We start from the raw sequence: 115,343 nt of genomic DNA, 5'->3' as shown, positions 1-115,343 counted from the left end.
GCAAGGCGGGGGCCCTGGTGGTGCAGGTCGGCGGTGACCTGGTCCTCTACGTCGAACGCGGCGGCCGGACGCTGCTCTCCTTCACCGACGACACCGACACGCTCGCCACGGCCGGCAAGGCGCTCGCCGACGCCGTCCATTCCGGGGCGTTGGGTGCGATGTCGGTGGAACGGGCCGACGGCGAGGCGGTGCACTCCTCGCCGCTGCGTGACGCCCTGACGGCCGCCGGCTTCCGGGCCACACCACGCGGTCTCCGCCTGCGCGGCTGACCCGCCAATTCCGGACCACGCCGGTGGGCCTGGCTTGCGCGGCTGCCCGTCGGCGCGGACGAGCGCACGCGCCGATTGATGCCCGATGCCCAACCAACCAGCCAGGGGCCCCACCGAGGGCAATCCCGCACAGAGCCTGATGTCTGTGAGTCATCACGATGACTCACAGACATCACAGTCAAGAGAGCGACATGCTTCGGCCACGCCAGGTCTCAGCGCAGGCCGTTGAGCACCTTCTCGTAGCGCGGGCGGTCGGCGGCCGGGGTCTTCGCCTCCAGGTAGTTGAGCACCACCGCACCGCGCCGGTACGACTGGCCGCCCCACGTCTCGGCGATGTCGCTGGCGCTGATCTCGTCGGGGAACACGTACACCGTGACAGCGTCGGTGGCGATCAGCTCGGAGCAGCCCAGGCCGAGACCGTCCGGCCCGCAGTCGACCGAGCGGTCCTTCGGGTGCGGCACCTTCAGGCCGGCGGCCTTGAACGCGTTGACGACCTGGGTGGCCCCGGGCGCACCCGTCGGGCGTTTGGGCAGCACCACCGGCGGTGGGCTGGTCGGCCGGCGCTGCGTGGGCCCTTCCGGGGCGACGGACGGCGGAGCCGCTGGCGGGGCCGCCGGTGACGCGGCACCGCTGGCGTTGGGCGGCGCTGCCGAGGGCATCGGCGCGCTCGGCAGACCGGTGGCCGCCGGGGCCGAGAATGACGAGGCGGTGGGGGCCGCACTCGACGGATCGGCGTCGCCACCGCCGCAGCCGGCGGTGACGGCCACGGCTACCAGCAGGATTCCGACGGCGGGCAGGCTCCGAATTGTCACCAGGGCAGTCTGCCCAACGTCATCCGGCGGCGGGAGGGGCCGGTCGGCCAGTGCGCTGTCCCGAATCCGTCAGCCCACCCGGTTCCACTAGCCTGCGGGCATGTCCGCAGTGCCCTGGATCTCGCTGACCACCGACTACGGCCTCACCGACGGCTTCGTGGCCGCCTGTCACGGGGTCGTCGCCCGGATCGCGCCGGCCGCCCGGGTGATCGACGTGACCCACCTGGTGCCGCCCGGGGATGTCCGGCGGGGTGCCGCGGTGCTGGCGCAGACAGTGCCGTACCTGCCGGAGGGAGTGCACGTGGCGGTGGTCGATCCGGGTGTCGGCACCGCGCGGCGGGGTGTCGCGCTGGCCGCCCCGGGTGGGCTGCTGGTCGGCCCGGACAACGGGTTGCTGCTGGACGCCGCCGCCGCGCTCGGTGGGGTGACCGACGCGGTCGAGCTGACCGAGCCGCGCTGGTTGGCCGCCCGGGTGTCCGGCACGTTCCACGGGCGGGACGTCTTCACGCCGGTGGCGGCCCGGCTGGCGCTCGGTGCGCCGCTCGCCGAGGCGGGTCCACCTGTCGACCCAGCCGGGCTGGTGCGGCTGCCGACGCCCACGGTGACGCGGGACGTCGAGGGATTCACCGCCGAGGTGCTGACCGTGGACCACTTCGGCAACGTCCAACTGGCCGCACCGGCCGAGCTGCTCGATCCGTTGCCGGCCACGCTGCGGGTGGGTCCTCCGGGACCCGCACCGGCCCGGGTGGCGGTGCACGGGCGCACCTTCGGCGACGCCCCGGCCGGTGGTCTGGTGACGTACGTCGACTCGGCCGGTCTGGTCGCGGTCGCGGTCAACGGCGGACGGGCCGTGGACCTCCTCGCGGTGTCCGCAGGGGACCTGCTGCGGGTATCGGGCTGATGTTCGACTGTGGAATGCTTCTCCGGTGGGTGAGCATGTGGTTCCTGCGGGCTGTCCCTGCTGTGCGTCTCGGACCGGCGGGGGGACCTGTCCGGTCTGTTTCTGGACCGACGACGGTCAGACCGACGCCGACGCCGACGCCGTCCGGGGTGGTCCCAACGGCGACCTGAGCCTCACCCACGCCCGTCTCAACTACGCCGTCTACGGTGCCAGCCACCCGCGCTACCAGGACATGGTGCGCACGGCTCGCCCCGACGAGCGCCCCTGACGTTGAGGCGGCGCCCGACGGGGTGAGCGCGGCTCAGCAGACCGGCACGCTGCCGCCGTACACACTCGAGATGTACGCGTGGCTGACGTACTGGCCGCTGGCCAGCCGGTTCCAGCGGGTGGTGGTGCGGTAGGGGCCGGCGACCGACTGACCGGTGACGTAGCACTGGATCGGCACGTGGGCCAGCCGGGCGGCGAGGCCACGGATCGCGTACGACGTGCTGGCCCCGGTACGGATGTTGAGCGGCCCGTCGCCGACCACGCCGCGCGGCCCGCCGCCGGTCCACAGGTAGGCGACGTCGACCCAGGCGTTGGTGGTCAGCCGCAGCCCGTCCCAGAACGTGCCGTCGGCCAGGTCGATGCCGGCCGGGTTGAGCACGGTCCGCCCGAACTGGTCCCGGCCGCCGTTGTAGCCCGACTGGTACGCGGCCTGCGCCTCGGGCCGACCCTGCGGCAGGTTCTTCCAGTTCTCCCGCACCGATGACGGGTTCCAGTAGTCGTCGCGGGTGTTCCACGGCCCGACGTCCCAGACCGGGGCGTACTCGCAGCGGGCGCCGTTGGTGGTGCAGACCCGCACGGTGTAGTCGCCGGTGTTGAGCGGGGAGAGTCCGCGCCGCGACGGCAGTGCCGCGAAGTGGTCCCGGGGTTGCACGGTACGGCCGTTGGCGGTCACCTCACCGACCAGCCCGATGCGGGTGGCGTACACCCGGTAGGTGCGACCGGGCGTGGCGGCGGACACGGCGGCGTTCGCGTCGGCGGTGAGCCGCACGCCCCGTACCGTCGCCGTCGCGCCCCCGTCGGGGGCGGTGAGCACCACCCGGGCCTGTACCCGGCTGACGGGCCGGTCGAAGACGGCACCGGCGGCCCGCCACTCCGTCCAGCCGGCGGTCCGCCAGCCGCGGACCTGCGCCTCCACCGTCGCCCCGGCGGGGACCGCGGCGTCGATCTCGGCGCGGACCCGGGTGGCCGGCCGGGCGAGGGTGCGGGGTGCGGTCAGCAGCATCCCCTCGGCGACGGCGCTGTGCGGGCTGCGGGCACCGCGCCCGGCGGGCCGGGCCTCCCGCAGGCGGAGGCCGGCGGCAGTGCGTCGGACGTTGACGTCGTCGCGGTCGACGATCGTGAGGTCGGCGCTCCACCGTTCGACGCCGGGTGCGGCGGCGACGAGAGCGATCGGTGCGCCCGCGGGTGCGGCCGGGACGTTACCGGTGGTGGGTAGGAGCGCTGCGGTGAGCAGGAGGGCGAGGGTGGCGGTGAGGGCGACGGACGGGATACGACGACGGGGTCGCGTCATGGGCATTCTCCTCAGAACTCCCTGACCTTCGCATGTCAGGAGATCATGAGGAACCTGTGTACAAATGGCGACACATGCGAATCTTGCTCGAAGAGGGAGAATGGCAGGGTGCCCGAAGGCGACACCGTCTGGAACACCGCGCGCGTGCTGCACCGCGCGCTGGCCGGCACGCGGATCACCGGCAGTGACTTCCGAGTGCCGCAACTGGCGACCACGGATCTGACCGGCTGGACCGTCCGCGAGTCGGCCAGCCGGGGCAAGCACCTGCTGCTGCGGCTCGACACCCCCACCGAGGAGCACTGGACCCTGCACTCCCACCTGCGGATGGACGGTGCCTGGCGGGCGTACGCCCCGGGGGAACGCTGGAGCGGTCGACCCGCGCACCTGATCCGGGTGGTGCTGCGCAGCCCCGGCGCGGTGGCCGTCGGTTACCACCTGCACGAGCTGACACTGGTGCCGACCGCCGACGAGGACCACCTGGTCGGCCACCTCGGCCCCGACCTGCTCGGGCCGGACTGGGACCCGGCCGAGGCGGTCCGTCGGCTCGTCGAACACCCGGAGCAGACCATCGGCGAGGCGCTGCTGGACCAGCGCAACCTGGCCGGCGTGGGCAACCTCTACAAGTGCGAGGTGCTGTTCCTGCGCGGAGTGTCACCGTGGACCCCGGTCGGCGCGGTGCCCGACCTGACCGGCATGGTGACCCTGGCCCAGCGACTGCTCGCCGCCAACCGGGGTCGGTGGACGCAGAGCAGCACCGGCTCGCTGCACCGGGGGCAGACCAGCTACGTGTACGGCCGCCGCGCCCAGCCCTGCCGCCGCTGCGGCACCGCGATCCGCAAGGAGGAGTTGGGCGAACGGGTCACCTACTGGTGCCCGGTCTGCCAGCCCGAACGCCCGGCCCCGCCACCAGCCGGCTGACCAGGCTCCCATCGATCGAGACCCAACGCAGAAACGGACGATTGGGTAATTCCTAACCGGCCGCCGACGTCGCATGCTGCGGTTGAGCGCTCACCGACCGTCAGCAGAGTGCCGAGGTTCCCCACGCCGGGGTGGCGAACCTCGCGCCCCGAACCGGGGAGAGTCATGGCGATGTTCCGCAGACTCCGCTCCACCTTCCTCACGCGGACCACCCGCGACACCGACGCCCCCGCCACCGGCCGGGGGGCGTCCGTGCCTGCCGCGCGTACCGCCGAGGAGGTCGTCGCGACACCGAGCCTGGACCCGGCCGTGGTGCCCCGCTACTTCGGCCCCGTGCCGAACTTCGCGCACAGCCCTCGCCCGACCCGCGACCCCGACGGGCAGATGACGGCCGGGACCGGGCTGCGCAAGTTCATCGACCCGCTACCCCTCCCCGGCCAGCCGGGCCGCGGCGACCTCGGCAGCCAACTGCCGGTGGCAGTGCCCGACACGATCAGCTATCCGGGCTGCGACTACTACGAGATCGGCCTACAGGAGTACGCGCAACGGCTGCACCGGGACCTGCCGGCCACCCGACTGCGCGGCTACCGGCAGCTCAACCTGGGCACCGACTCGGCCGGCCACAACACGGTGGTGCCACCGGAGCGACAGTGGCACCTCGGGCCGATGATCCTCGCCCGTCGGGGTCGACCGGTCCGGGTGAAGTTCATCAACCAACTCCCCACCGGCCGGGCCGGCGAGCTGTTCCTGCCGGTCGACGACACGATCGAGGGGGCCGGCCTCGGCCCGCTGGACGGACCGGCGCCGTACCCGCAGAACCGGGCCGTGCTGCACCTCGCCGGGGCGCAGACCGGCTGGACCAGCGCGGGCAACCCGGGGCAGTGGATCACCCCGGCCGGGGAGATCACCCCGTACCCGACCGGACCCGGGCTGGCCCACGTGCCGGACATGCCGGCGCCCGGCGCCGGGGCCACCACCCTCTACTTCCCGAACGAGCAGAGCGGCCGGCTGCTGTGGTTCCACGACAACACCCTCGGCCTGGCCCGGCTCACCGTCTACGGCGGACAGCTCGCGCTCTACCTGCTCACCGACCCGGCCGAGGACCAGCTCGTCACCGACGCGGTGCTGCCGGCCGACCAGGTGCCCCTGGTGATCGAGGACAAGACGTTCGTCCCGGACGACGCCCAACTCGCCGCCGAGGACCCGACCTGGGACCGGGAACGCTGGGGCGCCCGGGGCAGCCTCTGGCATCCGCACGTCTACCAACCCCGGCAGAACCCGTACTCCTCCGGCGGACGCAACCGCACCGGCCGGTGGGACTACGGCCCCTGGACCCGCAACGCCGCAGCCCACGACACCCACCCCGACGGCTGGGTGCCGAATCCGTACCACGACCCGGTCGACGCCCCGGACGAGCCGCCGCTGAGCCCCGGCGTCCCGCACCCGTCGGCCGTCCCCGAGGCGTACGGCGACACCCCGCTGGTCAACGGCGTCGCCTACCCGTACCTGGAGGTGCTGCCGCGCGCGTACCGGTTCCGGATCCTCAACGCCTGCCTGGACCGCAGCCTCAACCTCCAGCTCTACCGCGCCCGCTCCGACGCGGCGATGTGGACGGCCGACGGCGCACTCGCCGACCCCGACGCCGGTGAGGTGCCGATGGTGCCGGCCACCCGCGCGGCGGACCGGCCGGCGGGCTGGCCGACCGATGGACGCGACGGCGGTGTGCCGGACCCACGCGCCGCCGGCCCGGAGTTCATCCAGATCGGCAACGAGGCCGGTCTCCTGCCGACCCCGGTGGTGCTGCCGAACCGACCGATCGGCTACCGGTACGACCGGCTCGACCCGACAGTGCTGAACGTCGACGGGCACACTCTGCTGCTCGCACCGGGTGAGCGGGCCGACGTGCTCGTCGACTTCTCCGCCGTGCCACCGGGCAGCACGCTGATCCTGTACAACGACGCTCCGGCCCCGCTGCCCGGCTTCGACAGCCGCTACGACCAGTACACCGGCGCACCGGACCGCAGCGCCGAGGGTGGCCCACCCCCGACCGAACCGGGGTACGGCCCGAACACCCGCACTCTGCTCCAGTTCCGGGTGACCGGCACACCCGCGCCGCCGTACGACCTGGCTCGGCTGCGCGACCGGCTACCCGTGGCGTACGCGGCCAGCCAGCGCCCGCCGATCGTCCCGCAACCGGCGTACGACCAGGCGTTCGGCACCCGGACGGCGACGCGGACCACGGTGCCGGTGCACGCCACCACTGTGACGTTCACGCCGACGGCGGGCAACGGTCCGGTGACCCTGCCGATCGCGGTGAAGGCCGCACAGCCGATCTTCGAGCCGGACCACGGCCGGCTGGCGGGCCGGCTCGGCGTGGGGCACCCGCACGCCGGGCCGCTCCACCCGACGACGCTGCCGCTCGGCGCGACCGACCCGGTCACCGAGGTGCTGTTCGCCACCGACACCGCCGTACCGGTGGGTGCCCCCACCGACGGCACGCAGCTCTGGCGGATCAGCGGCAACGTCCGGCAGACCGAGCCGGTGCAGGTCGACGGCTGCGACCTGCAGGTGATCAATCGGGTCGGCTGGGACGGCACGCTGCGCCCCCCGCACGACACCGAGCTGGGCTGGAAGGGGATCGTCCGGGTCAACCCCCGGGAGGACGTGGTGGTGGCGCTGCGTCCGGTCGCGCCGGTGCTGCCGTTCAAGCTGGGCGACAGCCTCCGGCTGCTCGACCCCTGTCGCCCGGCCGGCGCGCGGGCCGGTTCGACGCCGGTCAGCCCGGCCGACGGGCGACCCGCCACCGTGGTCAACCAACTGGTCAACCTGGGCTGGGAGTACCGCTGGCACAGCCAGCTCGCCGGCCACCGCGACGGCGGGATGACCCGACCGCTGGTGCTGCGGGTGGCGCCGAAGGCACCGACCGGGCTGACCGCCACGCCGGTGCCCGGGTCAGCCACCGCGCTACCCGCGATCGCGCTGGCCTGGACCAGCAACGGCGGGCGACCGGCCGCCACCAGCCACCTGCTGCAACGGGCCACCGACGCGACCTTCGGCGGCGAGGTCACCACGATCACCGTTGCGGCCGCTGCCACCCGGTACACCGACGCGACGGTCACCCCGGGGGTGACCTACCACTACCGGATCCGGGCGGAGAACACGGTCAGCTATTCGTCCTGGTCCAACGGGGTGCCCGCCTCGGTGCACCTGGCCGCGCCGAACGGTCTGGTGGCGGCGCTCCCGCCGGCGGCACCGCTGCGGGTGGCGTTGCGCTGGACGAACCGGTCGTTCGCCACCGGCATCGACGTGCAACGGGCCACCAACCCGACGTTCACCAGTGGTCCGGGCACCACGGCGATCGGGGTCGGTGACAACCACCTGGACGCGACAGTGGCACCGGACACCACGTACTACTACCGGGTGCGGACCACCTACCTGGGCGCCGCCTCGGCGTGGTCGACGGTCGCCACGGTGACCTCGCCACCCCCGCCGGGCGTCCCGAGCGGGGTGAGCGCCACCGCCACCGCGCCGGGGCCGGACACCGCGACGGTGATCCTGGCGTGGGCGGCCAGCACCCCCGGCGGCCCGGGGTCCGGGTTCACCGTGCAGCGGGCCCTCGACCCGACCTTCGACCAGGAGGTGGCCACCTTCACGGTGACCGGCCGCGGCTTCACCAACACGGGGCTGGCCCGGGGGGTGACCTACCACTACCGGATCCGGTCGTTCAACGTCGTTGGCACCTCGGCGTACACCGGGCCGGTCCTGGTGACGACACCACCGTGACGGGCCCGCGCTCCGGGGAGTGTGCGGTCAGCGCGTCGGCGCGCGCAGCGGGGTGCCGACGGCCCGCAGCTCGGCCAGGGCCCCGGCGACCCCGTGCAGCAGGTCGGTCGCCTCGGTGAGCCGGTCGGCAGCCGGGTGGGCGCTCTCCGGTCGGGCGTCCTCGGCCAGATAGCCGGCGGCGGCGACCACCAGCCGTTCGTACGCCGCCACCCCGGCCTGAAGTTGCGCGGTCAGCGCGGCGTGCGCCTCGGCCAGCGGCGGCCGGGCGTCGGCCGGGGCCAACCGCAGCCCGCGTTCGACGCTGGCCACCCGGGCGGCCAGGTCGCGCAGCGAGCGGTCGGCGGCGGCTGCCTCCAGCACCGCCGGCTCGGCCAGCCCGGTGAGCCGGGGGGCCATCCCGGCCAGGGTGAGCGCCGCCCGGTCCAGGCGGACCCACTGCTCCCCGGCGCTGGTGCCGCGCAGTGCGATCCGGGAACGGACCCGGCGCACCTCGGCCAGCACGCCCGGGCCGACCGGCAGCCGTTCGACGGCGGCGATCAACCGGGCCCGCGAGCGGGCTGCCGCCTCGGCCGGGTCGAGCGCCGGAGGTGCCGGCTGGGCGGCCAGGGCACGCACGTCGATCCACCGCCAGGCGGCGAGCGCCATCGCACTGCCCGCGGCGCCGGCCCAGGCCGCGTCGGGCAGACCAAGACCGGCGTACGGGGTCAGCACCACCGCCGCGCCGCCGAGCCCACCGGCCAGCACGCTCCACCGTCGGGCCGACCGGCGAAGCCGACCCAGCCTCCGGAAGTACCGGGTCCGCTCGTCTGCCACAGTGACCTCCTCGGTCCGGTCGTTCAGCCGGCGGCGGTGGGGTCGCCGGTGCCCCGTTCGCGGGCCATGCTGGCGCGCAGTTCGTCCAGTCGGGCGGCGGCGGTCGGGTCGTTGGCCGGGCCGGTCTTCTCGGCCTGCGGTACGGCCGGTCGCTGGGTCGCGCCGCCGAGTTGCTCCCCCGCCATGCTGGACCGGATCTGCTCCAGCCGGGCGGAGCCGGCCGAGTCGATGGTGGCCTTCTGAATTTCCAACATACGGCCCTCGACGGAGTTGCCGGCCAGTTCGGCGCGGCCCATCGCGTTGGCGTACCGCCGCTCGATGCGGTCGCGCACCTCGTCCAGGGACGGGGTGGTGCCCGGCGCGGTCAGCGACGACATCGATTCCAGCGAGCGGGCCACCGTCTCCTGCATCTTGGCCTGCTCCAGCTGGCTGAGCAGCTTGGTGCGCTCGGCGAGCTTCTGCTGAAGGATCATCGAGTTGTTCTCGACCGCACGACGGGCTTGAGCGGCGGCGCCCAGCGCCTGGTCATGCAGGGTCTTCAGGTCCTCGGTGGCCTGCTCGGCGGAGACAAGCTGGCTGGCCAGCGTCTGCGCGGACTGCTCGAAGCGCACCGCCTCGGCCTCGTCGCCCTTGGCCCGGGCCTGGTCGGACAGCACCAGGGCCTGCCGGGCGTTGCCCTGCAACCGCTCGACCTCGGACATCTGCCGGGACAGCTTCATCTCCAGCTGCCGCTGGTTGCCGATCACCGCGGCGGCCTGCTGGACCAGCGCCTGGTGCTGCCGCTGGGCATCCTCGATGGCCTGCTGGATCTGCACCTTGGGATCGGCGTGCTCGTCGATCTTTGCACCGAAGAGCGCCATCAGGTAGTTCCAACCCTTGACGAACGGGTTAGCCATCGTGGTATCCCCTCAGTAGCGTCGCTCCACCACGGCCGGGCCGGCTGAACCGACCGACCGTCACCGGCCGGTCTCCATCGTCCCAGCCGAACGCCAACGAGGCATCCGTACCGGGCGGTCGACAGCACCGGCGGCTCCTGCGAGCAACCCTACGCGGCCGGGGCCACCCCGCCCACGGTCAGCAGGATCGGGGTCAGGCGGCGCAGACCACGTCCCGGTCGCGCTCGGTCGGGCGGACCCGGGTGCTGCGCAGGGTGGCCTTGAGCGGCGAGTCCTGGCGGACCGAGACGGCGACCTTGCCGTCGGAGGTGACCCGACGGACCCCCCGGTTGGTGCTCTTGGGTGTGGCGTCGGCCGGCTCGTCCGGCATCGAGACGAGCACCTCGGGCATCTGCTCGGCGAGCGCCACGGTGTCACTCACCTCACGCAGCAGCTCGGACAGGCGGGCACCGAGGGCGTCACAGATCGCGGCGAGCAGCTCGCTGGACGGCTCCTTGTGCCCCCGTTCGATCTCGGAGAGATAGCCGAGGCTGACGTTGGCGGCGGTGGAGACCTCACGCAGCGTGCGCTGCTGGCCCTGCCGGCGCGCTCGCAGTGCGTCACCGATCACCCGGCGTAGCAGGATCATCGCACCTCCCCCAGAGGGATTCCTCGCGCCCGGCGCTGGACAGCCGGTCGCGGCGAACCACGCCGACCCCGAACGTCGGAGCCTTCCCGCAACCGTACCCGTTGCGCGCCCGGGCGACATCCCGCCCCGCCCGTCGGTTCGCCGGGGCGGGCCTGTCCGGGCGGTCCGACCCCGCCCCGGGCGGCTTTCACCGTGTCGCGGCGACCAGCCGCTCGGTGAGCAGCCGCAGCGCCTCGACCACCGCCGCCGCCCGGACGTGGTCGCGCCCACCGTCCAGGTCGAGCTGGCGGACCTCACCGCCGTTCGGGCCGGCGACCGCTACGTAGACCAGGCCCACCGGTTTACCGTCCTGCGGTTCGGGACCGGCGACTCCGGTGGTGGCCAGTCCCCAGTCCGCACCGCACCGCTGCCGGCCGCCCTCGGCGAGCGCCGCCGCCACTTCCGGGTCCACCGGCCCCCGTTCGGAGAGCAGGTCGGCGGGGACGCCGGCCAGTGTCGCCTTCAGCTCGGTGGCGTAGACCACGAGGCCACCCTGGTAGACCCCGCTGACCCCGGCGATGTTCACGATCGAGGCGGCCAGCGACCCGCCGGTGAGGGATTCGACGGTGGCGAGCGTCTCGTGCCGCTCGGACAACCGGTGCACCACGGCGGCCGCCGCGCTGCCCACCTCGGCACCGCCGACCTCGGCACCGCCGACCTCGGCACCACTCACCCCAGCGCTGTTCACCGCCACCTCGCCCTCACCCCTCGCCGCATCCCCCAGTCCTTCCTTCCCCACCCCTGAATCCCCAACCCCAACCCCGACCCAATCGCGTCGATCATGAAGTTATTGCCACAACACGCCGCGCCGGATGGCAACAACTTCATGATCAACGGGGTGGAGTGGGGGTGGGGTGGGGGTTAGCGGGGGCGGCGTAGGCGGAGGGCTTGGGCTATGTAGTCGAAGCCGGTGGCCACCGTGACCAGGACGGCGGCTGCCATGATCCACGGCCCGACGGCGGCGAGCGCGGCCGGCATCGGCCACAGGTACCAGGCGATGGCCAGGATCTGGAGCGCCGTCTTGACCTTGCCGCCTCGGCTGGCGGCGATCACGCCGTGCCGGATCACCCAGAACCGCAACCCGGTGATGCCCAGCTCACGGACGAGGATCAGCGCGGTCACCCACCAGGGCAGCTGGTCGTACCAGGAGAGCAGCACCAGCGCCGCACCGGTGAGCGCCTTGTCGGCGATCGGGTCGGCCACCTTGCCCACCGAGGTGACCAGCCCGAAGCGGCGGGCGATCCAGCCGTCCACCAGGTCGGTCGCCGAGGCCACGGCGAAGATCAGGCAGGCCGCCATCCGCCACCCGGCGTGGGTCATCCCGGACATGATCACCGAGGCGGCGAAGACCGGCACCAGCACCAGCCGCAGGGCGGTCAGCGCGTTGGCGGCGTTGACGACGGGCACCACGGCCACCACCCGGCCGGGCGTCGACTCCGTCGCCCCGGTCACCGCCGCACTCCGCTCGGGCCGCCGTGGCGTTCCCGGCACCGCACCACCTGCGTCCCCCGCTCCGCTGCTCGGGCCCGCCGTCACCGTGCCGCGCCGGGCGCCGCCGAGATCATCTCATCCGGCACGGCGAGCAGGTCCACCCCTTCGGTGCCGGTCACTGTCGCGCGTACCAGATCGCCCGGGCGCAGCGCGGCCAGGTCGACCCCGCCCTCGGCCGGTGCTACCAGGGTGGTGGAGCCGTCGACCTCCGGTGCCTGATGGGCCGCCCGACCCTCCACCACGCCGTCCTCGATCGAGTCGACAAGCACCTCGACGGTCGAGCCGAGCCGGTCCTCGGCCCGCTGCGAGCAGAGCTCGTCGGCGAGGGCGCTGAGCCGGTCGTAGCGCCGCTTGATCGTCGCGGCGGAGACCTTGCCGGGCAGGCCGGCGGCTTCGGTGCCATCCTCGTCGCTGTAGTCGAACATGCCGATCGCGTCGAGCCGGGCCTCGGTCAGGAACCGGACCAGCTCGTCGACGTCGGCGCGGGTCTCGCCGGGGAAACCGACGATGAAGTTGCTCCGGGCGCCCGCGTCCGGGGCCAGGGCACGGGCACCGGCCAACAGCTCCAGGAACCGGTCGGTGGAGCCGAAACGTCGCATCCGGCGCAGCACCGGCTCGCTGGAGTGCTGGAACGACAGGTCGAAGTACGGTGCCACACCCGGGGTCGTGGCGATCGCCTCGACCAGCCCCGGCCGGGTCTCGGCCGGCTGAAGGTAGCTGGCCCGCACCCGGACGATGCCGGTCACCGCAGCGAGCTGCGGCAGCAGCTTCTCCAGGGCGCGCGGGTCACCCAGGTCCTTGCCGTACGAGGTGGAGTTCTCGCTGACCAGCACCAGCTCCCGTACCCCGGACTTGGCCAGCCACTCCGCCTCGGCGAGCAGCTCGTCCGGGGTACGCGAGACGAACGCCCCCCGGAAGGCCGGGATGGCGCAGAACGCGCAGCGGCGGTCGCAGCCGCTGGCCAACTTCAGCGAGGCCACCGGGCCGGTGTCGAGCCGTCGGCGCAGCACCTGGCGCAGGTGTGCCGGGGTGTGCTCGTCGGTGTCGACGACGGTGCGGGTGACGGTGCCGTGGCCGGGCAGCGACACCCCGCTGTCGCGGCGGCGCACCGGGGTCAGCGGCAGCAGCTCCCGCCGGTCGCGCGGGGTGTGCGCGCTGATCTGCTCGCCGGCGACGACGGCGTTGAGCCGGGCGGCGATGTCCGGGTAGTCGTCGAAGCTCAGCACCGCCTGCGCCTCGGGCAGGCTGTCGGCCAGCTCCCGGCCGTACCGCTCGGCCATGCAGCCCGCGGCGACCACCTTGGCGCCCGTCCCGGCGGCGGCGAGCAGGGTCTGGATGGAGTCCTGCTTGGCCTTCTCCACGAAACCGCAGGTGTTCACGACCACCACGTCGGCGCCCTCGCCGTCGGTGCTCACCTGCCAGCCGTCGGCGTGCAGGCGGGCGGCCAGCTCCTCCGAGTCGACCTCGTTGCGGGCACAGCCCAGGGTCAGCAGGGCGACGCGACGGCCCTCGGCGTGGTCAGCGGGCGAAGGAGAGGTGGCAGACACCATCCGAGGGTACCGGGCCGGACGGGTGAGCCCACGCACGCGGGCTGCGGAGACGGTCGACACAATGTCGGTCGACACCCGTCCGGGCCCGGTCAGCGGGCCGGGGCGGCCACCCGGGTCAGCGCGTCGAGCAGGAACACCTCGGTGCCGGCCAGGCCGGTGCAGCAGAAGACGGAGACCTGGTCCGCGCTGGTCCGGCCGGGGACCGCGCCAGCCAGGATGCCGCCCAGGTCACGCAACCGCCCGAGGTACGGGGGTGTGGCGGCGAGCATCGGCGGCTGGTAGTCGACCGCCTGGACCGGTGAGTCGGTGACCAGCAGATCGGCGGTGTCCAGCAGGTCGGTGCCGAACTCGCTGCGGTCGCGTTGCTTGAAGCCGACCGCGTTGACGTGGGTGCCGGGGCTGAGGTCGGCGGCGCGCAGCACCGGGGTCGGGCTGGTGGTCGCCAGCACCACCAGGTCCCGACCGGCGACGGCCGAGCCCGGGTCGGCCACCGCGCGGGCCGGCACGCCCAGTTCGGCACGGACCCGGGTGGCGAAGGTCTCCCGGCGAGCGGCGGACCGGCTGTGCACCACCACCTCGCGTAGCGGACGGACCGCGGCGGCGGCCCAGACCTGGGTCCACGCCTGCCGGCCGGAGCCGATCACACCGAGGGTGGCGGCGTCGGGCCGGGCCAGCGCGTCGACAGCGACACCACCCAACCCGCCGGTACGGCGGGAGCCCAGTTCCTCGCCGACAGCCACCGCCCGGACCGCCCCGGTCCGGGCGTCGTGCAGCACCACCAACTGCTCGCCCTGCGGGTGACCGAAGGTGTCGTACGAGCGGAAGCCGTACCACTCGCCGACCAGGTGCCCGGCGGTGAGCACCATCCGCCCGCCGTTCAGCGGTGCGGCGGCCCGGGGCGGTGCGATCAGGCGTCCCTCGTACGCGGCCAGGAGCGCGGCGCGCATGGCGTCGACCGTGGTGGCGGCGTCCAGCGTGGCGGCGACCTCGGGGTCGGCGTAGAGCATGGTCATGATGGCGATAGTGCATGTTGAAGTCAGGTAGAGGTCAACGGGCCCGTGGCGGTGGTCACCGCCACGGCGCCGGGGGCGGTGCTAGCGTCGGAACCGGTGGCCGGCTGCTCATGGTCACTCCGGACGAGTGGTGGGCGTACCCGGTCAGGCCAAGACGCCCCGCGTGACGTGCAGACTCGACTCGTCCCGGCGCGGCAGCCCCGGGCGCTTCCGGTGAGGTGAACGATGGCCTGGCTCGTGCTGGTGATCTCAGGACTGCTGGAGACGGCCTGGGCGATCGCCCTGGACCGCAGCGCCGGTTTCAGCCGGCTGATCCCGTCCGTGGTGTTCGTGGTGACCCTGCTGCTGAGCATGGCCGGGCTGTCGTACGCGCTGCGGGACATTCCCGTCGGCACCGGCTACGCGGTCTGGGTCGGCATCGGGGCGGTCGGCACCGCACTGGTCGGGATGCTGGCGCTCGGCGAGTCGGCGAGCCTGCCCCGGATCCTCTGCCTGCTGCTGGTGGTGGCGGGCGTGATCGGGTTGAAGATCTTCCACTGAGGTGTCCCTGCGGCAGGCGTGACCGGCCCCACCAGTGGGTAGTGATCGATCTGTCACGACAGGCTCTCACCCGGAGGAAGACATGGCCGACATGCCGAGCACCGCCCGTCCCCGCAGCAACGCCGCCCGCATCGTCACCATCGTGGGTTTCGTCTTCGCGGTCCTGGCCCTGCTGCTCAACCCGATCATCTTTGGCGTCCTCGGCGTCATCGCAGGCGTCGTCGGCGCCGTGCTGGGCGACAAGCCGCTGGGTTGGTACGCCGCCGTGGCGAGCGTCGTCGCCGCGATCATCAGTCTGGTGATCATCGGCGCGTTGATCAACAACTGACCTCTTCCCCGTCACGGGCCCGCCGGATACCGGCGGGCCCGTCGTGCGTCCGGGGTCGGCCGGCGGTCAGTCCACGTCGCCGCGCAGGCCGACCAGAACCTCGTCCAGCTCGTCCGGCTTGACCAGCACGTCGCGCGCCTTCGACCCCTCGGACGGCCCGACCACCCCCCGGGTCTCCATCAGGTCCATCAGGCGGCCCGCCTTGGCGAAACCGACCCGCAACTTGCGCTGGAGCATCGAGGTCGAGCCGAACTGCGAGGTGACCACCAGCTCCACCGCCTGCACCAACAGGTCGAGGTCGTCGCCGATGTCCTCGTCGATCTTCTTCTTGCTCTCCTGCGCCGGGGCCAACACGTCCGGCCGGAACTCCGGCTCCCGCTGGTCCTTGCAGAACTTCACCACGTCGGCGATCTCGCGCTCGGTGACCCAGGCGCCCTGGATGCGGACCGGCTTGGAGGCGCCCATCGGCAGGAAGAGCCCGTCACCACGACCGAGCAGCTTCTCCGCACCCGGCTGGTCCAGGATGACCCGGGAATCCGCCAGGGAGGAGGTGGCGAACGCCAGCCGGGACGGCACGTTCGCCTTGATCAGACCGGTCACCACGTCCACCGAGGGGCGCTGGGTGGCCAGCACCAGGTGGATGCCGGCGGCCCGGGCCAGCTGGGTGATCCGGACGACCGAGTCCTCCACGTCGCGCGGCGCGACCATCATCAGGTCGGCCAGCTCGTCCACGATCACCAACAGGTACGGGTACGGCCGCATCTCCCGCTCGCTGCCCGGCGGGGCCTTGATCTCGCCGTTGCGGACCTTGCGGTTGAAGTCGTCGATGTGCCGGACCCCGTTGGCGGCGAGGTCGTCGTAGCGCATGTCCATCTCGCGGACCACCCAGTCCAGCGAGTCGGCCGCCTTCTTGGCGTTGGTCACGATCGGGGTGACCAGGTGCGGGATGCCCTCGTAGCCGGTCATCTCGACCCGCTTCGGGTCGATCAGCAGCAGCCGGACCTCGTCCGGCGTGGCCCGGGTGAGGATGGAGACCAGCAGGGTGTTGAGGCAGCTCGACTTGCCCGCGCCGGTCGCGCCGGCGATCAGGATGTGCGGCATCTTGGCGAGGTTGGCCACCACGTAGCCGCCCTCGATGTCCTTACCGAGCGCCACCACCATCGGGTGGTGATCGCTGGTCGCCGCCCGCGAGCGCAGCACGTCACCGAGGGCGACGTTCTCCGGGTCGGTGTTCGGGATCTCCACACCGACGGCGCTCTTGCCCGGGATCGGGCTGAGGATCCGGACGTCCGGCGACTTCACCGCGTACGCGATGTTGCGGGACAGCTGGGTGATCCGCTCGACCTTGACGCCGTGGCCCAACTCCACCTCGTAACGGGTGACGGTCGGGCCACGGGTGAAGCCGGTGACCGCGGCGTCCACATCGAACTGGTCGAACACGCCGGTCAGCGCGGCGATCACCTCGTCGTTGGCCTTGCTGCGGGTCTTCGCCGCGGCCCCGGCGCTGAGCATGTTGGCCGGCGGCAGGGTGTAGTCCCCGGCCAGCCCGGTCAACGCGAGCTGCTCGGCCCGGGTCGGGGCCGGCGAGTGCTCCGGCGGCTCGACCGGCGGCTTGCGGCTCGCCGGCACCTTCGCCGGAGCCTTGCGCGGCAGCACCATGGTTTCCTGGAGGTCGGCGCCGTCCAGGTCCTCGAAGTCGTCCGGGTCCAGTGGCGGGGGCATCCGCTTCGCGGGTCGCTTGCGGGCCGGCTTGGCGACCGGCTCGTCCGCCTCCTCCTCGCCGGTCTCCGGTGCGCCCACCAGCCCGCCGGCGAGCAGGCCCAGCCGCTCGGGAATCTTGTTGATCGGCGTCGCGGTCACCACGAGCAGGCCGAAGAGCAGCAGCAGGACCAGCAGCGGCACCGCCACCCAGGCGGTCACCGCCCGCTCCAGCAGCCCACCGACGCCCGCGCCGATCAGGCCGCCGGCGAAGTCACGCTCCAGCGTGTCGGCCGGGTCCTGGCCGATCTGGAGCAACGCGGCCGTCGACACCAGCAGCGAACCCCAACCGATCAACCCACGGCCCCGATGCTCCGGGTCCGCCGGCTGACGCATCAGCCGCCACGCCCCGATCATCAACAGCACCGGTACGACCACCGAGATCGCGCCCAGGAACAGCCGGATCGTGTCGGCCAGTCGCGCGCCCACCGGCCCCGCTCCGGACAGCCAGAGCGCCACGGCGGAGAGCAGGGCGAGCCCGAACATGAGCAGCCCGGCACCGTCGCGGCGGTGCTCCGGGTCGAGGTCACGGGCCGAGGCGGCCTGCCGCCCGGCGGCGCGCACCGCCCAGCCCATCCCGTGCGCCAGCCCCATCCACAGTGCACCGATCGCGCGGCCGACGTAGACCGCCGGGCCGGGCCGGGGCGGCGCGGTGCGACGTCGGACCGGTGCCCGGGTCTTCTTCGCCGGTTGACGGGCACGACTGTTGGTGCCACCGCGCGGCGACGCGCCGCGTCGCCGGCTCGCCTGAGAGGTACGGCCCGCCATAGAGTCACGGTAACGGTGGGGCCGGGCAGATCCCCGCTTTTCCGGGTCGTGTCCGCGCGTCGTAACACGAACCCCACCGCCGGTCGTGATATCCGCCTCAGAAGGGATGCCCCATGGCGTCGCCGGAACTCGCGGGCGATCCGGACGATCCGCTGGCCGGCCACCCTGGCGCACTGCGTCCGCTGACCGGCGACCTGGTCGCCGCGGTGCTCGCTGCCCGCGGCCGGTCCGTCGGCCCGACCCCCGACGGCGACCTGGTGGGCCGATTCGACGACAACATGATCTGGTTCCTCCGCGTCGGTGGTGACGGGGAGCTGCTCCAGATCCGCACCATGGTCGATCCGACCTTCGGCATCGAACGGGTGCCCGACCTGTACGCGTTCTGCAACTCCTGGAACCACGACCGGCTCTGGCCGAAGGCGTTCGTGCACGTCGACGACGACGGCCGGGCCCGGGTGTACGGCGAGGTGATCACCGACCTGGAACGCGGAGTGACCCCCCACCAGCTCGACCAACTGCTCGACTGTGGCATCTCCACCGGCTGCCAGCTGGCCGTGGCGGTCCGTCGACTGCCCGGTGCGGTGCCGTCGTGAGCGGCCGGGACGGGTCCACCGGCAACCGCAACCGCACGCCACCCACCGGGCCCGGCGACCGCCTCGCCCGGGGGCGCGTACCGGCGTTGGAGGCCGCGCTCGCCGACGCACGGGACCTCCCCGACGGCCCGGCCCGGCTGGTGGCCCTGGAACGGCTCGCCGAACGCGCCGACGCGGCCGGCGACGTCCGGTCCGGGATGGACGCCCGGTTCGCGCTGATCGAGGCGTACCTGCTGCACGGGGAGCGGTGGCGGCTGGTCGAGCCGGTCCGGCGCTGTCGGGCCGCCGCCGACCACCGGCCCGACCTGCTCACCGACGCGGAGAACGGGCTGCTGCTGCGCTACCAGCGGTACGCGGTGGAGGCGCTGCTCGGGACCCCCAGGGTCGGGCTGGACCAGACCCGGTCGCTGCTGCACGACCTGGCCCACCGCGTCGGGGCGGACGGCCCGGACACACCGACCGTCGCGGAGCTGCACTGCCGGATCGCCGATCACCTGGGCGACGAGCCCACCGCCCGGCACTGGTACGAGCAATGGTCCGGGAAGCGGCCCGGCCCGGCCGGCGGCTGCCCGGGATGCGCCTCGGCCCGGCGTGCCGAGTTGCTGGCCGGTTGGGGCGAGTGGGGCGCCGCGCTCACCGAACTCGCCGCATCCGACGGCGATCCGCGGTCCTGCACCGACCAGCCCGAGCGGGACCTGGTCGCCGGTCTGCTGCCGGCGCTGCGGACCGGCGAGCCGGCGCGGGCGGCGGCGGCGCACGTGCGGGCCTACCGCCGGCACCGGCGCGAGCGGGCGGCGTTCGGGCACCTCGCCGCGCACCTGCGGTTCTGCGCGCTGGGCGGGCACCTGGAACGCGGCCTGGCCATTCTGGCCGAGCAGCTGCCCCGGTTGGACCGGCCGACCGACGATCTGGCCGCCATGGAGTTCGCCGCCGCCGGGGCACTGGTCTGTGCGCTGGCCGTGGAGGCAGGGCTCGGCGGGCGGACGATGCCCCGCCCGGCGTACGGCGAGCGGACCGCCACCGAGGTGGACGTGGCTTCGCTCGGAACGCTGCTGCTCGGGGTGGCCAGCGAGTTGGCCGGCAGCTTCGACGCGCGCAACGGGACCGGGCACCACTCCGGACGGATGGCCGCCTGGTTGGCCGAGCGCCCCCTCGCGGCGCTGGTTCCGCTGCCCACCGACGACGACGGTGACGGGCTCGACGATCCCGACACCGACCGCTGCGACGTCGAGGCCGAGCCGGGTGAACGCGAGTTGTCCACGCTCTCCCTCACCATGATCACCGCCGTCCTGGACGGACGCGGCGACCGGTACGTGCTCGACGAGGGCGGGACGGTGGTCGGCCACTGGGACGGTGCGGTGATCCAGTTCCGGCGGGCCGGTGAGCGCGGTGAGGTGCTGCACGCCCGGGCCATGGCCAACCGTCGGCTGCCGGCGGCCCGCCGCGCCGAGGCGTACGCCTTCTGCAACGCGTGGAACCATGACCGGCTGCTGCCCAAGGCGTACGCGCACGACCTCGGCGACGAGTTGGTGCTGGCCGGCGACGTGGCCACCGACCTGGCGCACGGGGTCGCCCCGGCGCAGCTGCGGGTCCTCATGGACGCCGCCATCGCCACCGGCGTCGCGTACGCCGAGGCGGTCGCCGCGCTGCCCTGACCGCTCCGAATACGGCGAACGCCGGCCCACCCCGTTCGGGTGGACCGGCGTCAGCGGACGTTGCTCAGACCTCGACGACGGTGGGCACGATCATCGGCCGACGACGGTACTTGTCGTTGACCCACCGCCCCACGGTCCGCCGGACGATCTGCTGCAGCTGGTGCGGGTCGGTGATCCCGTCGGCCGCGGCCCGGTTGAGCGCCTCGGTGACCAGCGGCACCACCGGGTTGAACGCCTCCGGGTCCTCGGAGAAACCCTTCGCGGAAAGCGTCGGGCCGGCGACCACCTTGCCGGTGACCGAGTCGACCACGACGGTGGTGGCGATGAAACCGCCGTCACCGAGGATCCGCCGTTCGGTGAGCAACGATTCGCTGACGTCACCGACGGCGAGGCCGTCCACGTAGACGTACCGGCTCTTCACGTGCCCGACCAGGCTGGCGCGGCCCTCGACCAGGTCGACCACGTCGCCGTCCTCGCAGAGCACCACCCGGTCGGCGGCGACCCCGGACTCGATGCCGAGCCGGGCGTGGGCGCGCAGGTGCCGCCACTCGCCGTGCACGGGCATCAGGTTGCTGGGCCGGACCACGTTGAGCAGGTAGAGCAACTCCCCGGCGGGGGCGTGCCCGGAGACGTGCACCTTGGCCACGTCCTTGTGCACCACCACCGCGCCGGCCCGGGCCAGCCGGTTGATCACCCGGTAGACCGAGGTCTCGTTGCCGGGCACCAGTGACGAGGCCAGCACGACCGTGTCACCGGGGGCGATGGTGATGTGCCGGTGGTCGCCGCTGGCCATCCGGCCCAGCGCGCTCATCGGCTCCCCCTGCGAACCGGTGGACATCAACACGATCTGCTCCGGCGGCAGCGTGGTCGCCTCCTCGATCCCGATGACCAGGCCGGCCGGGATGTTGAGCAGGCCGAGGTCCCGGGCGATGCCCATGTTGCGGACCATGGACCGGCCGATCAGCGCGACCTTGCGGCCGTGCTCGGCGGCGGAGTCGAAGACCTGCTGCACGCGGTGCACGTGCGAGGCGAACGAGGCCACGATGATGCGGCCCTTGGCCTTCGCGAAGATCGAGTCGAGCACCGGCCCGATCTCGCGCTCCGGGGTGACGAAGCCGGGGATCTCCGCGTTGGTGGAGTCGGACAGCAGCAGGTCGACGCCTTCGGCGCCGAGCCGGGCGAAGCCGGCCAGGTCGGTGATCCGACCGTCCAGGGGGAGCTGGTCCATCTTGAAGTCGCCGGTGTGCAGCACCAGGCCGGCGGGGGTGCGGATGGCCACCGCGAGGGCGTCCGGGATCGAGTGGTTGACAGCGAAGAACTCGCACTCGAACGGGCCGAGCCGCTCCCGGCCGCCCTCCCGCACGGTCAGCGTGTACGGCTGGATCCGCCGCTCGGCCAACTTCGCCTCGACCAGGGCGAGGGTGAACTGGGAGCCGACCAGCGGGATGTCGGGCTTGTGGGCGAGCAGGTACGGCACCGCGCCGATGTGGTCCTCGTGGCCGTGCGTCAGCACGATCGCCTGGACGTCGGCGAGCCGGTCCAGGATCGGGCCGAAGTCGGGCAGGATCAGATCGACACCCGGCTGCTCGACGTCGGGGAACAGCACCCCGCAGTCGACGATCAGCAACTTGCCGTCGTACTCGAAGACGGTCATGTTCCGACCGATGGCGCCGAGCCCGCCGAGCGGAATGATCCGCAGGCCGCCTTCCGGCAACGGCGGGGGAAGTTCCGCCCCGATGTGCGCCTCGGTCACGCGTCCACCTCGTTCTGCGACGCCGTCACTCGACGTCCATCGTTTCGTTCGTTCATTCGGGCAGCTCCAGGCCCGCTGCCGCGAAGTCCGCGCGCAGCTGGGCGATCTCGTCGTCGGTGGCGTCCACGAGCGGGGGTCGCACCGGGCCGGCCGGCAGGCCCAGCGACGCCAGGCCCGCCTTCACCAGGATCGTGCCCTGGGTACGGAAGATGCCGGTGAACAGCGGCAGCAGCCGCCGGTGCAGGGCCAGCGCGGTCGGCATGTCCCCCGCGTCGTACGCCTCGATCATCTGTGCGGTCAGCGCCCCGGTGAAGTGCGTCGAGGTGCCGACCACGCCTACGCTGCCGACGGCCAGCGCCGGCAGGGTGAGCGCGTCCTCGCCGCTGTAGAAGGCGAGGGTGGTGCGGCTGGTGACCCAGCTGGTGGCGGTCAGGTCGCCCTTGGCGTCCTTGACCGCGACGATCCGGCCGTGTTCGGCGAGCCGGACCAGCGTCTCGGTGTCGATCGGCACGCCGGAGCGGTGCGGAATGTCGTACAGCATCACCGGCAGGCCGGTGGCGTCGGCCACCGCGGTGAAGTGACGCAGCAACCCGCTCTGCGGCGGCTTGTTGTAGTACGGGGTGACCACCAGCAGGCCGTGCGCACCCGCCTTCTCGGCGGCGGCGGCCAGCTCGATGGTGTGCCGGGTGTCGTTGGTGCCGACGCCCGCGACCACCTTGGCGCGGTCACCGACGGCCTCCACCACGGCCCGGATCAGGTGTTCCTTCTCCGCCTCGGTGGTGGTCGGCGACTCACCGGTGGTGCCGTTGACCACCAGCGCGTCGTTGCCCTGCTCGTCGACCAGGTGGCTCGCCAGCCGGGCGGCGCCGTCGAGATCGAGGGAACCGTCGGGGGTGAACGGGGTCACCATGGCTGTCAGCAGCCGGCCGAAAGGGCGGGACGCCGGTCGGGCCGCGGCGTCGAGGTGGTCGTGCGTCATACCCTCCAACCTAGCGGACGACCAGCCGGGCCCCGCCGGGGAAGGGCTCAGGACGCCTCGTGCGGGCTGGCCGCCACCTCGGTGCCGTCCGGCAGCGTGGAGATCACGAAGTCGGCGAACACGTTCGGGGCGACACCCTGCAGCTGGCGCAGGCACTCGACGGCCAGCTCACGGATCTCCACATCGGCGTGCTCGGTGGCCCGCATCGCGATGAAGTGCCGCCAGGCCCGGTAGTTGCCGGAGACCACGATCCGGGTCTCGGTGGCGTTGGGCAGCACCGCCCGGGCCGCCTGCCGGGCCTGCTTGCGGCGCAGCGTCGGGTTCGGCTCGTCGGAGAAGCGCTGCTCCAGGCCCTCCAACAACTCGGTGTACGCCCGAACGCTCGCCTCGGCCGCCTCCACGAACTTCTTGTGCAGCTCGGGGTCATCGGCGATGACCGCCGGCTCGACCATGGCCGCGTCCCGCTCCGGGACGTACCGCTGGGACAGCTGGGAGTACGAGAAGTGCCGGTGCCGGATCAGCTCGTGGGTGAAGGAGCGGGACACCCCGGTGAAGTAGAAGGTGACCGACCCGTGCTCCAGCACGCTGAGGTGGCCCACCTCGAGGATGTGCGCCAGGTAGCCGGCGTTGGTGGCGGTCGCCGGGTTCGGCTTCTTCCAGGACTGGTAGCAGGCCCGACCGGCGAACTCGGCGAGTGCCTGGCCACCCTCCGCGTCGGTCGACCACGGCACGTCGTCCGGGGCCGCGAATTGGGTCCACGCGATCAACTTGACCTGGGGCTGCACCATGTCCGGCATTCCTGGGACTGTAGTGGTGCGGTGCCGGTCGGCCCAACTCAGGCGCGCCCCGTGCAATGTCGATCACGCGGCCAGTGGTGCGCCGGGCGCCACCCCGCGACCGGGCCCCCGGGTCTCGACGTCCCGCCGACGTCCCGCCGTCCCGGTCCCGGCGTCCTCCCGCCGTCCCGGCGCACTCCCGACGTCCAGACGTCCCAGCGTCCTCCCGCAACATCCTGGATGTAGTGGCATCCGCCGCGTTCGACACCACTACATCCAGGATCGAGCATGATCTTGGGCTGGGATGTGCTGCCCGTACGCCACCGGCGCGGGTGTCCGGCTGCCCGCTGGGGTGATCGACTCGCGTTTCTGTAAGTCGGGGTATCCGGGTCGGGTGGATGGCCCGGTTTCCTGAATGCCGAGTCGATCAAGTGGCGACCGCCGGAGGAGTCCCGTGATGTCAGACGTAGAGCGAGGTGAACGGCGCCCAGGGCAGGTTGCGTAACACCGAGAAGGCCAGCCATGCGGCCAGGAAGCCGCCGATGACCTTCGAGCTGATCCGCAACTCGGGCATTCGCCACCCGAACGCCTGGTTCCCTGCCCAGGCCACGAAGAGGTACGCCAGGAACGGCAGCGCGAAGACGAACAGGAAGTGGTGTCGGGCGGCGGCCGGAAGGTCGCCGTGCAGCACGTACCAGAGGGCGCGGGTGCCACCACAGCCCGGGCAGTCCAGCCCGGTGGTCAACTTGAGCAGACAGGTGGGCGCGGCGTCCGGGTCGGCGTAGGTCGGGTTGCTGAGCAGCGCGTAGCTCATACCGACGGCGACGCAGCCGACCGCAGCCAGCGGCACCGCCCAGCGCGGGGAGCGTTCGTAGAGCCGCAGCACGAACCGGGTGAGCCGGTCCGGCTCGGGCGCCGGGTAGCCACCCGGCGGGGTCGCCGGCCAACCCTCCGAACCCGCCCCGCCGGGACCCGAGCCTCCGGGACCGCCGTCGGCCAGGGCGGTCGGGTGAACCGCCCCGGGGGCGGGTTGCGGCTTGTCGACCGGTCCGGGAACGCTCGTCACGCGCTCACGGTACACCGGACACGCCGGCCAACGCGGCGGTGAGCGGACCGGCCAGGTCGCCGGCCGCGGGCGGTGCCACCGCGTCCAGGCCGAGCCAGCCGGCCAGCCGGTACAGCTCGGCGGCGAGCGCCACCGCGGTCTCCCCCGGGTCGGCGCCGGGCTCGAGCCAGGCGGCCGGGACCAGTAGCACCTTGGCCTTGCGGTCGGCCTTGAGGTCGACCCGGGCGGTGAACCGGTCGCCCTGTAGGAACGGCAACACGTAGTAGCCGTAGACCCGCTGTGGCGCCGGGACGTAGATCTCGATCCGGTAGCTGAAGTCGAACAGCCGCTCGGTGCGGGCACGTTCCCAGATCAACGGATCGAAGGGACTGACCAGTGTGTTGCCGCGCACCCAGCGCGGCAGCCGGGCGGACGTGTGCAGCCACGCCGGCTGTCGCCAGCCCGCCACGGTGACCGGCACCAGCTCACCGGCCTCGGCCAGCTCCGCGACGGCCTGCCGGGCGCCGGCCAACGGCAACCGGAAGTAGTCGCGCAACTCCGGCTCGGCGGCCACCCCGAGCGACCGCGCGGCGAGGGCCACCAGCGTGCGGTACGCCTCGGCGTCGCTCGGGGTGGGCGCGGCCAGCGCCGCCGCCGGCAGCACCCGCTCGGGCAGGTCGTAGCGGCGGGCGAACGAGGTGCTGCGCTCGGCGGCGGCCACCTCCCCGGCCCAGAACAGGAACTCCAGGGCCCGCTTGACGGCCGACCAGTTCCATCCCCAGTTGCCGGTCTCCCGGGGCGCGTCGTGCTCGATCTCGGCGGCGGTCAGCGGCCCCCGGGCCGCCACCTCGTCGCGGACCCAGGCGACCAGCTCCGGCTGCTCCTGGGCGATCCGCCGCATGCCACCCCAGGATTCGCTGTGCGCGCGGGCCATCCGCCAGCGCAGCAACGGGTGCAGCTCGACCGGGACCAGCGACGCCTCGTGGCCCCAGTACTCGAACAGCTCCCGCGGGCGCCGGTAGGCGGCCTGGTCGAGCAGTGTGGTCGGGTACGGCCCGAGTCGGCTGTAGAGCGGCAGGTAGTGCGCGCGTTGCAGCACGTTGACCGAGTCCATCTGGATCAGCCCGACCCGGCTCAGCACCCGACGCAGGTGCCGGCGGGTGGGCACACCCGTCGGCGCCGGGTCGGCGAATCCCTGTGCGGCGAGCGCCACGCGACGGGCCTGGGCGAGCGAGAGCGATTCCGGTGTGGTCATCGTCGGCGACCTTAATTCATCGGTACGACGCCGGTGCGGGAAGCTGGACGTGACGACCAAGGAGGCATAGAACGGTGCAATGCTGACCATCCGCCGGGAGGAGCCGGACGACGCCGAGGCGGTCGCCCGGGTGCACGTGCACGGCTGGCAGGCGGGCTATGCCGGCTTCATGCCGGACGAGGTGCTCGGGCGGCTCAACGTGGTGGCCTGGGCGCAGCGTCGCCGCGACGTCGGCACCGCCGATCCGGAGCACCCGTTCACCACGCTGCTCGGCGAGGTGGACGGGTTGGTGGTGGGCTTCACCACCTTCGGGCCGTACCGCCGCAACCAGGACCGGGACGACCTGGACCAGACGGTCGGCGAGGTGGTGGCCCTCTACGTGGAGCCGGCCCGCTGGGGTGACGGGACCGCCGCCGCGCTGCTGGACGCGGCCCGGAGCGGGCTCACCGAGCGCGGCTGGGTGGGGTACCGGGCATGGGTGCTGGCGGACAACCGGCGGGCCCGTCGGTTCTGCGAGCGTGCCGGCCTGTCACCGGACGGTGAGCGGTCGACCTATCAGGTGCCGCTGGCCGGCGGGGGCCCGCCGGTCGGGCTGATCGAGCTGCGGTACGCCGGACGCCTCGACCGTTGACCCGTGTGGGGTCAGCCACCGGCGGATCGGCAGGAAGGCCAGCAGCGCCAGACTGATCCACACGTAGGCGTTGCTGCCCAGGAAGCCGTCCACCCCGGTGAAGTCCTTCTCCCAGAACCAGACGGTGCGGCTGATCAGCAGCGCGTACCCGATGGTCGCGGCGACCAGGAGGACCCGCCGTCGACGGCCGGCCGGCGCGGCCATCGCGTTGTCGACCAGGAGGATCAACGCGGGCAGCAGCCAGACCAGGTGGTGCACCCAGGTGACCGGGCTGACCAGGCACATCACCGCACCGGTCAGCGCCAGGCCGGTCGCCTCGTCGCCAGCCGCGACGGCGGCGCGGGACCGCCAGGCCCAGAGCGCCAGGGTGCCGAGCACCAGCAGCAGCCACAGCAGCGTGCTCGGGTGTTCCGGGTCGAGCCGGGCGACCACCCCGCGCAGCGACTGGTTGGAGACGAAGGCCAGCTCACCCACCCGGCCGGTGTTCCACAGGGCCTCGGTCCAGAACTCCCGGGACGCGTCCGGGAAGAGCGCGGCGGCCAGCAGCGACACCCCGGCAGCCGTGCCGCTGGCGGTGAGCGCGGCCCGCCAACGCCCGGTCACCAGCAGGTAGACGATGAACACGCCCGGGGTCAGTTTGATCGCTGTGGCGAGGCCGATGCCCACTCCGGTCCACCGACTGCCCGCCGGCAGCAGCCGCAGCAGGTCCACCGCCACCAGGAAGAGCAGCAGCGTGTTGACCTGGCCGAAGTTGACCGTCTCCCGCATCGGCTCGAACGCGGCGGCCAGACAGAGCGCCACGGCGAGCGCGAACCAGCGGGTCCAGCCGGCGCGGCGGGCGATCGGGTCGACCAGCCACCAGATCAGCACCGTCGTGGTGGCCACGCTGGCGAGCACGCTCACCACGATCACCGCCGTCCACGGCAGGTACGCCATCGGCAGCATGGCCAGTGCGGCGAACGGCGGGTAGGTGAAGCCGTACTGGGTGCCCGGCTTGAGGTAGTCGTAGATCTCCCCGCCGTCGTGCACCCACCAGGACAACGCGCCGTAGTAGACCTTCAGGTCGAAGAACCCGTGCCGGACGGCGGCGACGGCGAGGAACCCGGTGACCGCCGCGGCGAGCACCACCACCCCGACGACCTGCGCGGTCGTCCTGTTGGCACCCTGCGCCACCGTCGTCTCCCCCGCCCTGCGTAGGCTTCCGTCCCATGGCTCTCGGGTACGTCCGCCCGGCGCGTCCCGAGGACGCCGGCGAGATCGCACGCATCCAACTCGCGACCTGGCGGGTCGCGTACCGCCGGATCCTGCCTCGGCATGTGCTCGACAACCTGGACGAGGCGTTCCTCGCCCGGCGGTGGAGCGCCGCGGTGCTGGAGCCGCCCTCGGGCAAGCACCGGGTGCTGGTCGCCGTCGAACAGGCCGAGCAATCGTATCTGGTGGGGTTCGCCGCCTCCGGCCCGGCCGACGGCGAGGCGTTGGCGCCGGGTGAGCCGGCCGACGCGCTCGGCCCGGACGTGGCGGCGGTGACCGACCTGCTGGTGGAGCCGCGGTGGGGCCGGCGGGGGCACGGCAGTCGGCTGCTCGCCGCCGCCGTCGACCTGTGGCGGGAGGACGGCCTGAGCCGGGCGGTGGCCTGGGCGTTCGAGGGCGACGAGGCGACCCGGAAGTTCCTCACCAGCACCGGGTGGGAGCCCGACGGGGCGGGCCGCGCGCTCGACGTGGACGACATGCTGGTGCCGCAGGTGCGCCTGCACGTTGCCGTTCCGGCCGAGAAGGTCGAGTGACCGGTGTGGCGGACCTAGATCGGGGCCGCCACACCGAACCAGGTCAGCCCTTGTCCGAGCCGTCGTTGGCGTCGCGGACGAAGTAGCGCTGGAACACCACGAAGATGATCGCCACCGGGATGGTGGCCAGCAGCGCGGCGCCCAGCTTGAGCGGGTAGCGGTTGCCGCTGCCGAGTGAGCCGCTGACCAGGTCGGCCAGCCCTCGCGGCAGGGTGAACAGGTCCGGGTCCTGCACCGACACCAGGCTGTGCGGGAACTCGTTCCACGAGCCCTGGAAGGACAGGATGGTCAGGGTGATCAGCGCCGGTTTCGCCATCGGCAGGACCACCGACCAGAAGGTGCGGAAGATGCTCGCCCCGTCGATCCGGGCGGCCTCCTCGACACTGACCGGGATCGACTCGAAGAACTGCTTCATGATGAACACGCCCGCCGCGTCGGCCAGCAGCGGCACCACCAGACCGGCGTAACTGTTGTAGAGGCCGAGCTGGTTGAGCACCAGGAACTTCGGAATCAGCAGCACCACCCCGGGCACCGCCATCACCGCGATGACGGCGGCGAACAGCCCGGCACGACCCCGGAACCGCAGTCGGGCCAACGCGTACCCGGCGAGCGAGTCGAAGAACACCCGGCCGACGGTGACCAGCACCGTCACCAGCAGCGAGTTGCCCAGCCACAGCGGGAAGTTGGTGCCGGCGAAGATCCGCTCGAAGCCGGCCAGCGTGAGCGGATCCGGAAACGGTGACAGCGGGTTCGACGCCGCGTCGGCTTCGGTCTTGAGCGAGTTGCCGAGCTGGATGACGAACGGGTAGAGGAACACCAGCCCGAAGAAGACCAGCGTGGCGTACCCCAGGAAGCGGGTGACCAGGGTGCGGGCCGCGCGCTCGTCGCGCCGCGCGCTCGTCGCCGCCGGGCGGTCGGTGAGCACGGCCATCTCAGGACCCTTCCGGTACGCGCCGGCGCCACCAGCCGCGGCGCGGCCGGTCGGTGTCCCGCTCGGCCAGGACCCGGCGCTGGACCAGCGTGAGCACGATGATGATCAGGAACAGCACAAAGGAGATAGCCGCGCCGGAGCCGTAGTCGAAGTCCCGGAAGGCGGTCCGGTACGACAGGTAGGCCGGGGTGAGCGTGGTCTTGGCCGGGTCGCCCTGGCTCATCACGTACACCTGGTCGAAGACCTGCCAGGAGCCGATCATGCCGAGGGTGAGCACCAGGAAGGTGGTGGGCCTGATCATCGGCAGGGTGACGTGCCGGAAGCGCTGCCACCGGGACGCACCGTCGAGGGTGCTCGCCTCGTCCAGGGTGACCGGCACGTTCTGCAGCCCGGCCAGGAACATCAGCATGAAGGTGCCCGACGTGGTCCAGACGACAAGCGTGATGATCGAGATCATCGCCACGCTCGGGCCGGCCAACCAGTCCCACCAGCTCAGCCCGAACGGCCCGCCGTCGGCCAGCGCCGCCGGTGGCGAGTCGACGCCGACCACGCCGAAGAGCAGGTGCAGCACGCCCCGGGAGTCGGCGAACCACTCCGGCCCGTCGATGCCGACGAAGCCGAGCAGCGCGTTCACCGCGCCGGAGTTGGCAAACAGGAACAGGAACACCACGCTGATGGCGACGGAGCTGGTGACCGAGGGAAAGTAGAAGGCGCTGCGGAAGAAGCTCTTGCCCTTGAGCATCCGGTTGTTGACGACCAGCGCGAGTCCGAGCGCGAGCACGGTCTGCGTCGGCACCACGATCGCCACGTAGTAGATGTTGTTGCGGATGCTGGTCATGAAGTCGCGGCGGGCCAACCCGTCCTCGGTGAACAACTGGGTGTAGTTGTGTGCCCCGACGAACGGGACGTCCGCGGTGAACGGGCTGCCCTGGCCGTTCCAGTCGGTCAGGCTGACCCAGAGCGCCATCAGGATGGGCAGCAGCAGGAACAGCCCCAGAATGACGATCACCGGCGCGACGAAGAGCCAGCCGGCGAGGTTCTCGTTGCGCCGGGTGCCGCCCCCGCGTCGGCGCGGGCTCGACCCGGTCGCGGTGGCCGCGGCGGTCAGTGTCTCGGTTGCCATCTTCCCTCCCTTCCTCTCTCCGGCCGACGTGCGGCGGGGGCCCCGGTGGTCGCCGGGGCCCCCGCCGTCACCTCAGCTGGCGCCGAGCGCCGCCTTGGCGTTCTTGTCGAAGTTCTGCAGGACGGTCTTGGCGTCACCGTTGGCCAGCCCCTGCAGACCGGTGTCGAGGTCCTTCAGGACGCTCTCCATCTTCGGGGCGTTCACCGGGCCCTGGGCGTACGCGACACCGTCGACGAACACCTTGTCCGCCGGGAAGGCGGCGGTGTACTGGTCCCGCACCGACTGGCGGGACGGCATGACACCGAACGCGGTGGCGAAGGCCATCTGCTGCTCGCCGCTCGTCATCGCCTCGACGAACTTGATCGCCTGATCCTTGTACTTGCTCTTCGCGGCGATACCCCAGCACTGGGTGAAGGAGAGCGTGCCCTGCCCCTTGGGGCCGGCCGGCAGCGCCACCACCTTGTACTTCACGTTGGGGAAGTCGTTCTGCAGGGCACCCTTGATCCAGTTGCCCTCGATGGTCATCACGACCTTGCCCTTGCCGAACGCCTCACCGGACCAGCCGGAGTCGAGCTGCTTCGGGTACTTGGCCAGGCCCGTGGTGAGCATGGTCTTGACGTACTGGAGGGCGGCGAGGTTCTCCGGGGTGTCGGCGGTGGGCTGCTTGCCGTCCTTGCTCACCAGCCAGCCACCGTTCTGCACCATGAAGGCGCCGATCCGGTCCCGGGTGTCGCCGAGGGCCAGCGGGACCTGCCCCTTGCCCTTGATCTTCTGGGCGACGGCGGTGAGCTGGTCCCAGGTCGTCGGGACGTCGGCGTCGGTCAGCCCGGCCTTGGCCCACAGGTCGGTGTTGATCTGCAACGCCAGGGTGGAGAAGTCCTTGGGCGCGCAGTAGAGCTTGCCGTCGTACGTGAACGTGGTGCGCAGGCTCTCGTAGAAGTCACCGGAGTTGCTGATCTTGTCGCCATACGGCTCCAGGGCGCCGACACTGGCGTAGTCGGCGAACCGGGCCGCGTCCACGTAGAACACGTCCGGCGGGGTGCCGCCGGCGAGGCCCTGGCCGAGCTGCTGGGTCAGGTCCTGCGCCGGAGTGACCGTCGCGCTGTTGCCGGAGCTGCCGGCCCACTTCGCGGCGGCGTCCTGCACCGCCTTGGTCTCGGCGTCGCCGGACGAGCCGATCAGGATCTGGAGGCTGGCCGGCCCGCTGGACTGGGCGGTGTCGCCGGAGGAGTCGTCGAAGCCGCTGCCGCAGGCCGCGGAGCCGAGGAGGGCGATGGCGGCGAGGCCCGCCACCGCTGCCCGGGTGATTGTTCGAGGTGCCATGGTTTCTCCTGGTGGGGGGTGTGGCTACGCGGTGTGCCGCAGTGCCAGTGAGGGTTGGAGCAGCACGGGGCTGGGGGTCTCGTGGTCGCCGTCGAGGACCCCGGTGAGCAGGTCCACGCAGCGGGCGGCGGCCTCGCCGAGCGGTTGGCTGACGCTGGTCAGCCCGACCGCGGCGGCCACCGGTGTGTCGTCGAAGCCGATCACCGACACGGACGGGTCGACGCCGCGGATCGCCTGGAGGGCACCGAGGGCGAGCGAGTCGCTGGCGCAGACCACCGCGCTCGGCGCCACGGCGACGAGCAGGTCACGCATCAGACGTTCGCCTTCGGCGATGCCGTCCTCGGTCTCCCGGTGCAGCCCGGTCGGGTCGACGCCGGCCGCGTGCAGCGTGTCGCGCCAGCCGGCCCGCCGGTCGTCGCCGACGCCGGAGCCGACCGGCCAGCCGATGAACGCGATCCGCCGGTGGCCGGCGTCCAGCAGCCGCCGGGTGGCCTGGGCGGTGCCGGCGGCGCCGTCCACGTCCACCCAGGGGTGCGCGTCGAGCGCGTCCCACGGCCGGCCGAAGGTCACGAACGGCACGTCCCGGTCGGCGAGCCATTGGGTACGCGGATCGCCGTACTTGGTGCCGACCAGCACGAACGCGTCCAACTCGTAGGTGCCGAGCAGGTCGCCGTAGGTGGCGATCTCCCGTTCGTCGTCGGTGGCGGTGTAGAGCAGCACCCGGTAGCCGGCCGCGTCGGCGGTCTCGGTGAGGCCGTGCAGGAAGCGGTCGAGCACGGAGCCGTTGATGCCGTCGCGGGTCGGTTCGATCCGGGCGGCGATCAGGCGGGACCGGCCGGTGCGCATCTGCCGGGCGGCCTGGTTGGCCCGGTAGCCGAGCGCGTTGATCGCGTCCTCGACCCGCTGACGGGTCTCCTGCCGCACGATGTGCGGGGCGTTGAGCACGTTGGACACCGTCTGCCGGCTGACTCGGGCGTGCCGGGCCACCGTCGCGATGGTCACCTTTTCGGCCACTTAATCCCTCTCGCCATCTTGAACGATCCAATTTGGATAAGGCAGGATTGGATCGTTCAAGTTTCTGGAATGTTTCGCACTTTGCACCGCCAGGGCCGCGTTGTCAAGACGTCCGCCCCGCACCCCGAGGATCTGGAGCCACACCGTGATCGAACGCCAGCTGCAACCCCTCCTGCACGAGTTGGTCGGGGTGGTCTTCGCCCCCACCAGCGCGCTGGGGGACGCGACCGGGCAGATCCGCCCGACCGGCGTCCAGGGCGTCTTCCACGCCGATGCCCGGGTGCTCTCCCGCGCCGAGCTGCTTGTCGACGACCAGGAGCTCGAAGGGCTGACCCGGGGCGACGACGGGCCGCACGGCGCGCACTTCGTGAGCCTGGCCCGCTGGCTCGGTGACCCCACACCCGACCCCACCGTCCGGGTCGACCGAACCCGCCGGGCCACCCGCAACGGTCTCGTCGAAGAGCTGCGCATCGGCTCCACCGCCACTGTCGGCGTACGGGCCACCGTCTCCGTCGACCTCGGCTGCGACCTGGCGCCCATCGAGGTCGTCAAGTCCGGTCGCGCCACCGACGCGCTGGTGGCCAGCACCGGCCAGCCCGGCACGCTCACCTGGTCGGGCACCGGGATCACCGTCACCGTCACCGCGCCGGGCGCCGACGTGCTCGCCGACGGCGAGCGGGCCACCACTCCCCGGCTGGTCTGGCCGGTCGACCTGCCCCCCGGCGGCGAGACGGTGCTGCGCTGGCAGTTGGCCGTCGACGACCCGCGCGCCGTCGTCGTCGGCCCGGCCGGCGAGCCCGAATGGTCCCGACCCGAGGTGAGCGCCGACGACCGGCGCCTCGTCCGGCTGCTCGACCGCAGCCTCGACGACCTGCGGGGCCTCCGGCTGGCCGAGACCGGCGCCCCGGGGGACGTGTTCCTCGGCGCCGGGGTGCCCTGGTTCCTCACCCTGTTCGGCCGGGACAGCCTCTGGGCCGCCCGGATGATGCTGCCGCTCGGCACCGACCTGGCCGCCGGCACCCTGCGCGTGCTCGCCCGCCGGCAGGGCACCCGGATCGACCCGACGACCGGCGAGGCCCCCGGCAAGATCCTGCACGAGCTGCGGCGCCACGAGTTCGCCCTGCCCGACAACGGCCTGCACCTTCCACCGGCGTACTACGGCACCGTCGACGCCACCATGCTCTGGGTCAACCTGCTGCACGACGCGTGGCGGTGGGGAATGCCCGCCGAGCAGATCGAGCCCCTGCTGCCGCACCTGGAGGCGGCGCTACGCTGGCTCGGCGAGCACGCCGACCCGGACGGTGACGGCCTGGTCGAGTACGTCGACACGACCGGCCGCGGTTTGTCCAACCAGGGGTGGAAGGACTCCGGAGACGCCGTCCGGTTCCACGACGGCACCCTGGCCACCGCGCCGATCGTGCTTGCCGAGGTGCAGGGGTACGCGCACGAGGCGGCCGTGAACGGGGCCGCCCTGCTGGACGCCTTCGGCCGACCGGGCGCCGACCGTTGGCGCGAGCACGCCGCCGCGCTTGTCGACCGGTTCCGCAAGAGCTTCTGGGTCGACGGCCGCCACGGCCCGCAACCAGCGCTGGCCCTCGACCGCGACAAGCGTCCCGTGGACTCGCTGACCAGCAACATCGGCCACCTGCTCGGCACCGGCCTGCTCGACCGCGACGAGGAGGCCCAGGTCGCGCACCTGCTCACCACCGACACGATGGCCGCCGGGTTCGGGCTGCGCACCATGTCCAGCGACGACGCCGGCTTCAGCCCGCTGTCGTACCACTGTGGCTCGATCTGGACCCACGACACCGCGATCGTGCTCGGTGGCTTGGCCCGCGCCGGGCACCGCGACGCCGCGCTCGGCCTGGCCGAAGGGCTGCTCAGCGCGGCCGAGGCGTTCGACTACCGGATGCCGGAGCTGTACGGCGGCGACGACCGGGCACTGGTGAGCCGTCCGGTGCCGTACCCGGCCGCGTGCCGGCCGCAGGCCTGGGCCGCGGCGGGCGCGGTGCTGCTGCTACAGGCGGCCACGGGGCTCTACCCGGACGTACCGGCCGGCACGGTCCGACTGGCGCCCCTGGCGGGAGCGGAGTTCGGTGCCGTAGCGGTCAACGGTCTCCGCGTCGCCAACACCCCGGTAACGGTGACGGTCGACCGCACCGGCGAAACCACCGTGACCAACCTCCCCCTCCCCCTAACCCCAACCCCAACCCCGACCCTCCCCACCCAACGGCCCCCCGCCCCCGGCGTCGATCATGAAGTTGTTGTCACCCGGCGCGGCGTGTCGGGGCGATAACTTCATGATCGACGGGGGTGACGAGTTCGGCGATCAGCTCGTCGTCGTCCATGGCGCCGGTGGGGTGGAAGCCTAGGGAGGCGTACAGGGCTGCCGCCTGGGTGTTGTCGGGGTGGTACGAGAGGCGGACCGGGGGGTTTCCGTCCTGGGCCGCCAGCCAGGGGGCCAGGGTCTGCACAGTGGCCCGGCCGACGCCCCGGCCCTGCTCCGCCGCGTCGATCAGCATCCCGCCGATCCAGTGCGAGCCGTCGTCGTCCACGCCCCACATGACGTGGCCGACGACGGTCTCGCCGGCGTACACGGCCAGCGAGTTCCACACCTCGGAGCGCATGCTGAGCAGCAGGTAACGGGCGCCCAGCGCCGCCACGAACCGGCGCTGGTCGTCGCGCGGGGCGACGTCGGCCACCGCCCGCCAGTTGTCGTCGTCGACCGGCCGCAGCGTGACGCGCCGCCTGGCCCGGTCCAAGTGTCCGGCATCGATCATCCGGCGGATGCTACCCGGCCCAGACAGAGAGATCTTGGACAGTTTCCGTTACGCGAGAACGGAAACTGTCCAAGATCTGCGGTCAGTCGAGCAGGGCGTCCAGGCCGACGGTGAGGCCGGGGCGGTTGCGCACCGCGCGGACGGCCAGCAGCACGCCCGGCATGAATGACACCCGGTCGTACGAGTCGTGTCGGATGGTCAGCGTCTCGCCGGTGCCACCGAACAGCACCTCCTGGTGGGCGACCAGACCGGTGGCGCGCACCGCGTGGACGCGTACCCCGTCGATCTCGGCGCCACGCGCACCCGGCACCTCGTCCTTGGTGGCGTCCGGCACCGGGCCGAGGCCGGCCTCGGCGCGGGCCCGGGCGATCTGCCGGGCGGTGTGGGTGGCGGTGCCGCTCGGGGCGTCCAGCTTGCGCGGGTGGTGCTGCTCGATGATCTCGACGGACTCGAAGTGTCGGGCGGCGCGGGCGGCGAACTGCATCATCAGCACCGCGCCGATGCCGAAGTTCGGGGCGATGACCACACCCACCTCGGGCCGGTCGGCCAGCCAGCCGCGCACCTGCTCCAACCGCTGCTCCGTGAAGCCGGTCGTGCCGACCACCGCGCTGATGCCCTGCTCGACGCACCACCGGAGGTTGTCCATCACGACGTCCGGCGTGGTGAAGTCGACGACCACCTCGGCGGCGGAGACGGCCGAACGACTGTCGCCCTGGTCGATCGACGCCGTCAGGGTGAGGTCGTCGGCGGCGTCGACGGCCTTGCAGACCTCGATGCCCATCCGGCCGCGCGCTCCGAACACGCCGACCCGAATCTTCTCCTGCTCGTCAGTCACGGGGCACAACCTATCCCAATCGGGACGTGCCCCAGTCGTCGGATCCGGGCGGCTCCACCGACCGGGACGAGCCATGGATCGTGCCGCGACAGCCCTCAGACCGCGAAGTCGCCAGCGCCGAACGGGCCCACCACTGCCAGCGACATCGGGCGGCTGAGCAACTCGGCGGCGAGGACGTTGACGTCCGCCACGCTGACCTCGTCGACCCGGCGGAGCAACTCGTCGACGGGCATCAGGTCGCCGTAGAGCAGCTCACCCTTCGCCAGCCGGCTCATCCGGGAACCGGTGTCCTCCAGGCCGAGCACGAACGAGCCCTTGCTCATACCCTTGCCCCGGGCCACCTCGGCCTCGGTCAACCCGTCGGCGGCAACCCGGGCCAGCTCGGCACGGGTCAGGGCCAGCACCTCGTCCACCTTGCCCGGCGCGCAGCCGGCATAGACGGCGAACAGGCCCGTGTCTGCGTACTGGCTGGCGTAGGAGTAGACCGAGTAGGCCAGGCCGCGCTGCTCGCGGATCTCCTGGAACAGGCGGCTGGACATGCCACCACCGAGCACGTTGTTGAGCACCCCGAGGGCGAACCGCCGATCGTCGAGCCGGTCGATGCCGGGGCAGCCGAGGATGACGTGCGCCTGCTCGGTCTCCTTCGGCTCCACCACCGTGGTCACCGGCCTGGTGCGTACCGCCGGGGTCGCCGCGCGGTGCGGTGCCGGGCTGGCCGGTTCGCTGTCCAGCGGGGTGCCGCGCACCGCCTGACGGACCAGCTTGACCACTGCGGCGTGGTCGAGGTTGCCGGCGGCGGCGATGACGATCTGCGGCGCGGTGTAGCGCCCCTGGTAGAAGTTCTGGATCTGCCGGCGGGTCATCGGGGTGACGGTCTCCGCGGTGCCGGAGATGAGCCGGCCCAGCGGGTGATCGCCGTAGACGGCCTGGACGAAGAGGTCGTGCACCTCGTCACCCGGCTCGTCGTCGTGCATGGCGATCTCTTCCAGGATCACGCCGCGCTCGGTCTCGACGTCGGCCGGCTCCAACAACGAGTCGGCGACCAGGTCGCACATCACGTCGATCGCCAGCGGCAGGTCCTCGTCCAGCACCCGCGCGTAGTAGCAGGTGTATTCCTTCGTGGTGAAGGCGTTGGTCTCACCACCCACCGCTTCGATCTGCGAGGAGATCTCCAGTGCGGTGCGCTTGTGGGTGCCCTTGAAGAGCAGGTGCTCCAGGAAGTGCGCGGCACCCGCCTGCGGGCCGGTCTCGTCGCGTGAGCCGACCGCCACCCAGATGCCGAACGAGACGCTGCGCATCGCCGGAATCGCCTCGGTGAGGACGCGCAGGCCGCTGGGCAGCACGGTACGTCGTACCGTGCCGCCCAGCGGGTCGTCGCTGAGCGTCCGGGTCACCGCGCGCGCGGTGCCGCCGGAACGGCCCGCCCCGGTGGCCCGAGACGCAGCCACCCCCCGTCGATCCGGTGGAAACGGCGCGCTGAAGGCCCGACTCACGTGGTGCTCCCGGTTCGACGAGGGGTGGGTGATGCGAGGTACGACGATCAGCTGTGCCGGGTCCGGCGGCGCGGACGCTCGCCGCCCTCGCCACCCTCGCCGCCGCTACCGCCCTCGCCGCCGCGCTCCGGGCCACGCCCGCCACGGTCGCCGCCGCGCTCACGGTCACCGCGGTCACGCGGAGCCCGGTCGCCCCGGTCTCGACCAGCCGGCCGGTCGCCAGCGGCGGCCTCACCGGCGGCCGGAGCCTCGGCGCCCTCCGGGCGGACCTTGTCCAGGTAGATCTTGCCGCGGGCGTCGATGTCCGCGATCTCGACCTCGACCCGGTCACCGACGTTGAGGAAGTCCTCAACCCGCTCGACCCGCTTGCCGTCGCCCACCTTGGAGATGTGCAACAGACCGTCCCGGCCCGGCAGGAGCGAGATGAACGCGCCGAACGCGGCGGTCTTGACCACCGTGCCGAGGAACCGCTCGCCCTGCTTCGGCAGCGTCGGGTTGGCGATGCCGTTGATCCGGTCGACGGCCGCCTGGGCCGACGGGCCGTTGGTGGCGCCGACGTAGATCGTGCCGTCATCCTCGATGGAGATCTCGGCGCCGGTCTCGTCCTGGATCGCGTTGATGGTCTGGCCCTTCGGGCCGATCACCATGCCGATCTTGTCGACCGGGATCTTGACGGTGGTGACCCGCGGCGCGTAGTCGGACATCTCGGCCGGAGCCTCGATCGCCGCCTTCATGACCCCGAGGATGACCTGCCGGGCCTCGTTCGCCTGCTGGAGCGCGGCGGCGAGCACGTCCGACGGGATGCCGTTGAGCTTGGTGTCGAGCTGCAGCGCGGTGACGAACTCCGGGGTGCCGGCGACCTTGAAGTCCATGTCACCGAACGCGTCCTCGGCACCGAGGATGTCGGTCAGCGTCACGTACTGGGTCTTGCCGTCCACCTCGTCGGAGATGAGGCCCATCGCGATGCCGGCGACCGGCGCCTTCAGCGGGACACCGGCGGAGAGCAGGCCCAGCGTCGACGCGCAGACCGAACCCATCGAGGTGGAGCCGTTGGAGCCGAGCGCCTCGGAGACCTGCCGGATGGCGTACGGGAACTCCTCGCGCGACGGCAGCACCGGGATCAGCGCCCGCTCGGCGAGGGCGCCGTGGCCGATCTCCCGACGCTTCGGCGAGCCGACCCGGCCGGTCTCACCGGTCGAGTACGGCGGGAAGTTGTAGTTGTGCATGTAGCGCTTGCGGTTCTCCGGGGAGAGCGTGTCCACCATCTGCTCCATCCGGAGCATGTTCAGCGTGGTGACACCCAGGATCTGGGTCTCGCCCCGCTCGAACAGCGCCGAACCGTGCACCCGGGGCAGCACCCCGACCTCGGCGGTCAGCGCCCGGATGTCGCGCGGGCCACGGCCGTCCATGCGGACCTGCTCGCGCAGCACGCGGTTGCGCACCTCGGACTTGGTCAGCGAGCGGAAGGCTGCGGACAGCTCCTTCTCCCGACCCTCGAACCGAGCGCCCAGCTCCTCGGCGACGCGGGCCTTGACCCGGTCCAGGGCCTCCTCACGGTCGGCCTTGCCGGCGATGGTGATCGCCTCGGCCACGTCGGCGCGGGCCAGCTCGGCCACGGCGTCGTACGCGTCGTCCTGGTAGTCCAGGAAGACCGGGAACTCGGTGACCGGCTTGGCGGCGACCTCGGCCAGCTCGCTCTGCGCGCGGCACAGCTCACGGATCGCCGGCTTGGCGGCCTCCAGACCGCTGGCGACGATCTCCTCGGTCGGGGCGGTGGCACCGGCCGAGATGAGAGCGACGGCGTTCGGGGTGGCCTCGGCCTCGACCATCATGATCGCGACGTCGCCGTCGTCGAGCGTGCGGCCGGCCACGACCATGTCGAAGGTGGCGCGGGCCAGCTCCTCCAGGGTCGGGAAGGCGACCCACTGGCCGTCGATGTGGGCGACGCGGGTCGCCCCGATCGGGCCGGAGAACGGCAGGCCGGAGAGCTTGGTCGACATCGAGGCGGCGTTGATCGCCACGACGTCGTACGGGTGCTGCGGGTCGAGTGCGAGGACGGTCTCGACGACCTGGACCTCGTTGCGCAGGCCCTTGACGAAGGACGGGCGCAGCGGCCGGTCGATCAGCCGGCAGGTGAGGATGGCGTCCTCGCTGGGCCGACCCTCACGGCGGAAGAACGAGCCGGGGATGCGGCCCGCGGCGTACATCCGCTCCTCGACGTCGACGGTCAGCGGGAAGAAGTCGAACTGCTCCTTCGGGTGCTTACCGGCGGTCGTGGCGGAGAGAACCACCGTCTCGCCCAGCTGGGCGATGACGGAACCGGCGGCCTGGCGAGCCAGCCGACCGGTGGAGAAGGTGATCTCACGGGTGCCGAAGGACCCGTTGTCGATCACGGCGGTGCGGGATTCGGTGCCGAGTTTGGTCTCGGTCATGTGCTGTCGTGCTCCTTCGCGTCGTGGGCCCACGACATCGGGGAGCTGCTCAGCCGGCCGGTCTTCGATCGAAGCGCCCGGGTGGTCGGCATGATGCCGGGTTCCCGGGGGCCACTACCGGAGACCGGTACGCTGACCGGCTCCCTCTCGGGTGGTCGCGCGGCCCGTGTTTCTCCAGGTGGGACGCGGCACGGGGGAGCGGCCGTCCGGCCACTCCCCCGTCACGTCACCGGCGCAGACCGAGCCGCTCGATGAGCGACCGGTAGCGGGCAATGTCCTTCTTCTGGACGTAGTTGAGCAACCGACGGCGCCGGCCGACCAGCAGCAGCAGCCCACGGCGGCTGTGGTGGTCGTGCTTGTGCACCTTCAGGTGCTCGGTCAGCTCCGCGATCCGCTTGGTGAGGACCGCGACCTGAACCTCCGGCGAACCGGTGTCGCCCTCGGCGGTCGCGTACTCCGCGCGGATGCTGGCCTTGGCTTCCTGATCGAGCGCCATGTTCTCCCTGTTTCGATGGGTTGATCAAGTGGGTGTCCGTCGTCCCGATGGACCGGGAACGGACCGGTACCTCGCACCCGCGGCGTCGAGCAGGCACGCGAGGCCCCACGCCGGTCACCCGACGTCCCGGCAAGACTACCAGCACTCGCCGGTAACACCCGGCGAAGGGCCTCGGTGGCGGCCCGTCACGCCACGACGATCAGGCCAGCGCCCGCCTGGTGCGCTCGACGTCCTGGTTCATCTGGGCGATCAACGGCTCGATCGAGTCGTACCGGACCTGACCACGCAGGTGCGCCACGAAGTCCAGGGCCAGCCGCTCGCCGTACAGGTCGCCGGAAAAGTCCAGCGCGTACGCCTCCACCCGCCGCTCCCGGCCGGAGAACGTCGGGTTGGTGCCCACCGAGACCGCCGCGAGCAGCGGTTCACCCTGGCCACGCCGGATCAGCCGGGCCGCGTACACCCCGTCGGCGGGCACCGCCGCGTACCGGTGGCAGAGCAGGTTGGCGGTGGGGAAGCCCAGCTCCCGGCCCCGCTGGTCGCCGCGGACCACGACCCCCTCCAGCCGGTGTGGGCGGCCCAGCGCGGCGGCCGCCGCGCCCACGTCGCCCGCGTCGACGCAGGACCGGATGTACGTGGAGGAGAAGACGGTGCCGTCCTCGGCGACCAGCGGGCCGCCCTCCACGCCGAAGCCGAACGTCCGACCCAACTGCTCCAGCAACGCGACGTCGCCGGCCGCCCGGTGCCCGAAGCGGAAGTTGCTGCCGACCACCACCAGCGCCGCGTGCAGGTGCTCGACCAGGACGTCGTGCACGAACTGTTCGGCCGGCACCCGGGAGAACTCCGGGGTGAACGGCACCACGCAGAGCACGTCCACGCCGAGCGCCTCGATCAGCTCGGCCTTGCGGGCCGGCTCGGTGAGCACCGCCGGGTGCGAACCGGGGCGGACCACCTCGGCCGGGTGCGGGTCGAAGGTGACCACCACCGATTGCACGCCCAGCTCGCGGGCCCGGGCCACGGTGTGCCCGATGGTCGCCTGGTGCCCCTTGTGCACGCCGTCGAAGACGCCGATGGTGACCACCGAGCGTCCCCACCCGCCGGGCGCCGCGTCGTAGCCCCGCCACCGCTGCATGCCGTTCCTCTCTGCTGTCCCGCCGGCCGGCGGGTCGACACCGCCGGCTGCCGGCCGGCGGACCCTGCGCCCGCGGTCAGGCCGGGGCGAGCACGATCTCCGCCCGAGCGCGGCCGTCCCGCTCGCTGACGATAGCGATCAGGCCGCCGGCCGGCCCGAACACCGCGTACGGCCCGGTGAGGCCGGCCGGGTCCAGTGGTCCGCCGTGGGCGAGCACCCGGGCCTCGTCGGGCGTGGCCTCCCGGCGCGCGAAGAACCGGTCGGCCGCCGCGTCCAGGGGCAGGTTCACCACGTCCGGGGCGCGCTGCTCCAACTCGTCGAGGGTGGCCGCCTCGGCGAGGGTGAAACCACCCACCGCGGTGCGCCGCAACGCCGTGAGGTGCCCACCGACGCCGAGCGCCAGGCCCGCGTCCCGGGCGATGGCCCGGATGTACGTGCCGGAGGAGCAGGTCACGTCCACGTCCACGTCCACCACGTCCGGCTCGGTACGGCGGATCGCCAGCACCGCCAGCCGGGAGATGGTGACCCGCCGCGCCGGCAGGTCGACGCTCTCCCCGTCGCGGACCCGCTTGTACGCCCGCTGCCCGTCGATCTTGATGGCGCTGACCGCGCTCGGCACCTGGTCCACCTCGCCGCTGAGCCCGGCCAGCGCCGAGCGGATCGCGTCGTCGGTGACCTGGCCGGCCGGCACGGTGGCGGTCACGTCGCCCTCGGCGTCGTCGGTGACGGTGGTCTGGCCGAGCCGGATGGTGCCGGTGTAGCTCTTGCCCGCACCGATCACGTACGTCAGCAACCGGGTGGCCCGGCCGACACCGATCACCAGCACCCCGGTGGCCATCGGGTCGAGGGTGCCGCCGTGCCCGACCCGTCGGGTCTTCGCCAGTCGGCGAATCCGCGCCACCACGTCGTGCGACGTCATGCCGCCGGGCTTGTCGACCACGATCAGACCATCGGTGCTCACGTCGGCCAAGCCTGCCAGATGACCGCTGTCGGAGAGTGCGTGGGCGGGCCCCCGCGTGACCCGGACGACCGGCGGGGGTGCTCAGCGGACCGCGCCGGTCACCGCCCAGGCGCCGTTGCGCAGTCGCAGCAGCAGGGCGACCAGCCGGATCACCACGAACACCGTGAGCCCGGCCCAGATGCCGCCCAGCCCGAGATCGAACGCGTACGCCAGCCAGATGGCCGGCAGGAAGCCGCCGAGCGCCGCCACGATGGTGAGGTTGCGCAGGTAACGCACGTCGCCCGCGCCGATCAGCACGCCGTCGAGGGCGAACACCACCCCGGCCAACGGCAGCATGACGACGAACCACGGCCAGGCGACGGCGGCCTGCTCGCGTACCCCCGGATCGGAGCTGAACCACGACGGCACGATGCCGGCGCCGGCGGCGATGAGCAGCGCGAAGCCCACGCCGCAGATACCGCCGAGCAGCCCGATCCGGCGGGCGAGCGCCCGTGCCCCCGCGTCGTCGCCGGCGCCGAGCGCGGCGCCGACCAGGGACTGCGCGGCGATGGCGAGGGCGTCGAGCACCAGCGCGGTGAAGAACCAGAGTTGCAGGGCGATCTGGTGGGCGCCGACGGCGGCGGCGCCGAACCGGGCGGCGACGGCGGTCGCGGACAAAAAGCTGGCCTGGAACGCCAGCCCACGGATCAGCAGGTCCCGGCTGAGCACCAACTGCTGGCGGATCACGCGGGGCCGGGGTCGCAGCGACACCCGCTCAGCGACCAGAGCGGCGGCGAAGAGCACCCCGCAGAGCGTCTGCGCGACGACGTTGGCCACCGCCGAGCCGACCAGGCCCAGCCCGCCGGGGTAGACCAGCAGCGGGCAGAGCAGCGCGGAGAGCAGGTTGGGGCCGAGCACGAAGACCAACGGGCGGCGGGTGTCCTGCACGCCGCGCAGCCAGCCGTTGCCGGCGGCGGCGAGCAGCAGGCCGGGGGCGCCGAGGGCCGCGATCCGCAGCCACTGCGCGGCGGCGTCGGCCACCTCGCCACCACCACCGACGAGGGTACGCGCGAGCGCGCCACCGCCGAACTGCATGCCGACCGCGATCAGCAGACCGACACCGAACGCCAGCCAGGACGACTGGACGCCTTCGGAGACGGCGGCGGCCCGGTCACCCGCGCCGAACCGGCGGGCCGCGCGCCCGGTGGTGCCGTACGCGACCACGGTGCCGACCCAGGCGGTCAGCGTCATGACCGTGCCACCGACGGCGAGCGCGGCGAGCGGCACCCGGCCGAGGTGGCCGACCACTGCCGTGTCGACCAGCACGTAGAGCGGCTCGGCGGCGAGCACCACGAGGGCCGGCAGGGCGAGAGCGGCGATCCGGCGCGGCGAGGCCGGTCGGTGGGCGGTGGCGGCGGTCTGGCTCATCGCCGCCGATCCTGGCACGAGCCTGGTAAGGATCGCAATCCTGCCGAGTACTTACCTCACCGGTGCACTCCGCCGGCGGGTGGCGATCAGGTTCGTCGCGGCCCCCGGCGCGGCACCTGCCGACAAGCAGTCGGGGGTGCACGATTCTCTGGTCAGAGGCTTTGGAGCTGATGTCGTAGGCGAATCACGCCGGCTGGGAAGACCCGAACGGGTCGCGGTCGTGATGTCGCAGACGATTCAGCTCCAAAGGTGAACCAGGAGACGTCCGGCTCCTCCGACCACGCCGGCCAGAGGGATCACCGTCGGACGGGTCGGCTCACTGACGGGTGTCCATCGACGTCTGCAGCGCGCGGCGGGCCTGCTCACGGGCGTCGTCGGTGGTGGTCTCGGGCTTGGGCTTGTTCGGCATGGTGGCGCTCCTCTTCCAGGGCGGGAGCCGCCGGCACGCGGCGGCCCTCACGGGCGATCGTGCTGAGCGCCCCACGGCGGTCCGGGGTTACCGGAGCAGCCGGCTGGGCAACGTGAGCCCGGGTCGGTCGACCCTGGAGGGAGGCGGCACAGGGTGTGGCACCACCGCCCGTGACCTGCACCGCCAGGCGGCGCCGGCCCTCTCCCAAGTTATCGTTCAGGTCCACATACTGCTTACGGTTCCCGCCATCTGGACACGCGACAACCCAGCTCAGCGGGCCAGAAAGTGCCAGCCCAGCCACCACCAGAACCCGAACAGACCGATCCGGCCCACCGGCACCGAGCCGACCTCGTACCGCATCACGTACGCGCAGACCTCGCCCAGCGTGGGGATGCGGGACCCCTCCCGGCGGGCCAGCCACTCCACCACCGCGAAGAGGACCAGCGCGGTGAGGAAGCCGCCGATCGCGATCGCCCGCATCATCGCCGCACCAGCCCCCAGAAGGCGGCCAACCAGGCGAACCAGGCTGCCGATCGGGTCAGATGATCTTCCAGAAGAGGGTCGGCCAGCCGGGAGAAGGTGGGAAAGTCATCGCCGGCAGCCAGCACGAAGGTCACGCCCTCGAAGACCCCGAAGACCACCACCGGCACCGCCCACCAGACCGCCCCGGCGCCCAGTTGGCGCGGCGCGGGCCGGCGCGGCACCCGGTTGCTCAGACCGAGCCAGATCAGCACCCCACCCGTGCCGAGGGTGAACAGGTTCGCCTCGGTGGAGAAGGACGCGAACCGGCCACCGACGAGCGACAGGCAGACGAGAACGGGAACGGAGACGGCGGGCCGGTCCCAGGCGCGGGGGGCCTCCACGGTGAGGTCGTGCGGCTGCTCCATCCCGCAATTCTTCCCGGTCACACGGAGGGCGGGAAGACCGACACTCCCCGGAGCTGACCCTGATCTTCCGGAATCGATCGATGATGATCGAAGTAGCGCCTCAGTCGATCAGCGCCGCGTCCAGCTGAGCACGGATCGACTCGACCACCTGCTCGACACTGCCCCGACCGGTGAACCCGGCCGCGAACGTGTGCCCACCACCGCCCAGGGCGACCGCGACCCGACTGACGTCCACCGCGCCCTTGCTGCGCATCGACACCGCCCATTCGGCGGGCCGGGTCTGCTTCACCACGCAGCTCACATCCGCCTCGGCGGTGCACCGCACCGAGTCGATCAACGCCTCCAGCACGTACGGCCGCTGGTCGTGCCGGGCCAGGTCGTCCAGCGTGGCGAAGGTCCAGACCAGCCCCCGGCCGGCAGCGGCGGCCGGCTCCAGCCGGGCCCGGCCGAGCACCTCGCCGAAGAGGCGGACCGCGCCGAAGGGCCGGGTGTCGAAGACCCGCCGGGAGATGTCACCGGGCGAGATGCCGGTCGCCAGCAACCGGGCAGCCATCTGATGCACCGCCGGCGTGGTCGCCTCGAACCGGAACGAGCCGGTGTCAGTGGTCAGCGCCGTGTAGAGGCACTCGGCGATGGCCGGGTCGACCACCACCCCCAGCCGGGCCAGCAACTGTTCGGCCACGACCGACGTGGCCGCCGCACTCGGATCGACCAGGTTGACCGTGCCGAAACCGGGGTTCGAGGCATGGTGGTCGAGCACCAGCGCCGCACCCGCCGTCGACAACCGCCCGGCCAGGTCACCGAGGCGCGACACGCTCGCTGCGTCGAAGCAGATCACCAGATCGGGGGCCGGGTCGGCGGCGTCCGCCGGGACCAGCAGATCCAGACCGGGCAGCCCACGGAACGGCTCCGGCACCTCCGGCGGCCCGGGGAAGGTCGCCTGCACGTCGCGTACGCCGAACTGCCGCAGGCCCAGACCGAAGCCGAGCATGCTGCCCAGCGCGTCGCCGTCCGGGTTGACGTGGCAGATCAGCAGCGTACGGCCGGTCGGCGGGAGAGCCCGCACCAACGCCTCGGCCGCGGCCCAGTCCGCCTCGGCGGGGCCGAGCCCGGCTGCCCCGGCGAGCGGGGCGTCGGCGGTGCTGGTCACCGCGTTTCCCCACCCCGCGGGGAATCCTTGACGTCGGTGGCCTCATCGGCCTCGTCCGTCTCGTCGGCCTCGTCCGTGTCGTCGTCCACCCGGTACGGCTGGGCTTCGCCCGCGTACTTCGCCTGGGCGGCGAGCCGCTGCACCTCGGCATCGGCGTTACGGGCGGCGGCGAGCAGGTCGTCGATGTGCTTGACCTGGTCCTGCACGTCGTCGAGGACGAACGTGAGGGTCGGCGAGTGGCGCAGCCCGAGCGCCTTGCCGACAGTGCTGCGCAGCATCCCCTTGGCGCTCTCCAGCGCCGCGGCGGTGTCCGCCTGGGCCACCGAGTCACCGAGCACGGTGTAGAAGACCGTCGCGTCGCGCAGGTCAGCGGTAATCCGGGCATCGGTGATGGTGATCATCCCGAGCCGCGGGTCCTTGATCTGGCTCCGCACCACCGACGCGACCAGCTCACGCACCCGTTCCGCGTGCCGGCGTACCTTGGCCGGATCAGACATCTCGCCACCTCCACGGCGTCCTGCTCCCGGTCGACCCGGCGGCCCGGAGGCCGCCGGCCGACCGGCCAACATCTCGAACACTACCTTCGCGGCCGCGCCGGTCGCCCGGCACAGCCGGCACCATGGTCAGTCGTCGTCCACGCCGTAGAGCCGGCGACGGACCGACAGCAACTCGACCTCGGGGCGCGCGGCCACCAGGCGCTCACAGGAGTCCAGCACCTCACGGACGTGCGCCGTCTCGGCGGCCACCACGGCCACCGCGAGCTGCGCTCGACCATGCAGGTCCAGCGCGCCCACCTCAGCGGCCGACACCTCGAAGCGGCGCAGCGCCGCCACGATCGGCCGTACATATGATCTCTTGGCTTTGAGCGACCTGGAGTCGCCCGGCAGCAGCAGGTCGAAGACCGCGGTTCCGGTGAACATCGCCCCGGACGATACCGCCAACCCGCCCCGCATGATCAAGGGGTTTACGCCGGTCGGCGTAAACCCCTTGATCAGCGTGTCACTGCCGGATCAGGCGCGAACCTTCTCCCGCATCTCGAAGGTCTCGATGACGTCGCCGACCTGGACGTTGTTGTAACCACCCAGGGTCAGACCGCACTCGAAGCCCTCGCGGACCTCGGTGGCGTCGTCCTTGAACCGCTTGAGCGAGGTGATCGTGAGGTTGTCCGCCACGACCGTCCCGTCCCGAAGCAGGCGAGCCTTCGCGTTGCGTCGGATGACGCCCGACCGGACGATGCAACCGGAGATGTTGCCGATCTTGGACGAGCGGAAGACATCGCGGATCTCCGCGGTGCCCAGCTCGGCCTCCTCGTACTCCGGCTTGAGCAGGCCCTTGAGCGCTGCCTCGATCTCCTCGATGGCCTGGTAGATGACGGTGTAGTACCGGATCTCCACGCCCTCGCGGTCGGCCATCTCACGGACCTTGTTCGAGGCCCGCACGTTGAAGCCGATGATCGTGACCGGCTCGGACGAGGCGCTCGCGAGCATGACGTTGCTCTCGGTGATCGCGCCGACGCCCCGGTCGAGGACCTTGAGCTGGACCTCCTCGGGGATGTCGAGGTTGAACAGCGCGTCCTCGAGGGCCTCCACCGAACCGGAGACATCGCCCTTGAGGATGAGGTTGAGCGAGGTCTTCTCGCCCTCCTTGAGCTGCTCCATGAGCGTCTCGAGGGTGGCCCGACCACGGGAGTTGGCGAATGCCGCCGCCCGTCGCCGTGCCTGTCGCTGCTCGGCGATCTGCCGCACCGTACGGTCGTCCGCCGCGGCGAGGAACGTGTCACCCGCACCGGGCGGCGCGGTCAGACCCAGCACCATGACCGGACGCGCCGGCCCAGCCTCGGAGAGCTGGTTGCCGTTCTCGTCGAGCATGGCCCGGACCCGGCCGTGCGCCCCACCGGCGACGATCGAGTCGCCCGCCCGCAGGGTGCCCTTCTGCACCAGCACCGTCGCCACCGCACCGCGGCCCTTGTCCAGGTGCGCCTCGATGGCCACACCCTGCGCCGGCCCGTCGATCGGAGCGGTCAGCTCCAGCGACGCGTCGGCGGTCAGCAGGACGGCCTCGAGCAGCTCCTCGATGCCGATGCCGGGCTTGGCGGCCACGTTGACGAACATGGTCTCGCCGCCGTACTCCTCGGCGACCAGGCCGTACTCGGTCAGCTGCTGGCGGACCTTGTCCGGGTTGGCCTCCGGCTTGTCGACCTTGTTGACCGCGACCACGATCGGCACGTCGGCCGCCTTGGCGTGGTTCAACGCCTCAATGGTCTGCGGCATCACGCCGTCGTCGGCCGCGACGACCAGGATCACGATGTCCGTCACCTGGGCACCACGGGCACGCATGGCGGTGAATGCCTCGTGACCCGGGGTGTCGATGAAGGTCACCGCGCGGTCCACACCGTCGTGCGGAACGTGCACCTGGTACGCACCGATGTGCTGGGTGATGCCACCCGCCTCACCGGCCACGACGTTCGCCTTGCGGATGGCGTCGAGCAGCTTGGTCTTACCGTGGTCGACGTGACCCATGACGGTCACCACCGGCGCACGGCTGACCAGACGCTCCTCGGCCACCTCCGCGTCGAGGTCGATGTTGAACTGCGCGAGCAGCTCGCGGTCCTCGTCCTCCGGGCTGACGATCTGGATGTCGAAGCCCAGGTGCTCACCCAGCAGCTGCAGGGTGTCGTCAGAACAGGACTGGGTCGCGGTGACCATCTCGCCCAGGTTGAACATCTCCTGGACCAGCGAACCCGGGTTGGCGTTGATCTTGTCGGCGAAGTCCGACAGCGAGGCGCCACGGGAGAGCCGGACGACCTGACCCTGACCCCGGGGAGCACCCGAGCTCATGGTCGGAGCCGACAGGTTGTCGAACTCCTGTCTGCGCTGCTTCTTGGACTTGCGACCGCGCGTCGGCCGGCCACCCGGACGCCCGAAGGCACCCGCGGCACCGCCGCCACGGCCACGACCACCGGCACCCGGACGACCGCCGCCGCCAGCCGGAGCACCCGGACGGAAACCGCCACCGGGAGCACCGCCGCCACCACCGGGACCGCCACGGTAACCACCGCCGCCGGCACCACCGCCGCCACCAGGACCGCCGCGGTAACCGCCACCGCCACCGGCGCCACCGCCGGGACCGCCACGGAAGCCACCGCCACCGCCACCGGGACGGCCTGCGCCGCCACCGGGACGACCAGCCCCACCGGGACCGGGACGACCGGCAGCCGGACGCTGGCTCGGCATGGACGCCGGGCTGGGCCGCGGCGGCATGGAGTTCGGGCTCGGCCGCGGCGGCATGCCCGCCGGGGTGTTCGGCCGAGGGCCACCCGCACCGGCGGCCGGGGGCCGCTGCTGCTGGCCACCCTGGATGCCGAACGGGTTGTTACCGGCACCGCGCGCCGGCGGACGACCGCCCGGCCGGGCACCCGGACCGGGAGCCGGCGCGCTCGGACGAGCTGCCGGCGAACCGGGACGGGGCGGCATCGCCGCGGGACCCGGCCGAGGGCCGGGACGGTTACCGCTACCGCCGTCTGCCGGGGGCTCCCGGCGAACCGGGTTCTCCCGCTGCTGCTGGCGGGCGGCCTGCGCGGCCTTGACCGCGGCCTCCTGCTCAGCCTTCAGCGCGGCGGCACGCGCCTCCGCGGCCGCCACCTCGATGTCGTGGGCACTCGCCGGCTTGGCGACCGGGGTCGCCGACTGCGGCGCACCGGGCACCGGACCCTTGGGCTTCGGACCGGGTGCCGGCGCGGCCGGCCGCCGAGGCGGCATCGGCTTGGCCGAGACCCGGGGCGCGCCCGGGGTCGGGGTTGGCGTCGGGGTCGGGGCTGAAGCCGGCGTCGACGCGGGCGCCGACGGGGCGGCCGGTGCCGGGGCACCGGCGGACGCGACGAATGCGTTACGCAGCCGCCGGGCGACGGGCGCCTCGACGGTGCTGGACGCGGACTTCACGAACTCGCCCATTTCCTTCAACTTGGCGAGAACGGTCTTACTCTCGACCCCGAGCTCTTTTGCAAGCTCGTGTACGCGGGCCTTGCCTGCCACTGCACTCCTCACTCCGAGGTCGTGCGGGCAGCACCCGCAGCGACCTCACTCGTGCACTTGAAGCCTGGTCATTTCAGGGACTTCATCGTGTGCTCATGTCGGTCGTCCTACCCTGCTAGCGACCCTCGCCCGGTCGGGCTGACCGGACGTAGTGGTTGGCGCATCGACGTGCTCTGCCAGCACACCGTGGTCAAGGACCTCGGTGCTGCGCAGCGCACGCCCGAAGGCGCGGCGCCGCACCGCCAGCGCGAAGCAGGCCGGATCCGGGTGCATGTTCGCTCCCCGACCCGGCAGCCTGCGGAGCGGATCAGGCCGGAGGCTGTGACCAGCCTCGTCCCTGACCGCGACGACCCGCAGCAATTCGCTGGCCGGCGCACGTTGCCGGCAACCCACACAGGTGCGCTCCGGCTGCGCGCGTCGTACCACTGGAGGAAGTCTACCCCTAGCTACCCGAGATCGCGCCGCCCGGCTCCCGCACGTGATCAGTTACCCCACGCGCGGCGGGCGGGGCCTGCTCCGCATCGGAGCGGATGTCGATCCGCCAACCGGTCAAACGGGCCGCGAGTCGGGCATTCTGCCCCTCCCGACCGATCGCGAGCGAGAGCTGGAAGTCGGGAACTGTCACCCGGGCGGCCCGACCGGCCAGGTCGACCACCTCGACCCGCAACGCCTTGGCCGGCGACAGCGCGTTGCCGACGAAGGTGGCCGGGTCGTCCGACCAGTCGATAATGTCGATCTTCTCGCCGTGCAGCTCACTCATCACGGCCCGCACCCGCTGACCCATCGGGCCGATACAGGCGCCCTTGGCGTTCACGCCGGGGGTGGTGGAGCGGACGGCGATCTTCGTGCGATGGCCCGCCTCACGGGCGATCGCACCGATCTCCACGGTGCCGTCGGCGATCTCCGGCACCTCCAGGGCGAACAGCTTCTTCACCAGCGCCGGGTGCGACCGGGACAGGGTGATCTGCGGCCCGCGCATGCCCTTGGCCACGTGCACCACGACGCAGCGGACCCGCTCGCCGTGCGCGTACCGCTCACCGGGCACCTGCTCGGACTGCGGCAGCACGCCCTCCAGCTTGCCCAGGTCGACGCTGACGATGCCCTTCTCGGTACGCGTCTCGTGCGCCTGCACCACACCGGTGACCAGGTCACCCTCGCGGCCCACGTACTCACCGAAGTGCACCTCGTCGGTAGCCTCCCGCAACCGCTGCAGGATCACCTGCTTGGCGGTCATGGCGGCGATCCGGCCGAAGTCGTGCGGGGTGTCGTCCCACTCGCGTACCAGGCTGCCGTCGGAGTCCATCTCCTGCGCGTACACCAGGGCGGCGCCCGACTTGCGGTCGATCTCCACCCGGGCGTGCGGTTCGGCCCCGTCGGTGTGCCGGTAGGCGGTCAGCAACGCGGTCTCGATCGCCGCGAGAATCGTGTCGAACGGGATCTCCCGCTCGCGCTCGAGTGCGCGCAGCGCCGCGAGGTCGATGTTCACCTCTCCTCGTCCTCCACATCATCTTCGTCGTCGATGTCGTCTGAATCGTCGATCTCGTCGGAATCGTCCGCGTCGTCGAACTCGTCGTCCGGCTCACCGAGCTCGGCGAGCCGGGTGAACTCGACCTGCACGCGGCCAGGGCCCAGCTGGGCGTACGCCCAGGCGGCACGGCCGTCGTCGGTCTCCAGGTGCACGCCCTCGTCGTCGGTGGCGACCACCCGGCCGGTCAGCTGACGGTCACCGGCGGGCTGCTCGCCACGCTGGCCGGGCAGCGTGGCCGCGCCCCGGACGGTGACCTTGACCAGTCGGCCCACGTTGCGCCGCCAGTGCCGGGGCAGGGTGAGGGGCCGGTCCACGCCGGGCGAGCTGACTTCCAGCTGGTACTCGCCGGAGACGATGTCGCCACCGGTCTCCTCGGCGGCGTCCAGCGCGGCCGAGACCGCGCGGGAGACGTCCGCGACGGCGTCCAGGTCGATCCCGCCGTCGGTGTCCACCAGCACCCGCACCACGTGTCGGCGGCCGGCCCGGGAGACCGTCAGGTCCTCCAGGTCGTAGCCGGCGTCGTTGACCACCGGTTCGATCACGGCCCGCAGTCGGGTCCGCCGCGCGGCGAGGTCACCGCCGCGGGGGCCCGCGGCGTCGCGGGGTCGACCCGTCGGCCTGGTGGCACGGCCACGCTGCGTCATCTCCGCACCTCTCCCTGGTCGACGGGGACCGGAAGTCCCGCCATGCCGGCACGCCACCGGAGTGGACACGCCGGTGGTTGCGCAGAGCGTAACGCGCCTGCCCGGCGGCGGACCGGGCGGCGCACCGACGCCGGTGGCCCCCGGACGGGCGTGGATGGTGTTGACTTGGCCGGTGGGGATCGGCAGAACGACACAGCGCGACCAAACATCCGGACATTCCCGGCGAAAGCTCCTGAGCGCCGGGGTGCTGCTGGTGCTCGGTGGCACCGTGACGCCGCTGACCGGCTGTGATCTTTTCGACCGTGACGATGAGCCGGCGCCACCGCCCGACCCGCTGCGGCCGATGGTGGACGAGTCACTCGCGCTGGCCGCGGCGTACCGGGCGAGCGCGACAGCGCATCCCGAGCTGGCCGACCGGCTCAACCCGATCGCCGAGACGCACACCACGCACGCCACCGAGCTGGCCCGGGTGATCGGCGTGACGCTGCCGTCTGCCGCCGCAGCCGCCCCGACCACCGCCCCGGCGGCCGACCCGAACGGCGCGCGGGCCGCCCTGCGGGCGCTGGAGAAGACCGCCCAGCAGTCCGCCACCGCGGCCTGCGCCGCGGCGCCCGCGGAACGGGCCGCACTGCTCGGGTCGATCGTCGCCGCCCGGGCCACCCACCAGGAGGCACTGAAGTGAGGCAGCCGTCCGCCGGGGAGGCGCTCGCCTCCGCGCTGTCCGCCGAGTACGCGGCCATCTACGCCTACGGACGGATCGGCGTCCGGCTCAGCGGAGCGGCACGGGACGCGGCACGCCAGGCGGAGGCGGCGCACCGCCGCCGACGCGACGCGCTGGTGGTGCAGCTCACCACGGCCGGTGGCGTCGTCCCGCCGGACCGCGCCGGGTACGCGCTGCCGTTCCCCGTCACCGACCGGGCCAGCGCCCTGCGGCTCGCCGCCGAGGTGGAGGAGCGCACCGCCGCGCACTGGCGGGCCGCCCTGGCGTCCACCACCGGCGCCGACCGGGACCAGGCGCTGGCCGCCCTGGTCGAGTACGCCGTACGGGCCACCCGGTGGCGGAAGACCGCCGGGCTGACCCCGCTGACTGTCCCGTTTCCCGGACGACCGACCTGAACCGGTCTGCTCCGGTTGCAGTACGCATACCAGGTATGCATACTCCGTTGCCATGTCCATCCGTCACGGGTTGCTCGCCCTGCTCGAACGCGGCCAGATGTACGGCTACCAGCTGCGCGCCGCGTTCGAGGAGTCGACCGGCTCGACCTGGCCGCTGAACATCGGGCAGGTCTACACCACGCTGTCCCGGCTGGAGCGGGACGGTCTGGTGCGCCCGCTGCCGGAGAGCGAGGCCGGGCAGCGCCCGTACGAGATCACCGACGCCGGCCGGGCGGACCTGGCGCTGTGGTTCGCCACCCCGATCAGCCGCACCGACCGGCCCCGCGACGAGCTGGCGATCAAGCTGGCGTTGGCGCTGACCACGCCCGGGGTCGACGTCCGCTCGGTGGTGCAGGCCCAGCGCAGCGCGACGATGCGGGCCCTGCAGGAGTTGACCCGGTTGAAGTACGGCAGCAACCGGCCGGAGGACCTCCCCTGGCGCCTCGTACTGGACTCGATGGTGTTCCAGGCCGAGGCCGAGGTGCGCTGGCTGGACCACTGCGAGACAAGTCTGGTCCGGCACCAGCCCAGCGGACCGGCACCTCCCGCTCCCCCGCCCGGTGACGCCGACGCGCGGGACGCTGCTCGATGGGCCGGCGAGGAGGCACGACGGTGAGCGGGGCGGACGACGCGGTGCTGGAGCTCCGCGCCGTCCACCGCACCCACGGCACCGGCCCGGCGGCGGTGCACGCGCTGCGCGGCGTCAGCCTGGTCGTCCGGCCCGGCGAACTGGTCGCCGTGATGGGGCCGTCCGGCTCCGGAAAATCGACCCTGCTGGCGCTCGCCGGCGGGTTGGACCGTCCGACCGGCGGCGAGGTCCGGGTCGAGGGGCAACCGCTGGGGGCGCTGGACCGCCGCGGGCTGGCCCAGCTGCGCCGCCGCCGGATCGGCTACATCTTCCAGCAGCTCAACCTGCTGGGCAGTCTGAGCGCGGTGGAGAACGTGGCGCTCCCGTTGGAACTCGACGGGACCAGCGGACGGCGGGCCCGCGCCCTGGCCATGGCAGCGCTCACCGAGGTGGGTCTGCCCGCGTTGGGGGACCGCTTCCCGGACCAGCTCTCCGGCGGGCAGCAGCAGCGGGTGGCGATCGCCCGCGCGCTGGTGGGCGAACGCCGGCTGGTTCTCGCCGACGAACCCACCGGGGCGTTGGATTCCGAGACCGGTGAGGCGGTGCTGCACCTGCTGCGCCGCCGGATCGACGCGGGTGCCGCCGGCGTGCTGGTCACCCACGAGGCGCGGCACGCCGGCTGGGCCGACCGGGTGGTGTTCCTCCGCGACGGCGTCCTGGTCGACACGACGGCACCGTTGGGCAGTGTCGAACAGCTGCTGTCCGGCAGCGAACGGTGACCGTCCGCCGTCCGACACGGGTCCCCGGACGGGCCGACACCGCTACAGCGCGGCCGGCCGCACCGCCCGCCCCGGTGGGCCGGCGGCGCTTCGCCGAACTGACCGGCTCCTGGCGGGCGGCGCTGCGGATCGCCCGGCGGGAGTCACGCCGGTCCCGGCGGCGGACCATCCTGGTGCTCGCGATGATCGCCATGCCGGTGGCGGCGCTGGCCTTCCTGGCGGCGAGCTACGACATGGCCGAGCTGACCCCACGGGAACGCGTCGACCGCCGGCTCGGGGTGGCCGACGCCCAACTGCAGTGGATCGCCGACGCCCCGGTGGAGCAGGACGAGTGGGGTGAGGGCTGGTACACCACCGACGGCAAGCCCTCCTCGAAGGTGACGGCGGCCCAGATGACCGCGCTGCTGGGACCGGGCAGCCGGGTGACCGAGGTGCGTCCGCGCGTCCCGCTGACCCTGCGCGGCCCGCACCGTGACGAGGTGGTGAACGGTCGGGTGCTGGACCTCACCGACCCGTTGGCCCGCGGTCTGGTGCGGTTCCGGGCCGGCCGGGCACCGCAACAGCCCGGTGAGGTAGCTGTCAGTCCGGTGGCGCTGCGCCGCTTCGACCTGCGTCTCGGCCATGCCGTGGCGACCGCCGACGGGAGCAGGGCGTACACGGTGGTGGGGGTGGTCGAGTTCCCCGACGACCTCGGGCCGGTGGTGGCGCTGCACCCGGGGGCCGTGCCGGCAACCGGCCCGGAGTCGGACAGCGTCTGGCTGGCCGACCTGCCGGGCACAGTGGACGACGAGCTGGTGTCCCGACTCAACGACCGGGGGGTGGTGGTGAGCGCCCGACACCTGGTCGGCTCACCGATCGCTACGGACCGGACGTGGCTCGGGTCGATCTGGCAGCGCGACGCCAACGATCTGAGCACCGGGGTCCTCATCGCCGGCCTCGGGCTGCTGGAGGTCATCCTGCTGGTCGGGCCGGCCTTCGCCGTCGGCGTCCGCCGTCGGCGGCGGGATCTGGCGCTGGTAGCGGTGGCCGGTGGGGACGCGGCCCAGCTCCGCCGGGTCGTCCTGGCCGACGGTGTGGTGCTGGGCGTGCTGGGGGCCGCCGTCGGCCTGGTGGTCGGCGTCGGCGCGGCATTCGCCGGTCGCCCGCTCATGGAGCAGTACGTCTTCAGCGCCCGCTTCGGCGGCTACCGCTGCTGGCCGACCGCGCTGGCGCTCCTCGCCGGGGTCGCGGTGCTGGCCGGGGTGCTCGCCGCGCTGGCACCCGCCTGGACCGCCGCCCGGCAGGACGTCAGCGCCGGGCTCGCCGGCCGGCGCACCCCGGCGAAGTCCCAGGGCCCGTGGTTGACGCTCGGGCTGACACTGGTGGCCGGTGGAGCAGGGCTGGCGGCGTTCGGCGCCACCCGCACCTCCCCGGCGGTGATCCTCACCGGGCTGATCCTCGGTGAGTTGGGCCTGGTCTGCTGCGTTCCCACGCTGCTCGGCGTACTGGCCCGCCTCGGCCGGGTGCTGCCGCTGGCACCACGGATCGCGCTGCGCGACGCCAGCCGCAACCGGGCCGCCGCGGCACCGGCCATCTGCGCCGTGATGGCCGCCGTCGCCAGCAGCGTCGCGCTCGGCGGTTACCTGGCCAGTGACGGCGCCCGCGACGCGCGCGCCTACCGGCCGGCGCTGCCGACCGGTCACATGCTGGTGTACGCGAACCGGCCGGACGGCCAGCCCACCCTGGCGCAGGTCGCCGACGCGGCCCGGGACCAGTTGGGGGTCGACGCGGTCGCCACCGTGTACGCGCCCAACTGCGACCCCATGGGCGCCCGATACTGCGACGTGGCGCCCGTCCTCCCGTCGAGCCGGGCCTGTCCGTGGCAGCCCGGTGACCGTCTGCCCGCCGCGCACCGCCAGCAGGCGCGGGCCGACCCACGCTGCCAGACCCGCGAGGCGGACTACTACGGCGGCTACGTCCAGCCCGGCGTGGACGACGGCTTCGCGCTGCCACTTCTCACCGGCGCGGATCCGGCGACGACCGCCGCCGCCACGGCGGTGCTGCGCGCCGGTGGGGTGGTGGTGACCGACCCGCGCTACCTGCACGACGGCCTGGTGACCGTCCGCGTCTTCAACGCGGAAGCCACACCGGACGCTCCGGCCATCGTCCGCGACCTGCCCGGGTACGCGCTGCCCGAGGCGGCGGGCTCCACCCGCCTGCTGCTGTCCACCGCCGCGGCGCGACAACTCGACATGGGCTGGTCCCCGACCGGCTGGGTGGTCGGCACCACGACCCCTCCGGACGAGGAACAGCAGGCACGGTTCTCCGCCGCGCTGCGTTCCTTCGGGACGTTCTCGCTGACCGTGGAGTACGGCGGCGCGCCGCGCGACATCTCACCGCTGCTGCTGCTGCTCGCGGCGGCGGCCGGGCTGATCACGGTGGGGGCCGCCGGGATCGCCACCGCGCTCGCCGCCGCCGAGGGGCGCGCCGAGCTGACCACCCTCGCGGCCGTCGGCGCGGCCCCGGCGGTACGTCGACTGCTGGCGATCTGCCAGGCCGGCGTCATCGCCGGACTCGGTTCGGTGCTCGGCATCGTCGCCGGCCTCGGCACCGCCGCGATCGTGCTGGTGTCGGTGAACCGGCAGTACGCCGGCGACTGGCCGGTGCCCGACCCGTACCCCTTTCTGGTGCCGTGGCCCACGCTCGGGGTCCTGGTGCTGGTGCCGGTGGTGGCGATGCTCGGGGCGGGCCTGTTCACCAGGGCCCGGCTGCCGATCGAACGGCGGCTGGACTGACTGATCCACCGGCGACCGAAAGGGGACCGCTCAGGGGTGCCGCCGGGGCCGGGCAGCCGGCAGACTGATCGGCGTGTCAGTGCTGGGAAGAGTCACCCGTCGGCTCGGTCATCATCGTTGGTTCGGCGCGGCCGCACGGCTGTTGGTCCCCGCCGATCGGGTGGTCGGTCGCCTCACCCGGGGCCGGGTGGTGGCGCTCGGCCTGATCCCGTCCCTGGTGATCACCACGACCGGCCGCCGCTCCGGCAAGCCACGCAGCAATCCGCTCGTCTACGTGCCCGACGGCGACGCGTACGTCGTGATCGGCTCCAACTGGGGGCAGACGCACCACCCCGGTTGGGCGATGAACCTGCTCGCCGATCCCGCCGCCCAGGTGGACGTGAAGGGCCGGCGGGTCGCGGTGCGGGCCGAGCGGGCGACCGGCACCGAACGGGACAGGTTGTGGGAACTGCTGGTCACCGAGTGGCCCGCGTACCGGACGTACGTGCAGCGGGCCGGCGGCCGGGAGATCCACATCTTCCGGCTGGCCCCGACCGGGCGCGGCGCGCCCGATGGTCCGCCGTCGGCTGACTAGGCTGACGTTCGGTAGCGAAAGGCGGACCCGTGAGTGAACAGGCCAGTGTCGACCGGGGCCTCGACGACCGGCGGTGGACGGTCGCGGAGCGGGTCGCCGAGGCCGTGCAGCGGCGGTTCCCGGCCGACGTGCTCGCGATCGCGGTACACGGGCCACTGGCGCACGGTGACGACGACGGCGGTGGGGACCGCGAGGCGGGCATGCTGGTGGTCACCTACCGACCCGGGACCGGTCCGCCGCCGGCGACCCGGCGGGTGGACGGGGTGCTCGTCGATCTGACCGTGGCCGCCGCCGACGACTACCTGGCCCAGGCCCGGGTGCTCACCCCGCTCTGGCCGCTGACCGCCGACCGGTACGTCACCACGCAGGCGTTGCACGATCCGACGGGTTGGTTGCGGACGCTGCGCGACGAACATCTGGGCCGGCTGGCCCGGGCCCGGCCGGCGGAGTTCAGCGCCGCGGCCCGGCAGGCGTGGTACAGGGGCAGCGCGGCGCACTCCCGGGCGGCCCGGCTCGCCGAGTGGTACGAGACCGACCAGGCTCTGCTGATGCTCGGTGAGGCCCGGTTGGCGGCGGCCACGGTGACCGGCCTGCTGACCCGCACCTACTTCCGTGACCCGGGGGACGCGGTGCGCCGCACCGATCTAGCCGGCGCGGACATGACCGAGGTGGGTGTGGTGCTGGCCCGGCAGGCCGAGGAGCTGGCCGCCCGTGGTCGCGCCGTCGACGGCACCATCGACGAACTGCTCAGCACCTGAGGGGCGTCACAGCCCGCCCGATACGCCGATCAGTGCGCCGATCAGGTAGGTGGCGCCGGCCGCCGCGGCGCCCAGCAGCAGCTGGCGCAGCCCACTGGTCCACCACGGACGGTTGGTGAAGCGGGCCACCACGGCACCGGCGGCGAACAACCCCAGCCCGCCGACCGCGAGGGTCAGCCAGAGTTCGGTGGCACCGAGCAGGTACGGCAACAGCGGAACCAGCGCGCCGATCGAGAAGAACAGGAACGACGAGATCGCCGCGGCCCACGGGCTGGGCTGGTCGTCGGGGTCGACGCCCAACTCCTCGCGGACGTGCACCCGCAGCGCCTCCTCCGGGTCGCGCCGCACCGCCTCGGCGACCTGGGTGGCGAGGTCCCGGGGCAGACCCCGGGCCACCCACGCGTCGGCCAGCTCCCGGGCCTCCGCCTCGGGGTGCCGTTCCAGTTCCCGTCGCTCCTTCGCCACCTCGGCGGCGACCTGCTCGTTGGCGGAGCGCACGCTGGTGTACTCGCCGAGCCCCATCGAGATCGCGCCGGCCACCAGGCCGGCGGTGCCGGTGAGCACGATGCTGCGGGGCGACACCCCGCCGCCGCCGACGCCGGCGATCAGGGCGATGTTGGTGACCAGGCCGTCCATCGCGCCGAAGACGGCCGGGCGCAGCCAGCCACCGGAGACGTCCGCGTGGTGCGCCTCACGCAGCGCCGCTGGGGTGTCAGTCACGGCGTCTGCCCTTCGATCGCGACTGCGGGACTCCGCTGCGCTGCGTTCCTCGCGCTCACGGCGCCCGCCCTTCGATCGCGACTGCGGGACTCCGCTGCGCTGCGTTCCTCGCGCTCACGGCAACGTCAGGATCTCGTGGCCGTCGTCGGTCACCACGATGGTGTGCTCGAACTGTGCCGTCCATTTCCGGTCCTTGGTGACAACGGTCCACCCGTCGTCCCACATGTCGTACTGGTAGGTGCCCAGGGTGATCATGGGCTCGATGGTGAACGTCATGCCCGGCTCCATGATGTCCGTGGGGCGCGGGCTGTCGTAATGCGGCACGTAGAGGCCGCTGTGGAACGCCTCGCCGATGCCGTGGCCGGTGAAGTCGCGGACCACGCCGTAGCCGAACCGCTTGGCGTACGACTCGATGACCCGGCCCACGACGTTGATCTGGCGGCCCGGGGCGACCGCGCGGATGCCGCGCATCATCGCCTCGTGGGTCCGCTCGACCAGCAGCCGGGCCTCTTCGCTGACCTCGCCGACGCAGAAGGTGGCGTCGGTGTCACCGTGCACCCCACCGATGTACGCGGTCACGTCGACGTTGATGATGTCGCCGTCCTGCAGGACCGTGGAGTCCGGGATGCCGTGGCAGATGACCTCGTTGAGGCTGGTGCAGCAGGACTTCGGGAAGCCCTTGTAGCCGAGCGTCGACGGGTACGCGCCGTGGTCGCAGAGGAACTCGTGCACCACCTTGTCGATCTCGTCGGTGGTCACGCCGGGCTTGCAGTGCTCGCCGGCGAGCTGAGTGGCCTGGGCGGCGAGCCGGCTGGCGACCCGCATCTTCTCGATGGTCTCCGGCGTCTGCACGTGCGAACCACGCCACTGTCGCGGGCTCGTCTTGCCCACGTACTCCGGTCGGGCGATCTGGGACGGCACCGGTCGCATCGGGGAGAGCGTGCCTGGTGTCAGCGGCGGACGGACGGTCATGCCGCAAGCCTATCGCCGGGACCGGCGGTGAGCCGCGCCACGGCCGCCCGGTGGAGGTTGTTGCCCTGTCTGGACGGCTGTGTCAAGGTGTCTGCGTGGATCAAGGGGAAGCACCGCCCGTCTTCTCCGCCAGCGCCGAACTCGACGGCGGCCATCTTTACGTCGTGGTGGCCGGTGAGGTCGACATGGCGACCGCGGACACGATGCTCCAGACAGCCCTGCGCGAGCCCGCCGGGAAGATCACTCTCGACCTGAGCGCCGTCACCTTCTTCGACTCGGCCGCCATCCACGCCCTGGTCCGGCTCGCCCAGCAGGTTCCGGGCGCGCTCACCGTTCGTCCGTCCCGGCAGGTCCGTCGCGTGCTGGAGATCTCCGGCCTCGGCGAGCAGAGCTGGCTCGACCCGGCCTAGGGCCGGCGTCACAGTCCCCCGCCGGCCCACTGTTGCCCGGCCGCCGCCGGGCGCACGGTCAGTCCTGCAACTGCCGGCGCAGCGTCACCTCGGTGCCCTCATCGGTACGCCGCACCGACAGGTCGCCGAGCGCCCGGATCAGGGCCAGGCCGCGGCCCCGGAAGCCGGAGCCGGTCGACTCCCGCCACTGCCCGCTGTCGCGCACGGTGGCCGTCACCGTCCGACCCTCGATGGCCACCTCCACACTGATCATGGCCTCGGCGGGGTGGATCGGGTGCTCGATGGCGTTGGCGGCGGCCTCGGACACGGCGACGGTCAGGTCGAACAGGTCGGTCTCGCCGACGGAGTGCGCGACCAGGAAGTCCTCCAGCCGCTTGCGCAGCACGCTGAGCCGGGTCGGGTCGGCCGGCAGCCGCAGCGCGAAGCGGTTCAGCTCCGCCGCCTCCAGGGCGAGGACGGCGACGTCGTCACGGCGCGGCCGCCCGGTGACCCGCTCGACCACCGCGTCGATCAGGTCCACCACGTGCTCACTCGGGGCGGCCGCGTCGACGCGGAGCTGGGCCAGTGAGGCGTCGATGCCGAGCTGACGGTCCTCGATCAGCCCGTCGGTGTAGAGCAGGAGTCGACTGCCGGCGGGCAACTCGGCCTCGGCCGACTCGTACGTGGCACCGGGGAGGGCGCCGACCGGTGGACCGAGCGCCCGGTCGTGCAGGAACGCCACGTCGCCTCCGGTGATCAGCAGTGGGGACGGGTGACCGGCGCTCGCGTACCGCAACCGACCGGTGCGGGGGTTGAACATCAGGCAGACCACCGTCGCGAAGGACCGGCCCTCGGTGGAGCCGACCAGCCGGTTGAGCCGGGTCAGCGACTCACCCGGATCGAAGCCCTCCAGCACGTACGCCCGCAGCGCGTTGCGCAGTTGGCCCATCGCCGCGGCGGCCGGGACGCCCTTACCGACCACGTCCCCGATGACCAGCACCAGTTCCTCGCCGTTCAACGCGACCGCGTCGTACCAGTCGCCGCCGACCTCGACGTCGGCGCTGCCGGGCAGGTAGCGGCTGGCCACCACCGCGCCCGGCAACTGGGGCAGCGACCGGGGCAGCAGGCTGTGCTGCAGGGTGGTGGCGATGCGGTGTTCGGCTTCGTAGAGCTGGGCGTTCTCCAGTCGCACCCCGACGAGCCGGGCCAACTGGGTCAGCGCAGCGTCGTCGGCCTGCGCCTCATCGCCGTCCGCCCGCCAGACCTGCAGCTCACCGAGCTTCCTACCGGCGGTGCCGGTCAGCTCGGCCACGAAGGACGGGTCGGCGGCGGTGGTGCCGCCGCCGTCCGCCTCGAAGCGGGCCTCGGCGGCGGTGACCACCACCCGGGCGGCCTCGGCGAGGCTCAACGCGTGCCGGGCGGCGACCTGGAGCACGTCGGCGGTGGATCGGGCGGTGTTCACCGCCACCGCCGCGTCGGCCAACGCCCGGAGCCGGCGGATGATCTGCCCGCGCAACTGGCCCAGTTCCACGTTGGCCCGCACCCGGGCGATCAGCTCCTGGGCGGAGAACGGCTTGGTGAGGTAGTCGTCGGCGCCGACGGCGAGGCCGGCGACGGCCTCCGCGGAGCCGGCGCGGGCGGAGAGCAGCACGATCGGCACATGCCGGGTACGCGGGTCCGCGCGCAACGCGCTCACCAGCCCGAACCCGTCCAGCCGGGGCATCATCACGTCGGTGAGCACCAGGTCGAACCCGCCCTCGCGGGCCATCGGCAGGGCGTCGAGCCCGTCGTTCGCGGTGACCACCTCCCAGGTCGGGGAGAGCAGCCGGCTGACGTGCTCCTGCAGGTCGGCGTTGTCGTCGACGACCAGGATCCGGCCGGCCGGCGGGGCCGTCGCCGGCCGGCGATCGACCTCGGGTGCCGGCGCGACACCGGCCCACAGCGCGGTCTCCGCCACGAAGAGTCGGGCCTGCTCGGGCTCGCCGACGGGCAGCGGGTCGAACGCCACCACCCGCTCCGCAGGCAGGTGCGCCGAGCCGAACGGAACAGTCACCGTGAAGGTGCTGCCCACGTCGACCTGACTGGTCAGTCCGACCTCACCGCCGTGCATCTCGACCAGTTCCCGAACCAGCGCGAGGCCGATGCCGGTGCCTTCGTGGGTGCGTGCCCGCACCCCTGGCACCCGGTGGAACCGTTCGAAGACGTACGGCAGCTCCTCCGGCACGATGCCGATGCCGGTGTCGGTCACCTCCAGCCGGGCCGCGCCCTGCACGGCTCGGATCCGCACCCGGATCTCGCCGTCGAAGGTGAACTTGACAGCGTTCGACACCAGGTTGAGAACGATCTTCTCCCACATGTCCCGGTCGACGAAGACCGCGGTGGGCAGCGGCGGACAGTCCACCACCAATCGCAAACCGGCCCGGTCGGTGGCCGAGCGGAAGGTGCTGGCCAGCCGGGCGGTGTAACCGGCGAGATCGGTGGGCTGGTAGCGGGCGGCGAGCCGACCCGACTCCAGCCGGGAGAAGTCCAGCACGGTGTTGACCAGCTTGAGCAGGCGCAGCGCGTTGCGGTGCATCATGGTGAGCCGGTCGGTCTCGGCAGCGGGCAGCTCCGGGTCGGCCAGCATGTCCTCCAGTGGGCCGAGCACCAGGGTCAGTGGGGTGCGGAACTCATGGCTGACGTTGGCGAAGAAGTTGGTCTTCGCCCGGTCCAGCGCGGCCAGCTCGGCGGCCCGGGCCCGCTCCTCCTCGTACGCCCGCTGGGTGCCGAGCGCCTTGGAGATCTGAGCGGCGACCAGGCCGAGGAAGTCGCGGTAGTCGTCGCTGAGCGGCAGCTGGCGGGCCACACCGACGATCAGCGCGCCGACCGTCTGGTTGGTCGCCGTGAGCGGCAGCACGAGGGCCTCATCGGCGGCGTCGACCGGCGACGCGTCGAGCAGACCGGCCACCTCGACGGTGGCGGGCAAACCATCGGCGATCAACCGGGTCAGCAGGTGGCTGACATCAGCGGCGGGCGGGATGGTACCGGTGCAACCGGCAGGGGTGAGCTGGCCGTTGTCGTCGGCCAGGTAGATCAGGGCGAACGGCAGGTCGGCCCGGTGCCGGCCGAGCACCCCGACAGCCGTCCGGCCCAGCTCCGCGGCGCTGCCGATGTCGCTCAGCTCGGCACCCAGTTCGGAGAGCGCCCGTAGCCGGCGCTCACCGAGCACCCGCCCCGTGGTCTCGCTGACGATGCAGTAGACGCCACTGACCGAACCGTCGTCCCCCCGGATCGGGTCGTACGAGACGTTGAAGTACGTCTGCTCGACGAAACCGTGCCGGTCCAGCAGAAAGGGATGGTCCTCGCCCCGGTAGGAGCGCCCGGTGCGCCGTACCCCGTCAAGCAGCGGACCGAGCACCGCCCACGTCTCCGACCAGTACGCGCGGGCCGGCTGGCCGATCACGTCCGGATGCTTGGCGCCGATGGTCGGCCGGTACGCGTCGTTGTAAAAGGCCAACTGCTCGTCGCCCCAGAACATCACGATCGGGGAACTGGAGGCGAGCATCATCCCGACCGCGGTGGTGAGCGCCGGGGGCCACTGACCGGGCTCACCCAGCGGGCCGGAGGACCAGTCGAAGCGGGCCAACCGGTCGCCCATCTCGCCACCGGCCGAGAAGGCGGCAGCCAGCATCGGGGAAATCTCGTGACCGGACACGTCGGGATGCCCGATGTCCGCGCCCCCCTGGGCCGAGCTCATGAAGCCTCCCGCTCCGGCCGTACCCCTCGACCGTTGATCTTCACCCGCCGTGCTCCGACTTGTACCCAAGCGGACCGGCAACGTAACGCATCACGAGCGCAGGACGCTGGTTAGCTACGCCTGAACCGTCGGGCACCGGACAGTACGCACGACCATGGCGTCGAACGGCGGTGATCCCGGTGCGCCGACGGGTCAGAAGACCGGTAGGCCGTCGATGCTCGCCGCGTTCCTGGTGGCCCGGTAGACCACCAGGTCGTCGGCGCTGCGGCGGGAGTGTGAGGTGAGCAACAGATCACGTTCGGCCCGGAAGTCCATCAGTGGCACCGCGTACCCACAGGAGTCACTGACCCGCTGCACCTCGACACTGATGACAGCCCGCACGGCGTGCACGTCCGGCGGTGCCGGAAACTCGGCGAGCCGGTCGGCGAACCCGTCCTCGGTCACCGTGACGCTGCTGCCCCGACCGTGCAACCGGACGATCTTCGGCGGGCCGTCGAAGGCACAGAACATCAGTGTGATCCGGCCGTTGTCCCGCAGGTGGGCGATGGTCTCCGCGCCGCTGCCGTGATAGTCGAGGTAGGCCACCCGGTGCGGGCCGAGGATCACGAACGTCCCCCGCATGCCCTTCGGCGACACGTTGACGTGCCCCTCGGCACCGGACGGCGCGGTGGCCACGAAGAAGAGCGGCTGGGCCGCGATGAACTCACGCAGACGACCGTCGATCTCCGGGTAGACCTTGCCCATCCGTCGATCCTCCCATCCGGGCCATCGACCAGCGGGGGCGATCTCCGTCACACCCGCTGGTCAGCCGCCCGCACCAACGCCGTGATCGGACGGGGATCCCGCTCGTTCTCCGGATGCCACTGCACCCCGAGCACGAACGGCCGGGCCGGATCCTCCACCGCCTCGACCACCCCGTCCCCCGCCCAACCGGTCACCGTGAGCCGGCCCGGATCGGCCACCGCCTGGTGGTGGTACGAGTTGACCTGGTCGACCCCCGCCAGCACCGACGCGGCCAGGCTCCCCGGCGCGAACCGCACCGGGTGCGCCCCGTACACGCCGGGCGCCGGGCGGTGCGCCTCATGACCCACCACGTCGGGCAGGTGCTGGTGCAGGGCGCCACCGTACGCGACCGCGAGCAACTGCATCCCCCGGCACACGCCCAGCACCGGCAGCCCGGCGGCGAGCGCGGCGGCCAACACCGTCAGTTCGCCGGCGTCCCGGTCCGGCCGGTCCTCGGTACGTGGATCGGTCGGCTGGCCGTACCGCCCCGGGCCGACGTCCGCGCCACCGGCCAGCAACAACCCGTCCAGGACACCCACCACGTCCGCGTCCACGTCGTCGGGCGGCAGCACCACCGCCCGGCCACCAGCGGCCGTGACCGCCCGGGTGTACGCCTCCGGCACCAGCACCGCCCGCACACCCCGCCAGACAGCCCAGTCGGCCGGCTCGACGTACGCGCTGACCCCGATCAGCGGCCGCCGCTGAACAAGCACCGTTCGCGACTGCGGGGCTCGCAAACCCGGCTCACTCCTCGCACTCACCGAGCCAGCACCGTTCGCGACTGCGGGGCTCGCAAACCCGGCTCACTCCTCGCACTCACCGAGCCAGCACCGTTCGCGACTGCGGGGCTCGCAAACCCGGCTCACTCCTCGCACTCCTCACAGGGGCGTCACGTAGGCGCCGGTGATGCCACCGTCGACCACGAACTGCGCGGCGGTCATGAACGAGGCGTCGTCACTGGCCAGGAACGCCACCGCGGCGGCGATCTCCTCCGGTTGCCCGAAGCGGCCCATCGGCACGTGCACCAGTCGGCGGGCGGCCCGTTCCGGGTCGGCGGCGAAGAGCTCCAGCAGCAACGGGGTGGCGACCGGGCCGGGGCAGAGCGCGTTCACCCGGATGCCCTCCCGGGCGAACTGCACACCCAGTTCCCGGGTCATCGCCAGCACCCCACCCTTGCTGGCGGTGTACGCGATCTGCGACGTCGCCGCGCCCATCAACGCCACGAACGACGCGGTGTTGATGATCGAACCCTTGCCCTGCCGCCGCATGTGCGGAATGGCGTACTTGCAGCACAGGTAGACGCTCGTGGTGTTGACCCGCAGCACCCGCTCCCAGGCGTCCAGGCCGGTGTCCAGGATGGAGTCGTCGTCCGGCGGTGAGATGCCGGCGTTGTTGAACGCGATGTCCACCCGGCCGTGCCGGTCGGCCACCCCGTCGAACAGGTCGCGTACCGCCGACTCGTCAGCCACGTCGGTGGCCACGAACTCGCCGCCGCACTCCTGCGCGGCCTTCGCGCCGGCGTCCGCGTCGATGTCCACGCAGACCACCCGGGCCCCCTCGGCGGCGAACCGCCGCACGGTGGCCAACCCGATGCCGCTGCCCGCTCCGGTGACCACTGCCACCCGGTCCTGCAACCGACCCTGCACTGGCCTCACTCCTCTGTCGCGATGAAGACGTTCTTGACGTCGGTGAAGGAGTGCAGCGCGTCCGGGCCCAGCTCACGGCCGAGCCCGGACCGCTTCATCCCGCCGAACGGGGTCCAGTAGCGCACCGAGGAATGCGAGTTGACGCTGAGGTTGCCCGAGTCGACGGCACGGGCCAGGCGCAGGGCCCGACCGACGTCCCGGGTCCAGATCGAGCCGGACAGGCCGTACTCGGTGTCGTTGGCGAGCCGGATCGCGTCCGCCTCGTCGTCGAACGGCAGCACCGAGACCACCGGTCCGAAGATCTCCTCCCGCCAGTGCCGGTCGGCTGGCGAGTCGGCCAGCAGCACCGTGGGCGCGTGCCAGAAACCGCTGCCGTCGGGGCAGGAGCCGGTGAAGGCGACGGTCGCGCCGGTGAGGTATCCGGCAACCCGGTCCCGCTGGGCGGCGGAGATCAGCGGGCCCATCTCGGCGGTGTCGCGGGACGGGTCCTCGACGCGCACCGCGCGTACCGCTGGTTCGAGCAGTTCCAGGAACCGGTCGTACACCGGACGTTGGACCAGGATCCGCGACCGTGCGCAGCAGTCCTGGCCGGCGTTGTCGAAGACCGCGCCCGGCGCGGTCGCGGCGGCGCGTTCCAGGTCGGCGTCGGCGAACACGATGTTCGCGCTCTTACCGCCCAGTTCCAGGGTGAGTCGCTTCACCTGGGCGGCGCAGCCCGCCATGATCCGGGTGCCGACGTCGGTGGAGCCGGTGAAGCAGATCTTGCGGACCGCCGGGTGGCTGACGAACCGCTCCCCTACCACCGCTCCCTCGCCCGGGATCACGGTGAACACGTCCTCGGGCAGGCCCGCCTCGCGGGCCAACTCGGCCAGCCGCAGGGCGGTGAGCGGGGTCAGTTCGGCCGGCTTGAGCACCACCGTGTTGCCGGCGGCGAGCGCCGGGACGAACCCCCAGGCGGCGATCGGCATGGGGAAATTCCAGGGCACGATCACGCCGACCACGCCGAGAGGCTCGTGGAAGGTGACGTCCAGCCCGCCGGGCACGGGGATCTGCCGTCCGGTCAGCCGCTCCGGGGCTCCGGCGTAGTAGTCGAGCACGTCCCGGACGTTGCCGGCCTCCCACCGCGCGTTGCCGATGGTGTGCCCGGAGTTGCGGACCTCCAGCGCGGCCAACTCCTCCAGGTGCGCGTCGACGACGGCGGCGAACCGCCGCAGCAACCGCGCCCGATCCCCCGGCGCGACGCCCCGCCAGGTCTCGAAGGCGGCAGCCGCCCGGGAGATCGCCGCGTCGACGTCCCCCACCGAGGCCCCTACCACCTCCCGAAACCCCACCCCGCTGGACGGGTCAACCACGAGCGTCACAAGCCCGACCCCCCTTTCCCCGCCGAAGGAGGCGGGCTACAGGCGTTCGAAGCCACGGGTCAGCTCCCAGTCCGTCACCGCGGCGTCGAAGGCCGCCAACTCGACCCTCGCCTGGTTGGCGTAGTGGGCCACCACCTCGTCGCCGAACGCTTCCCGGGCCACCTCGGACTCCTCCCACAGGGCCAGGGCGTCGCGCAACGTGGTGGGGACGCGCTCGGCCTCCGGGTCGTCGTACGCGTTGCCGGTGCACTCCTGCCCCAACTCCAACTCACCGTCGATGCCGTGCAGCGCGCCGGCGACCAGCCCGGCGATCGCCAGGTACGGGTTGACGTCGGCACCGGGCACCCGGTTCTCCACCCGCATGCCCTGCCCGTGCCCGACCACCCGCAACGCGCAGGTGCGGTTGTCGACACCCCAACGCAGCGCGGTCGGGGCGAACGAGCCCGGCTGGTAGCGCTTGTAGGAGTTGATGTTCGGGGCGAAGAGGAGGCTGAACTCCCGCATGGTGGCCAACAGCCCGGCGAGCACCCGCTGCCCGGTCCCGCTCAGGTGCGCCGGCCCGTCACCGAGCATCGCCGACGAGCCCGACGAGTCCCGCAGCGAGAAGTGGATGTGGCAGGAGTTGCCCTCCCGCTCGTTCGGCTTGGCCATGAAGGTGATCGCCATGCCCTCCTGGGCGGCGATCTCCTTAGCGCCGTTCTTGTAGATGACGTGGTGGTCGGCGCAGGCCACCGCCTCGTCGTACCGGAAGGCGATCTCGTGCTGGCCGAGGTTGCACTCACCCTTGGCGCTCTCCGGGGTGAGCCCGGCGCCGGCCATCTCCGTGCGGATGCGGCGCAGCAGCGGCTCCACCCGGGCGGTGCCGAGCAGCGAGTAGTCCACGTTGTACTGGTTGGCCGGGGTGAGGTCGCGGTAGCCGCGCCGCCAGGCGTCCTCGTACGAGTCGCGGAACAGCACGAACTCCAGCTCGGTGCCGGCGTACGCGGTCAGCCCACGCTCGGCCAGCCGGTCCAGTTGCCGGCGCAGGATCTGCCGGGGCGAGGCGACCACGTCACCCGAGCCGTCCAGCCAGGTGAGGTCGGCCAGCAGCAGGGCGGAGCCGGGCTGCCAGGGCATGCGGCGCAGGGTGGCGAAGTCGGGCACCATCGCGAAGTCGCCGTAGCCGCGTTCCCAGCTCGACATCGCGTACCCGTCGACGGTGTTCATGTCCACGTCGACGGCGAGCAGGTAGTTGCACCCCTCGCTGCCGTGCTCGGCGACCTGATCGAGGAAGAACGGCGCGTGGAACCGTTTGCCCTGGAGGCGACCCTGCATGTCGACGAGGGCCAGCACCACGGTGTCGATCTCACCCTCGGCGACGGCGACCCGCAGTTGTTCCAGCGTGAGCGGTGCTTTCCTCATTCGCGGGCCTCCATCACCAAGGTCTACTGGCAAACCGGATCACCGTCAATGCCCCCGGCGGCACGGGCGGCAAACCCGGCGGGACGGCCGCACCGCCCGTCCCGCCGGGCGCTGGTCAGGCCGGGCCGTCGGCCGGCGTCGGGTCGGCCGCCGGCGTGGGTTGCTCGACGGTACGAACCGGCCCGGTGAACCACTTGCGGGCCGAGGCGTACCACCAGACGGCGACGACCAGCAGCACCCCACCCACGGCCAACGGCGCGTAGTTCACCGCCGACCAGGTGAACGCGTCGTTGCCAGGTACGCCGGCGGGCACGATCGGCAGCACGAAGTAGACGGCGATGATCGCGATCTCGATGACCGCGATCCAGCCGAGCAGTTTGTACCTGCGGCCGAGCGTCCACGGCCCGGGGACGAATCGGTCGCCCATCCGCAGCCGCAGCGCGATCGGGATGAGGAACGACAGGTAGAGCCCGAGCACCGCGACGGAGACCACCGCGTAGAAGGCGATCGGGATGCCGGCGGAGCTCTCGTAGAGAGCCGGCAGGGTCAGCACCAGACCGGCCACGGTGGCGCCGATGATGGCGTTGACCGGGGTGCCGTTGCGGTCGACGGTCGACCAGAGCCGCCATCCGGGCACCGCCCGGTCCCGACTGAACGCGTACGCCATGCGGCTCATCGAGGTCACACAGCTCATGCCGCAGAAGAACTGGCCGATGGTGGAGATGATGATGACGATCTTGAAGAAGACCGGGGTCAGCGCGGACTCGAAGATGGCACCGGAGAACCCGCCCGCGGCGTTGACCGCCTCGACGTCGGTGGCCGCGAAGAGGAATGCCAGCAGCAGGATCCAGCCACCGACCGCCGAGTAGAAGATCGACTGCCAGAGGCCACGGGCGGCGGCCTGCGAGGCTCCCCGGGTCTCCTCGGAGACGTGCGCGCAGGCGTCGAAGCCGGTGATCGTGTACTGGGTGAGCAGAAAGCCCAGCGGCAGCACGTAGAACCAGAACGTCAGCCCGCCGATGTCGCCGTCGCCGAAGCCGGAGTTGTTGAACCGCTCGGTGAACACGAACTGGAAGCTCTGGTGGTTGTCGGGAACGAAGACCAGGATGGCCACCACGACGGCCGCGCCGGCCACGTGCCACCAGACCGAGACGTTCTGAAGTACGTCGATGATCCGGTGCCCGAAGATGTTGATCAGCCCGTGCAGCACCAGGATGATCACGAAGAGCATGAACGCCTGCCGCAGCGTCCCCGCCCAGCCGTCGAAGAGCGCCGACAGGGTGAGGTTGAGGAACGTCGCGCAGCCGTAGTCGACCGAGGCGGTCACCGCCACCAGACCGATCAGGTTCAACCAGCCGGTGAACCAGCCGTGCACAGGGCGACCCATGGTGGCCGCCCACCAGTAGATCCCGCCCGCTGTCGGGTACGCCGACACCAGCTCCGCCATGCAGAAGCCGATGATCAGGATGAACAGCGAGATCAGCGGCCAGCCCCAGGAGATGGCGACCGGCCCGCCGTTGTTCCACGCCTGACCGAAGGTGGTGAAGCAACCGGCCAGGATCGAGATGATCGAGAAGGAGATGGCGAAGTTGGAGAAGCCACTCCACTTGCGGCGTAGTTCCTGTTTGTAGCCGAGTTCAGCGAGCCGTCGGGCGTCGTCGTCCATCGGTTGCTCGGCGGTCGGCACGGGCGTCGTGGCCACTGCACACCTCCCTGAGGTGGTTCCGCGTGCGAGTGGGCAAAGTGTCGACCTGGCCGATCAAGATGGTCAATACGTCGTCGGTGGGAATCTCACTCCCGGCGGGCTAATTGCGTTGCCGTCCGGCCACCCCGGCCCGCATCCTGGACCGGTGACCAGGCCCGATCAGGGCCCCACCCCGGGCGCTCGGACCGCCCGACACCGGTGGCGCGGGGCACGCCTCTCTCTCACGTACGGCGTCCCGCCGTACCCGAAAAGTGCCCCGCGCCCCCTTCCCCCCTTTCCCCTCGCGATCAACGGAGCAGGGGTGTGGGTCAGGTCAGGAGGAGGCCGGTCACCCAGAGGGCCGCGATGATCATGCCGGCCAGGAACTCCACGAGGATCGACAGACCGGCGGCCTTGAGGGCCTGCACGGTGGACGGCCAGGCGAGCTGGTTGCTGCCCAGCCGCAACCGTTCCGCCGCCCACACCCCCGCCACGAAGCCGAGCACCAACCCCACGAACGGCACCACGAAGAACCCGACGATGCCGAGCACCCCGCCGGCGAGCAGCGTGGACGTCGGCACACCGGTGCGCTTCAGGTTGCGGCCAGGCCACGCGTACTTGATCACGGCGCCGGTCGCGGCGACCAGTGTGGCGGCGGCGAACACCGCCCAGCCAGCCAGGCCGGCGCCGCCGAACACGGCCCAGACCAGCACGCCACCCCAGCACAGCGGAAGCGCCGGCAGACCGGGCACCACCACCCCGGCCAGCCCGGCCAGGATGGCCAGCCCGGCCACCACGGTCACCACCGTCTGCGAGTCCGTCAGGTCCACGCCGCCACCCTCCGTCGCCACCGCCCGGACCGCAACAGTCCCCGACTCACGGCAGGGCTCCGTCGCCGCGCAGTCGGGCGGTGATCGCATCGGCCGGGGCCGGGGCACCGAAGAAACGGCCCTGCCCGGTGTCGCAGCGCAGCGCCCGCAGCCGTTCCGCCTGCACGCCGGTCTCCACCGCCTCGGCCGTGACCCACAGCTCCAGGGCGTGCGCCAACCGGACCAACGCGTCGACGATCCGTTCGTCGCGGTGGTCGGCGGCCTCGTCGGTCCCGTCCGCGCGGATGCCCTCGACGAACGGGCCGGCGAGCTTCAGGCAGTGGATCGGCAAGCGGCGCAGGTACGCCAGGTTGGAGTAACCGGTGCCGAAGTCGTCCACTGCCAGCCGGACGCCGAGCGCGGCGAGCCGGTGCAGGCTGCGCAGCGGCTCGCCGGCGTTGCCCATCACGGCGCTCTCGGTCAACTCCAGCTGGAGCAGCTCCGCGGGGAGCCCACTGGTCCGCAACGCGTCGGCCACAGTGTCCACGATGGCCGGTTCGTCGGCCTGCCGCGCGGCGAGGTTGACGCTGACCACCAGCCGGGCGTCCGGGAACTCCCGCCACCATCGCTCGGCGTCCGCGCAGGCCCGCCGCAGCACCCACTCGCCGAGCCGGACGATCAGGCCGGTTTCCTCGGCCAGCCCGATGAACCGGTCCGGCCCGATCAGGCCCAGCTCCGGATGCTCCCAACGGACCAGTGCCTCCACCGCGAGCATGGTGCCCTCCAGCAGCGACACGATCGGCTGGTAGTGCAACACGAACTCGCCCCGGTCGAGCGCGGCGGGCAACCCGGCGACCAGCGCCGACCGGGCGATGTCCCGGGCGCCGCGTTCGGGGTCGTAGACCGCCCACCGGCCCCGGCCCGCCGCCTTGGCCCAGTAGAGCGTGGTGTCGGCGGCCTTCATCAGCTCCGACGCGGTGGTTTCCGAGGCGGGGCACTGCACGATGCCCACACTGGCCGAGACGGCCAACTGGTGCTCACCGACGTGGACCGGGGCCGCGACGGCGGCCAGCGCGGACTCAGCGACGGCGACCGGGTCGTCGGCGTCGTCGCCCCCCGCGACGAGGATCACGAACTCGTCGCCCCCCATCCGGGCAACCAGGTGGCCGTGGTCGGCCACGCACTCGGCCAGCCTCCGGCCGATCATCACCAGCAGCCGGTCACCGAGGTCGTGGCCGAGACTGTCGTTGATCGCCTTGAAGCCGTCCAGGTCGAGGAAGCACACCCCGACCCGCTGCCCGACACCCGCGGTGTCCAGCACCCGTCCCAACGTCTCGAAGAACAACGTCCGGTTGGGCAGCCCGGTCAGCGGGTCGTGCAGCGCCTGGAAACGCAGGCGCTGCTGGAGTTGGTACCGCTCGGTGATGTCCTCCATCATCGCGACGGTGAATCGCGGCCGTCCCTCGTGTCGGATCAGCGAGACGGCCAGATCCGTCCAGACCACGCTGCCGTCCTTGCGGTAGTAGCGCTTCTCCACCCGGACCGCGTCGTGCTTGCCCTCGATCAGCTCCTGGTAGAGCTCCCACATCCCGGCGGCGTCGTCGGCGTGGAACAGCGCCGCCACGTTGATCTCGCGCAACTCCTCGATCGAGTAGCCGAGCATGTCGGCGAACGCCTGGTTGACGTCGATGATCCGGCCGTCCACGCCGGCGATGCCGATCCCGATCGCGGCTCCGGTGAACACCGCCCGGAACCGCGCCTCACTCGCGCGCAGCGCCTGCTCCACGTCGTCGCGCGCCTGCCAGGCCGACCGGGCGATGCGCTCCTGCTGGCTGAAGGTGCGGTCGCGCAGCGCGCGGGCGAACCCCGCGGCCAGGCCGCCCTGCATCGCGGCGATCCGGTCGGCGAGGTCGGCCGGCCGGTCACCGTCGCCGAGAACCCGCCGCCCGAAGGTCGCACCGAGCGCGTGCAGCGTCCACTCCAGCGCCTGCGGCTCGGTGAGGTGCGCCTCCACCAGGGCCCGCCCGACCTCCTCGGCGGGGCCGACGCTGAACGGCTCCGCCCGTATCGCCTGGGCCAACCGGACCGTGTGCGCCAGCAGCAGCCGCTCGGTCTCGGCCAGGCTCAGTGGCACGAAACCGAGACGGCGCACCGCGCGGGCCCAGTCGGCGGCGTACCCTGCGGCACCGGCCCGGCCGGCATCGACCCGAGCGGGGTCCCGGCCGGCATCGGCCCGAGCGGGGTCCCGGCCGGCAGCGACCCCGGCGGGGTCCGGGACGGCGGCCACGGGATCAGCCGGCGGGCTGGTCGTACCGGGCGACGCCTCCGAAGGCGCCGAACCGCTCCGGGTGCTCGTCCACGTCGGACGGTGAGTCGGGACGCCAGAGCGGCATGTGCACGACACCCGGTTCCAGGACGGTCCAGTCGCCGAAGAAACCGGTGACCTGTGCGCGGGAGCGCAGGGTGATCTCGGTGGCGGTACGGGCGGAGAGCCGCTGGGCGTCCAGCATCTCCTGCGGCTGGTCCTCGAAGGTGGAGTGCGAGATGACCAGGAAGCTGCCCGGTGCGGCGACCTCCCGCAGGGTGGCCAGGATCGCCTCGGGGCGGTCGGTGTCCGGGATGAAGTGCACCACCCCGGCCAGCAGGATGCCCACCGGTCGGCTGAAGTCGATCAGCCCGAGCTGTCGGGTCTCGGCGAGGATCCGCTCCGGCTCCCGCAGGTCGGCGTGGATCACCCCGGTCAGCTCGTTGCCGGCGAGCAGTTCCCGGCTGTGCGCGACGGCCACCGGGTCGATGTCGACGTACACCACGCGGGCCTTGGGGTTCACTCCCTGCGCCACCTCGTGCACGTTGCCCACCGTGGGGATCCCGGAGCCGATGTCGAGAAACTGGTCGATGCCGGCGTCGAGCAGCACCCGGACGGCCCGGCGGAGGAACTCCCGACCGGACCGCATGGTGGCGGCGAGATTCGGGGTCATGCTGGCGATCTGTTCGGCCAACTGCCGGTCGATCTCGAAGTTGTGCGCCCCACCCAGAAAGTAGTCATACACCCGGGCCGCGCTCGGCCTGGTCAGATCGATCTCGGTCGGCAGTCCGTCCGGCATCAGTGTGCTCCCCAGTTCATCGCCGCGGCGCGGGACGGCACCGGCGGACGGGCGTGCCACGGGCACGCGCGAGCGCCGGCCGACCCGCGGGTCGTGTGGTGTGGACCACTCTAGGCGGCTGACTCCAGCAACAGCGAGATGCCTTGACCAACGCCGATGCACATGGTGGCCAGCGCCCGTCGGCCGCCGCGACGGCGCAGCTCCAGGGCGGCGGTCAGCGCCAGCCGTGCCCCGCTGGCACCGAGCGGATGCCCCAGCGCGATGGCCCCACCGTTGGGGTTGACGTGCTCGGCGTCCACCGGCAGCCCCAGTTCACGCAGCACCGCCACGGACTGCGCGGCGAACGCCTCGTTCAGCTCCACCACGTCCACCGCGTCCAAGCCGACGCCGACGCGGTCGAGCAGCTTGTGGGTGGCCGGCACCGGCCCGATCCCCATGATCCGCGGCGGCACACCGGCCACCGCGGCGCCGACGATGCGGGCCAGCGGGGTCAGGCCGTACCGGGAGACCGCCGCCTCGCTGGCCACCAGCAGCGCGACCGCGCCGTCGTTGACGCCCGAGGAGTTGCCGGCGGTGACCGTGCCACCGTCGCGGAACGGGGTGGGCAACGCGGCGAGCTTCTCCAGCGAGGTCTCCCGGGGGTGCTCGTCGACATCGACCAGCCGGGTCTCCCGACGACCGGCCGGCACGGACACCCCCACGATCTCCTCGGCGAAGCGGCCGTCGGCCTGCGCCTTGGCCGCGCGCTGCTGCGAGCGGTACGCGAAGGCGTCCTGCTCGGCCCGGCTGACGCCGTACTCGGCGGCCACGTTCTCCGCCGTCTCCGGCATCGAGTCGACCCCCCAGCCGTCACGCATCAACGGGTTGACCAACCGCCAGCCCAGCGTGGTGTCGTACACCTCGGCCGACCGGGAGTACGCCGACGTCGCCTTCGGCATGACGAACGGCGCCCGGCTCATGCTCTCCACCCCGCCGGCGATCACCAACTCGGCGTCCCCGGCGACGATGGATCGGGCGGCGGTGGCGAGCGCGTCCAGCCCCGAGCCGCAGAGCCGGTTGACGGTGCCGCCCGGCACCTCCTCGGGCAGGCCGGCCAGCAGCGCCGCCATCCGGGCCACGTTGCGGTTGTCCTCGCCGGCCTGGTTGGCGCAGCCGAGCACGACGTCGTCGACCTGCGCCCAGTCCACCGACGGGTGACGGGCGACCAGTTCACGGATCACGTGCGCGGCCAGGTCGTCGGGGCGGACGCCGGCCAGCGCGCCCGCGTACCGGCCGATCGGGGTGCGGACACCGGCCACCAGGTATGCCACGGTCATCGCGAGTCCTTAGGGGGTGCAGACGGCGGGGGTGGGGCACGCCCACCGGGTCGCGGGGGCTGCCGGCCGCCAGGATATCCGCGCCGGCAGCAGATAGGTTGACGGCATGGCCCGGGCCCAGTTCAGCGCAGAGACCAGCGACGGTGGCGCGTTCGTCCGCCAGCCGAACCGGTTCACCGGTCGGGTCACCGCCGACTCGACATCCCCTCCCGGCGGCGGCCCGGACGAGCAGGACCGTTGGCCACTGGAGGCCGGCCGTTACCGGCTGATCTGGTGCCGTGCCTGCCCCTGGGCACACCGGGCGAGGATCGTGCGCGGCCTGCTCGGGCTGGACGACGCGATCTCGCTGGGCACCGTCGACCCGATCCGGGACGAGCGGGGCTGGGCCTTCGCCCTCGACCCGGACGGCTTCGACCCGGTCCTCGGGGTGAGCTTCCTCTCCGAGGCGTACCTGGCCACCGACCCCGACTACACCGGCCGGGTGACGGTGCCGGCGCTGGTGGACACCCTGACCGGCCGGGTGGTCACCAACGACTACCCGCAGCTCACCCTCGACTTCTCCACCGAGTGGCGGCGGCTGCACCGGCCCGACGCACCGGATCTGTACCCGGTCGACCTGCGCCCCGAGATGGACGCGCTGATGGCCGAGATCCACACCGACGTCAACAACGGCGTCTACCGGTGCGGGTTCGCCACCTCACAGGAGGCGTACGACGAGGCGTTCCGGGCGCTCTTCGCCCGGCTGGACGCGCTCTCCGAGCGGCTGGCCGGGCAGCGTTACCTGATGGGCGACGCGATCACCGAGGCGGACGTGCGACTGTTCACCACGCTGGTCCGCTTCGACGCCGCGTACCACGGGCACTTCAAGTGCAACCGCAACAAGCTGACCGAGATGCCGGTGCTCTGGGCGTACGCCCGGGACCTGTTCCAGACGCCGGGCTTCGGCGAGACGGTGGACTTCGACCACATCAAGCGGCACTACTACGGCACGCACCGGGAGATCAATCCCAGCGGCATCGTGCCACTCGGGCCGGACGAGTCCGGCTGGAGCGCGCCGCACGGGCGTGGCTGAGCCGGCCCGGTCCGCCGCCCCGCGCACGCCCACGGTGGGCGGGGACATCGCCCGCCGGGCCGCCGGGTCCGCCGCGGCCGGCTGCACCCTGGCCGGCTCGGTGGCGGTGACGTTCGCCGTGATCGCCGGTCCCGGTCCAGGGCTCACCGGGTACGTCAGCGAGGCGGGCATCGCCGGCAGCGCCCACGCCGCGGCGTACCGGATCGGGATCCTGGCCCTTGCCGCCGCGTTGCTGCTGATCGGCGCGGCGCTGCCACCGGGGGTGTGGGCGGCTGCTCCGGCGCTGCTCGCCACCGGGGCCGTGTTCACCGCCGCGTCGGGGGCGGTGACCTGCTCCGACGGGTGCCCGCTGCCGCCGTTCGAACGGGCGACGACGGCAGATCTGGTGCACGGCGGCGCGAGCATCGCGGCGACCGCCGCGGTGGTATTCGCCATGATCACGCTTGCCGTGTCCGCGTCGGTCGGCAGCATGGTGCGCCGGCTGGCGGGCGGGGCCGCGGCGCTGGCCCTGCCGCTCTGTGCCACGGTGGGGCTGGCGATGCTCGTCATCGGCCGGGGCACACTGGTGGGGGTGCTGGAACGACTGATCCTCGCCCTCGCGGTGCTGTGGGGCCTGTGCACTGCTACCGCACTGGCCCTCTGTAAGGAGCCTCACCCCGACCGGTCCTTCCAATAGGCGGAAATCGGCGTATCGTCGGCGAGCGATGACCAACGTCTGGGGCCTCACTGTCCGCCTGTATGTCGATCTCCGACTGCAGGCCAGTGGCATCTGTCCGGGCTAGCCGCGTTCCTACGCCTGCCCCGATCGGACCGGACAATTGGATAGATCTTCATGCCCTTCAGCCTGCGCAAAATTCCCTTCTCCGTGCAGATCCTGCTCGGCCTCGTGCTCGGCGTCGCGCTGGGCTTCCTGGCCCGCACCAACGACCTGAGCTGGCTGACCAGCACCCTGCACACCGTCGGCAGCCTCTTCGTCCAGCTGCTCAAGCTGGCCGTGCCGCCGCTGGTCTTCACCGCCATCGTGGTCAGCGTGGTCAGCCTGCGTGGCGTCGCCAACGCCGCCCGGCTCGCCCTCAAGACCCTGATGTGGTTCGGCATCACCGCGCTGATCGCGGTGAGCATCGGCATCGGCCTCGGCCTGCTCACCAACCCCGGCAAGGGGGTGACCCTCGATCTGGGTGGCGCCACGGCGCCGAAGAAGACCGGCTCGTGGACCGACTTCCTCACCGGCATCGTGCCCACCAACCCGGTCGGCGCGTTCGTCGAGGGCAACGTCCTGCAGATCGTCTTCCTCGCCGTCGTCATCGGTGCCGCGGCCCTGCTGGTCGGCGAGGCCGCCGAACCGTTCGTGACGCTCAACCGCTCCCTGCTGGAGATCGTCCAGAAGGCGCTCTGGTGGGTCATCCGGCTCGCCCCGATCGGCACCCTCGGTCTGATCGGCAACGCCGTCGCCTCGTACGGCTGGGACCTGCTGGCTCCCCTCGCGAAGTTCACCACCGCCGTCTACGTCGGCTGCGCCATCGTGCTGTTCGTGGTCTACCCGCTGGTCCTGATCCTCGCCGGCCGGCTCAACCCGCTGCGCTTCTTCGCCGGTGCCTGGCCCGCGATCGAGCTGGCCTTCGTGTCCCGCTCCTCGGTCGGCACCATGCCGGTCACCCAGCGCTCCGTCGAGCGGCTCGGCGTGCCCCGCGAGTACGCCTCGTTCGCGGTGCCCTTCGGCGCCACCACGAAGATGGACGGCTGCGCCGCCATCTACCCGGCCCTCGCCGCGATCTTCGTGGCCCAGGTGTTCGGCGTGCAGCTCGGCATCGGCGACTACCTGCTGATCGCCTTCGTCTCGGTGGTCGGCTCGGCGGCCACCGCCGGTCTGACCGGCGCGATCGTGATGCTCACCCTCACCCTCAGCACGCTGGGCCTGCCGCTGGCCGGCGCCGGCCTGCTGCTGGCCATCGACCCGATCCTGGACATGATCCGCACCGCCACCAACGTCGCGGGGCAGGCACTGGTGCCGACGGTGGTCGCCGCCCGCGAGGGCACCCTCGACCGCGCCGCGTACGAGTCCGCCGGCCGGCGTGACCTGACCGAGCCGGAGCCGGAGCCGGTCGCCGACACCCGACCTGAGCTCAGCCCCGTTCCTGCCTGATCGGTTCACCCAAACGACGACGGGCCCCTCTCCCCGGGGGCCCGTCGTCGTGTCGGAGAGGATGACCCCATGAGTTCCCTGTTCACTCCCCTGGCCCTGCGCGCTGTCACACTGCCCAACCGGATCGCCATGGCACCCATGTGCCAGTACTCCGCCGGTCCCGACGGTCTGCCCACCGACTGGCACCTGATCCACCTCGGCAGTCGCGCTGTCGGCGGCGCCGGCCTGGTCCTGACCGAGGCGACCGCCGTGCTTCCCGAGGGCCGGATCAGCCCGCAGGACACCGGCCTCTGGTCAGGTGCGCACGTCGACGCCTGGCGGCCGGTGACCGCGTTCGTCGCCGCCCACGGCGCGGTGCCGGCCGTACAGCTCGCCCACGCCGGCTTCAAGGCCTCCACCTACCGGCCGTGGGCGCCGGAGCGCGGCGGCGTGCCGGACGCCGAGGGCGGCTGGACGCCCGTCGCCCCCGGCTCGGTGCCGTTCACCGCCGGCTACCGGACGCCGACCAGCCTGGACGAGGCCGGCATCGCCGGTGTGGTCGAGGCGTTCGCGGCCGGCGCCGAACGCGCAGTGGACGCCGGCTTCGCCGCCGTGGAGATCCACGCCGCGCACGGCTACCTGCTCAACGAGTTCCTCTCACCGTTGACCAACCACCGCACCGACTCCTACGGCGGCGATCGGGCCGCCCGGATGCGACTGACCCTGGAGGTGGCCCGCGCGGTGCGCGCCGCGGTCGGCGAGGACGTGCCGGTGCTGACCCGGATCTCCGCCACCGACTGGGTCGAGGGCGGCTGGACGATCGACGACAGCGTCGTGCTTGCCGGTGAGCTGGCCGGCGTCGGCGTCGACCTGGTCGACGCGTCCTCCGGCGGGGTGAGCGTGGACCAGCGCATTCCACTCGGCCCCGGCTACCAGGTGCCGCTGGCCGCCCAGATCCGCCGCGAGGCCGGCGTACCGACCGGCGCGGTGGGCCTGATCGTGGAGCCTGAGCACGCCGAGCAGATCGTCGCCAGCGGCGAAGCCGACCTGGTGCTGCTGGGCCGGGAGTTGCTGCGCGACCCGTACTGGCCGCGCCGGGCCGCCGCGAAGCTCGGCGTCGCCTACTCCGGGCCCGACCAGTACGCCCGCGCCGCCTGAACCCCGACCGGTCGGGCGGCCGCCGTGTGGGCGGCCGCCCGGCCGAGGGTCAACCGGCCAGGTGCGACCAGTCGCCCTCCAGGTCCTGCCATGTGCCCTGAGCCGCCACCGTGCCGCCGAGCAGCACCACCACGTGGTCGGCCCGGACCAACGCGGCCCGCTTCGCCGTCGAACCGACAACCGTCACCCCGTGGCCGCGCAACGCCTCCCACAGCGCCAGCTCGGTGGTGACGTCCAGCGCCGACGACACGTCGTCGGCGACCAGCAGTTCGGTACGCGGGGCCAGAGCCCGGGCCAGCGCCAACCGCTGCAACTGCCCCCCGGAGAGCCGGGTGCCCTTGTGCCCGATGAGCAGGCCCAGCCCCCCACCGGCGGCGGCCAGGTCATGGTCGAGCTGGGCGGTGCTGACCGCCCCGGCCGCGTCCACCTCGTGCCCGAGGGCGATGTTGTCGGCCACCGTGCCGGACAGCACCCGGGGCAACTGAGCGACGTAGCCGACCTGGTTGGGGCGCAGGAACAGCTCCGGCTCGGTGACCGGGTCCCCGTTCCAGGCCAGCTCGCCGGTGTGATGCACGATCCCGGCCAGCCCGCGCAGCAACGACGACTTGCCCGACCCCACCGGCCCGACGACCAGCACCAACTGGCCCCGCCGCACGGTCAGGTCCACGTCGCGGACGGCCACCGTACCGTCGGAGTGCACCACCCCGAAGCCGCGCAGGTCCAGCCGGCGCAGCGGATGGCGGGGCGGCATGGTCGGCGCGGGCGCCGTCCCGGCGGTCAGGTCGACCTCCGGCACCCCCGCCGAGTACGCGCTCACCCCGGTCATCGCCGCGGTTCGCCGGGTCCAGACCCGCGCCGAGGGCAACTGCGAGATCAACGACGCCGTGGTCCAGGCGAACCAGCGGGCCGCACCCAGGGTGGAGACGGCCACCAGTACCGCCCCGGCGGAGAGCGAACCGTTCAGGTACAACGCCCAGGCGCCGATCGGCAGCAGCCCACTGGCCATCGACGGGGTGGAACGCGCCCACACCTGCACCGCGATCTCCCGCCGCTGCCGGTCGCTGCGCAGCACGTCCAGGCCCGCCAGGTGACGCAGCACCGCAGTGGTCGCGCCGGCGAGCTTCACCGTCCGCGCCGCGGAGAGCGCGGAGACCAGCGCGGTGGCGAACGCGGCCCGCGCCGCCACCGTCGCCCGGGCCGCGCGCTCCAGTTTCGGCCCGAACAACGTCGCCGCCAGCCCGGAGACGACCATCGTGCCGAGGAAGAACAGCCCGGGTACGACACTGCCGGTGACCGCCGTCATGGCGACCACGAGCACCAGCGCGACGGTCTGGTCCAGCACGTTGTCGGCGAGCTGGACCACCCGCTCGGTGTCCCCACCCTGCGCCACCACCTCGGCCGGGGTGTGTGAGCTGACCCGACGCGGCCCGGTCTGGCCGTGCACCAGGCGAAGGCCGATGCGCAGCATCTGCCGCACCCACCACTGCGGGAACCAGACATGGGTGTAGAACGGCAGCGGCAGCGTGATCAGCAGCCCGGCGACGATCCCCACCGCCGGCAGGTACGGGCTGCCCGTCCCGTCGACCAGGTCCGCCCAGAGCCAGGGCAGCACCGGGCCGTCCAGCCCGAGCAGGCTCAGGCCGAGGAACAGCACGATCGCCGCCGCACCGTACCGGGGATCGTTGGTGCACAGCCGGAAGATCTCCCGCAGCGTCCGGGCCGGCGGCACGGGCGGCAGTGGCGGCGGATCGGCCCGGGTCGGCGCGACCGGCTCGGTCGGCCCGGCCGGCGCGACCCGGGCGGACACCGGCGCAACCGGCTCGCTCTGCGCAACCGGTTCGCTCGGCCAGGCGTTGGCCGGGTCGGGGCCGACCAGCAGGTCGGTGCCGGTGCGACCCGACGGCGTCACCGTGGCGTACGCGGCGGCGTGGCTGGTCGCCAACAGTTCGGCGAAGCGGGTCGACGTCTCCAGCGGACCGGCCTCGACCACCGCGCCATCGGCCAGGACGACCACCTCGTCACAGCGGCGTACCGAGGAGAGCCGGTGCGCGATGACGATGCCGATCCGGTCGCGCAGCAGCCGTTCGGTGGCGCGCTGTACCCGCGCCTCGGTGACCGGGTCCAGGCGCGCGGTGGCCTCGTCGAGGATCACCACGTGCGGCTCCCGCACCAGAATCCGGGCGAACGCCACCAACTGCTCCTGACCGGCGGAGAGCACGTGCCCGCCCTCGCCCAGCCGGGTTGCCAACCCGTCCGGCAGCTCGGCGATCCAACCGGCCAGGCCCAACTCGTCGAGCGCCCGGGCCGCCGCGTCGAGCAGCTCCGGGTCGAAGAGCGCGACGTTCTCGGCGAGCGTGCCGGCCAGGATCTCGGTGCGCTGCGGCACCAGCGCCACCCAGCGGCGCAACTGCTCGACGTCGAGGTCACACAGGTCGGTGCCGCCGAGGAAGACGGTGCCCGGCGGCACATCGACCGCCCGGGTGAGCACCTTCGCCAGCGTCGACTTGCCCGAACCGGTCCGTCCGATCAGCGCGTACGACCGACCACGGGCGAAGGTGAGGCTGAGCCCGCGTAGCGCGGCCCCCCGGTCGCTCTCCCCGTACCCGAATGTCAGGTCCCGAATGCGCAGGTCACCCTCGCTCGGGCTGGCCCCGCCGACCGGTTCCTGCCGGGCCTTGGAGAGCAACTGCACCCGCGCCCACGCGCCGAGAGCCTCCTGGATCTCCGGCACCATCCGGCTGACGTGTTCCGCGGTGGCCCCGAACGCCAGGGCGAGCAGCCAGATGGCGGTGAGCCGGGCGGCGTCGATCCGGTCGGTGGCCAACGCCCACGCACCGCCGAGCACCACCGCGCCGATGCCAGCCCGGATCGTCGCGGTGGCCACCGTCGCCACCCGGGCGGACAGCACCCAGACCACACTGCCCCGCGACAGCACGGCGGCGGCCCGCCGGGCGTACAACCGCAGCACGTACGGCCGCGCCAAACTGGTGCGTACGTCGTCCTGGCCGTGCACCGCCTCCTCCATCACGGCGGCCAGGTCGGACCACGCCTCCTCCTCGGCCATCCGGGCCGGGCCGATCCGGGCCGTGGGTCGGCGCAGTCCGATTGCGAGCACCACCGTGAGCAGCAGCATGGCGATCCCCGCCGGCCACCACACGACAAGCGCGACCACCATCGACAACAGACCGACGCAGAGGCCCTGCGCCAGCCGGGTGCCCTGGTTACGAACCGCCGACGCCACCTGATAGACATCCCCGTCGATGCGGTCCAGCAGCTCACCCACCGGGGTGGTCTCCAGGGTGGGCAGGTCCTGCCCGAGAGCGACGCGACAGAGCCGGCGACGCACGTCGGCGGACCAGTCGGCGGTCAGGCCGGCCATCAACAGGCTCACCGCGAGGTCGCTGAGGACCACAGCGACCAGAGCCGCGGCCAACACGGCGAAGAAGCCAGCCGAACGATGCACCAGCACCGCGCCGGCCAGCGCCGACGCGCCCGCCTGCCCCGCGGCGCCCACCACGATCAGAACGGCCACTATCGTCAGGCGACGGGTCGAGGTGCCCCACAGATCACGGAGCAGGCGCATCGAAAGTCCTCCGGGACGTGGGTGGCGGAGACCTCAGCCTGCCGGCGCCAACCCGTCAACTCAACCGATTTTCCGGTCCTGAGCAGGGCATCCGGCGGTTCAACCAGGAGCAGCGGCGGACCGTCGGAGGCCGTCCCGCCGTCGACCATCGGCCCCGTCCGCCTTCGACCGTCGGCCCCGTCCGCCGTTGACCACCTGTCCCTGGCCCGCACCCACCGCACGGCACAGCCCGGACGACCCCGTACGCCCGCCGAACACCCGATGGGGTTTTCGTAGTTCTTGATCGACTCGGGTTTCATGAAGTCGGGGTGTCCTGGCGTCCGGGATGCCCCGGTTTCCGTGAAGCCGAGTGGATCACGGTCGTGCGGGCCCGGTTCGGTGCCGTGGGTCCGTGGTTGTGTGGGTGGTGTGTCCGGTTGTGGGTGTTTGTGGGTGGTGGCCGGGGGCACCCGTAGGTGGGAATCGTGGCTGGGCCGGGGTCGTTACACACCCTGACGATCGCAGTACGACCTCCCCGCCGCCCGGTCTTCGAGGGTGCGGGATCCGAGGTCCGGCAGCTGGGAATGCCGGCCGCGGCCCGGTCGTTGTGATCCCCACGATCGACCGCAGGCACCGCCTCCCCGTGGGTGCCGGCGGGTTGGGCCAGCCCGGAATGACCCTGGCCCCCGGGTCGTTGTGACCCCCACGATCGACCGCAGGCACCGCCTCCCCGTGGGTGCCGACGGGTTGGGTCACCCGGGAATGACCCCGGACCTCCGGTCGTTACATCTGGACCCCGGCGCCACGAGGCCCTGCGCCCGTGAAGTCGCCGACCGACGCCCGTGTCGGCGTCACCCCCCCAAGACTTTCCCCCGTGCAAGTGCAGCGCCGGACGAGGTGCTCACACCCGTGCGTCCCCCGACGTGTGGGTGTTCCTACCCCCGAAGGAGCTACCCCCATGAACACGATCTTCCGTAAGAGCATGCTGTCCGTTGCGGGTCTCGCGTTCGCCGGTGGTGTCTTCGCCGGCCCGATCGCCGCCCACGCCGCCACCCCGGTCGATGCCAAGCCCGCCGCCGCTGCGGTGCAGGTGGCGAAGCCGCAGGGCGAGCAGTCCCGGATCACCCTCAACGACGAGCAGACCGCCAACGTCAAGGCGATCATCGCCGCCACGAAGAAGGCCGGCCTGCCCGAGCGCGCCGCGGTCATCTCGATCGCGACGAGCCTGCAGGAGTCGAAGCTGGAGAACCTCGGCCACCTCGGCGACGCCAACGACCACGACTCGCTGGGCCTGTTCCAGCAGCGCCCGAGCTCGGGTTGGGGTACCCCGGAGCAGATCACCGACCCCGAGTACTCCACCACCGCGTTCCTGAAGGGTCTGAAGCAGGTCGACGGGTGGCAGGACATGCCCCTGACCGAGGCCGCGCAGACCGTGCAGGTCTCGGCGTACCCGGACGCCTACGCCCAGTGGGAGCAGCAGGCCACCGACCTCGTCGCCCAGCACTGGAACAGCTGACCACCGCACCACCACTGACCCACAGACCAGAACCACCGCACGGCAAGACCCAACAACACCCGCCGCTGGCCGGCACCCCACAACACGGGGTGCCGGCCAGCGGCCTTTGCGTTGCCATCGACCGCCCGGCACCCGAACCATTGACCAACGGACGCCAGACGCCCGGCCGACGGAACGCCAGACCCGGAACGCCAGACGCCGGACCACCGGAACCCGCACGCAGGGACGCCGGACCACCGGACCACCGGAACCCGCACGCCGGGACGCCGGCCGTGATGGTGGGACGTGGGCCATGCAGGAGTCACCGGGCGGCTTGGATGGCCTCATCAAACGGCATCCGTTTGCAGATCTTGGACAGTTTCCGTCCTGCGCGAACGGAAAGTGTCCAAGATCTGCAGGGATACCCCACCGAAGCCGAACCGCAGCGGTCAGAAGAGGACGGTGGCCAGAGTGCCGATCGGCTGGAAGCCGCAGCGCTCGTAGACACGGCGGGCCGGGAGGTTGAAGTCGTTGACGTACAGGCTGACGGTGGGGGCGACCCGCAGCAGCGCGTCGCGGACCACGGCTGCCATGGCGGCGGTGGCGATGCCCCGGCCTCGCCATTCCGGTGCCACCCAGACGCCCTGGATCTGCGCCGTCCGCTTGGTGACAACGGCGAGTTCGGCCTTGAACACGACTTTGCCGTCGACGATGCGGGCGTACGCGCGACCGGTCCGGACCAGGTCGTTGACCCGCCGGCGGTAGCTGCGTCCGCCGTCCTCGGCGAGTGGGGAGACGCCGACCTCTTCGGTGTACATGGCCACCGCCGCCGGGAAGAGCCGTTCGACCTCGCCGGAGCGAACCTGGCGTACCTCCGGGTCGGCCGGCACAGGTGGCAGCGTGTCGGTGACCAGCAGCGGCTGATTGGGGCGGACGTCTCGCGCTGGCCCCCAGGTGTCGGAGAGGCGGTCCCACAGCCCGAGGACGGCGTCGGCCCGGCCGACGATGGAGGAGCAGAGCCGTTCCTCGCCGGCGAGCAGGTCGGCGAAGGCACCCACCGCGGCGTCGCTGGCCAGCACCGGGGTCAGGTTGCCGCCGAGCCAGCAGAGTGATTCGAGGTTGCGGCGGGCTCCGTACCCCAGGATTCTGCCTTCGGCCCGCCACCAGGAGAGCCCGCGCGCGGCGATCCGCTCGGCGACCTGCGCGCCCGCGAACGGGTCATGGTCGAGCAGTCGCTCGACCGCGCGCCGCTCCGACTCCCCCAGTTGGCGTACCGGCACCGTCAGCACGACTATCAGCCTGCCAGATTGACCCCCCGCTCCGCCGGTCGAGTGACAAGGCCGGCACCCGCTTCACGGGGCGGCGTCCGCCCGGCCCATCGGACGACCGGGGGCACCAGGGCTCCGAGTAGGAGGAACAGGGCACCGAGCACAAGCCAGCCGGGTACGCCCCAGCCGAGCGCGAGGGAGGTCACCACCACCGGCGCGAGCATCTTGCCCAGTTCGTAACCCATGCCGTACGCCCCCTGATACTGCCCCTGGGCGTCCGCCGGTGCCAGCCCGAAGGAGATCCCCCAGCCGGCGGCGGAGTGCCACAGCTCACCGGTGACGTGGGCGACCGCCCCGAGGCCGAGCAGGCTCACCGCGCCGGCTGTGGGCAGCGCGCCGCTGGCGGCGAAGAGTACGCAGGCCAGGGCGATGGCGACACCGGCGCGACGGGCGGCGCGGGCGGCTCCGGGCACTGTGGCGGCGGTACGCGCGGCGCGGACCTGAAGGAGCACCACCAGCACGGTGTTCACAAGCGTCAACGCGGAGATCATCCAGGCGGGGGCCCGGGTGTGGCCGGCGATCCACAGCGGCAGGGCGATGGTGAGCAGGCTGAAGTGCATCGACATCAGGCCGTCGACCAGTGTGAAGGCGAGGAACGGGCGATCGCGTAGGGCGACCAGCCGAGGGCCGTTCGCCGGGGCGGCGACCGGGGCGACGGTCGGCAGTCGGAGGAAGATCACCGCTGCGGCCAGTGACGTCGCCGCCGAGGCCAGGATCAGCGTGACGTAAGCGGTGCGGGTGTCGGCGGCGATGGCGAAGCCGCCGAGGACGGCACCGACGGAGATCCCGACGTTGGTGGTGGCTCGCAGGTAGGCGCGGGTGCGGACCCGCTCGTCGGCCGGGATCGCTCCGGCGATCAGCGCACCGCGGGCGCCCCGCTCGATCGCGTCGGCGAGCGCGGTGGCGGCTCCCACCAGCACGAGCGTGGGCAGCGACCGGACGGCGATCAGGCCGATGGTGAGGGTGCCGGCGGCGAACAGCGCGCCGACCTGCACCCCACGTGGGCCGACGCGGTCGGCCAGGTAGCCACTCGGTGTGCTGGCCAGCACACCGACCAGGGCCGAGATGGTCAGCCCGATGCCCACCTGGGTTGCCGAGAGGCCGACCGAACGGGTGAGGAAGAGCGCGCTGGCGACGAGCCAGAGGCCCCGCCCGACGGTCTTGACCAGGGTGCCGAGGGTGAGGACCCGGGACGGACCGGGCGGGGGTAGCAGGCGCATGACCGAGACTCTAACAAGACGTACGTACGGTTTGGGAACCACTGGTTGTCGACGATGCATTGCCGATATATCGTTGATGCATCAGCGATAGTCCTACGAAGGGAAGAGCACGATGAGGTTCCACCGACAGCACCACCCGATGCACGAAGCCCGGATGCGGGGATTCGGCTTCCCGCCGGTCCCGCCCGGTCCGCACGGTCATGGCCACGAGCACGGACCCGGCGGCGGCCCCTGGGGCGGCCGGGGCCGTGGACGAGGTCGGGGCCGACGCCCCAACGTCCGCGCCTCCGTCCTGGCACTGCTCACCGAGCGGCCGATGCACGGCTACGAGATGATCCAGGAGATCGACTCCCGCACCGGCGGTGCGTGGCGGCCCAGCCCGGGCTCGATCTACCCCACCCTCCAGCTGCTGGAGGACGAGGGCGTGATCGTCGCCAGCACCGAGGAGTCCGGTGGTGGGCGGAAGCGGTTCACCGTCAGCGAGGCCGGTCAGGCCGAGGCCACCGAGGCCGCGCAGACCCCGCCGTGGGCGGACGTGGCCCAGGGCACGGTGAGCAGCTGGCATGACATCCGCGACTCGGGCGCACAGGCGATGAACGCCCTGCGCCAGGTGATGATGCACGGCACGGACGACCAGCGCGAGCGGGCCGCTCAGGTGCTCGACGAGACCCGACGCAAGCTGTACGCGATCCTCGCCGAATCCGAGTGACGCCAGCACCGCGCCACGGCACGAGCACCACAGGGCACGAACACCACAGCACCACTGACGAAAAAGCGGCCGTTCCCCGGATGGGAAACGGCCGCTTTTTCCAAATGGAAAATCAGTGCACGGTGACGGTCGGGCCGGTGACCAGCCCGCGCAGCTCCTCGGGGAGTTCCGCGCCCATCTCGTCGGCGATCCGCAGCGCCTCCTCGATCAGCGTCTCGACGATCTGCGCCTCGGGCACCGTCTTGACGACCTGCCCCTTGACGAAGATCTGGCCCTTGCCGTTGCCGGAGGCGACGCCGAGGTCGGCTTCCCGGGCCTCACCCGGACCGTTGACCACGCAGCCCATGACGGCGACCCGCAGCGGCACCGGCAGCCCTTCCAGACCGGCGGTGACCTCCTCGGCGAGCTTGTAGACGTCCACCTGGGCCCGCCCGCAGGACGGGCACGAGACGATCTCCAGACCGCGCTCGCGCAGGCCGAGAGACTCCAGGATCTGGTTGCCGACCTTGATCTCTTCCACCGGCGGGGCGGACAGCGACACCCGGATCGTGTCGCCGATCCCCTCGGCCAGCAGCGCGCCGAAGGCGACCGCCGACTTGATGGTGCCCTGGAACGCCGGCCCGGCCTCGGTGACGCCGAGGTGCAGCGGGTAGTCGCACTGCTCGGCGAGCTGCCGGTACGCCCGGATCATCACGACCGGGTCGTTGTGCTTCACCGAGATCTTGATGTCGCGGAAGCCGTGCTCCTCGAAGAGCGAGCACTCCCACAGCGCCGACTCGACAAGCGCTTCGGCGGTGGCCTTGCCGTACTTGCTCAGCAGGCGCTTGTCCAGCGACCCGGCGTTGACGCCGATCCGGATCGGCACCCCCGCGTCCCCGGCGGCACGGGCGATCTCCTTGACCTTGTCGTCGAACTGGCGGATGTTGCCCGGGTTTACCCGGACGGCCGCGCAGCCGGCGTCGATCGCGGCGAAGACGTACTTGGGCTGGAAGTGGATGTCGGCGATTACCGGGATCTGCGACTTCTTGGCGATCGCGGGCAGCGCCTCCACGTCGTCCTGGGACGGCACCGCCACCCGGACGATCTGGCAGCCGGACGCGGTCAGCTCGGCGATCTGCTGAAGGGTCGCGTTGACGTCGGAGGTGAGGGTCGTGGTCATCGACTGCACCGACACCGGCGCACCACCACCGACCGGGACCGAACCGACCATGATCTGGCGGCTGGCCCGACGGGGAGCGAGCGGAGGAGGCGGCACGGCGGGCATACCGAGACTGATAGCTGTCACTTCAGGCACTCACCTTGAGAAGAGCGTGATCGGGTTGACGACGTCCGCGGCGATGGTCAGCAGCGTGAACGCGCCACCGATCAGGATCACCACGTACGTGAAGGGCATCAGTTTGAGGTAGTCCACCCGGCCGGGGTCGGCCCGACCGATCCGCGCGTAGACCCAGGAGCGGGCACGTTCGAACCAGGCGATGGCGATGTGGCCGCCGTCCACCGGGAGCAGCGGCAGCAGGTTGAACACGCCGATGAAGAAGTTCAGCGACACGAAGAGCATGAAGAAGACCAGCCAGGCGTTGTTCTCCACCGCCTCGCCGCCGAGTCGGCTGGCGCCGACCACGCTGATCGGGGTGTCGACGTCCCGTTCGCCGCCGGTGAGGGCGGTCCACAGGGCGGGGACCTTCTGCGGGAGACGCTGGAGCGCCTGGGCGGTGCCGACGGCCAGGTCACCGGTGAAGTCGGCGGTGGCACCGAAGGCGCCGACCGGGCCGTACGTGACGCGGGTGGGCGTGCTGGGAACGAGCCCGACGCCGAGCGCGGCCACCGGCGCGGCGGCACCGGTCGGGTCGTCCAGCGGCGGGCGCTGGGTCTGCGCGAGCACCGTGCTGGTGGTGCCCGGCTGCCCGTCGCGGACGTACGCGATCTGCGCGGTGTCGCCCGGCTTGAGCCCGCGCAGCGTGGTGAGCAGGTCGCCGTAGTTGCCGATCGGGGTGCCGTTGACCGAGGTGATCCGGTCACCGTTCTTCAACTGCGCCTGGGCGGCCGGGCTGGCGGCGTCGCCAGGGGCGCACTCGCGCACCGAGTTCTCCGCCACCACGCAGTCACTGAGCCGGATGACGGCCGGCTCCTGGCGGGCCTGCGCGTCGGTGGTCGGGAAGTCCGGGTTGGGCAGCCCAGCGGAGACGGCCAGGATCCAGATCGTGACCAGGGCCAACGCGAAGTGCGTGATCGACCCGGCGGCCATCACGATCGTCCGCTTCCAGACGGGGTAGCGCCACATCGCGCGCGGCTCGTCGGCCGGGTCGACGTCGTCGTCCTGCGGCGTCATCCCGACGATCTTGCAGAACCCACCGAGGGGGATGCCCTTGAGGCCGTACTCGGTCTCACCCCGCTTGAACGACCAGATGGTGGGGCCGAAGCCGACGAAGTACTTCGTGACCTTCATCCCGAACGCCTTGGCGGTCAGCAGGTGACCCGCCTCGTGCAGGCTCACCGAGATGAGAATGGCCAGGGCGAAGAGGACCACCCCGAGCAGGTACGACATCAAGCTCCTTCCACCGAACCCGCGATGATCTCCTGCGCGTGCGCGCGTGCCCACGACTCGGCCGCGAGCACGTCCTCGACGGTACCTGGTTCGCCGAAGTCCGGAGCCTCCTCCAACACGCGTTCGAGGGTGTCGACGATGCCGAGGAACGGCAGCCGGCCCGCCACGAACGCGGCCACGCACTCCTCGTTCGCCGCGTTGTAGATCGCCGGGCGGCTGCGCCCGGCCTCCCCGGCGGCCTTGGCCAGGGCTACGGCCGGGAACGCCTCGTCGTCGAGCGGCGCGAACTCCCAGGTGTGCGCGGCCGTCCAGTCGACGGCGGCGGCGGCCTCGGGCACCCGGTCCGGCCAGCCCATGCCGAGCGCGATCGGCAGCCGCATGTCCGGCGGGCTGGCCTGGGCGATGGTCGACCCGTCGACGAACTCGACCATCGAGTGGATCACCGACTGGGGGTGCACCATCACGGTGATGTCGGCATACGGCACGTCGAACAACTCGTGCGCCTCGATCACCTCAAGCGCCTTGTTGACCATGGTCGCCGAGTTGATCGTGACGACCGGCCCCATGTTCCAGGTCGGGTGCGCGAGCGCCTGCTCAGGTGTGACCTGCGTCAACTCCTCGCGCCGCCGGCCCCGGAACGGGCCGCCGCTGGCCGTGACGATCAGCCGACGCACCTCACCGCGCGTGCCGGAGCGCAGGCACTGGGCCAGCGCCGAGTGCTCCGAGTCGACCGGCACGATCTGCCCCGGCCGCGTCACCGCGGCCTTGACCAACGGGCCGCCGGCCACCAGCGACTCCTTGTTGGCAAGCGCGAGGGTACGACCACCACGCAGCGCGGCCAGCGTAGGAGCGAGGCCCAGCGAGCCGACCACCCCGTTGAGCACGATGTCGCACGGCCACTGGGCCAGCTCGGTCATCGCGTCCGGGCCGGCCACGATCTTGGGAAGCTTGAAGTCGCCGGTGGCCCAGCCGCGCCGGCTCGCCTCGGCGTAGAACGCGAGTTGCAGGTCCTGGGCGGCGGACGCCTTGGCCACCCCGACCGCCTCGACGCCCAGTTCGAGGGCCTGCGTGGCGAGCAGTTCGACGTTGCCGCCGCCGGCACCGACGGCGACCACCCGGAACCGGTCCGGGTTGCGCCGGACGATGTCGATGGCCTGGGTGCCGATCGAACCGGTGGACCCGAGCAGAACGAGGTCGCGGGGGGAAGTCACGAAGCCATTCTTCCCCACCCCCGCTGGACGCCCGCTGGGAGCCTCAAGCTCCCCGGCGTGATCGACTCGGGTTCACGAAAGGCGGGGCATCCCCGGCGACTGGACACCCCGACTTCCTGAAACCCGTGTCGATCAAGTCAGGTCGTCAGCCGACTCGGTGGTAGTCGCGTCCGGCGCCGCCTCCTCGTCCAGCAACTCGGCCGGGTCGATGGAGAATTCGAACGGCTCCCGCATCGCGAAGGTGCTGCCCGCCGCAGCTGCGGCCAGCGGTCGGTACTCCCCGTCGGCCAGCTCAAACAGAGCCATCGTCGGCACCCGATTGCGCAAGTCCACCCGGAGGAAGAACGGCACCCCGACAGCGGCGTACTCCCGGGACCGGTCGATGACGTCCTTGCGCCGATTTCCGGGAGACACGATCTCGCCCAGCAGCACCGCCTCGGCAATGGGCACCGTCGTGCGGCCGCCACCGGATTTGCGCAGGACAGCGATGTCCGGGATGAAGAGATCATCGTCGGAGAGGACGTTGATCTCTGGGTAAACCCAGAAACCCGCCTTCCGCGCGGCGCGGTGCAGCAGGTAGGGCAACTCCCGCTCGACCGACTGATGATCGATTCCTGCATGTGGTGTCAGGATCACGCTTCCGCTCAGGACCTCAACCTTGGGGCCATTGGTCTCCGGCAACAGGTCGAGGGCGAGCTGCGCTGTCCACGGCTCGGGGTCTTGCGGTGTCGGCTCCGGCGCGAACGCTGCCTGCGCCATCCGGGCTCACCCCCTCAGCGGACCATCCTGCTCAGGTCAGCCTAGCCACCGCAGCCCCAGAAGCGCGTCATCGCACACTCGGTCCGTCTGTCCGAGATGACTTCGCCGCGGCCTCCTCGCGCGGCGCGTGCAGATCTTGGACAGTTTCCGTCAAGGCCGAACGGAAAGTGTCCAAGATCTGCAAGCCGGCGCCTGACTCATCGTGGTCCGGTGCCGCACGACGGCCGCCACAGCACCGAAGTCGGGGTGTCCGCCGCACTGCGGACACCCCGACTTCACTGACGTGTCGGTCAGGGGGTGATGACGAACTGCGAGCCCGGCTGGATGACGATGTTGCCGTCGGCCGAGTTGGTGATGGTCACGTTCGTCAGGTTGGCGTTGCCCCGTGCGCCGCTCATCGCGAGGATGCCGGCACCGTTGTTCGACTTGTCGATCCGCACGTTGGTGATGGCGACGTTCGGCATGTTGCCGCCGCCGTTCTTGAACTGGATGCCGTCGTACGTCGAATCGATGATGTCGGTGTCGCGGATGGTGACCCCGACGATGTCCCGGGTGGCCGGGAAGAGGGTGATCGCACCGAACTCCTGGTCCTCGTTCCAGAAGGCGCCACCGGTGCGGTAGAGCCCGTTGTTGGCGATCAACGTCGTCCCGGAGAACGGCAGCGGGTCGTGGTCGGTCGCCAGCATGATGCCCGGGTAGTTGGCGGTGTCGTAGATCAGGTTGTTCTCGATCGAGTTGTCGTAGCCGCCGTAGATGGCGATGCCGTTGGCCCGCCAGGGCAACTGGATGGTGTTGTTGACGAAGTGGTTGTCGTGGGCGATGTCGACGTTGCGGTCCTTGACGTACGGGTTGGCCCAGACGGCGAGCGCGTCGTCGCCGGTGGTGCGGAACGACGAGTTGAACACCCGCGAGTTGCGCGTGCCGTTGCTGAAGTTGATGCCGTCGGCGTACGTGTTGCGGATCCGCATGCCGGTGAACTCCAGCCCGTCGGCCGGCCCCCACAGGTCGGGGATGTTGTCGTAGTCGCGGCCCACCCAGACACCGACGTTGGCGTGCTCGATCCAGACGTTGCTGATCCGGGTGCCGGTGCCGAAGCGACCGTTCAGACCGACGCCGCCCTCGGCGTTTCCGTCACCGCCGCGGATCCGGCCGGAGCCGAAGATGGCGATGTCGGAGATCTGGGTGTTCTTGTCGATGTCGAAGCCGAAGTTGCCCTCGTGCGGGTGGTTGATGCCACCGGCGTTCTGCGGCTCGGTGAGCGTGTAGAGCTGCGAGTGCCACATGCCGGCGCCCCGGATGGTGACGTTGCTGATGCCGACCTGGTTGTGCGTACCCCGGTTCAACGGGTCGTCGGTCAGGATCTTCTGCTCCTGCCGCCACTGCCCGGCGGGAATCCAGACGCAGGAGATGACGCCGTTCTGGTCGTCGGTCACCGCCCGCTGGATGGCGGCGGTGTCGTCGAGCCCGTCGTTGGGGACCGCGCCGTACTGCGTGATCGAGGTGCAGCCGGCCGGCTGACTGGCGGGTGGCGCCACCTGCTCCAGGTCGATCATGTCGATGACGTAGAACGAGGCGGTGTCGCCCGAGTCGCGCTGCAACTTGAACCGGGTGCCCGCCGGGTACGACTGCGCCAGCAACGCGTTCGACTCGTCGAAGAGCCGTCGGGCGTCGGCCTGCGGGGTGTTGGTGAGCGCCTCCGGCCCGTCGGTGTTGCCGTAGAGCCAGCTGTGCTTCGACGACAGGGTCAACTTCCGGGAGAAGACGTCGTTGACGTAGAGGCTGATGGTCGCCTCGATACCACCGCCACCGGGCGCGTCCGGGATGGAGTTGCGCACCACGATGGAGTTGGCCTGGTTGGTCGAGGTGAACTCGACGAACTGGCCGGTGCCGGTGAGCCGGACCGACTTGCGGCCCGAGGACTCGCTGGCGAAGTTGGTGTGCCCGAAGGTGCGCAGCGGGTCGGCCTCCAGCAGCGTGCCCTGGTAACGACCGGCCTCCGCCTCGTACGAGACGTACGGGACGGCGGCCCCGCGCCCGACCACTATCGACTGGCTGAACGAGTTGTTCGTCTCGTTGGTCTCGGTGACCACGTTCGTGGCGTCGGCGGTGGCGGTGATGGTGGCGCCGCCGCTGGTGGCGGTCCAACTGCCGGTGACGGCCACGGTGACCGTCGCGCCGGCGGCGATCGAGGCGGTGGTGGTGTTGAGCGTGGTGCCGCCCACCACCAGCCGGGTGACGGTGGTCGCGCCGGTCGCTGCGGTGCCGCGGTTGCGCACCGTCACGGTGAAGCTGACGGACGCCCCGACGGCCGGGTTCGGCGGGTTCGAGGCGATGCTGAGCACCTGAAGGTCGGGGCCGGGGGCCTGCGCCACCACCAGTGGCGAGGCGGCGGTGAAGCTGTTGTTGCCGTTCTTCTGCTCGACGATCGTGTTCGCCGGGTCGACCACCGCCGCGACGGCGTAGCTGCCCATCGGCCGGGTGCCGGCGTTGAACGACACGGTGGTCGAGGCCCCGGCGGCGAGCGCGCCCACCGGGGCGCTGCCGGCGACCGCGCCGGCCAGGCTGAAGTTCACAGTCGTCGCACCGGCCGACGCCGACCCGATGTTCTGCACCACGGCCGAGAGGGTGACCGGCGAGACCTCGCTGGGCGACGACGGTGACCAGGTCATCGAGCTGACCACCAGGTCCGGGTTGGGCGCCGGGGTGCCGCACACCTCCAGCTCGGCGACCTGGCCGGACGGGGCACCGGTGTTGCCGGTGAACCGCAACTGCACGTCAGCGGTGGTGGCGGTGACCGGGATGGTCACCACGTTGGTGCCCTGGACGAACTGGTAGGCCGCCGCCGACACCAGGCTGGTGTACGCCGACGACGCCTGGTCGCGTCCGAGGATCTGGATGGTCTGGGTACGCGTGCCCCAGGCCGGGTCGGGGTTGAGCTTCACAGTGACACCGGAGATGGCGTGGTTCGCGCCCAGCGCCACTGTCAGGTTCTGCGGGTAACTCGCCGCACCCTCCCAGTAGGTGCCGAGCTGCCCGTCGTTCGCCTTGTCCGGGGTGAAGCTGAAGGTGGAGCCGCTCGCTGTCATGGTCTTGCCCTGCGCCACGTTGGTGCAGGCGGGCGGGTTGCTGCCGGTCCGGGTGACGGTGTTGCTGTTACCGGAGAGGTTCCCCGCGCCGTCGCGGGCCCGAACGTGGTACGACACCGTCGCCGTGGCCGGCTGGGTGTCCTGATAGGTCAGGACGGTACCCAGCGTCGCGATCAGGCTGCCGCCCCGGTAGACGTTGTAGCCGGCGAGGCCGCTACCACCGGAGTCGGTGGAGGCACCCCAGTTCAGGGTGATCGTGCTGCCCGACGTGCTCTGCGACAGCGTCCCCGGAACGCTCGGCGCGGTGGTGTCCGGGGTGGTGCCGCCGCTGCCGTACACCTCCAGCTCGGAGAGCTGCCCGGCGGGCCAGCCGCTGTTGGCGGTGATGACGATCCGGACGTACCGGGTGGACGCCGAGGTGAAGTTGATCGTGACGGTGCTGCCGCTCGCCGGGTTGAAGGTGTACGTCTGCGACCCCACCAGGTCGGTGAAGGACGAACCGTTGGCGCTGCCCCGCACGCTCAACGTCTGCGTCCGGGTCGCCCAACCATTCGTCGGCAGCTTCAGCACGACCTGGTTGACGTTCTGCGACGAGCCGAGATCGACCTGCACCCACTGCGGGAACGCGTTGTTCACACTCTCCCAGTAGCTGCCCGCGTTGCCGTCGACGACCTTCGACGAGTCGTAGACGTCGGCGTGGCCGCTCTCCTGGGTGGGACGGCCCTGCGCGAGGTTGGTGGCCGCCGGGGCGAAGCCACTGGCCGCTGCGGCTGCGGTGTCGGCGGGGCGGGCGGCGGCCGGGGTCGCGACGGCGGTCGCCCCGGCCGTGGCGATCATCGCGGCGGCGGCCGTGGCCGCCACCATCCTGAACAGATTCGTTCGTCTCATGACTGTCCTGTCGTCGGGGGACGGTTGCCGCGGTGGCGGGACCACGGGGGTGGGGGTGCGGCGGTGCAGCGCCGGCCGACGCGAGTGGGCCGGCGTCGAGAGAGACGGGATGGCACGGGCGGCGCGGGGGCGCCGCCCGTCCTGGAAACACCAGATGGGTACGACCATCAACGGGCCCCCGAGGAGGCCCGTTGAATCTTCCGAGGCTGTGCGCAGAACCGTGCACGTCTTTGTCGAAATCTTTCGCTACTTTGGCCCAAAGATTACTGACGTGCTACGGGAGCGTCAACACTTCGACACCCGTGATTATTGACGGACTTGCCTGCCCGATCGGCCGTCGCCAGTGCTGACCTGCCCACAATTTCGGGGAAGGTGCGACTTTCCGACGACCGGAGGCCACACCTTCCCCGAGGTTGCGCGGATCTTGCATCAGGTCGTACGGGAACGATCAGGCATCCGGTGCCGTCCGGACGAAGGTCTCCAACAGCTCCCCGCCGTACCAGTCGGTGCGCTGACCCACGTGGGTCATGCCCAGCCGCCGAGCGACGGCCATCGACGGCTCGTTGCCCGGTGACACCACCGCGTAGATCTCCCGGGTGCCGGCGGCGAACTCCCGGGCCAACGCCGCGCGGGCCGCCTCGGTGGCGTAGCCGTGCCCCCACGAATCCGGGTGCAGGTGCCACCCCACCTCGATGTCGTCGGTCCGGCGCGACTCGTCCCGCCCGGGCAGCGGCTTGAGCAACAGAGTGCCCACCACCTGACCCGTCTCCCGTACCTCGACCGCCCAGGTGCCGTACCGGCCACCGTCGGCGGCGTGCCGGTCCTGCCAGATGCGCAGCCGCTCGACGGCCTGGGCCGGGTCGATCATCGGCAGGCCCGGCGACACCGCCAACCAACGAGTGATCTCCGGGCGGGAGTAGATGTCGTAGATCCGGGCCAGATCGGCCGGATCGTCGGTCCAGTCGCGCAGGATCAGGCGTTCGGTGGTGAGAACAGTCATGACCGGCGATCTTAAGGAGTGACGGCCCCGACGACAGGGAAGGAGGACCCGATGGGCAACGGATGGCAGCGCACGAAACGGATCACCAGTGCCGCGTTCCGCCCGGTACGAGGACGGGACCTGTCGCTGCACGCCGCCGCGATCACCTTCTACGGGGCGATCGCCGTGGTGCCGGTCGCCCTGCTGGCGATCTGGCTCACCGCGCTGGTGGCCGGGGCCGACCGGGTACGCCGGCTCACCTCGTACGCCGTGGAGGCCCTGCCCACCGCGATCGGCGCGCCCCGGGCGGTGGACGCGCTCGTCAACGCCGGGGTGGAGTTGACCCCGCTGCTCGCGCTGGCCTCCCTGCTGCCCGCCTCGCTGTACGGCGAGGGCCTGCGCCGGGCGTTCGTCTCGGTGGCCGCGCCCCGCTCCGACGAGCACCTGGTCGGTTGGCGGGGCCGGCTCCTGCTGCTGCCACTGCTCGCGCCGGCCCCCGCGCTGCTGCTGTCGATCCTGCTGGCGCTCCCACTCACCACCCGACTCGTACGACAGGGCGGTTGGCTCGGTGCGCTCGGCGTGGTGCTGTCGTTCCTGGGGGTCTGGCTGGTGCTCACGCCGGTGCTGGTGTGGGTGTTCCGGGTCGTCGGGCCGGCCTCACCGGACTGGCTCTCCACCCTCGGGATCGGGTCGTTCACGGCGGCGAACCTCTCCGGCTTCATGCACGGTTTCGTCCTCTTCGCCTCGCTCCCGCTGGACCTGGGGGTGCCGTTCGGCGGCTTCGACGAGATCGGCGCGGGGGTGGCCGTACTCCTCTGGCTCTACCTGTTCCACGTGATCGTCCTGGCCGGCTACTCCGCCACCCTGGCCCTCTCCCACTGGCGCGCCAAACGCACCGCCAACCCCGGTTGATCATGAAGTTGTTGCCACGACACGCCGCGGCGGGTGGCAACAACTCCATGATCACCGAGGACGGGGGTGGGGGCGCGGACTAGGGTGCAGTGGCATGAGCAGTGAGATTCCGGCTCGGGCCGACGTCGTGATCGTCGGTTCCGGGCACAACGGTCTGGTCTCCGCGGTCCTGCTGGCCCGCGCCGGCCTGGACGTCCTCGTGTTGGAGTCCGCCGACGTGATCGGCGGCGCGACCCGCACCGAGAACCCGTTCCCGAAGGTGCCGGGGCTGCGCCACTCCACCGGCTCGTACCTGCTCGGGCTGATGCCCCCGGAGCTGCTCGCCACGCTCGACGTGCGGATTCCGGTGCTGCGCCGCGACCCGCACTACTTCCTCCCCACCCCGGGCGGCCTCGGCTCGCCGTACCTGCTCTTCGGCACTGACACCGCCGCCACCCGGGCACAGCTCGCCGAGTTCTTCTCCCCCGCCGACGTGGCCGCCGACGACGCCATGCAGGCCGAACTGGCCGCGCTGCGGGAGGACCTCGCGCCGGCCTGGCTGGCCGAGCCGCTGACCGTCGAGGAGACCGCCGAGCGGTATGTCCGCCCGGCGCTGCGTGCGGTCTTCGTCGACCTCGTGCGGGGCTCGGTCGCCGACTACCTGGCCCGGTTCGAGTTCCGCTCCGAACTGCTGGTCAGCATGTACGCGGTCACCGACGGCCTGTCCGGGCTCAACGCCGGCCCGGACGACCCCGGCACCGGCCACAACTTCCTCGTGCACAACATGTGCCGGCTGCCCGGATCCGGCGGCACCTGGATGATCGCCGAAGGTGGGATGGGCACAGTCTCGCGGACGTTCGCCGAGGCCGCGCGCGCTGCCGGGGCGACGATCCTGACCGGTACGCCGGTCCGCGCGGTCACCCTGGACGGCGGCGCGGCGAGCGGAGTCGTGCTGGCCGACGGTCGGGAGGTCGCCGCCCGGGTGGTGCTCGGCGCGTGTGACCCGTACCGGCTGATGGACCTGTTGCCCAACGGCGCGCTCCCGGCGCGGCTCGGCGAACGGATGGCGGCGGTCCGCCGGCCCGGCACCACGCTCAAGCTCAACCTGGCGCTCACCGGGCTGCCCCGGTTCTCCTGCCTGCCGGACGGTACGCCGAGCCCGTTCGGCTCGACCATCCACCTGCTGCCCGGTTCGGCGTCACTGGTCGGCGGGGCGGACGCGTCGCCGATGACCGCGCTGCGCGCGATGTGGGCGGACGTACAGGCCGGGCGGCTGCCGGCGGAGCCCACCATCGAGTGGTACCTGCACACCACCGTCGACCCGTCGCTCTCCGACGCGGCCGGGCACCACTCGTCGGCGCTCTTCGTGCAGTCGGTCCCCTACGAGCTGGCCGGCACCACCTGGGACGCGGCGCTGCCCGGTTACGTCGACCGGCTGATCGGGATCGTCGAGCGGTACGCCCCCGGCACCGCCGACCTGATCGCCGACGCGGTGCCGTTGCCGCCGCCCGGGATCGAGCAGCACTTCGGCATCACCGGCGGACACATCCACCACGTCGACAACACGGTCTCGTTCACCGACCGGATGCCCTACGCCACCGGCATCGACGGCGTGTACGCCGGCAGCGCCGGCTGCCACCCGGCCGGCAGCGTCATCGGCGCAGCCGGCCACAACGCCGCCCGCCGAATCCTCAAGGACCTGTCGACCTGATCCCCACCCCTCGGTTGATCATGAAGTTGTTGCCACGACACGCCGTCATGGCAGGCAACAACTTCATGATCGACAAGGATGGGGCGGGGGTCAGATCACCGCTTCGCCGGCGGGGGCGGGGGTTTCGGCGTCTACGCGGTGGGCGCGCACCTTGTGGCCGACGCTCGTCAGGCAGCGGCCGCTCGGCAGATCGAAGCGCCAACCGTGCAGCTGGCAGGTGAGCTGGTCACCCTCGACGATGCCGAAGCGGGTCAGGTCCGCCTTCAGGTGCGGGCAGCGGCGCTGCACCACCCAGTCGCCCAACGTGATGTCCTCGGCGTCGGTGGTGCGCTCGTGCTCGTCGTACCAGCCCTCGGCGTACTGGAGCCGCTCCTCGGAGAGGCACTTGAAGAACGCGTAGACGAACTCGTTGTACTGGCCGATCCGGGCCGCCGAGAACCGGCAGGACAGGAAGAGCGAGTTGACCCAGTCCACCTCGTCGATGAAGAGCAGGTGCTCGATCAGCGACCGGTCGGTACGGAACCGGTAGCGGACCTTCTCCTCGGCGTACGGCCGGACCTCCTTGCCCGGGAAGTCCACCACGATCGACTCGACGCTCTCACCGTCGTAACCCACCAGGTCGAAACGGACCGGACCGCCGACCCCCTTGGCCAGGTAGATCGACTCGTCGAGCAGCGGCTCGATCCGACGCTTCATCTCCCCGAGCACGTCCACCTCGGGGTGCCGCCAGGACGCCTTCTCCGCCTCGATGATCGGGCGCTTGCGCTCCCGCATCTCCTCCAGGTGGGCGACCTTGTTGGCGAAGAACTCCTCCACCGGCACCGGGTGGATGGTGCTCGCGCCCTCGGTGGTGACCTCGGCGACGCTGCCCGGCAGCAGCACGATCCCGTTGGTGCCGCCGACCTTGGCGTACTCCGACAGGAAGACCGACTGGTCGGGGAAGATGTTGCCCTCGTCGCCGTGGATGTCGTTGAACTGCCACAGCTCGTCGTCGAGGAAGCACGGCGGCCCGGCGATCGGGAAGACGTGATCGGCCTTCAGGTCGTCGATGTAGCGCCAGGTCCGGTCGAACTGCCGGTCCCGCTTCTGCTTGCCGAACGCGGTCTTCGCCGCCTGCGGCAGCTCGTAGACCATCGGGTACCAGATCGCGCCGGAGAACTGGAGCAGGTGCGCGTGCACGTGCCCCAACTCGGCGAAGACGCTCAAGTCGGTGGGACGGGCGTCGTTCTGGTTGAGCAGCCGCACCCCGTCGTACTCCACCCAGAGCGACGAGTCGCCGATCGGCCCGTCGGTCGGGCTGGTCAACGCCTGGATCATGATCTTCAGCCCGCCGGGCAGCTCCACGACCTGCTCGTTGGGCGCCTTCAGGAACTTCGTGAAGCCCAGCGCCCGGAACTCGTCCTCCATCTCCGAGGTGGGGAACTCGGGGAGCAGGACAGTGGCGTCCTTGGAGACGAAGTCCCGCAGGTGCTTCGCATCGAAGTGGTCCCGGTGCAGGTGGGAGACGTACAGGTAGTCGACCTGACCCAGACTCTCCCAGTCCAGCAGCGAATTGTCCGGGAAAGGGAACCACGAGGCGAAGTAGGCCGGGTTGACCCACGGGTCGCACAGGATGCTGCCCGCAGCCGTGTCGATCCGCATGCTGGCGTGCCCGGTTCCGGTCACTCGCACCGCACAGTCCCCCTCAAACAGACAATCAGGTGTACACCAAACGCTACCGGAGCGAGTCTGACCACCGCCCCGCGACGCCGGTAGTGCCGTTCGGCCCGCCCGCGACAGGCCGCCCGCCCCCTCGCCGCCAGGACACGGCCCCGTAGGCGGCCTTCGACAGCTCCGAACTTTCCTCGCGAGTCCTGCCGTCCCCTCAACTGGCCGGACCCTGCGCCGGGCCTGACACAAGGCGTGCCAGACTAACCAAAGATCCGATCGCGAGGGAAGGACCGACAGTGGCAGGAAGCGAGCCGGTAACGTCGCCAGACCAGCACAAGCCCGGGCACCGCAAGGCCGGGCAGATCGGCGCCGTGCTGTCCGCACTGGCGCTGCTGGCGATGATCTGCGGCAACCACGAGGGCAGGGTCGAGGACATCTGGCTGATCGGCCTGGCCGCGCTGCTGCTGATCATCGTGATCGGCGACATCGTGCTGCGGCGAAACGGTCTGCGCTCCTGACCTGACCCACCGCCGGACGCCGGCCGAGAACGCCGAGGGCCCGCCCCCACCCGGGGGACGGGCCCTCGTCCGTACGCGTCGGGATCAGCGCCCGAAGAGGATGTCCTGCACGTCCTTGAGCGCGGCGTCGACCTCGGCCTCGAAGTAGCCACCCGGCACCAGGCCGAACCGGAGGGTGTCCAGGTCCTTCGGGTCGACCGGCATCGGGTTGCGCCGCTGCATGCCACCGAGCAGCGTCTCGAAGAACCGGTCCACCTGGTCGGGGTCGTACCCGCTGCCGAACCGGCGCACCTGGAAACTACGGCGGATCTGGTCGACCCGGTACAGGTCACTGCCGGGCGGACCAGCCATCGGGGGGCCACCCATGGGCGGGCCACCCATCGGTGGGCCGGCGACCGCTGGCGGGCCGGCCATCGGCGGGCCACCCATGCCCTGCTGCGGCAGCGGAGGCGGACCGGCCGGACCACGGCGCATGTCGCGCAGGTCCCGCTCCGGCATCCGGATCTCGGCGGTCATGTCGGCGCGACCGTGCCGCCCGGCCTCGAAGCCGTCGAAGCGCGGCTCCTCCGGCGGTGGCGGATAACCGCCGGGCGCGCGCTGGTCGTCGGGGCCGTACCCACCGGGCCCACGCTGGTCGTCCGGGCCGTACCCACCGGGCCCACGCTGGTCGTCCGGGCCGTACCCAACGGGCCCACGCTGGTCGTCCGGGCCGTACCCACTGGGGCCGGCGGGCAGGCCGCGCTGCGGCATGCCGTGGCCACCCATCGGGCCGGGGCCCATCGGGCCACCGGGACCCATCGGGGGGCCGGCCGGTCCACGTGGCGCGTCGTAACCACCGCCGCGAGGGGCGTCGTACCCACCGGCGAAGGCGCCGGTGGGCTCGTCGTAGCGACCGTAGGGCGGGCCGGCCTGCGCGGGCATCGGCCGGGGCGGCATCGGCTGCGGAACCATGCCCCGGTCATCACGCATCGGCGGCCCCATCCGGTCCGGTGGGCCCATCCGGGGGTCGGCACCGCGCCCGGCGCTGTTGCGCTCCTCCAACTCGGCCAGCTGCCGCTCGACCCGATCCAGGTGCAGGTCGACCTGCCACTCGTCATAGCCGTTGAAGCGGACCCGGAAGACGACGTCGTGAACCTCCTGGGAGGCCACCGGGGCGCCGACCTGTCGGCCGTCGAGCGTCGCCTCGACCCGGTCGAGGAAGGCATCCACCTCGTCGACCTTGTATCCCCGGCGGAGCGCCTTGCGCCGGAAACGCTGACCCTGACTCGCCACTATGTCTCCTGGTCTCGTTCGCCACGCCCGGTCACGCCGGTGCCTCTCCGGCGCGGTCGGTGTTGGTGTCGTTGTCCTCGGCGGCGGCGAGCTGGCCACACGCGCCGTCGATCTCGCGGCCCCGGGTGTCACGAACTGTGGTGGACACCCCGGCCTCGCGCAACCGCCGGACGAACTCCCGCTCGACCGGCTTCGGGCTCGCGTCCCAGCGGCTGCCCGGCGTCGGATTGAGCGGAATGAGGTTCACGTGGGCCAACTTGCCGGCCAGCAGCCGACCGAGCAGGTCGGCTCGCCACGGCTGGTCGTTCACGTCCTTGATCATCGCGTACTCGATCGACACGCGGCGGCCCGTCCGGGCGGCGTAGTCCCACGCTGCGTCCAGCACCTCGGCTACCTTCCAGCGCTGGTTTACCGGCACGAGTTCGTCGCGCAGATCATCATCGGGCGCGTGCAACGACAACGCAAGGGTCACTGAGAGGTCTTCGCTGGCCAGTCGGCGGATGGCAGGAACCAGGCCGACCGTGGAAACGGTGATGTGCCGCTGGGACAGACCGAGCCCTTCCGGAGCCGGGCTGACCAGCCGACGGATCGCCGCGATGACCCGGTTGTAGTTGGCCAGCGGCTCGCCCATGCCCATGAAGACGACGCGCGACAGCCTCGGCGGGGAGCCGGCCACCACACCGGAGGCGGCCACCCCGGCCATGTACACCGCCTGGTCGACGATCTCCGCCGTCGACAGGTTGCGGGTCAGCCCCGCCTGGCCGGTCGCGCAGAACGGACAGGCCATGCCACATCCCGCCTGGCTGGAGATGCAGACGGTCACCCGGTCCGGGTAGCCCATCAGCACGCTCTCCACCAGCGCACCGTCGTGCAGCCGCCAGAGCGCCTTGCGGGTGGCGCCGTCGTCGCAGGCCAACTCGCGCACCGGGGTGAGCAACGGCGGCAGCAACTGGTCGGCCAGCCGCTCCCGGGTCGCCGCGGGCAGATCGGTCATCGCCTGCGGGTCGCGGACCAGCCGCCCGAAGTAGTGGTTGGAGACCTGCTTGGCGCGGAAGGCCGGCTCCCCCAACCCGGTAACCAGAGCCTGGCGGCCGGCCAGGTCCAGGTCAGCGAGGTGCTGAGGGGGCATGGAGGCCCGGCGCGCGGCGGGGGCGACCGAGGTGGCGGGGATCAAAGGCAGGCTCGTCATGGCTGGTCCAGTGTGTCACGCCGTCGGCGGCGGGTGCCGGTCCGGAGGTGTCGAACGGGGCGCGACCACCGGAGCCGGATGACCGGGTAGCCGTGATTCATACCTCAGCCCACCACCGGCACGAGGACCGCCAACAGCAGGTAGGCCGTCGGCACCGCGAACAGGATCGAGTCCAGTCGGTCCATCAGACCGCCGTGGCCGGGCAGCAGGTTGCTCATGTCCTTCACGCCGAGATCCCGCTTGATCATCGACTCGGCCAGGTCGCCGAGGACCGCCGCGCAGGACACGGCCACCCCGAACAGCGCACCCCACCAGGGGGCCACCTCGAACATCAGCCACAGCAGCAACGCGCTGCCCGCTGCCGCCGCGGTGACCGAGCCGGCGAAGCCCTCCCAGGACTTCTTCGGGCTGATCGACGGGGCCATCGGGTGCTTGCCGAAGGAGACCCCGGCCGCGTACCCACCGGTGTCCGAGAGGACCACCCCGATCAGGGTGGCCAGGATGCGCAGCGGGCCATCGTCGGGGGCCGCCGCCAGCAACGCCGCGAACCCGGCCAGGAACGGCACGTAGACGGCGATCAAGGTGGCCGCGGTGAGATCCCGCTGGAAGCCGGCCGGCCCGTCACCCAACCGCCAGATCATGGTGCCCAGCACCGTGACCAGCAGCCCCAGGCTGAGCGCGTCCGGGCCGGCGAACCAGGCCAGCCCCACCGTCAACACGCCACCGGCGATCAGCGGCACCAGCGGCGGATGCGCGCCGCTGCGCCGGACCGCCCGGGCCATCTCCCAGATGCCGACCGCGACCGCTGCGGCGATCACCGGCAGGAACGCCAGCGGGTAGACGACCAGCGGCACCACGATCAGCGCGCCGAGGCCGAGCCCCACCCCGATCGCAGCGGGAAGGTTGCGCCCGGCCCGCCCGGTGCCCACCTGCTGGGTGGCCGGTCGGTCGAGGCTGGCCCGACGTCGCCCCTTCGGTCGTCGACCGGTCGGGGGCGCCTCGTCCGGCACCACCTCGGCCCGGACGGGCTCGAGCAGCTCGGTCGGGTACCCCGGGTCGTCGACACCGGCGGGAGGGCCGTCGACGCGGCCCGGCTCGTCGAAGCGCCCACGGTCCGGGCCGTCGTACCGGGGCGGCCCGTCGCCAGCGACGGGGGGACGATCGAGGTACCGGTCGCCGCGACCCCGGTCGTCGTACCGGTCGGGCTGGTTGCGGTCGTCGAACCGGACATGCCGGTCGCGGTCGTCGAAGCGGTCGTCCGGACGGACCGGGCGACCACGCTCGTCGTACGGGTCAGCGGGGCGCGGGTCGGCGTACGGCCGGGCGTGCGGCTCGGCGTACAGCTCCGGGCCGGCGGCCGGACGGCGGCTCCACTGGCCGGCCTCCAGCTCCTGATCCGGCCACGGCAGCGCCACCGGGCGCTCCGGCCGGTCCCAGCCGCGAGGCTCACTGCCGTAGGGGTCGGGGTGGGACATCACGCACCGCGACGCGGCACGAGAACCACCACATGACGCAAGACCACAAGCATCCCCTACACGTGCGATGTTCCTCCGATTGACCGCCCCGACGGTCGGTCGATCCCCGGTGTTCACCACCCGGTGGCCGGGAATCCTGCCGAGCCTACTGCACACGCCGGACCGGCACGGCGGACGAGGCACGCCGACCGACGTCACCCCTCGCCGCCAGGGCGCCGGCCAGCACCGCACACCCATCCGGCACGACAGGCCGCAGGCGATCCGCAGCCGTCGATCCGACTCGTCCGGTGCTCGATCGACTACTGAGCCGCAACCGCGGGCGTGGTCCGCTGGTGGAGCGCCGGCACCCGCCGGCGCGTCCGAACGGGGAAGGGCACTCACATGTACAAGTTCGGTCTCGCGGCGCTGGCCGTGGCCGCCATGGTCCTGACAGCGGCGTCACCGGCCGCCGCCACCACGACACAGACCCGGATCACCATCGACCGCCACGCCAGCGAGCTGTTCCCGTTCGAGCCGCCCGCCGGCGAGCCGGGCGTGACGTATCCGGCAACGTCGGTCACCGCCACCGCCCGCAACTGCCCGGCCGGCTTCGTCCTCATGTCGGCGTCGCTGGTGCAGGACGGCCTGCCGACCCTCTGGGCCACCGGGGGACGCGGCGCCGGCGAGATCGTCTGTGACGGCGGCACCGTCGAACTCTCGATGGCGTTCGCCCGCATCGCTCCGGCGCTGCACCCCGGCCGGGCAACCGCCCGCTTCTCGCTGCGTGACGCAGACACCGGCGAGCAGTTCGCCGAGCGCACCAGGACCGTCTGGATTCCCTGCTGATTGACGGCACGAGGCCCGTTCCCGGCGTCGGGAACGGGCCTCGGAGTATGCGTCACACCTCGAGCAGCTCGGTTTCCTTGTGCTTCACCAGGTCGTCGATGGTGGCCACGTAGCGCTGGGTCAGGTCGTCGAGTTCCTTCTCGGCGCGGCGGCCGTCGTCCTCGCCGGCCTCGCCGTCCTTGACGATCCGGTCCAGCTCCTCCTTGCCACGGCGGCGGACGTTGCGGATCGCCACCTTGGCCTCCTCGCCCTTGTGCCGAGCCACCTTGATCATGTCGCGGCGGCGTTCCTCGGTCATCTGCGGGAGCAGGATGCGCAGCTGGGTGCCCTCGTTGTTCGGGTTCACCCCGAGATCCGAGTCGCGGATCGCCTTCTCCATCGCGTTGATCTGCGAGTTGTCGTACGGCTTGATGACGGCCATCCGCGGCTCGGGAACCGCGATGGACGCCATCTGCGTCAGCGGCGTGGGCGTGCCGTAGTAGTCGATGATGACCTTGGAGAACATGGCGGCGTTGGCGCGACCGGTACGGATGGCGCCGAACTCCTCCTTGGCGTGCTCAACCGCACGGTCCATCTTTTCCTCGGCCTCGAGGAGGGTGTCGTCGATCACCGGTCTCCTCGCCTCCTTCTGTGCTCGTCGTGGGCTCTGCTGAAAGTCGTCAGACCGCTGCCGTCGCCGTCTGCGGGGCTCAGGCGGTGATCAGGGTGCCGATCTTGTCGCCACCCACCGCGCGGATGATGGTGTCGTCACCCTGCGCGCCGAAGACCAGCATCGGCAGACCGTTCTCCATGCAGAGGCTGAACGCCGCCGCGTCGGCCACCCGCAGGTTGCGGCGTAGCACCTCGGAGAAGGTGATCGAGTCGAGCTTGCTGGCGGTGGGGTCGATCCGTGGGTCGGCGGTGTAGACGCCGTCCACGCCGTTCTTGCTCATCAGCACCACGTCGGCCCGGATCTCCAGCGCCCGCTGGGCGGCCACCGTGTCGGTGGAGAAGTACGGCATCCCGGCGCCGGCGCCGAAGATGACCACGCGGCCCTTCTCCAGGTGCCGGATGGCCCGCAGCGGGATGTACGGCTCGGCGACCTGGGCCATCGTGATGGCGCTCTGCACCCGGGTCTCGATGCCCTCCTTCTCCAGGAAGTCCTGGAGGGCCAGGCAGTTCATCACGGTGCCGAGCATGCCCATGTAATCGGCGCGGGCCCGGTCCATCCCACGCTTCTGCAGTTCCGCCCCGCGGAAGAAGTTGCCCCCGCCGACCACCACGGAGACCTGCACGCCGCGGCGGACCACGGTGGCGATCTGCCGGGCGATGGCCTGGACGACGTCCGGGTCGACGCCGATCGCGCCGCCACCGAAGACCTCACCGGAGAGCTTCAGCACCACCCGGCGGGCACGCCCCGGCGGCGGTGCCGTCGGATCGTCCAGCTCCAGCGTCCGGTCACTCACAACCTGCGTCATCCGCCCCGCCCTTCCCCACGCGCACGCCCCGTGCGGCGCGTACCGCGAACCTGCCGCTGCCGACCCTATGTGACGAGGAGGCCGCGGTGCCTGTCACGTACACCGGCGGCCTCCTCGTTGACGTCTTCTGCCCACGGGCGCGCGCGGCGCCCGGTGGCGGCTCAGGCCTGGCCGACCTCGAACCGCACGAAGCGGGTGACCTCGATGCCGGCCTCGGCCAGCAGCTGCTTCACCGACTTCTTGTTGTCGGCCACCGACGCCTGCTCGACCAGGACGAAGTCCTTGAAGAAGGAGTTCACCCGACCCTCGATGATCTTCGGCAGGGCCGCCTCGGGCTTGTTCTCCTCCCGGGCGGTCTGCTCGGCGATGCGCCGCTCGGACTCGACGACCTCCGCCGGAACCTCGTCCCGGGTGAGGTACTTCGGCCGCATCGCGGCGATCTGCATGGCCACACCACGGGCGTCGGCGTCGCCGGCCTCGTCGCTCTTGCCGGTGTACGACACCAGCACGCCGACGGCCGGCGGCAGGTCCTGGGCCTTGCGGTGCAGGTAGACGGCGATGGTGCCCTCGACCCGGGCGAACCGGTTGAGCACCAGCTTCTCGCCGATCTTGGCGGACTGCTCCTGGATCAGGTCCGCGACGACCTTGCCGTCGAGCTCGGTGGCGAGCAGCTCCTCGGCGGTGTTCACGCCGGAGCGGTCACCGTGCTCGACCAGCTGCTGGGCCAGCGCGATGAACGAGTCGGTCTTGGCGACGAAGTCGGTCTCGCAGTTCAGCTCGAGCAGCGACTTGCCGGAGTGGGCGACAAGGCCGTTCGCGGCCGTACGGCCGGCCCGCTTGCCGACGTCCTTGGCGCCCTTGACGCGCAGGATCTCGACGGCCTTGTCGAAGTCGCCCTCGGCCTCGGTCAGCGCCTTCTTGCTGTCCATCATGCCGGCGCCGGTGAGGTCGCGGAGCTTCTTGACGTCCGCGGCGGTGATTTGGGACATGGCTCTCTCTTCGGTGTTGAGACGGCGTGTGGATGGTCAGAGGTGCCGGTTACCCGGATCCGGGCGGATCGTGCCCGGCGTACCGTCGCTGCCCGCCGTCCGCGAAAACGGACGGCGCGGCAGCGACGGTGCGATCACTCCGCGGTGGCGGTCGCCGGCTGCTCGGTGGCGGCCTGCGCCGGCTGCTCCGGGGTGGCGGCCTGCTCGGCCGGGGCGGCCGACTCGTCAGCCTTCTTCGGCTCGAGCAGCTCGCGCTCCCACTCGGTCAGCGGCTCGTCGCTCGCGACGCCCTCGGGCTTCTCGTCGTTGCCCCGGCGGCGGCCGGAACGCGCGATCAGACCATCCGCGACGGCGGCGGCGACGACCTTGGTCAGCAGTTCGGCCGAGCGGATCGCGTCGTCGTTACCCGGAATCGGGAAGTCGACCTCGTCCGGGTCGCAGTTGGTGTCCAGCACCGCGATGACCGGGATGCCCAGCTTGCGGGCCTCGTCGACGGCGATGTGCTCCTTCTTGGTGTCGACGATCCACACCGCGGCGGGAAGCTTCTGCATGTCCCGCAGGCCACCGAGGGTGCGGGTCAGCTTGATCTTCTCGCGGGAGAGCTGCAGGGTCTCCTTCTTGGTGTAACCGGCGGCGGTACCGCTCAGGTCACCCAGGCCCTCCAGCTCCTTCATCCGCTGCAGCCGCTTGTACACGGTCTGGAAGTTGGTCAGCATGCCACCGAGCCAGCGGTGGTTGACGTACGGCTGGCCGACCCGGGTCGCCTGCTCGGCGATCGCCTCCTGGGCCTGCTTCTTCGTGCCGACGAACAGGATGCTGCCACCCTCGGCGACGGTCCCACGCACGAACTCGTACGCCTTCTCGATGTACTCGAGAGTCTGGCGCAGGTCGATGATGTAGATGCCGTTGCGCTCGGTCATGATGAAGCGCTTCATCTTCGGGTTCCAGCGCCGGGTCTGGTGCCCGAAGTGGACACCGCTCTCCAGCAGCTGACGCATGGTCACGACGGCCATGGTTGGGGTACTCCTCAAGGTCCCTGGTTGTCACGCCCGGCCGGTGGCCGGGCGTCCTGGCGCCTGGTCGCCGGCCCATGGTGGGCCCGATCAAGATCGGGACCAGGGAGGCCGTCGCTCCACGACGATTCGTGAAGAGGGCGCGCGAGGTCGACCGCACGAGGCGGTCGCCAGTTGGCCAGTGTACGCCCTTCACCCGTTCAGCCGCCCCGGGGTGCGCGCGGGGCGCCACCCCGGGGCCGCGGGTCGGTCAGCCGGCGGCGAGCGCGGCGGCCACGAAGAGCACCAGGCCGACGGTCAGGTAGGCCGTCGGCGGGCGGAGCCAGCCCCGACCGTTGTCGGAGAGCGCCAGACCTCCGGTTCGGAGCCCGTACAGTCCGGTCGCGAAGATCGGCAGCCCGGCGACCAGGGCGATACCGACCACCACGTTCCCGGCGTCCACCGGATCCCCGGTCACACCCGCGAGCAGCACCCGCAGCGCGGGGACCTCGAAGATCAACACCAGCAGGGCGAAGAGTACGGCCAGCACCGGTCGACGGGTCCGGTAGACGCCGTCGGGCGCCGGCGGGTAAACCGGCGGCTCGGCACCGGGCAGGTCGGGTCGGGGGCCGATCCCCGGCATCGGGCCGGTCGGCATCTCCAGCGGGTGCGGCGGGTCGCCGCCACCGCGGGTCGGCTCGATGATCGGGTACCCGCTGAGCGGGGCGGGACGAGCCTGGTCGGCGAGCACACCGGCCGCCGACGCGGTGTCGCGGGCGGTCTCCGACGTGGTGTTCGCCAACGGAGTCTCGACGGCGGCCGACTCCCGGGCGGCCCGACGACCGGGCAGTTCACCGGAAACCTCCGACGGGTCCCGGTCCGCCCTGCGCGAACGGGTCGCCCGGTACCCGTCCGACTCCGGCCGGCCGTCACCGAGGGGGTCCACCGCGCCGAAGCGTCCGGAGTCGTTGTCCACCGCCCCGAATCGCCCGGCCTGGGCGTCGACCGCCGGGAAGCGGCCCGAGTCCCGCTCCGGGGTGCCGAAACGGCCCTGGTCCACGGCGCTCAGGCGACCCGGGTCCGGCTCCGGCGAACCGCCGAAACGGCTCGCGTCCACCGCGCCGAAGCGCCCCGAGTCCGGCTCCCGGCGGCGTCCGACACCGGTGTCCTCGACGGATCGGGCGTCCTCCGCGCCCCGCTGGTCGGGAATCTCGCTGTCCCGGTACCGCGGTTCGCCCGCGCCGCGCCACTCCGACTCGCCGTAACCGCGACCCCGCTCGTCGGGGTACCAGCGCGACTCCTGATCTTCCGGGAAACTCCGTCGTCCGTCCACGTCAGGCACCGTATGCGACCGGCCACGCCCGCGCCATTTCAGCCCAGCCGTCCGCGCCGCCGGCCGGTGAAGACAGGTCGGCGACGCCGCTAGCACAGCGTGGGCATGATCGTCTGACTGTCCACAGCACACCCGTTGTCCACAGCGGGGCCGCCGCCGGGTCGCGGCGATCGTCCTCCGGCGGGCACCGTGCCGGCCATGACGAAGCGGAACCAGGCGGTTGGCGCGTACGGCGAGCGGTGCGCGGCCCGGCACCTGACCGAGGCGGGGCTGCGCCCGATCGCCCACAACTGGCGCTGCCCGGCCGGGGAGATCGACATCATCGCGTGGGACGGGTCGGTGCTCGCCTTCTGCGAGGTGAAGACCCGCCGGGGTGACGGCTTCGGCAGCCCGGCTGAGGCGGTCGTGCCGGCCAAGGCCCGCCGGCTGCGCGGGCTCGCCGCGCGGTGGCTGACCGAAACCGGTACGACCGCCGAGGAGGTGCGTTTCGACGTGCTGTCCGTACTGCTACCCGACGCCGGGCCGGCGCAGGTCGACCACCTCAAGGGCGCGTTCTGACATGCGCACCCGGAGGATCGGTGACGCGCTGTGAGCTACGCGAAGGTGCTCTGCGTGGGGCTGGTCGGGGTGACCGGCCACCTCGTCGAGGTGGAGGCCGACCTGGCCGCCGGCCTGCCGGCGGTGGTGATCTCCGGTCTGCCGGACACCGCCCTGCACGAGGCCCGCGACCGGGTCCGCGCCGCCGTGGTCAACTCCGGCCAGCGCTGGCCCAACCGGCGGATCACCCTCAACCTGCTCCCCGCCACGCTGCCCAAGTTCGGCTCGGCCTTCGATCTGGCCATCGCCGCCGCGCTACTGGGTGGCTCGGGCGAGCTGCCGCTGCTTCCCCTGGAGGGGGTGGTGGTCCTCGGGGAGCTGGGGCTCGACGGGACGGTCCGGCCGGTACGCGGCGTCCTCCCGATGGTCGCCGCCGCGGCCCGGGCCGGCGTCACGCGGGTGATCGTCCCGGTCGGCAACGCCGCCGAGGCCGCCGTCATCCCCGGCGTACGGGTACGCGCGGTGGACACCCTGCACCGGCTCGTCGCCTTCGTTCGCGACGGAACCCCACTGATCGAGCCACCGGCGGACATCCCGGCGCCCGCGGCCGACGGACCGGATCTCGCCGAGGTCGCCGGGCAGCAGCTGGGTCGACGGGCCCTGGAGGTCGCCGCCGCCGGCGGGCACCACGTGGCGCTGCTCGGCCCGCCGGGCGCCGGCAAGACGATGCTC

At 71.9% G+C, this 115,343-nt stretch carries 99 protein-coding genes, 1 pseudogene and 1 riboswitch (2 of these 101 only partly in view); of the genes and pseudogenes, 32 read left to right on the top strand and 68 right to left on the bottom strand.

What is annotated here, in order from left to right; all coding sequences use genetic code 11:
- Nucleotides 1-269, top strand: partial view of an ATP-dependent helicase gene (locus QSK15_RS08310; RefSeq protein ID WP_285793610.1) — the final stretch only. The gene continues 4,387 nt to the left of window position 1, outside the view; only the last 269 of its 4,656 coding nucleotides appear in the window; its start codon lies beyond the left edge, outside the window; it ends in the stop codon at nucleotides 267-269.
- A 212-nt stretch (nucleotides 270-481) separates the two neighbouring features.
- Here QSK15_RS08310 and QSK15_RS08305 read toward each other — a convergent pair whose 3' ends face one another.
- Entirely contained in the window at nucleotides 482-1,081 is a 600-nt protein-coding gene (locus QSK15_RS08305; RefSeq protein WP_285793609.1) for a hypothetical protein, read from the bottom strand.
- 100 nt (nucleotides 1,082-1,181) lie between these two features.
- Here QSK15_RS08305 and QSK15_RS08300 point away from each other — a divergent pair, with 100 nt between their 5' ends.
- Together QSK15_RS08300 and QSK15_RS08295 are read left to right on the top strand one after the other, a co-directional pair.
- Nucleotides 1,182-1,982: an SAM hydrolase/SAM-dependent halogenase family protein gene (locus tag QSK15_RS08300; protein WP_285793608.1), complete on the top strand. Its 801-nt coding sequence runs from the start codon at nucleotides 1,182-1,184 to the stop codon at nucleotides 1,980-1,982.
- 25 nt (nucleotides 1,983-2,007) lie between these two features.
- Nucleotides 2,008-2,250, top strand: a complete 243-nt coding sequence (locus QSK15_RS08295; RefSeq protein WP_030336813.1) for a CPCC family cysteine-rich protein — start codon at nucleotides 2,008-2,010, stop codon at nucleotides 2,248-2,250.
- A 33-nt stretch (nucleotides 2,251-2,283) separates the two neighbouring features.
- On the opposite strand, the gene QSK15_RS08290 is transcribed toward QSK15_RS08295, so the two are convergent.
- Nucleotides 2,284-3,540, bottom strand: coding sequence for a DUF8814 domain-containing protein (locus QSK15_RS08290; RefSeq protein WP_285793607.1), 1,257 nt, complete (start codon nucleotides 3,538-3,540; stop codon nucleotides 2,284-2,286).
- A gap of 108 nt (nucleotides 3,541-3,648) precedes the next feature.
- Between QSK15_RS08290 and QSK15_RS08285 the strand changes: the two genes are divergently transcribed.
- Entirely contained in the window at nucleotides 3,649-4,458 is an 810-nt protein-coding gene (locus tag QSK15_RS08285) for a DNA-formamidopyrimidine glycosylase family protein (protein ID WP_285793606.1), read from the top strand.
- Between the two features lie 165 nt (nucleotides 4,459-4,623).
- Nucleotides 4,624-8,241, top strand: coding sequence for a hypothetical protein (locus QSK15_RS08280; protein ID WP_285793605.1), 3,618 nt, complete (start codon nucleotides 4,624-4,626; stop codon nucleotides 8,239-8,241).
- A gap of 27 nt (nucleotides 8,242-8,268) precedes the next feature.
- Here QSK15_RS08280 and pspM read toward each other — a convergent pair whose 3' ends face one another.
- From pspM to QSK15_RS08245, 7 genes are all read right to left on the bottom strand, one after another.
- Nucleotides 8,269-9,054: a phage shock envelope stress response protein PspM gene (gene pspM / locus QSK15_RS08275; protein ID WP_285793604.1), complete on the bottom strand. Its 786-nt coding sequence runs from the start codon at nucleotides 9,052-9,054 to the stop codon at nucleotides 8,269-8,271.
- A 23-nt stretch (nucleotides 9,055-9,077) separates the two neighbouring features.
- On the bottom strand, nucleotides 9,078-9,950 hold the full coding sequence (locus QSK15_RS08270; RefSeq protein ID WP_124777699.1) for a PspA/IM30 family protein: 873 nt from the start codon (nucleotides 9,948-9,950) through the stop codon (nucleotides 9,078-9,080).
- A 193-nt stretch (nucleotides 9,951-10,143) separates the two neighbouring features.
- Nucleotides 10,144-10,578 carry a helix-turn-helix domain-containing protein gene (locus tag QSK15_RS08265; RefSeq protein ID WP_285793603.1) on the bottom strand — a complete coding sequence of 145 codons (435 nt, stop codon included), beginning with the start codon at nucleotides 10,576-10,578 and terminating at the stop codon, nucleotides 10,144-10,146.
- 187 nt (nucleotides 10,579-10,765) lie between these two features.
- On the bottom strand, nucleotides 10,766-11,245 hold the full coding sequence (locus tag QSK15_RS08260) for a CinA family protein (protein WP_285794358.1): 480 nt from the start codon (nucleotides 11,243-11,245) through the stop codon (nucleotides 10,766-10,768).
- A 233-nt stretch (nucleotides 11,246-11,478) separates the two neighbouring features.
- A complete protein-coding gene (gene pgsA, locus QSK15_RS08255) occupies nucleotides 11,479-12,069 on the bottom strand; it encodes a CDP-diacylglycerol--glycerol-3-phosphate 3-phosphatidyltransferase (protein ID WP_030336827.1) in 591 nt (196 codons plus the stop codon).
- Nucleotides 12,070-12,149: 80 nt separating this feature from the next.
- Complete coding sequence (gene rimO, locus QSK15_RS08250; RefSeq protein ID WP_285793602.1) at nucleotides 12,150-13,658, bottom strand: 30S ribosomal protein S12 methylthiotransferase RimO; 1,509 nt, start codon at nucleotides 13,656-13,658, stop codon at nucleotides 12,150-12,152.
- Nucleotides 13,659-13,747: 89 nt separating this feature from the next.
- Nucleotides 13,748-14,671, bottom strand: coding sequence for an ornithine cyclodeaminase family protein (locus QSK15_RS08245; RefSeq protein ID WP_285793601.1), 924 nt, complete (start codon nucleotides 14,669-14,671; stop codon nucleotides 13,748-13,750).
- A 93-nt stretch (nucleotides 14,672-14,764) separates the two neighbouring features.
- Nucleotides 14,765-14,835: riboswitch (guanidine-III (ykkC-III) riboswitch) on the top strand.
- A 61-nt stretch (nucleotides 14,836-14,896) separates the two neighbouring features.
- On the opposite strand from QSK15_RS08245, the gene sugE reads away from it, so the two are divergent.
- Both sugE and QSK15_RS08235 read left to right on the top strand, forming a co-directional pair.
- The gene (sugE, locus tag QSK15_RS08240) at nucleotides 14,897-15,211 is read left to right on the top strand and encodes a quaternary ammonium compound efflux SMR transporter SugE (RefSeq protein ID WP_091400443.1); all 315 of its coding nucleotides are present in this window, start codon (nucleotides 14,897-14,899) and stop codon (nucleotides 15,209-15,211) included.
- 82 nt (nucleotides 15,212-15,293) lie between these two features.
- Nucleotides 15,294-15,539: a hypothetical protein gene (locus QSK15_RS08235; protein ID WP_030336834.1), complete on the top strand. Its 246-nt coding sequence runs from the start codon at nucleotides 15,294-15,296 to the stop codon at nucleotides 15,537-15,539.
- Between the two features lie 66 nt (nucleotides 15,540-15,605).
- Here QSK15_RS08235 and QSK15_RS08230 read toward each other — a convergent pair whose 3' ends face one another.
- Entirely contained in the window at nucleotides 15,606-18,065 is a 2,460-nt protein-coding gene (locus tag QSK15_RS08230; RefSeq protein WP_285793600.1) for an FtsK/SpoIIIE family DNA translocase, read from the bottom strand.
- 113 nt (nucleotides 18,066-18,178) lie between these two features.
- Here QSK15_RS08230 and QSK15_RS08225 point away from each other — a divergent pair, with 113 nt between their 5' ends.
- A complete protein-coding gene (locus tag QSK15_RS08225; protein WP_285793599.1) occupies nucleotides 18,179-18,658 on the top strand; it encodes a YbjN domain-containing protein in 480 nt (159 codons plus the stop codon).
- Nucleotides 18,655-20,313, top strand: coding sequence for a type III secretion system chaperone family protein (locus QSK15_RS08220; RefSeq protein WP_377620561.1), 1,659 nt, complete (start codon nucleotides 18,655-18,657; stop codon nucleotides 20,311-20,313). The genes QSK15_RS08225 and QSK15_RS08220 overlap by 4 nt, the downstream gene beginning before the upstream one ends.
- A gap of 64 nt (nucleotides 20,314-20,377) precedes the next feature.
- Here QSK15_RS08220 and QSK15_RS08215 read toward each other — a convergent pair whose 3' ends face one another.
- The 5 genes from QSK15_RS08215 to QSK15_RS08195 all read right to left on the bottom strand — a co-directional run bounded on the left by QSK15_RS08215 (nucleotide 20,378) and on the right by QSK15_RS08195 (nucleotide 26,121).
- Nucleotides 20,378-22,066, bottom strand: a complete 1,689-nt coding sequence (locus tag QSK15_RS08215; RefSeq protein WP_030336843.1) for a ribonuclease J — start codon at nucleotides 22,064-22,066, stop codon at nucleotides 20,378-20,380.
- A 52-nt stretch (nucleotides 22,067-22,118) separates the two neighbouring features.
- Complete coding sequence (gene dapA, locus QSK15_RS08210; RefSeq protein ID WP_285793598.1) at nucleotides 22,119-23,045, bottom strand: 4-hydroxy-tetrahydrodipicolinate synthase; 927 nt, start codon at nucleotides 23,043-23,045, stop codon at nucleotides 22,119-22,121.
- A 47-nt stretch (nucleotides 23,046-23,092) separates the two neighbouring features.
- Nucleotides 23,093-23,833: an FAD-dependent thymidylate synthase gene (thyX, locus tag QSK15_RS08205; RefSeq protein WP_124816891.1), complete on the bottom strand. Its 741-nt coding sequence runs from the start codon at nucleotides 23,831-23,833 to the stop codon at nucleotides 23,093-23,095.
- A gap of 448 nt (nucleotides 23,834-24,281) precedes the next feature.
- A complete protein-coding gene (locus QSK15_RS08200) occupies nucleotides 24,282-24,902 on the bottom strand; it encodes a DUF2752 domain-containing protein (RefSeq protein WP_377620564.1) in 621 nt (206 codons plus the stop codon).
- Nucleotides 24,892-26,121 (bottom strand): winged helix-turn-helix domain-containing protein, encoded by a 1,230-nt coding sequence (locus QSK15_RS08195; protein ID WP_279516991.1) that lies wholly within the window; start codon nucleotides 26,119-26,121, stop codon nucleotides 24,892-24,894. The genes QSK15_RS08200 and QSK15_RS08195 overlap by 11 nt, the downstream gene beginning before the upstream one ends.
- A 79-nt stretch (nucleotides 26,122-26,200) precedes the next feature.
- On the opposite strand from QSK15_RS08195, the gene QSK15_RS08190 reads away from it, so the two are divergent.
- A complete protein-coding gene (locus tag QSK15_RS08190; RefSeq protein WP_285793597.1) occupies nucleotides 26,201-26,752 on the top strand; it encodes a GNAT family N-acetyltransferase in 552 nt (183 codons plus the stop codon).
- Here the strand turns inward: QSK15_RS08190 and QSK15_RS08185 are convergent.
- Entirely contained in the window at nucleotides 26,651-27,925 is a 1,275-nt protein-coding gene (locus tag QSK15_RS08185; protein ID WP_285793596.1) for a glycosyltransferase 87 family protein, read from the bottom strand. The two genes, QSK15_RS08190 and QSK15_RS08185, sit on opposite strands and share 102 nt — an antisense overlap.
- Nucleotides 27,926-27,960: 35 nt before the next feature.
- Here QSK15_RS08185 and QSK15_RS08180 point away from each other — a divergent pair, with 35 nt between their 5' ends.
- Nucleotides 27,961-28,536, top strand: coding sequence for a GNAT family N-acetyltransferase (locus QSK15_RS08180; RefSeq protein WP_285793595.1), 576 nt, complete (start codon nucleotides 27,961-27,963; stop codon nucleotides 28,534-28,536).
- 43 nt (nucleotides 28,537-28,579) lie between these two features.
- Here the strand turns inward: QSK15_RS08180 and QSK15_RS08175 are convergent, their stop codons facing one another.
- The 4 genes from QSK15_RS08175 to QSK15_RS08160 all read right to left on the bottom strand — a co-directional run bounded on the left by QSK15_RS08175 (nucleotide 28,580) and on the right by QSK15_RS08160 (nucleotide 32,927).
- Nucleotides 28,580-29,467, bottom strand: coding sequence for a carbohydrate ABC transporter permease (locus tag QSK15_RS08175; protein ID WP_285793594.1), 888 nt, complete (start codon nucleotides 29,465-29,467; stop codon nucleotides 28,580-28,582).
- Between the two features lies 1 nt (nucleotide 29,468).
- On the bottom strand, nucleotides 29,469-30,590 hold the full coding sequence (locus tag QSK15_RS08170) for a carbohydrate ABC transporter permease (protein ID WP_285793593.1): 1,122 nt from the start codon (nucleotides 30,588-30,590) through the stop codon (nucleotides 29,469-29,471).
- A 72-nt stretch (nucleotides 30,591-30,662) separates the two neighbouring features.
- Nucleotides 30,663-31,913, bottom strand: a complete 1,251-nt coding sequence (locus QSK15_RS08165) for a sugar ABC transporter substrate-binding protein (protein WP_285793592.1) — start codon at nucleotides 31,911-31,913, stop codon at nucleotides 30,663-30,665.
- Between the two features lie 24 nt (nucleotides 31,914-31,937).
- The gene (locus tag QSK15_RS08160; RefSeq protein ID WP_030336869.1) at nucleotides 31,938-32,927 is read right to left on the bottom strand and encodes a LacI family DNA-binding transcriptional regulator; all 990 of its coding nucleotides are present in this window, start codon (nucleotides 32,925-32,927) and stop codon (nucleotides 31,938-31,940) included.
- Nucleotides 32,928-33,072: 145 nt separating this feature from the next.
- On the opposite strand from QSK15_RS08160, the gene QSK15_RS08155 reads away from it, so the two are divergent.
- Nucleotides 33,073-35,223 (top strand): amylo-alpha-1,6-glucosidase, encoded by a 2,151-nt coding sequence (locus QSK15_RS08155; RefSeq protein WP_285793591.1) that lies wholly within the window; start codon nucleotides 33,073-33,075, stop codon nucleotides 35,221-35,223.
- Here QSK15_RS08155 and QSK15_RS08150 read toward each other — a convergent pair.
- The 17 genes from QSK15_RS08150 to rimP all read right to left on the bottom strand — a co-directional run bounded on the left by QSK15_RS08150 (nucleotide 35,195) and on the right by rimP (nucleotide 53,109).
- A complete protein-coding gene (locus QSK15_RS08150; RefSeq protein WP_285793590.1) occupies nucleotides 35,195-35,707 on the bottom strand; it encodes a GNAT family N-acetyltransferase in 513 nt (170 codons plus the stop codon). The two genes, QSK15_RS08155 and QSK15_RS08150, sit on opposite strands and share 29 nt — an antisense overlap.
- Nucleotides 35,708-35,789: 82 nt before the next feature.
- Nucleotides 35,790-36,542 (bottom strand): 4-hydroxy-tetrahydrodipicolinate reductase, encoded by a 753-nt coding sequence (dapB, locus tag QSK15_RS08145; protein WP_279516985.1) that lies wholly within the window; start codon nucleotides 36,540-36,542, stop codon nucleotides 35,790-35,792.
- 95 nt (nucleotides 36,543-36,637) lie between these two features.
- Nucleotides 36,638-38,035: a M16 family metallopeptidase gene (locus tag QSK15_RS08140; protein WP_285793589.1), complete on the bottom strand. Its 1,398-nt coding sequence runs from the start codon at nucleotides 38,033-38,035 to the stop codon at nucleotides 36,638-36,640.
- 47 nt (nucleotides 38,036-38,082) lie between these two features.
- Nucleotides 38,083-40,467, bottom strand: coding sequence for a polyribonucleotide nucleotidyltransferase (locus tag QSK15_RS08135; protein ID WP_285793588.1), 2,385 nt, complete (start codon nucleotides 40,465-40,467; stop codon nucleotides 38,083-38,085).
- 226 nt (nucleotides 40,468-40,693) lie between these two features.
- Nucleotides 40,694-40,963 carry a 30S ribosomal protein S15 gene (gene rpsO / locus QSK15_RS08130; RefSeq protein ID WP_030337594.1) on the bottom strand — a complete coding sequence of 90 codons (270 nt, stop codon included), beginning with the start codon at nucleotides 40,961-40,963 and terminating at the stop codon, nucleotides 40,694-40,696.
- A gap of 199 nt (nucleotides 40,964-41,162) precedes the next feature.
- Nucleotides 41,163-42,092: a bifunctional riboflavin kinase/FAD synthetase gene (locus QSK15_RS08125; RefSeq protein WP_285793587.1), complete on the bottom strand. Its 930-nt coding sequence runs from the start codon at nucleotides 42,090-42,092 to the stop codon at nucleotides 41,163-41,165.
- A gap of 76 nt (nucleotides 42,093-42,168) precedes the next feature.
- Complete coding sequence (truB, locus tag QSK15_RS08120; protein ID WP_377622073.1) at nucleotides 42,169-43,071, bottom strand: tRNA pseudouridine(55) synthase TruB; 903 nt, start codon at nucleotides 43,069-43,071, stop codon at nucleotides 42,169-42,171.
- A 63-nt stretch (nucleotides 43,072-43,134) separates the two neighbouring features.
- Complete coding sequence (locus tag QSK15_RS08115; RefSeq protein ID WP_285793585.1) at nucleotides 43,135-44,460, bottom strand: MATE family efflux transporter; 1,326 nt, start codon at nucleotides 44,458-44,460, stop codon at nucleotides 43,135-43,137.
- A 679-nt stretch (nucleotides 44,461-45,139) separates the two neighbouring features.
- Complete coding sequence (locus QSK15_RS08110; protein WP_285794355.1) at nucleotides 45,140-45,349, bottom strand: DUF6186 family protein; 210 nt, start codon at nucleotides 45,347-45,349, stop codon at nucleotides 45,140-45,142.
- Entirely contained in the window at nucleotides 45,349-45,756 is a 408-nt protein-coding gene (locus tag QSK15_RS08105) for a hypothetical protein (protein ID WP_279516980.1), read from the bottom strand. The genes QSK15_RS08110 and QSK15_RS08105 overlap by 1 nt, the downstream gene beginning before the upstream one ends.
- A gap of 100 nt (nucleotides 45,757-45,856) precedes the next feature.
- Entirely contained in the window at nucleotides 45,857-46,906 is a 1,050-nt protein-coding gene (locus tag QSK15_RS08100) for a DHH family phosphoesterase (RefSeq protein ID WP_285793584.1), read from the bottom strand.
- Nucleotides 46,903-47,403, bottom strand: coding sequence for a 30S ribosome-binding factor RbfA (gene rbfA / locus QSK15_RS08095; RefSeq protein WP_279516978.1), 501 nt, complete (start codon nucleotides 47,401-47,403; stop codon nucleotides 46,903-46,905). The genes QSK15_RS08100 and rbfA overlap by 4 nt, the downstream gene beginning before the upstream one ends.
- Nucleotides 47,404-47,529: 126 nt before the next feature.
- Nucleotides 47,530-47,826, bottom strand: a complete 297-nt coding sequence (locus QSK15_RS08090) for a DUF503 domain-containing protein (RefSeq protein WP_124771432.1) — start codon at nucleotides 47,824-47,826, stop codon at nucleotides 47,530-47,532.
- Between the two features lie 90 nt (nucleotides 47,827-47,916).
- On the bottom strand, nucleotides 47,917-50,937 hold the full coding sequence (infB, locus tag QSK15_RS08085) for a translation initiation factor IF-2 (protein ID WP_285793583.1): 3,021 nt from the start codon (nucleotides 50,935-50,937) through the stop codon (nucleotides 47,917-47,919).
- 93 nt (nucleotides 50,938-51,030) lie between these two features.
- Nucleotides 51,031-51,363, bottom strand: coding sequence for a YlxR family protein (locus tag QSK15_RS08080; protein WP_285793582.1), 333 nt, complete (start codon nucleotides 51,361-51,363; stop codon nucleotides 51,031-51,033).
- Between the two features lie 16 nt (nucleotides 51,364-51,379).
- Entirely contained in the window at nucleotides 51,380-52,423 is a 1,044-nt protein-coding gene (gene nusA / locus QSK15_RS08075) for a transcription termination factor NusA (protein WP_279516976.1), read from the bottom strand.
- Nucleotides 52,420-53,109, bottom strand: coding sequence for a ribosome maturation factor RimP (gene rimP, locus QSK15_RS08070; protein ID WP_285793581.1), 690 nt, complete (start codon nucleotides 53,107-53,109; stop codon nucleotides 52,420-52,422). Before rimP ends, nusA begins: the two co-directional genes overlap by 4 nt.
- Nucleotides 53,110-53,263: 154 nt before the next feature.
- On the opposite strand from rimP, the gene QSK15_RS08065 reads away from it, so the two are divergent.
- From QSK15_RS08065 to QSK15_RS08035, 7 genes are all read left to right on the top strand, one after another.
- Nucleotides 53,264-53,791, top strand: a complete 528-nt coding sequence (locus QSK15_RS08065; RefSeq protein WP_285793580.1) for a hypothetical protein — start codon at nucleotides 53,264-53,266, stop codon at nucleotides 53,789-53,791.
- On the top strand, nucleotides 53,788-54,225 hold the full coding sequence (locus tag QSK15_RS08060; RefSeq protein ID WP_030337610.1) for a ferritin-like domain-containing protein: 438 nt from the start codon (nucleotides 53,788-53,790) through the stop codon (nucleotides 54,223-54,225). Before QSK15_RS08065 ends, QSK15_RS08060 begins: the two co-directional genes overlap by 4 nt.
- A gap of 52 nt (nucleotides 54,226-54,277) precedes the next feature.
- Entirely contained in the window at nucleotides 54,278-54,880 is a 603-nt protein-coding gene (locus QSK15_RS08055; RefSeq protein WP_030337611.1) for a PadR family transcriptional regulator, read from the top strand.
- Nucleotides 54,877-55,611: an ABC transporter ATP-binding protein gene (locus QSK15_RS08050; RefSeq protein ID WP_502889512.1), complete on the top strand. Its 735-nt coding sequence runs from the start codon at nucleotides 54,877-54,879 to the stop codon at nucleotides 55,609-55,611. Before QSK15_RS08055 ends, QSK15_RS08050 begins: the two co-directional genes overlap by 4 nt.
- Nucleotides 55,612-55,685: 74 nt before the next feature.
- Nucleotides 55,686-58,385: an FtsX-like permease family protein gene (locus tag QSK15_RS08045; RefSeq protein ID WP_285793579.1), complete on the top strand. Its 2,700-nt coding sequence runs from the start codon at nucleotides 55,686-55,688 to the stop codon at nucleotides 58,383-58,385.
- Between the two features lie 73 nt (nucleotides 58,386-58,458).
- Nucleotides 58,459-58,959: a nitroreductase/quinone reductase family protein gene (locus tag QSK15_RS08040; protein WP_285793578.1), complete on the top strand. Its 501-nt coding sequence runs from the start codon at nucleotides 58,459-58,461 to the stop codon at nucleotides 58,957-58,959.
- Nucleotides 58,960-58,988: 29 nt separating this feature from the next.
- Complete coding sequence (locus QSK15_RS08035) at nucleotides 58,989-59,717, top strand: nucleotidyltransferase domain-containing protein (protein WP_285793577.1); 729 nt, start codon at nucleotides 58,989-58,991, stop codon at nucleotides 59,715-59,717.
- Nucleotides 59,718-59,723: 6 nt separating this feature from the next.
- Here QSK15_RS08035 and QSK15_RS08030 read toward each other — a convergent pair whose 3' ends face one another.
- Complete coding sequence (locus QSK15_RS08030; RefSeq protein ID WP_285793576.1) at nucleotides 59,724-60,437, bottom strand: VIT1/CCC1 transporter family protein; 714 nt, start codon at nucleotides 60,435-60,437, stop codon at nucleotides 59,724-59,726.
- Between the two features lie 114 nt (nucleotides 60,438-60,551).
- Nucleotides 60,552-61,409 carry a type I methionyl aminopeptidase gene (map, locus tag QSK15_RS08025; protein ID WP_285793575.1) on the bottom strand — a complete coding sequence of 286 codons (858 nt, stop codon included), beginning with the start codon at nucleotides 61,407-61,409 and terminating at the stop codon, nucleotides 60,552-60,554.
- A 95-nt stretch (nucleotides 61,410-61,504) separates the two neighbouring features.
- On the opposite strand from map, the gene QSK15_RS08020 reads away from it, so the two are divergent.
- Complete coding sequence (locus QSK15_RS08020) at nucleotides 61,505-61,819, top strand: STAS domain-containing protein (RefSeq protein WP_285793574.1); 315 nt, start codon at nucleotides 61,505-61,507, stop codon at nucleotides 61,817-61,819.
- A 58-nt stretch (nucleotides 61,820-61,877) separates the two neighbouring features.
- On the opposite strand, the gene QSK15_RS08015 is transcribed toward QSK15_RS08020, so the two are convergent.
- The 11 genes from QSK15_RS08015 to pcaF all read right to left on the bottom strand — a co-directional run bounded on the left by QSK15_RS08015 (nucleotide 61,878) and on the right by pcaF (nucleotide 77,638).
- Complete coding sequence (locus QSK15_RS08015; RefSeq protein WP_285793573.1) at nucleotides 61,878-65,534, bottom strand: SpoIIE family protein phosphatase; 3,657 nt, start codon at nucleotides 65,532-65,534, stop codon at nucleotides 61,878-61,880.
- Between the two features lie 192 nt (nucleotides 65,535-65,726).
- Entirely contained in the window at nucleotides 65,727-66,278 is a 552-nt protein-coding gene (locus QSK15_RS08010; RefSeq protein ID WP_285793572.1) for a pyridoxamine 5'-phosphate oxidase family protein, read from the bottom strand.
- A 47-nt stretch (nucleotides 66,279-66,325) separates the two neighbouring features.
- Nucleotides 66,326-67,030 carry a gamma-glutamyl-gamma-aminobutyrate hydrolase family protein gene (locus QSK15_RS08005; RefSeq protein WP_285793571.1) on the bottom strand — a complete coding sequence of 235 codons (705 nt, stop codon included), beginning with the start codon at nucleotides 67,028-67,030 and terminating at the stop codon, nucleotides 66,326-66,328.
- A gap of 165 nt (nucleotides 67,031-67,195) precedes the next feature.
- Nucleotides 67,196-67,963 carry a 3-oxoacyl-ACP reductase gene (locus tag QSK15_RS08000; protein WP_285793570.1) on the bottom strand — a complete coding sequence of 256 codons (768 nt, stop codon included), beginning with the start codon at nucleotides 67,961-67,963 and terminating at the stop codon, nucleotides 67,196-67,198.
- 5 nt (nucleotides 67,964-67,968) lie between these two features.
- Nucleotides 67,969-69,324: an aldehyde dehydrogenase family protein gene (locus tag QSK15_RS07995; protein ID WP_285793569.1), complete on the bottom strand. Its 1,356-nt coding sequence runs from the start codon at nucleotides 69,322-69,324 to the stop codon at nucleotides 67,969-67,971.
- A gap of 36 nt (nucleotides 69,325-69,360) precedes the next feature.
- A complete protein-coding gene (locus QSK15_RS07990; RefSeq protein WP_285793568.1) occupies nucleotides 69,361-70,725 on the bottom strand; it encodes a glutamine synthetase family protein in 1,365 nt (454 codons plus the stop codon).
- 115 nt (nucleotides 70,726-70,840) lie between these two features.
- Nucleotides 70,841-72,427 (bottom strand): amino acid permease, encoded by a 1,587-nt coding sequence (locus QSK15_RS07985; protein WP_285793567.1) that lies wholly within the window; start codon nucleotides 72,425-72,427, stop codon nucleotides 70,841-70,843.
- Between the two features lie 311 nt (nucleotides 72,428-72,738).
- Nucleotides 72,739-73,239, bottom strand: coding sequence for a DUF456 domain-containing protein (locus QSK15_RS07980; protein WP_285793566.1), 501 nt, complete (start codon nucleotides 73,237-73,239; stop codon nucleotides 72,739-72,741).
- A gap of 46 nt (nucleotides 73,240-73,285) precedes the next feature.
- Entirely contained in the window at nucleotides 73,286-75,505 is a 2,220-nt protein-coding gene (locus tag QSK15_RS07975) for a putative bifunctional diguanylate cyclase/phosphodiesterase (RefSeq protein WP_285793565.1), read from the bottom strand.
- 4 nt (nucleotides 75,506-75,509) lie between these two features.
- Nucleotides 75,510-76,322, bottom strand: coding sequence for an SAM-dependent methyltransferase (locus QSK15_RS07970; RefSeq protein WP_285793564.1), 813 nt, complete (start codon nucleotides 76,320-76,322; stop codon nucleotides 75,510-75,512).
- 110 nt (nucleotides 76,323-76,432) lie between these two features.
- Entirely contained in the window at nucleotides 76,433-77,638 is a 1,206-nt protein-coding gene (pcaF, locus tag QSK15_RS07965; protein ID WP_285793563.1) for a 3-oxoadipyl-CoA thiolase, read from the bottom strand.
- 106 nt (nucleotides 77,639-77,744) lie between these two features.
- On the opposite strand from pcaF, the gene QSK15_RS07960 reads away from it, so the two are divergent.
- The 4 genes from QSK15_RS07960 (at nucleotide 77,745) to QSK15_RS07945 (ending at nucleotide 81,990) form a co-directional block, all read left to right on the top strand.
- Nucleotides 77,745-78,710, top strand: a complete 966-nt coding sequence (locus QSK15_RS07960) for a glutathione S-transferase family protein (protein WP_285793562.1) — start codon at nucleotides 77,745-77,747, stop codon at nucleotides 78,708-78,710.
- Nucleotides 78,703-79,386 (top strand): DUF998 domain-containing protein, encoded by a 684-nt coding sequence (locus QSK15_RS07955; RefSeq protein WP_285793561.1) that lies wholly within the window; start codon nucleotides 78,703-78,705, stop codon nucleotides 79,384-79,386. The genes QSK15_RS07960 and QSK15_RS07955 overlap by 8 nt, the downstream gene beginning before the upstream one ends.
- Before the next feature lie 168 nt (nucleotides 79,387-79,554).
- On the top strand, nucleotides 79,555-80,853 hold the full coding sequence (locus tag QSK15_RS07950; RefSeq protein WP_285794353.1) for a dicarboxylate/amino acid:cation symporter: 1,299 nt from the start codon (nucleotides 79,555-79,557) through the stop codon (nucleotides 80,851-80,853).
- A gap of 69 nt (nucleotides 80,854-80,922) precedes the next feature.
- Nucleotides 80,923-81,990: an NADH:flavin oxidoreductase/NADH oxidase gene (locus tag QSK15_RS07945; RefSeq protein ID WP_285793560.1), complete on the top strand. Its 1,068-nt coding sequence runs from the start codon at nucleotides 80,923-80,925 to the stop codon at nucleotides 81,988-81,990.
- 49 nt (nucleotides 81,991-82,039) lie between these two features.
- Here the strand turns inward: QSK15_RS07945 and QSK15_RS07940 are convergent, their stop codons facing one another.
- Nucleotides 82,040-85,573 carry an ATP-binding cassette domain-containing protein gene (locus tag QSK15_RS07940; protein WP_285793559.1) on the bottom strand — a complete coding sequence of 1,178 codons (3,534 nt, stop codon included), beginning with the start codon at nucleotides 85,571-85,573 and terminating at the stop codon, nucleotides 82,040-82,042.
- A gap of 937 nt (nucleotides 85,574-86,510) precedes the next feature.
- Here QSK15_RS07940 and QSK15_RS07935 point away from each other — a divergent pair.
- A complete protein-coding gene (locus QSK15_RS07935) occupies nucleotides 86,511-87,068 on the top strand; it encodes a hypothetical protein (RefSeq protein ID WP_285793558.1) in 558 nt (185 codons plus the stop codon).
- A 428-nt stretch (nucleotides 87,069-87,496) separates the two neighbouring features.
- Here the strand turns inward: QSK15_RS07935 and QSK15_RS07930 are convergent, their stop codons facing one another.
- Entirely contained in the window at nucleotides 87,497-88,336 is an 840-nt protein-coding gene (locus QSK15_RS07930) for a GNAT family N-acetyltransferase (RefSeq protein ID WP_285793557.1), read from the bottom strand.
- A gap of 5 nt (nucleotides 88,337-88,341) precedes the next feature.
- Nucleotides 88,342-89,595, bottom strand: coding sequence for an MFS transporter (locus QSK15_RS07925; RefSeq protein ID WP_285793556.1), 1,254 nt, complete (start codon nucleotides 89,593-89,595; stop codon nucleotides 88,342-88,344).
- A 112-nt stretch (nucleotides 89,596-89,707) separates the two neighbouring features.
- Here QSK15_RS07925 and QSK15_RS07920 point away from each other — a divergent pair, with 112 nt between their 5' ends.
- On the top strand, nucleotides 89,708-90,304 hold the full coding sequence (locus QSK15_RS07920; RefSeq protein ID WP_030335162.1) for a PadR family transcriptional regulator: 597 nt from the start codon (nucleotides 89,708-89,710) through the stop codon (nucleotides 90,302-90,304).
- A gap of 112 nt (nucleotides 90,305-90,416) precedes the next feature.
- On the opposite strand, the gene ispG is transcribed toward QSK15_RS07920, so the two are convergent.
- From ispG to QSK15_RS07890, 6 genes are all read right to left on the bottom strand, one after another.
- Nucleotides 90,417-91,589, bottom strand: a complete 1,173-nt coding sequence (gene ispG / locus QSK15_RS07915; protein WP_130408231.1) for a flavodoxin-dependent (E)-4-hydroxy-3-methylbut-2-enyl-diphosphate synthase — start codon at nucleotides 91,587-91,589, stop codon at nucleotides 90,417-90,419.
- A 9-nt stretch (nucleotides 91,590-91,598) separates the two neighbouring features.
- Entirely contained in the window at nucleotides 91,599-92,849 is a 1,251-nt protein-coding gene (locus QSK15_RS07910) for a M50 family metallopeptidase (protein WP_285793555.1), read from the bottom strand.
- Nucleotides 92,849-94,060: a 1-deoxy-D-xylulose-5-phosphate reductoisomerase gene (dxr, locus tag QSK15_RS07905; RefSeq protein ID WP_285793554.1), complete on the bottom strand. Its 1,212-nt coding sequence runs from the start codon at nucleotides 94,058-94,060 to the stop codon at nucleotides 92,849-92,851. The genes QSK15_RS07910 and dxr overlap by 1 nt, the downstream gene beginning before the upstream one ends.
- Nucleotides 94,061-94,192: 132 nt before the next feature.
- A complete protein-coding gene (locus QSK15_RS07900; protein WP_285793553.1) occupies nucleotides 94,193-94,819 on the bottom strand; it encodes a Uma2 family endonuclease in 627 nt (208 codons plus the stop codon).
- Between the two features lie 290 nt (nucleotides 94,820-95,109).
- Nucleotides 95,110-98,793 (bottom strand): CARDB domain-containing protein, encoded by a 3,684-nt coding sequence (locus QSK15_RS07895; RefSeq protein WP_285793552.1) that lies wholly within the window; start codon nucleotides 98,791-98,793, stop codon nucleotides 95,110-95,112.
- Nucleotides 98,794-99,241: 448 nt separating this feature from the next.
- Entirely contained in the window at nucleotides 99,242-99,793 is a 552-nt protein-coding gene (locus QSK15_RS07890) for a GNAT family N-acetyltransferase (protein ID WP_285793551.1), read from the bottom strand.
- 51 nt (nucleotides 99,794-99,844) lie between these two features.
- On the opposite strand from QSK15_RS07890, the gene QSK15_RS07885 reads away from it, so the two are divergent.
- Nucleotides 99,845-100,684 (top strand): YhjD/YihY/BrkB family envelope integrity protein, encoded by an 840-nt coding sequence (locus QSK15_RS07885; protein ID WP_285793550.1) that lies wholly within the window; start codon nucleotides 99,845-99,847, stop codon nucleotides 100,682-100,684.
- Nucleotides 100,685-100,778: 94 nt separating this feature from the next.
- A complete protein-coding gene (locus tag QSK15_RS07880; RefSeq protein WP_285793549.1) occupies nucleotides 100,779-102,374 on the top strand; it encodes a phytoene desaturase family protein in 1,596 nt (531 codons plus the stop codon).
- A 90-nt stretch (nucleotides 102,375-102,464) separates the two neighbouring features.
- On the opposite strand, the gene QSK15_RS07875 is transcribed toward QSK15_RS07880, so the two are convergent.
- Nucleotides 102,465-104,045 (bottom strand): Rieske 2Fe-2S domain-containing protein, encoded by a 1,581-nt coding sequence (locus tag QSK15_RS07875; protein WP_285793548.1) that lies wholly within the window; start codon nucleotides 104,043-104,045, stop codon nucleotides 102,465-102,467.
- Between the two features lie 275 nt (nucleotides 104,046-104,320).
- Here QSK15_RS07875 and QSK15_RS07870 point away from each other — a divergent pair, with 275 nt between their 5' ends.
- Nucleotides 104,321-104,542: a DUF2631 domain-containing protein gene (locus QSK15_RS07870; protein ID WP_130408195.1), complete on the top strand. Its 222-nt coding sequence runs from the start codon at nucleotides 104,321-104,323 to the stop codon at nucleotides 104,540-104,542.
- A gap of 84 nt (nucleotides 104,543-104,626) precedes the next feature.
- Here the strand turns inward: QSK15_RS07870 and QSK15_RS07865 are convergent, their stop codons facing one another.
- The 3 genes from QSK15_RS07865 to QSK15_RS07855 form a co-directional block, all read right to left on the bottom strand.
- A complete protein-coding gene (locus QSK15_RS07865; RefSeq protein ID WP_285793547.1) occupies nucleotides 104,627-105,814 on the bottom strand; it encodes a DivIVA domain-containing protein in 1,188 nt (395 codons plus the stop codon).
- A gap of 31 nt (nucleotides 105,815-105,845) precedes the next feature.
- Nucleotides 105,846-107,003, bottom strand: coding sequence for a dual-specificity RNA methyltransferase RlmN (gene rlmN, locus QSK15_RS07860; protein ID WP_285793546.1), 1,158 nt, complete (start codon nucleotides 107,001-107,003; stop codon nucleotides 105,846-105,848).
- 104 nt (nucleotides 107,004-107,107) lie between these two features.
- The gene (locus QSK15_RS07855; protein ID WP_285793545.1) at nucleotides 107,108-108,478 is read right to left on the bottom strand and encodes a phosphatidate cytidylyltransferase; all 1,371 of its coding nucleotides are present in this window, start codon (nucleotides 108,476-108,478) and stop codon (nucleotides 107,108-107,110) included.
- 381 nt (nucleotides 108,479-108,859) lie between these two features.
- Between QSK15_RS07855 and QSK15_RS07850 the strand changes: the two genes are divergently transcribed.
- The gene (locus QSK15_RS07850) at nucleotides 108,860-109,303 is read left to right on the top strand and encodes a hypothetical protein (protein ID WP_285793544.1); all 444 of its coding nucleotides are present in this window, start codon (nucleotides 108,860-108,862) and stop codon (nucleotides 109,301-109,303) included.
- A 52-nt stretch (nucleotides 109,304-109,355) separates the two neighbouring features.
- Here QSK15_RS07850 and frr read toward each other — a convergent pair whose 3' ends face one another.
- From frr to QSK15_RS07825, 5 genes and pseudogenes are all read right to left on the bottom strand, one after another.
- Nucleotides 109,356-109,913, bottom strand: coding sequence for a ribosome recycling factor (gene frr, locus QSK15_RS07845; protein WP_030335193.1), 558 nt, complete (start codon nucleotides 109,911-109,913; stop codon nucleotides 109,356-109,358).
- Between the two features lie 79 nt (nucleotides 109,914-109,992).
- Nucleotides 109,993-110,760 (bottom strand): UMP kinase, encoded by a 768-nt coding sequence (pyrH, locus tag QSK15_RS07840; protein WP_030335195.1) that lies wholly within the window; start codon nucleotides 110,758-110,760, stop codon nucleotides 109,993-109,995.
- Nucleotides 110,761-110,921: 161 nt separating this feature from the next.
- Complete coding sequence (tsf, locus tag QSK15_RS07835) at nucleotides 110,922-111,749, bottom strand: translation elongation factor Ts (protein WP_285793543.1); 828 nt, start codon at nucleotides 111,747-111,749, stop codon at nucleotides 110,922-110,924.
- Between the two features lie 134 nt (nucleotides 111,750-111,883).
- Nucleotides 111,884-112,762: a 30S ribosomal protein S2 gene (gene rpsB, locus QSK15_RS07830; protein ID WP_285793542.1), complete on the bottom strand. Its 879-nt coding sequence runs from the start codon at nucleotides 112,760-112,762 to the stop codon at nucleotides 111,884-111,886.
- A 250-nt stretch (nucleotides 112,763-113,012) separates the two neighbouring features.
- Nucleotides 113,013-114,111: pseudogene (locus tag QSK15_RS07825) on the bottom strand (hypothetical protein).
- 161 nt (nucleotides 114,112-114,272) lie between these two features.
- On the opposite strand from QSK15_RS07825, the gene QSK15_RS07820 reads away from it, so the two are divergent.
- Entirely contained in the window at nucleotides 114,273-114,632 is a 360-nt protein-coding gene (locus QSK15_RS07820; RefSeq protein WP_285793540.1) for a YraN family protein, read from the top strand.
- 30 nt (nucleotides 114,633-114,662) lie between these two features.
- Nucleotides 114,663-115,343 carry the start of a YifB family Mg chelatase-like AAA ATPase gene (locus QSK15_RS07815; RefSeq protein WP_285793539.1) on the top strand. It continues 840 nt past the right edge of the window, so 681 of the gene's 1,521 nt are visible here — the first part of the coding sequence; its start codon is at nucleotides 114,663-114,665; the stop codon falls past the right edge of the window.

The organism is Micromonospora sp. NBRC 107095 (assembly GCF_030269705.1).
Lineage (GTDB): Bacteria > Actinomycetota > Actinomycetes > Mycobacteriales > Micromonosporaceae > Micromonospora > Micromonospora parva.
Note: the sequence above shows the minus strand (reverse complement) of the source record. Positions and strands in the feature narration are given on the sequence as shown.

Bases quoted from the DNA above. Each gene is read 5' to 3' on its own strand.
- tsf (WP_285793543.1), bottom strand. From the start codon at position 111,749: ATGTCCCAAATCACCGCCGCGGACGTCAAGAAGCTCCGCGACCTCACC.
- QSK15_RS08090 (WP_124771432.1), bottom strand. From the start codon at position 47,826: ATGTTCACCGGAACCGCGGTCTTCGACCTGCTGCTGCCGGGCGACTCC.
- QSK15_RS08115 (WP_285793585.1), bottom strand. From the start codon at position 44,460: ATGAGCCAGACCGCCGCCACCGCCCACCGACCGGCCTCGCCGCGCCGG.
- QSK15_RS08010 (WP_285793572.1), bottom strand. From the start codon at position 66,278: ATGGGCAAGGTCTACCCGGAGATCGACGGTCGTCTGCGTGAGTTCATC.
- QSK15_RS08175 (WP_285793594.1), bottom strand. From the start codon at position 29,467: ATGGCCGTGCTCACCGACCGCCCGGCGGCGACGAGCGCGCGGCGCGAC.
- QSK15_RS08150 (WP_285793590.1), bottom strand. From the start codon at position 35,707: ATGATCGATGCCGGACACTTGGACCGGGCCAGGCGGCGCGTCACGCTG.
- QSK15_RS08230 (WP_285793600.1), bottom strand. From the start codon at position 18,065: ATGGCGGGCCGTACCTCTCAGGCGAGCCGGCGACGCGGCGCGTCGCCG.
- QSK15_RS08125 (WP_285793587.1), bottom strand. From the start codon at position 42,092: ATGCAGCGGTGGCGGGGCTACGACGCGGCGCCCGGCGGGTGGGGACGC.
- QSK15_RS08245 (WP_285793601.1), bottom strand. From the start codon at position 14,671: ATGACCATGCTCTACGCCGACCCCGAGGTCGCCGCCACGCTGGACGCC.
- QSK15_RS08180 (WP_285793595.1), top strand. From the start codon at position 27,961: ATGGCTCTCGGGTACGTCCGCCCGGCGCGTCCCGAGGACGCCGGCGAG.
- QSK15_RS07970 (WP_285793564.1), bottom strand. From the start codon at position 76,322: ATGCCGGACGGACTGCCGACCGAGATCGATCTGACCAGGCCGAGCGCG.
- QSK15_RS07940 (WP_285793559.1), bottom strand. From the start codon at position 85,573: ATGCGCCTGCTCCGTGATCTGTGGGGCACCTCGACCCGTCGCCTGACG.
- QSK15_RS08270 (WP_124777699.1), bottom strand. From the start codon at position 9,950: ATGGCTAACCCGTTCGTCAAGGGTTGGAACTACCTGATGGCGCTCTTC.
- rimP (WP_285793581.1), bottom strand. From the start codon at position 53,109: ATGACGCAGCGTGGCCGTGCCACCAGGCCGACGGGTCGACCCCGCGAC.
- QSK15_RS07920 (WP_030335162.1), top strand. From the start codon at position 89,708: ATGAGGTTCCACCGACAGCACCACCCGATGCACGAAGCCCGGATGCGG.
- pyrH (WP_030335195.1), bottom strand. From the start codon at position 110,760: ATGACGCAGGTTGTGAGTGACCGGACGCTGGAGCTGGACGATCCGACG.
- QSK15_RS07910 (WP_285793555.1), bottom strand. From the start codon at position 92,849: ATGTCGTACCTGCTCGGGGTGGTCCTCTTCGCCCTGGCCATTCTCATC.
- QSK15_RS07855 (WP_285793545.1), bottom strand. From the start codon at position 108,478: ATGTCCCACCCCGACCCCTACGGCAGTGAGCCTCGCGGCTGGGACCGG.
- QSK15_RS08280 (WP_285793605.1), top strand. From the start codon at position 4,624: ATGGCGATGTTCCGCAGACTCCGCTCCACCTTCCTCACGCGGACCACC.
- rpsO (WP_030337594.1), bottom strand. From the start codon at position 40,963: ATGGCGCTCGATCAGGAAGCCAAGGCCAGCATCCGCGCGGAGTACGCG.
- QSK15_RS07945 (WP_285793560.1), top strand. From the start codon at position 80,923: ATGAGTTCCCTGTTCACTCCCCTGGCCCTGCGCGCTGTCACACTGCCC.
- QSK15_RS07885 (WP_285793550.1), top strand. From the start codon at position 99,845: ATGGGCAACGGATGGCAGCGCACGAAACGGATCACCAGTGCCGCGTTC.
- QSK15_RS07935 (WP_285793558.1), top strand. From the start codon at position 86,511: ATGAACACGATCTTCCGTAAGAGCATGCTGTCCGTTGCGGGTCTCGCG.
- QSK15_RS07890 (WP_285793551.1), bottom strand. From the start codon at position 99,793: ATGACTGTTCTCACCACCGAACGCCTGATCCTGCGCGACTGGACCGAC.
- QSK15_RS08055 (WP_030337611.1), top strand. From the start codon at position 54,278: ATGTCCATCCGTCACGGGTTGCTCGCCCTGCTCGAACGCGGCCAGATG.
- QSK15_RS08190 (WP_285793597.1), top strand. From the start codon at position 26,201: ATGCTGACCATCCGCCGGGAGGAGCCGGACGACGCCGAGGCGGTCGCC.
- QSK15_RS07925 (WP_285793556.1), bottom strand. From the start codon at position 89,595: ATGCGCCTGCTACCCCCGCCCGGTCCGTCCCGGGTCCTCACCCTCGGC.
- QSK15_RS08015 (WP_285793573.1), bottom strand. From the start codon at position 65,534: ATGAGCTCGGCCCAGGGGGGCGCGGACATCGGGCATCCCGACGTGTCC.
- QSK15_RS08195 (WP_279516991.1), bottom strand. From the start codon at position 26,121: ATGACCACACCGGAATCGCTCTCGCTCGCCCAGGCCCGTCGCGTGGCG.
- QSK15_RS08135 (WP_285793588.1), bottom strand. From the start codon at position 40,467: ATGACCGAGACCAAACTCGGCACCGAATCCCGCACCGCCGTGATCGAC.
- QSK15_RS08290 (WP_285793607.1), bottom strand. From the start codon at position 3,540: ATGACGCGACCCCGTCGTCGTATCCCGTCCGTCGCCCTCACCGCCACC.
- QSK15_RS07990 (WP_285793568.1), bottom strand. From the start codon at position 70,725: ATGAGGAAAGCACCGCTCACGCTGGAACAACTGCGGGTCGCCGTCGCC.
- QSK15_RS07895 (WP_285793552.1), bottom strand. From the start codon at position 98,793: ATGAGACGAACGAATCTGTTCAGGATGGTGGCGGCCACGGCCGCCGCC.
- QSK15_RS07820 (WP_285793540.1), top strand. From the start codon at position 114,273: ATGACGAAGCGGAACCAGGCGGTTGGCGCGTACGGCGAGCGGTGCGCG.
- QSK15_RS07900 (WP_285793553.1), bottom strand. From the start codon at position 94,819: ATGGCGCAGGCAGCGTTCGCGCCGGAGCCGACACCGCAAGACCCCGAG.
- QSK15_RS08105 (WP_279516980.1), bottom strand. From the start codon at position 45,756: ATGGAGCAGCCGCACGACCTCACCGTGGAGGCCCCCCGCGCCTGGGAC.
- thyX (WP_124816891.1), bottom strand. From the start codon at position 23,833: ATGGTGCAGCCCCAGGTCAAGTTGATCGCGTGGACCCAATTCGCGGCC.
- QSK15_RS08300 (WP_285793608.1), top strand. From the start codon at position 1,182: ATGTCCGCAGTGCCCTGGATCTCGCTGACCACCGACTACGGCCTCACC.
- QSK15_RS07960 (WP_285793562.1), top strand. From the start codon at position 77,745: ATGGCCCGGGCCCAGTTCAGCGCAGAGACCAGCGACGGTGGCGCGTTC.
- rbfA (WP_279516978.1), bottom strand. From the start codon at position 47,403: ATGTCTGATCCGGCCAAGGTACGCCGGCACGCGGAACGGGTGCGTGAG.
- rlmN (WP_285793546.1), bottom strand. From the start codon at position 107,003: ATGACGAGCCTGCCTTTGATCCCCGCCACCTCGGTCGCCCCCGCCGCG.
- QSK15_RS08170 (WP_285793593.1), bottom strand. From the start codon at position 30,590: ATGGCAACCGAGACACTGACCGCCGCGGCCACCGCGACCGGGTCGAGC.
- QSK15_RS08110 (WP_285794355.1), bottom strand. From the start codon at position 45,349: ATGCGGGCGATCGCGATCGGCGGCTTCCTCACCGCGCTGGTCCTCTTC.
- QSK15_RS07850 (WP_285793544.1), top strand. From the start codon at position 108,860: ATGTACAAGTTCGGTCTCGCGGCGCTGGCCGTGGCCGCCATGGTCCTG.
- QSK15_RS07880 (WP_285793549.1), top strand. From the start codon at position 100,779: ATGAGCAGTGAGATTCCGGCTCGGGCCGACGTCGTGATCGTCGGTTCC.
- QSK15_RS08265 (WP_285793603.1), bottom strand. From the start codon at position 10,578: ATGATCCTGCTACGCCGGGTGATCGGTGACGCACTGCGAGCGCGCCGG.
- rpsB (WP_285793542.1), bottom strand. From the start codon at position 112,762: ATGGCCGTCGTGACCATGCGTCAGCTGCTGGAGAGCGGTGTCCACTTC.
- dapA (WP_285793598.1), bottom strand. From the start codon at position 23,045: ATGACGCACGACCACCTCGACGCCGCGGCCCGACCGGCGTCCCGCCCT.
- sugE (WP_091400443.1), top strand. From the start codon at position 14,897: ATGGCCTGGCTCGTGCTGGTGATCTCAGGACTGCTGGAGACGGCCTGG.
- QSK15_RS08235 (WP_030336834.1), top strand. From the start codon at position 15,294: ATGGCCGACATGCCGAGCACCGCCCGTCCCCGCAGCAACGCCGCCCGC.
- map (WP_285793575.1), bottom strand. From the start codon at position 61,409: ATGACCGTCCGTCCGCCGCTGACACCAGGCACGCTCTCCCCGATGCGA.
- QSK15_RS08225 (WP_285793599.1), top strand. From the start codon at position 18,179: ATGGCGTCGCCGGAACTCGCGGGCGATCCGGACGATCCGCTGGCCGGC.
- QSK15_RS08065 (WP_285793580.1), top strand. From the start codon at position 53,264: ATGGTGTTGACTTGGCCGGTGGGGATCGGCAGAACGACACAGCGCGAC.
- pcaF (WP_285793563.1), bottom strand. From the start codon at position 77,638: ATGACCGTGGCATACCTGGTGGCCGGTGTCCGCACCCCGATCGGCCGG.
- QSK15_RS08165 (WP_285793592.1), bottom strand. From the start codon at position 31,913: ATGGCACCTCGAACAATCACCCGGGCAGCGGTGGCGGGCCTCGCCGCC.
- rimO (WP_285793602.1), bottom strand. From the start codon at position 13,658: ATGGTGTCTGCCACCTCTCCTTCGCCCGCTGACCACGCCGAGGGCCGT.